Consider the following 109,370-nt stretch of genomic DNA (forward strand, 5'->3'; position numbering starts at 1 on the left):
CATGCGGGCGATGCCGGCGTTGTTGACCAGCGCGAACAGTTGACCGTGTTCGGCTGCGGTGTCGATCAGCCGGTCCCGGTCCTGTGCAGAGCGGATGTCACACTCCACCACCACCGCCCGATCACCATGAACACCCGCACTCTCCGCCGACTCTTTCGCCGCATCCGCTGAGAGGTCAGCAAGAACACAGCAGAATCCGTCAGCTAGTAGCCGATGAGCCATCGCCCGCCCCAAACCACCCCCAGCGCCAGTCACCACGGCGACGCGAGGTTTCGAACCACGTGGCTGTTCAAGCTGCGTGCTCAATGTGTCTCCTTCTGTGACCTACAGCGACAGGGCGGTTCGGGCCACTAGAAACGCAACCAGCCGTCACCTGTCGGACGAGGGCGTAGTTATGAACGGTGGGCGCACGCAGAGTAATGGAATAATCATTTCATTCTTCTCCATGGCGGTGTCGATCCGCAAGTCCGCGTGTAGATGGATCTCGGCTGCGAGGCGTAACTCGGCCCGATAGCCAACAGCCCGTTTGCCCTTGAGGATGGCCATGTCGAGCTGCGGCTGCTTTCTCCATGGCAGAGACTCGCGGCAACACGGAGGGGTGGGGACTGTGACCGGAGATCACCAAGGAGAGATGGTGGCTGTCATTACGGGCGGGGGTCGTGGCATCGGCCGAGCCATCACGTTGAGGCTGGTGCGACACGGCTGGCATTGCGTGATTGCCGGCCTGGAAGAAGCCGACTTGAAGGAGACGTCCACCCTGGGTGACCCGTTGGGGCGCTCGATCCGGACCGTGACATGCGATATCGCCACGGACGACGGTCGCCGGGCCATCAAGCAGGCGTGGGCGGCGTCGTTCGAGAGTTTGAACCTCCTGGTCAATTGCGCGGCTCGGACTACTGGGATACCGCTGTTCGAGCCCTCCCTTGAGGCGTGGCGAGACGAGCTCGAGACGAACGTCGTGGCGATGGCGGCGCTCTCGTCGTGGGCCGTCGAGGTCATGAAGGAGCAGCGCGACGGCGTGGTGATCAACATCGGGTCCGTCTACGGGTCGCTGGGGCTTAACCACAGGTTCTATGAAGGCGAGTACCCCGGCGATGGCGACAGCGGGCCGGTGCACATTCCGGCGTACCACGCGTCGAAGGGTGCAGTGGCGGCTTTGACTCGGGACTTGGCCGTGGTCGCAGGCCAGTGGAACGTCCGCGTGAACACGATCTCCCCAGGGATGATTCAGACCCCGGAGCGCACGTTCGGCGACGAACGCGTGCGGCGCTTCGTTGAGGCCACTCCGCTTCATCGGATGGGACGACCGGAGGATGTGGCGGCGGTGGTCGAGTTCCTGGCGTCGGCGGACGCCTCATTCGTCACCGGCGCGGAGTGGGTGGTGGACGGGGGATGGTCCATTTGGTGACTGAGCAGCGCATGGCAGAGGGGAACGATGGTGTCTGAGCTTGCTGGCAAGCGGGTCGTCGTGACCGGGGCCGATGGGTTCATCGGCAGCCACCTCGTGGAGCGCCTTCTCCGTGACGGCGCTCAGGTCACGGCCTTCTGCGTCTACAACTCGATGGGTTCCTACGGCTGGCTGGAGGAGCTCGCTCGTGCGCAGCCGGAGAACCTGACGCTTGCGCTCGGTGACATCCGTGACGCACGTGCCGTGCGTGCGGCGGTGCAGGGAGCCGATGTGGTCTTCCACCTAGCGGCCTTGATCGCTATCCCTTACAGTTACCAGGCACCAGAGTCGTTCGTCGACACGAACGTCAAGGGGACTCTGGCGGTGCTCGAAGCTGCGAGGGACATGGGTGGTGTCCGCGTCATTCACACATCAACGAGCGAGGTCTACGGCACACCGGAGACGATCCCCATCACGGAGGATCATCCGCTGTGTGGACAGTCGCCGTACGCCGCCTCGAAGATCGGCGCGGACCAGCTGTGCCAGGCCTACGCCCGTTCTTTCGGTGTCGACGTGCTGACGTTGCGCCCGTTTAACACCTACGGCCCCCGGCAGTCCGCGCGTGCCGTGCTGCCCACCATCCTTGAGCAGTTGCTGGCTGGCAGCCGTAACGTCCGGCTGGGCAGCCTGGCCCCACGGCGTGACCTGACGTTTGTCGACGACACGGTGGATGGCTTCGTCCGGATCGCGGAGTCGAATATGGGTCCGGGTTCGGTGGTGCAGCTGGGAACCGGCCAATCGGCTTCCATCGGGGAGTTGTTCGACCTGTGCTGTGAGGTGACCTGCGTCGACGCTGAGGTGGTCACCGACGAGGAGCGGGTCCGGCCGGCGGCCAGCGAGGTCCAGGTGCTGCTTTCGGACCCGAGCCGGGCGAAGGACGCACTGGGCTGGCAGGCCGCCTGGTCCCTGCGGGAAGGGCTGGCCGAGACCGCCAGGTGGCTCGCCCCACGCGTTGACCCCGCACACGTGGGCAGGTACCAGCGGTGATCCCACTCTCGGAACCCACATTCGACGGCAACGAGGCCCTGTATGTGCGCCAATGCATCGAATCCGGCTACGTCTCGTCCGCGGGCCCGTTCGTGGGTCGTTTTGAGGACGCGTTCGCGCAGGTGGTCGGAGCGCCGCATGCCGTGGCGTGCGCCAGCGGCACCGCCGCCCTCCATGTGGCGCTGCAGCTGTCCGGGGAACAACCGCCACGCATGGTCGCGGTCTCCACTTTCACGTTCATCGCCTCTGCCAACGCGGCCACCTACACCGGCGCCCAGCTCCTGCTTGTGGACAGCGAGCCGGACACATGGAACATGAACACGCAGATGCTTCGTGACCACACGGTGCGCAGCGCACGCATGGGCAAGCGCATCCCGGACGTCATCGAGGTGGTGCACGTGCTCGGGCATCCCGCGGACATGGAACCCCTGTGGGAGCTGCGGGACCGGTTCGGCATCACCATCGTCGAAGACGCCGCGGAGTCACTCGGCGCCGGCTGGAAATCCGGGACGCTGGCGGGCCAGCACACCGGCACGGCCGGGCAGATGGGCTGCTTCTCGTTCAACGGCAACAAGATCGTCACCAGCGGCGGAGGCGGCATGATCGTCACCGCCGACGCCGACCTTGCCGCCAAGGCTCGCCACTTGACCACGCAGGCGAAGAAACCGGGCGAGGTCTACGTCCACGACGCCGTGGGATACAACTACCGGCTGACCAACCTTGCGGCCGCGCTCGGACTCGCTCAGCTGGAGCGGCTGCCACAGCGGCTGCGGAGCAAGCGCGCCATCGCCGCCGCATACAACGCGCTGCTCGGGGACTTGCCGATTACGCTCCCGCCGCGCGCTCCCTGGGCGACGCCCTCGCATTGGCTGTACACGGTGCTGCTCCGCAAACGATTCGAGTCGGATGAGCTCGTGGCCGCGATGGCCGCGAACGGCATACAGATGCGTCGCGTCTGGGCACCGCTGCACCGGCAGCCTCCCTACCGCAAGACCGAGATCCTCGGCGGCGGCGAGGTGGCGGATGATCTGTACTGGCGCGGTGTCTCGCTGCCGAGCTCCGCGCATCTTGACGCTGCGCAGCAGAACGAGGTCTGTGAGGCGTTCCGTCAAACGGTCTTGGCCTCGACCCGGCGGCGATGAGGATCAGGGTGCGATCTCTCGCTCCCGCAATCGCCTGGCGGGCACACCGCCGTAGATGCCGTACGGCTCGGTGTCTCTAGTAACGACAGCACCCGCACCGATGATGCATCCCTCCGCCACAAAAGTTCCCGGGGTAACCGTGGCGGTGGCGCCGATCCAGACATCATCAGCGATGCTGACGGGGCGACCTGTACTCGGCGAGAGCACCATCGGGCGGGCGTGCCTGCGAGTGTCGTGTTCGACACTTGTTAGCACTACGTGGGCCGCAACCCCACAGTAGGCTCCTAGAGTGATTTTGCGTCCACCATACAGGGCGCAACCGGCCGCGAGGTGTGTTTTCCGGCCAATGTGTATGAGCCCGTCTGGCGAACCCGTCGACAGGTAGGTGTTCGGAAACAGTTCTACCTGCTCAGCGAGGGTCACCTGGCCGGCGCCCTGCACGAAGCACCACGGATAGATCGTCACGTCGGAGGCGAGCGTCACCTGCGAGATGCCCTGGCTGGTGAATCCCTGTCCGATCCGGACTCGGTCACCCACGCTGAAAAGCTCCGGGTGCTCGATATGCACGCCGGGTTCGACAACCACCTGCTCGCCGCACCGGGCGAAACGCGAGCGCAGATCTCCGGACATGCGATCAGCCGGCGCCGATCACGGCAGGCGCGCTGCTGAGGGTGTCGTCGAACGTCCATCGCGGCTCATAGCCGAGCAACCGCGCCGCCTTCTGGCTGGACAGCTCGAACGCCAGCGTCATCGGCATCCTCACCTCCAGGACCTCGGCGCCACGCCGCCGGGCCATGACCTCGGCGCCTTCGGCGAACGTCGTGGTCCGCGGCCCGAGCATGTTGAACGTCTGGTTCGCCGCCGCCGGATGCTCCAGGGCGAGAACGACCCCGTCCACCACGTCACGCACATCGGTGAAGTGGATGGACCACGGCGTGCCACTGGGGCCGGTGACGGCCAGGGCCGGGTTGCCATCGGGTGCGGGCACGGCGGCGTCCAGTTCGCCCACCGGGTCGTCGCACTGCCGGAACAGCTGCCACAGATTGCTGCGGTCACCCGCGTCGGCGTGCATGGCGAAGAACGCGCGCACCCACTCCCGGCGAAACAGCGGCTCCGCCTCGTCCGGCGCTATCACCGAGCCCAGCCGCAGGATGGAGTACTCCAGGCCGTGAATCCGGTGGTAGTTCTCCACGAGCCGTTCCGCCAGCAGCTTCGAGGTGCTGTAGTAGTCGCCCGCGGTCTGCGGGTGATCCTCGGTGATGACCGCAGCCTGCGGATGCACTGGGCCGTAGGTGTTGTCCGTGCTGGCGTGAACGAACCGTCGCACCGGCGGATCCTGCCGGACGGCCGCCTCGAGCAGGCGCAACGTGCCGCCGGTGTTGATGTCGACGTAGGTGTCCACCGGCGTATCGGCCATCACGATCTGCGCCGCCAGGTGCACCACGACGTCCGCGCCCGCCACCGCGCGTTCGATGGCTCTGGTGTCGGTGAGAGCTGCCTCCATCACCTGGATCCGGGATCTCAGCGGCTCCGGCACCGATCGCCCGCCTGGCCTGACCATGCCGCGCACGTCGTGCCCGGAGTTCGCCAGCTCCTCCGCCACCCAGGATCCGACCCGCCCGGCCGCTCCGGTCACCAGAACTCGCATCAGTGGATCACCTCTCCGCTCAGACTGTCGGCACTCGTCTCGTGGAACTGTTTGGGTATCAGTTCGTCCAGGCCGGCGGACTTCAGGACGTCGACCACGTGCGTGAGCCGCCCGTCGGCGCTGGCGATCTCGTCGTCGAGCCATGGGAACGGCTCCGGCATGTCCAGGGCCCGGCGGATGCCGTCGGCGACCTCGTCGGTCCCGGTGCCGCAGTCGATGACCGTCTCCGCGCGTGGCCGGCCCGCCTGCCGGTCGCCGACGTTGACCGTGGGCGTGCCGAGCACGGGCGCCTCGATCAGCCCGCTCGACGAGTTCCCGAGGACCAAGTCCGCGTGCCTGAGCAGGCCGAGGTAGTTCACCTGGCCGAGCGACGGGACCAGCACGGCCCGGTCCGGCCGGTCGGCGGCGTACTCACGCATGGCATCCAGAATCCGCTGGCTTCCGCGGTCCACATTCGGCGCCGTGAACACCAGCGTCGCCCGTGGAAAGCGGTCCAGAGCGGCCAGCAGATTCCGCGTCGACTCCCACGACCCGTCCGGGTCGGCTGTGGCGGGATGGTGGGTGATCAGGAAGGTCGGTGGGCGAAGCGGGAGCCCCACGGCCTCCTCGAGATCCTTCGGATCCGGCAGCGCCCGCAACGTGTCCGGATCGATCCCGATAGGCCCAACCGTGTGAATGTGCCGGGGCTGTTCGCCCATGTGGATCAGCCGCCGGCGGTCGGCGGGGCTGAAGACGAAATGCAGATGCGCCAGCTTGGAGATTGCGTGGCGCATCTGGTCGTCGATCGAGCCGCGCGTGAGCTGGCCGCCGGCCACGTGCGCCACGGGGGTGAGGCGGAACAGCGCGGACGTGGCGGCGGCCAGGGCTTCGTAGCGGTCTCCCGCGATCAGCAGCAGGTCGGGGGAGATCCGCTCCAGCGCGTCGGCGTATCCGGCGCAGGCGAGCCCGAACGACTTTGTGACGGCCGCGGGGGAATCGCCGGCGAGCACCATGTCGACGGTTTCGTCGATGGTGACGCCGTCGTCGAGGATCTCGCGGATGGTGCGGCCCTGCGCGCCCACCAGGTGCCCACCGGAGACCAGCAGCCTTAGGTCCACCTCATCGTCACTGTTCAGCCGCCTGATCAGCGACGCGAGCGGGGAGTAGTCCGCGCGTGATCCGGTGAAGACGCATATCCGGCGCCGAGCTCGCTGCACATCGCTCCGATCGGGGGCTGACCACGGGAAGGAAGCGGATCCGAAGACCCTCGTCATGATCACCCGGCACCGGAATGTGAAGAAAGGTGGCATGTTCCACTTGACCGAACGCCGAAATAACTGTTTCATGTTAAGCGGGTTGGGGAGACGGCCAGAGGGGCGGAACCGTGAGAGTTCGGGAGTTCGTGGCACCGGTGCTGCATCGCTCAGGCGAGCCGCAGGTGATGGACATCGTCCAGCTTCAGGAGCCGCAGGCGGGCGAGGTCCGGGTTCGCATGGTGGCAGCCGGCGTGTGCCACAGCTGTCTGAGCACGGCGGATGGGTCGTTCGGGGAGATGCCGCTGCCGATGATCCTGGGAGACGAGGGCGCGGGCGTGGTGGAGGCCGTCGGCGAAGGCTGCCGATCACTGGCCCCAGGCGACCACGTCGTCCTCTCCTGGGCGCCCAGCTGCGGACGGTGCCGGTTCTGCTCGTCTGGCCGGCCGGGCATTTGTGAAACGCCCGCTCCGCTCGGCCGGATGAGTGACGGGACCTCACGGTTCCGGGTGGACGGTGTCCAGGCGTTCCATATGGGCCCCTCCACCTACAGCCCGTACGTGGTGGTCGACGAAACCGCCGCGGTGCGGGTCTCCAGGGCCATTCCACTGGAATCGGCCGCTCTCATCGGATGTGCCGTCACCACAGGTGTGGGTGCCGTCCTGAACACGGCCAAGGTCCGGGTGGGTGAGAGCGTCGCCGTGTTCGGGTGCGGCGGAGTGGGGCTGAACGCCGTCCAGGGCGCCGCCCTGGCCGGCGCTCATCCGGTGATCGCCGTCGACGTCCTGGAATCCAAGCTGGACGTGGCTAAGCGGCTCGGCGCCACCGACACCGTGCACTCCGGCGAGGAGGACCCGGTGGAGCGGATCATCTCGCTCACCGGCGGCGGCGTGGACCACGCCATCGTGGCCGTCGGAGCCACCTCGGTCATGGACGTGGCGCTGCGATCACTGGGCCGCTCCGGGCAATGTGTGCTGGTGGGCGCACCACCGTTCGGCACCTCCCTGAGCGTGGACCCGTTCCTGCTGGTGGGCTCCGAGCGCAGGCTGGTGGGCTCACGCTACGGCTCGTCGAACCCGCAGGTCGCCTTCCCGTTCCTGGTGGACCTCTACCTGACCGGGAAGCTCAAGCTCGACGAGCTGATCACCACTCGATACCCGATGCACAAGGTCAACGAAGCCTCCGCCGCGCTCGCCAGTGGCGCCGACATCCGCGGCGTGCTGACCTTCGACTGACCACACCAGACCCCCGGGGTAGGTAGGGAAGAAGTGAACAGGAGAGAGGGGGGCGCACGTCGAGTCCGCCGTCGTGGCTTGGCCGCCTCAGCGACGGCGGACCCGACTCGTTCCCGGTGAAGAACGGCTCCTGGGTGCGGCCGGTGATCTTCGATAGGAAGAGTGCGTGGCGCCACGCTTCCGGTTCCGTACCACCTCGCCCGGCGTAGTGAGCAACGGCGTCGACGACCGTCCCGCTCCGCCGCCCGAGATCTTCCCTCGGCCCCGCCGCGCCCGATGGGGCGCTGAACGCGTGCGCGTCGCTCGGCTGCGACTGCATCTGCCTCCGTCTCTGGGCCAGTACCGCGAACACGTCAGCGAGCTGGCGTCGGCCGTCGGCTCTGGCTCCGGCCGTGCGTCGCTGCCGGTGCGCGTCGTCGGCTCCGGGACGCAGCCGGAAGCGTACGAGATCCGCATCACCCGCCGGGGGATCCGGATCGGCACCGCTACCTCCATGGGTGTGCTCCACGGGATGCGCACTCTGGTGGACCTCTGGGACGACGGCGATGGCGCGACCCTGCCGGTGGCGGAGATCGCCGACAGCCCGTCGTTCGATGTCCGCGGTGTCTTCGCGGAATCGTTCATCGGCACCGACCGGATGGACCTGGCCGACTGGCGGCGCTTCGTCGACGCGATGGGCCAGCTGAAGCTCAACACGATCGGTGTCTCCCTCTACGGCTGCTGGGACATGCACCACGGCGAGCGCAGCGAGTACTTGTTCGCGCCCCTGGACGACTACCCGGCGCTGATGACGCCGCGCCGGCTGTGGACCTGGGACCCGAAGGCCGAGCGCGAGGTGGAGCACTGCGACCTGCCGCTGATGTTCGAGCACGACTTTTTCGGCGACGTTGTCCGCCATGCGAACCGGCAGGGGATCGAGATCGTCCCGCACCTGGGCGGGCCCGGACACTCGACCCTGCTGCCGCGGCTGATCCCGGCGCTCTCCGCCCTTGACGACGACGGCCGCCCCACCGGCTACGGCTACTGCGTGACCGGCGATGCCGCCCGGGAGGCGCTCGCGCGGCTGGTGCGAAGCCTGGCAGGCCAGCATCTGCTGCCGAACCGGATCGCGCGGCTGCATGTGGCCGGCGACGAGTACTACCCCATCCGCAACGTGGACCCCGCCGATGCCCGCCGGGTGGTCAGCCCGTACTGCCGGTGTTCCGGCTGCCGGGACCTCACCGCCGGGCAGATGCTGATGGAGTACCTCATCCACGTTGGCCAGGTGCTCGACGAGTACGGCATCACCATGGTCCACTGGCAAGACACTCTGGTGCGCGAGGGCGTGCTCGACGAGTACCTGGACCGGGTCGAGGCTCGTAGCCTGGCGCGCCCGGTGATCGCCTGGTGGAAGTACAACGATCCGGTGCCTGCCCCGGACACCTCGCGGGCGGAGGCGTGGAGCTGCCCGATCACCGGCTTCGCCCCGTTCCTGTTCCACCAGGACTTCACCCCGAACATCGAGACCGTGCTGCGCCGCGGGCACGCCGCGGGCGCCACCGGGGTGTTCGGGTACGGCCAGCCGGACCCGTCGTTCCACCTGAACTACGCCTTCCTGGCCGACCAGGCGTGGAACGTCGACGGCGGGGGCGGCGCCGAGGAGTTCCTGCGCCGGTTGGCGGCGCGCCTGTGCCCGGAGCAGCCCGAGGCCGCGCGGTACGCGTTCTCGTCGGCGCGCACGATCACCGCGTCGTATCCGCTGATGATGTACGTCATGCAGCACGTGCTGCCGTTCTTCTCCACGGCTGCCGCAGGAGCGACGAGCTACCCGGACGACCTGCTGCGGGCGTTCGCCATCGCCCAGCCGCCGCTGGCCGACGTGCTGCGCCAGGTGGCCGACACTCTGCGCGATGCCGTCGCCGGCATGCCGTCCGGGCGGGAGATCCGGCACTGGCCGAACCCCGTCCGGACCTGGACGCAGGAGAATCTGCGCATCGCGGACACGGCCGATCTGCTCCTTCAGGCGCTCGTCGTCGCGCGGGCGCCCGAGCCGCCTGCCGCGCACGTCGTGGAGGAATTGGACCGCGCGGGAAAGGCGCTTTTGCGCTCCGTCGCCGCGGTGAAACCGGGCTATTCCGCACCGGCCGCATTGCGGGAACATTGGATCTTCGTACGGGAACTCCATACCGCGCTCAACCGCCTCCGCGAGAGCGGGGGAGTGGCCGGTGCGGAATCCTGGTATGCGTGGATTGTCTGATCCATTTCACCCCCGCTGAGTCACATTTTTCTGGTGTCGCTGCAGGTCAGCACATGCATGAAAAGTGGCTGTAGGGGAAACTACTGTCGAAATGCTAAAGTCAATCACTGAAACCGAAGTGAATGGCTCGTCGCCTCTGCCATCGCCACTCCAGGCGGGCAGCCGTCGTCGAAAGGAGGCGCGCACGCTCGGCCCAGTGCTTCCGGATTGCCGTCCAGGCGCCTATTCCACTCGCTATCCGCCGCCCCCATTCCGCCCGACCTCCTAGGAGGACGAGTGTCCATGGACATTTCCTCTGAGCCGCAGACCCCGGATCGAGCGGACACCAGGCTAGGCGCACCGCTGCTGTCGGTGCGCGACCTCACCACGCGACTCGCGGTGGAGAGCGGAGTCGTCCAGGCGGTACGCGGAGTGAGCTGGGACATCTATCCCGGTGAGATCCTCGGCATCGTCGGCGAATCCGGATCGGGCAAGAGCGTGAGCGTGAGCTCGCTGCTCCGGCTGCTGCCCTCGCCGCCGGCCATCGTGTCCGGCTCGGTGATGTACAACGGCCAGGACCTGCTGACACTGCCCGAGCGCAGGATGCGGCGGATCCGGGGCCAGGAGATCTCGATGATCTTCCAGGACCCGATGACGTCGTTCAACCCGGTCAAGACCATCGGCAGCCAGATCTCCGAAGCCATCCGCGTCCATCACCGCTCGGTCTCCCGCCGTGCGGCCCGGGCCAGGGCCATCGAGCTGCTCGGCATGGTGGGCGTGCCCAGCCCGGAGGGCCGCTACAAGCAGTTCCCGCACGAGTACTCCGGCGGCATGCGGCAGCGCGCTATGATCGCGATGGCGATGGCGAACCAGCCGAAGCTGATCATCGCCGACGAGCCGACCACCGCGCTGGACGTCACCATCCAGGCGCAGGTGCTGGAGATCCTCCAGCTCGCGCAGCGTGAGACCAACGCGGCTATCGTGCTCATCACCCATGACCTGGGGCTGATTGCCGAGCTGGCCGACCGGGTGCTGGTCATGTATGCCGGCAAGGTGGTGGAGTCGGCACCGGTGATGGAGCTCTTCCGCCAGCCACGGCACCCCTACACGCTCAGCCTGCTGGGCAGCCTGCCGCGCCTGGACGTCGAGCTGGACCACCTGGTGTCCATCCCCGGCCAGCCGCCGAGCCTGACCAACCCGCCACCCGGCTGCGCGTTCTACCTGCGCTGCAAGATGAGCGACGGCCGGGAGAGGTGCTGGCAGGAAGAACCGGCGCTGCTCAGCATCGGCGCCGGGCCACGCTCCGCGGCGTGCCACTTCTCCGACGAGATGGACGGGCTCGCGCAGTCCGTCACCGAGACGACAGGCGTCGACGTCCGTGCCGGAAAGGAATAAGCCCTCTATGACGAGCATCGCGACGGCGCGCCTGCAGAGCACAGGGCAGACGGCCGAGAAATCACCCGGAGGCACGGAGATCCTGCGGGTCGAGGGGCTCAAGGTCCATTTCCCGGTGACGTCCACCCTGCTGCGCCGCACGCTGGGCACCGTGAAGGCGGTGGACGGCGTCGACTTCACCATCGCGGCTGGGGAGACCCTCGGCCTGGTGGGGGAGTCCGGCTGCGGCAAGTCCACCACCGGGCTGTCCATCCTCCGGCTGATCGAGCCGACGTCGGGCCGCGTCGTCTTCCGCGGGGAGGATCTCACTGGACTGAGCAAGCGGAGCCTGCGCCCCTATCGGCGGGAGATGCAGATCGTCCTGCAGGATCCGTACTCGTCGCTGGACCCGCGGATGACGGTGCGTTCCATCGTCTCGGAGCCGCTGAAGGTGCACCGGCTGTACAAGGGCGCCGCCCGCGCGGAGCGGGTGGACGAGCTGCTCCAGCTGGTGGGGCTGCAGCCGGAACACGCCAGCCGGTATCCGCACGAGTTCTCCGGCGGGCAGCGCCAGCGCATCAGCATCGCCCGGGCGCTGGCGCTGGACCCGCAGCTGCTGGTGCTCGACGAGCCGGTCTCCGCGCTCGACGTCTCCATCCAGGCGCAGGTGGTGAACCTGCTCGAGCGACTGCAGGACGAGCTGTCTCTCGCGTACCTGTTCGTCGCGCACGACCTGTCGATCGTCAAGCACATCTGCGACCGGGTGGCGGTGATGTACCTGGGCCACATCGTCGAGACCGGGACCACCGACGACGTCTACAAGCGGCCGACGCACCCCTACACCCAGGCGCTGCTGTCCGCCGTGCCGATCCCCGACCCCGAACATCGCGGCCGGAAGAAGCGGATCGTGCTGCAAGGAGACGTGCCCAGCCCGCAGAACCCGCCCTCCGGCTGCCCGTTCCGGACCCGGTGCTGGAAGGCGCAGGACATCTGCGCCGAGGAGATGCCCGAGCTGATCGACCGCTTCGGCCACGGCCATCCCAGCGCATGCCACTTCGCGGCGCCGCCGGAGAACGGCCCGGCGGTGCCCGCGTCCGTCCGGTGACGCGGGCACCGCGCCGGGTAAGCCAGGTCAGGCCCGGGTCAGTCCGCGGTCAGGCCGGTGCGACGGCTGCCGTGTATCCGGCCTCGGCGATCGCCGTGTGGACCGCCTCTTCGGAGACGTGACCGTGCACGGTGACCGTCGAGCTGTCGAGGTCGACGACGGTGGCGGTGGCGCCTGGGAGCTTGCCGACGGCCGTCTCGACCTTGGTGGCGCATCCGCCACACGTCATCCCGGCTACCTGGTAGGTGGTCGCGATGTCACACATGGGTTCTCCTTCTCGTCCGGCGATGGCCGGCACCGCCCGTTTTGACCGATACGCTCAGTACATTACCCCCCTAGGGTATTGGTCAAGGGTGGTGGCTCTGACAGCACGCCCGATTCGAGCGCTCCCCCGAGGAGCCGGGTGATAGCCCGGGTGGGGGGTGATCAGGCCACGGACATCCGGGCGGACACGTGCCGGGCGGTGAGGACGAGCTGCGGGCCGATGCCCTCGACGTGCCGCGCCAGGCGTGACGTGGGGCCGGAGACGTTGATCGCGGCCAGGGTCTCCCCGGTGGCGCTGGTGATCGGCGCCCCCACCGACGTGAGCCCGTCCTCGAGCTCGTCGATGGCCACCGTGAACCCCCGCGCTCGTTCCTGCCTGATCAGGTCGATGACGCTGCGCATGCTTTCCGGCGCGCGTGGCCCCAGGCCCGCACCCTGGAGATCCCCGTGCACGAGGTTCGCGACATCCTCGTCGGACATGTGCAGCATGAGCGCCCGGCCCGACGCGCAGGAATGCAGCGGCGACGTCCGTCCCACCCAGCCTCCGGCCTGGACGGACTGCATGGAGCTCTCCCTGGCCACCGTGAAGGACCGGTTGCCCTGCAGGACCGAGATGAGGGCCGTCTCCCTGGTACGGGCCACGAGATCGCGCAACGCCGGCGTGGCCAGCGCGAGCAGCCGCTGATCCCCGGCGCGGCCGGCTAAGTGATACATCCTCCAGCCCAGTCGGTAGGCGCGGGTCTCCTGATCCTGCTCGAGCAGCCCGGATGCCGCCAGCACCTTGAGCATGCGCGACACCTGGCTGCGCTCACGGCCCAGATGGCGGGCGACCTCGCTGACGGTGAGGGCGCCGGACGTGCCCCGGTCACCGAAGGCGAGCAGGACCGTGGCCACCCGTCCGGCGGCGGAGGAGTTGAGGTCATCCCCATCGGCCGGCGCTTTGGCGGGGCCGGTGCGGTCAGTGGTCGCGGCTGTTCTCGGCATGTCTGCCGTCCCTTCGCCGGAAATCTGAGCGTGTTGTGACAGCAATCGTGCTTGCTATTGAAACACACCATCTTCAGGATCGGCACAAGCCGTACGACGAAGGGACCGGTACACCGTGGAGAGACTGGCCCGCACCGACACTGAGTCGCAGATCTTCTATGCCGATCAGACCCGGCTCGCGCTGGAGAACTTCCCGCACGGCGGCCGGCGGCTCAGCGACGTGCCCGAGTTCGTCCGGGCCTACGGGCTGGTCAAGCTGGCATGCGCACGGGCCAACATCGAGCTCGGTGTGATCGACGCCACCCGCGGGGAAGCCATCGTGGCGGCCGCCAGAAGCGTGGCCGCTTTGGAGCATCTCCCGCAGTTCCGCACCGCACTGGTGCAGGGCGGCGGCGGCACCTCCAGCAACATGAACGTCAACGAGGTGATCGCGACGCTGGCCAACCGGATGCTCGACGCCTCGGGCCTACTCGACGGCGACGGCACCCGGGTGCACCCCAACGATCACGTGAACGCGTCGCAGTCCACCAACGACACCTACCCGACGGCCATGTCACTGACGCTGACCGAGCGGGCCCAGCCGGCGCTGGCCGCGCTGGCCGGGCTTCGCGAAGCGTTGCTCCGGCAGGCGGAGAAGGGCGGCACGACCCGCCGTCTCGGCCGGACGTGCCTGCGCGACGCCACGTCGCTCAGTGTCGAGCAGACGCACCACGCCCAGGCGAACATCGTGGGTCACGGGCTTACCGCGCTGCGCGAGAGCATCGACGCGTTGCGCACCGTGCCGCTGGGCGGAACCGTCCTCGGCACCGGTGCCGGCGCTCCCGGCGGGTTCGCGCGGGTGGCAGTGGCTGGTCTCTCGGCCGAGACAGGCCTGGACCTGGCGTCGCCGGCCGACGTGTTCGCCGCGATGGCGCATCCGGACTCACTGGCCACTGTGGCGGCGGCGTGCCGGCAAGCCGCAATCGCGATGGCCCGGATCGCCGCGGATCTGCGGTTCCTGTCGGCCGGGCCGGTGGGCGGCCCAGCCGAGGTGGTGCTGCCGGCGCTGCAGAACGGATCGTCGATCATGCCCGGCAAGGTGAACCCGGTGATACCCGAGCTCGTCATCCAGCTCAGCTACCGGGTCCGCGGCAACGCCCACACCGCCGAGCTGGCCGTGGCGGCGGGTGAGCTCGAGCTCAACGTCATGGGGCCGGTAGCGCTGGATGCGCTCCTCACCTGCCTCACCGACATCCGCGATGCCGCGACCTACTTCGCCGAGAAGTGCATAGATGGACTTCAGTGGGACCGCCGGGCGACTGAACACGCCTTGAGCGGGTCGCTCGACGGGCTCGTCGATCTGGCGAGTGCGAACGGTTACACGGCCGCTTCGCGTCAGGCGGAGCCGAAGCAGGCCCCCGTCGTTCCTGGCGATATACGGCTAGGCACGACGCCTTCGAATAGTGAATAGTCCCGCAGAACCGGCGTGCCACGCTGCGGCGCCGTTTCGGTAACGCTGAGGAGGACAGATCATGAAGCCTCGATCGGCCGCAACACGAGCGACGTCTGCCGGTGCCGCGCTAATCCTGTCGGCCATGGTCACGGTCTCGTGCACCACCGGTCCGCCGCCGCAGGGCACGGACGGCGACGGCGAGGCGAACGTCGCCGACGTCGAATCCCTCACGCCTGTGCAACCCTTCGAGTTCATCACCACCACCACGGCCGACAACCCGCAGCGTTTCGAGGTCGGCAGGATCATCGTGGAGTCCTGGGAGCAGCTCGGCATCCCGGTGGAGCTCGCGACGTACTCGCCGGACGAGATGGCACGGCGGGCGTTCAGCACCAAGGAGTACGACACTTACCTGATCGAGTACAGCCCCACCGTCGAACGCCTCGACCCCAACGACCTGCTGAGCAGGTTCTACTCCGGCAACGCCGGAGACGACGGGAGCAACCTCTCCGGCTATCAGAACCCCGAGTTCGACGAGCTGTACGACAAGCAGCTCGTCGCCGTGGACCAGGAGAGCCGCGCGGACCTCGTCCGCCGAGCCCAGGAGCTGGTGGCCGAGGACGTGCCGGTCGGCCTTCTGCTGCACCCCACGTATGTGGGCCCGTACAACGCCGAGGATTGGAGCGGGGCCGTGGACGCCGCCGAGGCGCCGGCCTACAACTTCTGGAGCCTGCTGGAGATGACGCCGACGGGGGACAGGGCGACGCTGGTCACGGCCACCATCGCCGGCACCAACACGCTGAACCCGCTGGTGGCCACCGGGATAGAGGACCGGCTTCCGGTGTCCTACATCTACGACTCGCTGGTGCGCATCGGCCCGGGCGCCACCCCCGAACTGTGGGCGGCGGAGTCCGTGGACGTGGACGGCACGGTGGTCACCGTGACCCTGCGCGACGGGATGGCCTTCCACGACGGGACGCCGGTCACCGCGGAGGACGTCGCCTTCACCTTCCAGTACATGAAAGAGCACGAGGCGCTCGCCTTCGCCAGCCGTCTCGCGCAGGTGGACGACGTCTCGGTCGACGGCGACCAGGTGGTGTTCGAGCTGGCACAGCCGAGCGCCGCGTTCGAGACCGTGGTTCTCGGCTCGGTGCCCATCCTCCCGCGGCACATCTGGGAGGAGATCGACGATCCCCTCGGCTACGACAACGCCGAGCCGGTCGGATCCGGCCCGTTCGAGTTCGACTCACAGCGGCGAGACGCCGAGCTGCGGATGACGGCCAACGAGGAGCACTTCAGCCCACCCAACGCCGACGGGCTGGTGCTGACGGTCTACGGCAGCCGGGATGCCATGATCGGTGCCCTGGAGACGGGCGACGCCGACCTGCTCAGCGTCCCGCTCACCATCCCGCAGGCCGCCCGCTTCGACGGAAGCGCCGACGTGGGCGTCATCGAGACCGGCGGATACGGCTGGCTCGGCGTCCACTACAACATGCGCAAGCCTCCGTTCGACGACGTGCGGTTCCGGCGTGCGCTGTCGATGCTGATTCCCGCGGAGGACGTCATCGACATCGTCTACGACGGCTCGGGCGAACCGGCCGGATCGATCATCGCGCCGGTGCTGCCGTGGAACAACCCCGACGTGGCGCCGCTGCCCTACGATCCGGACGGCGCCCGGGCCGAGCTGGAGGCCGCCGGGTACGTCATCGACGCAGGCACGCTCTACTACCCGCCGGACCACCAGCCGGAAGGCGACGAGTAGCAGCCGCCCGGCACGACGGAGCACCCCTGGGGGCGACGTGAATCTTCTCAACTACGCGGTGAAGCGCCTGGGCTTCATGCTCGCGACTCTGCTGGGCGTCGTGACCTTCACCTTCGTTCTGGTGCGGGCCGCCGGTGACCCCGATCAGGTGATGATCGGACCGGATCTCGACCCCAGCGTCCGCGAGACATTGCGGGAGGCGTACGGCCTCGACGAGTCGCTGTTCACGCAGTACGTCAAGTTCATCGGCAACGCTGCCACCGGGGACCTCGGCACGTCGTTCCAATACCGGGCACCCGTGGCGGACGTGCTGGGCGAGAAGCTGGTCAACACGCTGTTGCTCCTGCTGCCCGCCTTGGCCCTGGGCATGGGGCTGGGCATGGTGCTCGGTGTGCTGGCGGGCGCGTTCTGGGGCCGGCCGCTGGACGCGGTGATCACTCGGTTCGCGCTGCTGGTGCGCGCCGCGCCGCTGTTCTGGGTGGCCACCCTGGTGCTGCTGCTCTTCAGCTACACGCTGGGCTGGTTCCCGTCCGGCGGGATGTTCGACCCCGGCTCCGGCGCGGGAGAGAGCTTCACCGCTCGGGTGCTGTCGCTGGAGTTCCTGCGGCGGCTGGTGCTTCCCCTGGGTGTGACCGTGCTGCTGATCATGGTGTGGCCGTTGCTGACCATGCGCACCGCCATGCTCGATGTGATGAAGCAGGACTTCATGCAGGTGCTGGAGGCTGCGGGCATGTCGCGGACGCGCATCCTGTTCCGCCACGGCGCCCGCAACGCGCTCCTGCCGGTGGTGAGCCTGATGCCGTCCATGATCGGATTCCTCGTCGGCGGCCAAGTGGTGGTCGAGACGGTGTTCTCGTGGCCCGGCATGGGCCGGGAGCTCGTGGCGTCGGTGGATGCCTTCGACTACCCGGTGCTCCAGGGTGGCTTCCTGCTGACCGCCACCGTGGTGATCGTCGTGGGGGTCCTGGCCGATATCGCCTACGCGTACCTCGACCCGCGAGTGAGGCTGACATGACAGCACCGACGCCGCTGGACCAGGCGCTGCCGGCAACGTCCGGTACCGACGAGCCGCCCGACCTCCGCCCGCCCAGCTCCTGGAAGCTGGTGTGGAGGGACCGCCGGGCGCGGGCCGGAGCCGTCGTTATCCTGCTCTTCGCGCTGGTGGCGCTGCTGGCCCCGCTGATCGCGCCGTACCATCCGCTGGAGCGGCTCGTCGGGCCGGACGGTGACCTGCTGCGGCTGCAGCCGCCGTCGCTGGAGCATCCGTTCGGGACCTCGAACTACGGCCGGGACCTGTTCAGCCAGGCCATCTGGGGTACTCGTCGTACTTTGCAGGTGGGCGTGATCGCCGCCGTGGTCGCGGTGGTGATCGGCACCAACATCGGCCTGATCGCCGGGTTCGCCGGCGGCTGGGTGGAGCAGGTGCTGATGCGGCTGAACGACGCCGCGCTGGCCCTGCCGTTCGTCCCCCTGGCGATCGTGCTGATCGGCACGCTGGGCCGCAGCGACGTCGTCCTCATCATCGCGATCGCCCTGGTGTTCTGGCGAATACCGGCCCGGGTGGTGCGCGCGGAGGTGCTCGTGCTGAAGGAGCTGGGCTTCGTGCGCGCGGCGACCTGCGGCGGCGCGACCCGCCGGCGCATCCTCTACCGGCAGATCGCCCCGAACATCCTCCCGTACGCCTTCCTCTACGGCATGCTGCTCACCGCCGAGGCGGTGATCGCCGAGGCGACGCTGAGCTTCCTCGGCTTCGCCCCGCGAGACGCACTGTCGCTGGGAACCATCATGTTCGACGCCTTCAGCTCGCAGCAGATCAGGCAGGCGTGGTGGTGGCCTTTGTTCCCGGGCCTGATGATCATGGCCTTCGTCGTCGCCGTCTCGTTGCTCAGCGAGGCCTACGAGCGGCTCCTGTCCCTGGAAGGGGTGGACCGATGACGTCCCTGCTGGAAGTAGCGAACCTGACCGTGCGCTTCGCCCGTGGCGACGGCGGCGCGGCGGTGAGCGACGTGTCGCTGAGCGTGCACGAAGGCGAGACCCTCGGTGTCGTCGGGGAGTCCGGGTGCGGCAAGACCACCACCGCCCGTGCGGTCCTGCGGCTGCTCCCCCGGGGGACAGCGGTGAGCGGGTCGGTCCGGTTCGGCGGCCGCGATCTGCTGGGCATGCCGAAGCGAGAGCTTCGCCGGCTGCGGTGGCACGAGCTGGCCCTGGTGCCGCAGTCGGCCATGAACTCCCTCGATCCAGTCCGCACAGTGGAGAGCCAGTTCATCGAGATCATCCGGGTGCACGTCCGCTGCTCCCGGCGCGAGGCCCGTCGCACGGTGCACGCCGCGCTCGCCGACGTCGGCATCGATCCGGACCGCGGATCGTCCTATCCGCACCAGTTCAGCGGCGGCATGCGCCAGCGAGCGCTCATCGCGATGGCGACGGTCCTGCGGCCGCGGCTGCTGATCGCCGACGAGCCCACCACCGGCCTCGACGTGATCGTTCAGGACCAGGTGCTGCGGACCCTGGAGCAGGTGCAGCAGCGGCACGGCCTCGCGGTGCTGCTGGTGACGCACGACCTGGGCGTCGTCGCCGAGATGTGCGACCGGATAGCCGTCATACGTCAGGGAGAGATCGTGGAGGTGGGAACGGTGTCCGAAGTGATCCTGAATCCCCAGCACGAGTACACCGCCCGGCTGATCGCCGCGGCCGGGCATCATGCGCAGACGACGGCCGAAGAACGCGCGGTGGCGCTCGCGTCGACACCGGGCACGGAGCGAGACCGATGAGCGCCGGCAACGGCACGGCCGGCATGCCCGCGGTGTCGGCCGACGACGTGAACGTGGAGTTCGGCACCGCGCGCGGCCTGGCGGCGCTGCTGGCCGAGCGTCGGATCCGGGTCCTCGAAGACGTCAGCTTCGCCATCCAGCCGGGGGAGATCCTCGGCCTGGGCGGGGAGAGCGGCTCCGGGAAGAGCACCGTCGCGGGTGTGCTGTGCGGCCTGGTCGGCGTGAGCGCGGGCCAGGTGCGGGTGGGCGGACAGGACGTCACGCACTTCTCGCACCGCGAATGGCGCGGGGTTCGCACCGAGATCCAGCTGATCTTCCAGGATCCGTTCGAATCCCTGAACCCGCAGTTCACCGTCTTCGCCTCGGTCGCCGAGCCCTTGGTGTCGCTCGGCCTGTGTGCCAAGGACGAGCTGGTGCCCCGGGTGATCGATGCCCTGGACAAGGCCGAGCTGAGGCCCCCGTCGGCCTACCTGAATCGTCGCCCCACGTCGTTGTCCGGCGGCGAGCGGCAGCGGGTCGCGATCGCCCGGGCGCTCGTCGTGAACCCGTCGGTGCTCGTCGCCGACGAGCCGGTCTCGATGCTGGACCCCACCACCGCCGTCGAGATCACCTCGCTTCTGCGCCGCCTCGCCGACGATCTGGGCGTGGCGATCCTGCTGATCTCGCACGACCTGAAGCTGCTGGGCGGTGTCTGCGACCGGGTCGGCATCATGTACCTGGGGCGGCTGGTGGAGACCGGCTCGGCGTCGGATGTGCTCCGGCACGCCAAGCACCCGTACACCAAGCTCCTCGTGTCCGCCGTTCCCAACGTCGATCCGCGGCTGCGCCGGCCCAGAGTGGTGCTCAAAGGCGCACTGCCGTCTCCCGCTCACCGTCCGTCGGGGTGTCCCTTCCATCCTCGCTGCCCCATCGCCGATGGTGGCGGCTGCGCCACGACGGTCCCGGAGTTGACCGGACAGGCGCATCGATGCGCCTGCCACCGCGCCGGTGAGATACCGGACGCAGAGAGGAGTTACCAGTGACGGACACCCTCGCCACGAGCACGGCCGCTGGACCACCTGACGGGCTGCCGGCCGACCTGCCTGGCGATCTGCTGGGCGACCTGCCTGGCGACCTGCTGATCGGCGGCGACTGGGTCTCGCGGGTCACCGACGGCCGGGTTTTCGAGGTCACCGACCCGGCCACCGGCGAGGTGGTGGCGACCCTGCCGGACGGCGGCGCCGCGGAGACTCAGGCCGCGATCGACGCCGCCGACGCCGTCCGGCAGAGCTGGGCGGGCACCACAGCCCTGGAACGCTCGGCCCTCCTGCGTGACGCGGCGCAGCGGATGCGTGCCGACACCGAGCGGCTGGCTCGCCTCATCACCCTCGAGCAGGGCAAGCCGCTGTCCGAGAGCCGTGGCGAGGTCGCCTATGCGGCGTCGTTCTTCGACTGGTTCGCCGAGGAGAGCCGCCGGGTGATGGGAAGCATGGTGCCCGCGCCCAGGCGAGACAAGCGCATCCTGGTCTCCAAGCGTCCGGTCGGGATCACGGCCGCCATCACGCCGTGGAACTTCCCGGCCGCGGCGATCGCGCGCAAGCTGGCGGCGGCGCTCGCGGCCGGATGCCCGATGATTGTCAAGCCTTCCGAGCTGACGCCGCTGACCGCGCTGGCGCTCGGGCGGGTCTTCGAGGACGCGGGCCTGCCCGCCGGCGTGCTGTCCGTGGTGGTCGGATCGGATCCTGCGGCGGTGGCGGGCCCCCTGATGTCCGACTTCCGGGTACGCGCCGTCTCGTTCACCGGTTCGCGGCCCGTCGGCGAGCTGCTGATGCGGCAGGCCGCGCCGAGCATGAAGCGGATCACGCTCGAGCTGGGGGGCCAGGCGCCGTTTATCGTCTTCCCCGACGCCGACATCACCGCAGCCGCCGACGGCGCGGTGGCCTCCAAGATGCGGAATATGGGCCAGACGTGCGTGTGCGCGAATCGCTTCTACGTCCACGAGCATGTGGCGGGGGAATTCCAGGAGGCACTGGCCGAGCGGTTGCGCTCGATGCCGGTGGGCAACGGGTTCGACGACGGGGTCCAGATCGGCCCGCTGATCAACCAGGACGCCGTGGAGAAGGTGGACGCGCACGTCGACGACGCCCTGCGCGGCGGAGCCACGCTGGTCCTGGAGGGCGGCAGGGACGCCGGCTCATCCGGGCACTTCTACCGGCCGGTGGTGCTCAGCGGGGTGACCGAGAGCATGCGGGTGGTTCAGGAGGAGACCTTCGGGCCGGTGTCGCCGATCATGACCTTCCAGACCGAGGACGAGGTGGTACGGCGGGCGAACGCGACCGAGTTCGGGCTGGCCGCCTACTGCTACACCCGGGATCTCAGCCGCGTGTTCCGCCTGGTCGACCGGCTGGAATTCGGGATTCTCGGCATCAACGACGGCGTCGTGTCCACAGCCGAAGGCCCCTTCGGCGGAGTGAAAGGAAGCGGATTCGGCCGCGAGGGCGGCACCGTGGGGATCGACGAGTTCGTCGACTCCGTGTACGTGTCCATCGGCAACGTCCATGACTAGGGCTGCCCGTGCGCCCTGGTGGCAGCTCACCCGCCCGCCCTTTGCAATGCGCACACCGGCGCAACGATGCGTCCGTGTGCGCATTGCAAAGGGGATCGAAGTGGGACCGAACGTGGGTGCGGGGTGGGTGCGGAGTGAGTGCGGAAGACATGAAGGTGGGACAGGGATGAGAGGTTTGAACACGTGAACTATGACGCAGACGTGGCCGTGATCGGTGTTGGGTCCATCGGCAGCATGGCGCTGTGGCGGTTGGCCAGCCGCGGCGTAGCCGTGCACGGATTCGAGCAGTACGGCGTGCCGCATGACCGCAGCGCGATGGGCGGGGAGTCGCGGATGTTCCGCAGCACGAGCCCGCGGGAGCCGGTGTACGTGTCCTTCGCGGCGGAGTCGCTGGCGTTGTGGCAGCAGCTGGAGGCCGAGACCGGGCAGCGGGTCCTGCGGCTCAACGGAGAGCTGGTGCTCGGCCCCGAGACCGCGCCGCACATCGTCAACGTGCTGGAGTCCGTGCGGGCCTACGGCCTGGAGCACGAGCTTCTCGACGAGCGTGACATCGCCCGCCGCTACCCGCAGCAGCGGATCCGCCCCGGCGACATCGGCATCCTCGATCCCCACGCCGGGTTCCTCCGGCCGGAACTGGCGGTCCTGGCCGCGGCCCGGCGCGCGGGTGCGCTCGGCGCGGTGCTGCACGCTCACACGCCCGTGCTTCAGGTGGAACCCGACGCCGACGGAGTCACGGTCACCACCACGGAGCGCGCGCACCGTTACCAGCAGGTGGTCCTCGCGGGCGGTCCCTGGGTAGACCGGCTGGCGCCGCAGTTGCGAGGCAAGATCCAGGTCAGGCGGCCGATCCAAGTGTGGTACGCGGTGGACGATCCGCCGGCGTACACACCTGAGCGCTTCCCCATCACGCTGCGTCCCGAGGACGACGGCTTCTACGCCTTCCCCAGCCTGGACGGCGTCACGGTCAAAGCTGGCCCCACCGGCCCGTTCAAACAGGTGGTGCCGGACCCGGATCAGCTGGACCGCACGGTGGGCATGGACGAGGTCCGCACCCTGAACGAGATCATCAAGCGTGACCTCCCCGGACTGCACCCCGACCCGATTCGCGTCTCCGCCTACATGGATGGTTACACCGCGGACAACCGGCCGATCGCCGGGCACGCGGACAGCAGTGATCGCGTGGTGATCCTCGGCGGCTTCTCCGGCCTCGGCTTCAAGTACGCCACGGCGTTCGGCGAGGCTGGCGCGGAACTCGTCGTCGACGGCGCGTCCAGGTTCGACCTCAAGCCGTTCTCCCCGGACCGGGAGCTGAGCACATGGCCGAGCTGACCGGACCGGAGGTGGACCACAGGGCGGGACGGCCGGGAACTGAGCCGGGGGCCGCCGAGCAGGGGGTGGGAGCTGAGCACGTGGCGGAGCCTGCCCGTGAAAGAGGCGTGCCGGCTGACGCCGCGTTCGTGTTGCGATGCCCCCGCTGCGGCCGCGACGGGACCGGCACGTCCGGATGCCCGCACTGCCGCGCCGAGGGTGTGGCAGTGAACCTCGAACCGCCCCTGGCGGACCTGACCGCGCATGATCTCGCGGCCTTCCCGGGCGGCCCGTGGGGCTGGCGGGAGACGGTGCCGATCCCCGGCGGCGCGGCCGTGGTCACCTTGGGCGAAGGAAACACGCCCAACGTCTGGCTTCCTCCGCGCCCGGACGGCCGAGGAGTGTGGCTGAAGAACGAGGCCGCCAACCCGACCCTGACGCACAAGGACCGGTATATGGCCGCCGCCATGGCCACGGCGCGAGCGCAGGGGTTCGAGACGGTGATCGCGGCGTCCAGCGGCAACGCCGGTGCGTCTGCCGCGGCCTACGCCGCGAGAGCTGGGCTGCGCTGCGTCGTCGTCACGAAGAGCTCGCTGCCGCCCGCGATTCACGCGCAGATCCTCGCCGCCGGCGCGGTGGTGGTGGGCTTCGACGACAGCGTGGCCCGCAACAACACCATGCGGCAGGCCGTGGAGCAGCTCGGCTGGTTCCCCCTGACCAACTTCGTCGAACCCGGCGCGGGCGGGCATCCGTACGCCATCGAGGGGCTGAAGAGCATCGCCTACGAGCTCGCCCGCGATTTCGGCGACGAGCTCGGCGCGGTCGTGGTGCCGACGTCGCGGGCGGACCTGCTCAGCGGGGTCAGCCGTGGTTTCAAGGAGATCGTGGCCGCAGGCCTGCTGCGAGCATGTCCGCGTCTGATCGCGGCCGAGCCGAGTGTCGCTCCGGCGTTCAGTACGGCCCTGGCGCGTCCGGGCTTGCGGGATCAGGAGACCACCCAGATTCCCTACGTGGGTAGCGCGGCGTTCTCCATCGGCAGCGATGTCGCCAATTGGCAGGGGTTGCAGGCGCTGCGGGACAGCGGAGGAGAAGCGGTCGCTGTCGACGAGGCCACCTTCCTCGACGAGTACCGCCGGTGCGCGGCCGAGGACGGGATCTTCATCGAGGCGTCGTCGGCGGTCGCCGTGTCGGTGGCCCGTGGCGTGGCCGGTCCAGGCACGGTCGTGGCGCTCGGTACGTCGTCGGGGTTGAAAGACTTGGACCTGGCCCTGCGTGGTGCACCGGATCTGCCGGTCATCGAGGAGAATCTCGACGAGCTCCAGCGGGTGGTGGCCGACGCGGCGAAGCGTGCGTGATCGGTGGGGATTCTGGCCGGTGACCGGGCGGTGTCACACTGGCCGTGAAGATCTCCGTGGGGAAAACAGCCGGGTGTGGTGCCAGAGGGCGCGGAGGAGGGTAGGCGGCGAGACCTCCAACTCGGCGGCGGCCTGGTCGAGCAGGTGGCGGGCCTCAGTGGACGTCACCGCCCGGCCGAGGGCCTCACGTACGTACCGGACCGTGCGTGCGTCGGGCCTGGTGCCGTTCACGCCGAGGAGCATGAGGAAGTGTGCCCACGTCGCCGGGCCCAGGCCGGGCACGGCGGTGAACGCACGCCGGTGAGCGGGGGAGGGCTGGGCGAGATCGGCGGCGCGGCGCACCCCGGCGTAGGCCAGGTTCCGGGCCGCGTGGGTGATCGCCCAGCTGGCCGGCAGACCGCCGGGGAGGATCTGCCGGCTGTCCAGGACCGCGGCGAGGTGGACCGGGCTGGCCATGGCCAGTCGCCGCAGATCGTCGGGCCGGGCGGTGTTCCGCTCGGTGCTCCACCGCGCGGCCGACGTACCCGCGGCGTGGTGTGTGCGACCGCCCCGGGCACGGACGGACAGGACGGCCTCGATCAGGGCAAGCTCGATTCGCCCGGTCCGGCCACCGGGTCGTGACCGCCACGCGCGCGGCAGGTCGTTGTCGATGGTCTTGGCGAGCAGGGTGATGTCGTGGGGATCCGCAGCCATGGTGGTCCTTCAGCGTTCGCGGCCGTGATGTGACGGGCGCAGCTTACAGGGGCCACGTTGCCGGCGACGCCATTGTGTGTTGCGCCGGCATGATGGAATCGTGGCATGACGGATATGCGCTATCGCCAGCTGGGCGAATCAGGTCTGACGGTGTCTGTTTTGGGTGTCGGGTGCAACGCGTTCGGTAATCGGATCGACGCCACGGCAGTGGGTGAGGTGGTCGCAGCCGCGATCGACCATGGCATCACCCTCTTCGACACCGCCGATGTCTACGGCACCGGCCAGAGCGAGACCCTGCTGGGTGAGGCTCTCGGCGGCCGGCGCGCCGACGTGGTGGTGGCCACCAAGTTCGGCATGGACATGCAGGGCGCCAACGGGCCGGACTGGGGCACTCGAGGCTCGCGCCGCTACATCCGCACCGCGGTGGAAGCGAGCCTGCGCCGGCTGGGGACCGACTGGATCGACCTCTATCAGATGCACGAACCGGATCCGCGTACACCGGTGGAGGAGACACTCGCGGCGCTGCACGAGCTGGTGCTTGAAGGCAAGATCCGCTACGTCGGCTCGTCGAACTTCTCCGCCTGGCAGGTGGTCGACGCCGACTGGGTGGCCCGCTCCAGCGGGTTCGAACGGTTCATCAGCGCACAGAACAAGTACTCCCTCTACGACCGGTCGGCCGAGGCGGAGCTGGTGCCCGCCGCCCAGCACTCCGGCGTGGGCATCCTGCCGTTCTTCCCACTGGAGTACGGCCTGCTCACCGGGAAGTACCGCCGCGGCGAACAGGCGCCAGAGGGCAGCCGGCTCGCCAGCCGGACGTCCGTGCTCGACCGGGCCGATTTCGACCGGATCGAGGCGCTCGAGGGCTACGCCGCCGAACGGGATCTTGGTATTCTTGACGTCGCGATCGGCGGCCTTGCCGCGCAGCCGGCCGTCGGGTCGGTCATCGCCGGCGCCACCAGCGCGGCGCAGATCGAGGCCAATGTCCGCGCGGCGCACTGGCAGCCCACACCGGCTGACCTGGCCGAGCTGGACGAGATCTCGTCCTGACGCTGGCCGGGCACTCCAGCGCGGGTCACGGTTTCACCGGCACGAGTAGGGGATCAGCGCCGAGCACCGCCGACGTCGGTCCCAGGGGCGAGGGACGTTGATAGACACCGATCTACTGGGCTACTGGTCCGACGACGGCCGGCGTTCTGGTGCCGCCGAGGCCAACGACATGGCCTTTCGCGACGACGGCTCCGGGTTCACGTACTGGGCGCGCATCGTCGGGGGAACATTCACCGTCGAACGCTTCACCTGGCTGGTCGATGCCGGCGGGCGGCTGCAGATCAGGTTCAACGAGCTGCTGTACGGCAACTGGGTGGTGGAGAACGGGCAGATCGTGCACCGGGTGGAGAACACGAGCCCGGCTACCGACATCCCGCGCGAATTCCAGATCACCACGTACTCGGTGACATCCGGAACCAGCATGTTCGGCAAGAGGATCACCAGCCTGAAGCTGGACGTGCTCATTCATCTCGGCGCACAGGTGTATTACTACAAGCACAACGACGTCGATACGACATACGGCGTATTCGACCCACGACGGGACATCCGCTAGTCTCCGAATGTGATTGATCGCCATTCGGATGAACTCGTCTGGAAACAACTCGCCAACAGTCTGCGTCAGCAGATCGAATCCGGTGAGATCACCAGAACTCTCCCGGCGGAGAGATATCTGCGCGAGACGTACAAGGTCTCCGCGTCGACGGTGAGCAAGGCTATGGGACTCCTCGCCGAGGAGGGGCTGATCGTGCGGCTCACCGGGCTGGGGACGTTCGTCAAAGACCCGGCCAGACACCGGAAGACGGAGTAGGTCGCAGGCCCCACCCGTCAGCCGTCGCCGCTGACCGCGGCCATCCGCGGCGGTTCGCGGCGCACTGCCCTGGTGAAAGCGCTGGGCAGCGCGCCGCGGTCCCGTCCCGGCCGGTGGAGGCGATCAGGCGCCCGCCTCATGCCGGCACTCGTAGTACGAGGTGCCGGGAGCGGCCTGCAGGTCGCTGCCGGTGGGCAGGCGGACGTCGGCGGTGGCGCCGGGCGGGACGCTCACCTCCATCTGGAACCGCTCCCCGTCGAGCCGCCAGGAGACCTTGATGCTTCCGTACGGGGATTGATGGGTGACGCATGCGGACGTGATTCCGCCGCCCGGCCGCGGCGCGATGCGGAAATGCCGATATCCCGGATGGTCGTCGAGCAGCTGAATTCCTCCGGTATATCTGTGCAGGAAAGAAACGACGGCGCCTTTGCTGTAGTGATTCAGCGACAGGTACGGTATGCCGTTCTCGCTTACTCCATTCCAGTCTTCCCATATCGTCGTCGCGCCACGATCCACCATGGTGAGCCAGGACGGGGGAGTGTCCTGGAAAAGAACCTCGTAGGCGATGTCGAGGTGCCCGGCATCGGCGAGCACCGGCAGCAGGTACGGAGTGGCGAGAAAGCCGGTGCCGAGGTGGGTCCCGGCCTTGCGGATGAGTTCGACCAGCCGCTGCGCCATCTGCGGGCGCGACTCGTCCGGAACCAGGCCGAACGCCAGCGCTCGCACGTAGGTGGCCTGGGTGTCCGGAGCCAGCGTGCCGTCGCCGCGGATGAACTCCGTCTGCCAGGCCGCCCGGGTGGCGGCCGCGAGGTTGCGGTAGCGGACGGCGTCGTCGTCCCGGCCCAAGATGCCTGCGATGCGGGCCAGCAGGCTGGCGGAGTAATGCAGATACGCCGTGGCGACGGCGCCGTGGTCCGCGACGGCGAGCGTGCTGATGATGTTCGGCTCCCAGACGTCGGGCTCCAGCCACTCGCCCCAGTGGTACCCGCTGTCCCAGAGGAACTCCTCATGCACGGCCGGTTCCGGGCGAGCGGCCACCCGATCCGGATGACGGTGTTCCCGGGCGGCGCGTGCCGCGTACTCGACCCACGCCGTCATCGACGGCCATTGCTCGGCCAGAACGTCGACGTCCGCGTAGGCGCGATACGTCTCCCACGGCACGATCACCGCGGCGTCGCCCCAGCCGGAGGAGCCGGGCGGGGCGCCGATCTTCTTCAGCGCCCGCATCGACATCGTCTCCGGGACGCAGTGCAGCACCAGGCCGTCGGATTGCTGCTCCGCGGCCAGGTCGCGCAGCCACTTGGTGGAGAACCCGGCGACGTCGTAGAGGAACGCCGCCGTGGGCGCGAAGATCTGCCAGTCGCCGGTCCACCCGGCCCGTTCCCGGGTGGGGCAGTCGGTGGGGATGTCACAGGCGTTGCCGCGGAAGCTCCACATCGCGGCGTCGTGCAGGGCGTTGATCCGCTCGTCGCTGCATGTGAACGAGCCGGTGGGCCGGAGCGCGGTGTGCACCACCACACCCGTGGCCTGATCCGGCTCGATGGTCCCGGGGTGGCCCTCCACCCGCACGTAGCGGAAGCCGTGAGTGGTGTGGCGGGGCTCGAAGAACTCACCCGGCCGCCCGGACGAGACGACGCTGTCGACCTGTAGCGGCAGGGCCAGGTTGGCGAACTCCGGATCCTGCAGGTCCTGGTTGGCTTCGGGGTCGGGGACCAGATTGGCCTGGGTGACGTCGCCGTCCGGATCGAGCGCCTCGCCGTGCGTGAGGGTCAGCTCGGTACCGGCCGGGCCGAGGCTCTCCAGCCTGATCCAGCCGTTGATGTTGCGGCCCAGGTCGATCACCTGCCGGTCCGGGCGCGGCTGGGTCACGGCTATCGGGCGTAGTTCCTCCACTCGTCGCACGGGCGGGGCCGGCGAGGACGTCAGGCGGGACAGATCGTGGTCGCGGACCCGCACGCCTGCCCAGCCGTGGTCACCACCGCCGGTGGCAGTCCCGTCGGTGTCAGTCCCGCCGGCGCCAGCTGCGTCGGTGTCAGTCGCGCCGGGGCCAATCGCGCCAGTGAAAGCCCCGCTAGGAGCACTCCAGCCGGGGCGGGCGTGCCGCAGATCGATCCGCTGGCCCTGATAGAGGTCGGCCTCGGTGATGGCCCCGGTGCCGACCTCCCAGTCCGGTCCGGTCCCGATGCTGGTGACCGAGCCGTTGTCCTGGGTGACGTCGAGCTGCGCGAGCAGAGCGACGCTGTCCCCGTACAGGTTGGTCAGCCGGAAGCCGCTGACCTGCCCGCGGAACCAGCCGTCGGAGACGATCGCGCCGACGACGTTCTCCCCGGGCTCAAGGAGACCGGTCACGTCGAAGGCCTGCACCTGCAGGATGGAACCGTAGCTGGTGAAGCCCGGGGTGAGCTCCATGTCGCCCACCCGGCGCCCGTTGATGTGGCACTCGTACACGCCGTGCGCCGTCGCGTACAGGCGGGCCTTCTTCACCTCGCCGGCCAGGGTGAACGAATGCCGGAACAGGTAGGCGGGCCGCGGCGTGCGGTCGCGGACGTCCTCGGCCTCGTCGGGCTCGATGAAGCGTGCCGTCCAGTCACCGGCTTCGAGCAGTCCGGCCTCCCACCACCCCGGCGCCGACCAGTCGCTGCGCCCGGCGTCGGTCCACACCTGGACCTGCCACTCCACTCGCCGGCCCGAGCGTGCGGGCGGGCCGCCATACCGGACGAGCACGGACTGGTCCGATTCCACCCGGCCGGAGTCCCAGCCGTCGGCGCGGATCCGGTACGCCACCTGCCGGCGGCTGCCCGCCGGTAGCTGCCAGGACAGCCGCGGCTGCCGGACGGTGATCCCCAGGGGATCGGGAAGATGCTCGACACGCAAGGAGTGTGGGGCCGTCACAAGATCTCTCCTTCACCGATCCGCCGGAACGGGCGGAGTCTCCGGGCTGGTCACGGGCCGTAACGCGGTCATCGGCGGCCTGCGTTCGCGTGCACGGTCCGCAGAGGGCTCACCGGTCGGCAGAGGATGTATAGATGAAAGGGCGATTTTACAGAATAAACTAGCTGTCCGTTCCGTGGTGGTCAAACGGTCCGGTTCGGGTCCTGCCGATCCGTCGGCGGTCCACGTGGTTCGCTTCCCGCTGTCGATGAGCGTGCTCTTGCGCTCGCGGCTCGGGTCATCGAGAGGACACGTCGTGAATCTGGCGGGACCCCAAACAGCCATCATCACCGGTGCAGGAACGGGGCTGGCGCGGGCCACCGCGGAGAAGCTAACCGCGATGGGATACATGTGTGCGATCGCGGGAACCAGCAGGGCAAGCTTGGAGAACATCGCAGCGATCGTCGCCACCTGGGGTGGGCAGGCGGTGCCGGTGGAGGTGAACGTGGTGCGCTCCGGCGCGATAGAGATGCGTCACTACTCGAAGACGTCGGTCACGTGCCCGGACATCGCCGACACCCCACCCCTTCGGCGCGTCGGCGGGCCTGAAGAGGTCGCCAATGTGGTCAGCTTCCTGCTGTCCACGGAGTACAGCTATGTGACCGGGGCGGACATCGCTGTGGACGGCGGGTGGACGTCGCTGGTCTCCTGAGCCCGAACGTGCGGACTTTCGCCTACTTCTGGATCTCGTAGCGCAGAAGGACCACGCCGTTGTCGAATAAGGTGGCCTCGACCGGCTGCAGGTCGTGCGAGCCCTCGAAGATGCGCGTTCCCGTGCCGCGTGCCGCTGGGCAGACCAGCATCCGGACTTCGTCGACGACGCCCGTGTCCAGCAGGGAGCGCATGAGCTTCAAGCTGCCCCACAGCCAGATGTCCTGGCCGCTCTGCTCCTTGAGTTCCCGGATGGTGGCGGCTGGGTCGCGCGTTACGGTGCCGGCGGGAAAGTCGCCCCAGGGCGCGTCCTCCAGCTGCGACGAAGCGACGAACCTGGTCAGATTGTTGAGCTTCTCGCCGTACTCGCCCTGCTCGACGGCGTATGGCCAGTAGTCCTTGGTCTGGGTGTACGTATTCGCGCCGAGAATCATTGTGTCGACCGAGTCGATGAATCCCATCATGCTTGCCTTGAAGGCTGGATCGGTGGTCTCGGAGAAGGGCTCCCCTGACACGAAACTGAGCCCGCCGTCCTCTTCCGCGGCGATGTTGTCGACGGTAACCCACTGCTGGACTATGAGCTTTCGCATGGCGCCCCGTCGGCCGGTGTCGTCCATGGTGATCTCCTCTCAGGTTCGGTTGTGCGTGTTCAGGCTTGCTGGCGTCCCTTCTGTTGCCGCATGAGCTCCTCAATGGCGGTGGGCAGGGTGTTCTCGAAGTCGATAAGCTTGGCCCAGGTCGGGGTCACCACGACCCGGACCATGCCGTCGTAGAGCGACCGCACGCCGGCCTCCCACTCGGCCCGTTGCTCGGGCGTCATCTCGTAGGTGCCGTTCCACTGGAAGTACTCCTCGGGGATGCCGTCGACGGCATCCAGCTCGGTCTGGCCACGGATGAGCAGGACCTTCGGCGGGTGCGTCTCGGTGTCGATGGTCAGGGCGACGGCGGGGTTGCGCCGCAGGGCCGGCAGCTTCCGCGCGTTCTTCGCGGTGCACATGACGATCTGCGAGCCGTTCCACGTGAACCCGATCGGGATCGACCGGGGGGTGCCGTCGAGCGCGACGAAGGCCAGGCGGGTCAGGTCGCGGGCCAGGAGCTCTTGGCTGAGCGGCTGGCTGAGGATCTCGTCGATAGCGTGCTGATTCATGATCGGTTTGCTCCTAAGGATCGGCGATGTGCCGGCGGTGGGCACCACGGGGACGGAGCCGTGCCCGGCACTTCGACACGGCCCGACTGTGACGTACAACACCGCCGTGCTTGGATCAGTTGTAGTAGCGGCGGGCGCTCGACCCGATCCGGGTGATGTCGGTGCCGTAGATGTGCAAACTGATGGCGGTTTCGGTGCCGTCGTTCCGAATGAGGTGGATGTCGCCCGGCGGCGCGAAGCCGCTGACCTCGCCCGAGTGGTTGTCGCGTACACCCACGGGGTTGAGCGATTCATCGAACAGTTCTTCGTGCTCGGTGCCCGCTAGCACGCCCACGACGCACCACGTGATGTGGTCGTGGATGCGGGTGCTCTGGCCGGGCCGCCAGACCAGACCGAGGATGGAGAACGTGCCGTCAGGCTCGGCGTGCAGGAGGTGGCCGGCAGGTCGGTCGGGGTGACCGCGACGCTGCTCGGGTGTCAGAAGGCCGGGGCCGGGTAGGTGTGTGCGGAGCTGGCCGGCGACGAGGTCCGCGGTGCGAGCCCAATCGTCTCGCATGCCGGTCACTTGGCGCACCGCCACGACGAGATCGGTGAGCGCGGGCGTGTCCGCCGAGGCGGCCGGGTAGTGAGTGGCCGATGTGATTGTCATGGCGTGTCCTCCACTTTTCACGAGCGAATCTGTCCCGCTCAGCGTCTCGCCAAAAGCTCTCATTCGTCTAATGACAATCTTCACGCCTACCCATGACTATCATTGATGGATGCTGGATATCCTGCGGTTACGCGTGCTCGCGGCGATCGCCGCGCACGGCTCGGTCACCAAGGCCGCCAAGCAGCTGAATTACTCACAGCCAGCGGTCAGCCACCATCTGGCTCGGCTGGAGGCCGAGACCGGCGCACGGCTCGTGCAGCGGGTCGGCCGGGGCATCCGGCTCACGCCGGAGGGCGAACACCTGGCCCGTCGCGCCGCTGAGATCGTCGGCCGGGTCGACACCGCTGCCGCGGAACTGTCCGCGATGGTGGGCCTGCGCACCGGCCGGGTCCGGGTCGCCGGCTTCCAATCGGCGCTGGCCACGCTGGTGCCTCACGCCGCGGCCACCCTGCGCCGCGAGCACCCCGGTATCGAGCTGCACCTGAGCGACGCCCATCCGCGGGTGGCACTTGACCTCCTGCGGTCCGGAGAGGTCGACGCCGCCGTCATCTTCCGCTACGACGACGCGACACCGGACGACATCCGCGCCACCCATCTGTTCGACGACCCGATGTGCCTGCTCAGCCTCGAACCCGGCCAGACGCTGGCCGACCACCGCGAGTCGGACTGGATCGCCGGTTGCGTGAACTGCCGACAGGAGTTCGTCGAGGCATGCCAGCAAGTCGGCTTCACCCCGAACATCGCCTACACCAGCGACGACGTGATCGTCGACCAGGCACTCGTCGCCGCCGGCATGGGCGTGACCACCATGCCCGCGCTGGCCCTGCGCACCCACTGGCTGCCCGGGATCCGGGCAACCCAACTGCGTGGCTTCCGGAGACGCGTCTACCTGGCCACCTACGGTGACCCACCGAATCCCCCCGCGACCACGGCCTTCATCGCCGCGCTGGACCACGCCGTCCGGCAGACCCGAACCGACGAGCCGACCCCACCCACAACGGCCCCGCATCCGGTGGACATCAGCGAAGCGACAGAAGATCCACCGGCGTGACCGCACACCCGGCTGCGCCTCATACCGGCCTCCGAAAAGGTCAGCGGGTGTCGCGCCGCAGCGGATGATCGCCGGGGATCTCCACCAGGACGATCGCGATACCGTCCGGGTCCTCGATCCACATCTCGATCAGGCCCCACGGCTCCTGGCGCGGTTCGCGCGTGATCGCGACACCGACGGCGGCGAGGCGGTGGTGCTCGGCGCGCACGTCGCGTACCTGGAGCCAGATCCGCACCGGGCCGGGAGGTTCCTCGGCACCGGAGCCCGATACTTCCAGAAGGCCCTGCCCGAGGAAGAAGGCGACACCGGGATGCTCAGGTGGGCCGAATTCCCGATAGACGGCCAGGCCGAGCACATCCCGGTAGAAGCGCTGGCTGCGCTGCGGATCCGACGGCCGAAGCAAGATGCGGCTGCTGAGGATCTCCATGCCCGATCATCCCTCGCTGGGGTGGCCGGTGGCTATCGCGTGCTGCCGACGCCCGAGATGACAGCGCGGCGTGCCGCTCGGCTCACCGTCGCCGCGCGCGGATGAGGAACCGGTGGCTGGTGACCGTGAAGCCGCCGGATGCGCGGATGGTGGCGTCGATCTCGCGCAGGCGCTCGTCGAACCGCTCGACGTCGAACCCGGGAACTTGCCACGGCACCGCTGTGAGCTGGTAGACCACCGCACCGATGTCGAGGTAGCGGGTGGCCGGGAACTCCTCGCGTGCCATCTCGACGACCAGCCCCGCGGCCTCCAGCGCACTGACAGCCGTAGTCAGAGTGTGCTCGTCGTGGCCGGCCGGCCGCGGCACACCGAGGGCGTCGTTGAACGCGGTGTCGTTGCGGCTGCCGACCTGCTGGGTGAGCAACGTCCCGCCCGCCCGCAGCACCCGCGCGATCTCTTCCGCGTGGAGCATGCCGTGCCGGTTGAGGGCCAGGTCGACGTCGCCGTCGGCTACGGGCAGCGCCGCGCCCGTGCCGGGCCGGACCTCCACACCCAAGGGAGCCAGCCGCGCCTTCGCGATCGGCACGTTGGGTGGGTGCGGTTCAGTGGCGATCGCGTCGGGCAGGTCACCCAGGTCCGCCAGAAGAGCCCCGTCGCCCGTGTCGATGTCCAGGACGCGGGTGGCACCAGCGATCGCGGCGCGCGCCAATCCCGAGTAGTCCCACGTCAGTTCTTCGCCGGCCGTCCGCCCGGTCAGCCAGGAGAAATCCCAGCCCTCGAAGGGCGCGGCGACCGCCTCGCGGACCAAGTGCTCGTACGCACGCTCACCTGGCGGGGCCGGCGTCGTCTCGCTCTCCAACGTCACTCCTCGATCTCGGACACATCTGGTTCAGCTCGCTCAGGTAGTCGTCGAGCGGCTCCAGGCCTGCGTCGGCGCGTCGCTGCTCGACGTTCTCGGGGTCGACGATCGGGGTGGCGGGTTCGGCGCCGTCGGGCCCGCAGCCGATCTGAGTGCCATATAGCTGTGGCAGTCCTTTGCCGACGGCTACCCGGTCCTCGAGATAGGCGAGGTTTCCCGCGGATGCCTGGCCCTCGGCGGCCGCCGCGCGGAGCAGTTCGAGCGCCCGCTCCTGGAAGCCGGGGTCGAGGTCGGAGTGCTGGGCGATGGCCCAGGCGGCCTCGGCTCCATCCTCACCCACCAGGTCGAAGGTCGGCCAGCCGTACTCGTCGATGATCTCGGCCAGCCGGTCGGTGCGCGTTTGGTCGCCGTCCATCGGCGCCTCACCCGTGCGCTCGGCCTGGTCGTCGTCGAGCATCCGCATCAGCTCGTCATGCAGCGCCTGGTTGAAGGCGTGCGACGACGATGCGCCGGACGGCTCGTCGTCGCTCTCGGAGCAGCCTGGGCCGGCGAGGAGCACGCATCCCAGCAGCGCCGATGCGCGCAGAAGGTGGACCGCGCGACGTGTTCTGGCATGACTGGCCCGCACAGCGGTCTCACCCCTCCCGGGTACAGGGTTCCGGTGATCACCAGGATCACCGAGGCTTCAGGCTAGCGGGCCGGCCCGCGCCGCGGCACCCGGTTAATGGCGGGGGGCCGCCGGGGCGGGAGATCGTCGTCCGCGGCCGGATGGACACCGGCCAGATGCCCTACCCTCGGATCATGACTGGTTCTCCTGCAGTCACGCTGCGCGCGGCCAGGCCCGACGACGCCCCGGCGGTGGCCGCCATCTGGCACGACGGCTGGCCGGACGGGCACCTCGGGCACGTCCCTGACGACCTGGTGGCAGCCCGCACCGCGGAGTCGTTCGCCACCCGCGCGGCCGAGCGCGTCGATGACACGGTGGTGGCGATCGTGGACGCCGCCGTGGCCGGGTTCGTCATGGTGAGTGACGACGAGGTGGAACAGGTCTACGTGGCGGCACGGCATCGAGGTACGGGCGTGGCGGGCGTCCTGCTCGCCGCGGCGGAGTGCGTCGTCGCCGATCATGGCCGGCAGCAGGCGTGGCTCGCGGTGGTCGCGGGAAACGCTCGTGCCCGCAGGTTCTACGAACGCCAGGGATGGGCCGACGATGGACCGTTCGAGTACTACGCGCCGGGCGGCGACGGCGAGATCCTCGTGCCGTGCCGCCGGTACACGAAGCGCGTGGGCCGGCCTGCCGACGACGCCGTCTGAGCCGGAGCTCAGGCGGATTTCTCCCGGCGGTGCGGCTTGTGTGCCAGGTGATCGCGTGGCACGAGCGTGGGGTTGACGTTCTCCAGGACGGTGTCGCGGGTGATGACCACGCGGCCGACGTCCTTGCGGCTGGGGATCTCGTACATGACGTTGAGCAGGACTTCTTCGAGGATGGCGCGGGTGGCCCGGGCACCGGTGCGGCGCAGGAGCGCCTGATCGGCGATGGCGGCCACCGCGTCGTCGTCGAACTCCAGCTCCACGCCGTCGAGCTCGAACAGCACCTGGTACTGCTTGATCAGCGCGTTGCGTGGCTCGGTGAGGATGCGGATGAGCGTGTCGCGGTCCAGCGGGCTCACCGTGGTGAGGATCGGCAGCCGGCCGACGAACTCCGGAATCAGCCCGTACTTGAGCAGGTCTTCCGGCATCACCTGGGCGAACACGTCCGCGGACTCGCGCTCCGCCTTGGTGCCGATCTCGGCGGCGAAACCGAGGCCACGCCTGCCGACGCGCTGCTGGATGATGTCGTCCAGGCCGGCGAAGGCGCCACCGACGATGAACAGCACCTTGGTGGTGTCGATCTGGATGAACTCCTGCTGTGGGTGCTTGCGGCCACCCTGGGGCGGGACGTTCACCGTAGCGCCCTCGAGGATCTTCAGCAGCGCCTGCTGGACGCCCTCGCCCGAGACGTCCCGGGAGATGGACGGGTTCTCGCTCTTGCGGGCGATCTTGTCGATCTCGTCGATGTAGATGATGCCTGTCTCGGCCTTCTTGACGTCGTAGTCCGCAGCCTGGATCAGTTTCAGCAGGATGTTCTCGACGTCTTCGCCGACGTAGCCGGCCTCGGTGAGCGCAGTGGCGTCGGCGATGGCGAACGGCACGTCCAGCAACCGAGCCATCGTCTGCGCCAGATGCGTCTTGCCGCAGCCGGTGGGGCCGACCAGCAGGACGTTGGACTTGTCGATCTCGACGGAATTGTCCTGAGGCGCCTCGCGGCCCGCCGACGGGCTGGACGGCAGGACTCGCTTGTAGTGGTTGTAGACGGCAACCGAGAGTGACTTCTTGGCCATGTCCTGGCCGATCACGTACTGCTCGAGAAACTCGTAGATCTGGCGCGGCTTCAGCAGCTCGCGGTTGGCGTCCGCGCCGTCCTCGGTGAGCTCCTCCTCGAGGATCTCGTTGCAGATGACGATGCACTCGTCACAGATGCATATGCGGCTGGGCCCCGCGATGAGCTTCTTGACCTGCTTCTGCGTCTTGCCGCAGAACGAGCACTTGAGCAGGTCGCTGCTCTCGCCGATGCGCGCCACTCGAATACGTCCCCTCAACAAGTCGGTGCCGGCGACACCCGGAGATGTTAAGGGCCGGGGAGCCTCCTGCGGTGAACGGGTACCACTGAGATGATCTCGCCATCCTGTGCGTTCACGGTATCCCGGATCCGAACCCACAGCAACGGATTGACGACGTTGGCACGGCGGAGCGGCGGAGCGGCGGGGCGGTGCGGCGCGGTGCGGTGCAAGAGGTGCGGTGCGGCGCGTGCGACCCGATATTGTCAGGCGCCCCTCCTATCTTCGTGTGCATGAAGCTCGAAGCAGAAGAACGCGAACGTTTCCTTGCCGAACCGCACGTTGCCGCGCTGTCCGTCGTGGACCGGCCGGATCGGGCACCGTTGACTGTGCCCATCTGGTACCAGTACAAGCCCGGCGGAGAAGCGTGGGTGCTGACTCAGGCCGGGTCCAAGAAGGCACGCCGCATCGAAGCCGCCGGCCGGTTCACCCTGATGGTAGACCGGCTGGCGCCCACTGTGCGCTATGTCACGGCAGAGGGGCCGGTCACTCGAACCCAGCCGATGACGGAAGAGAAGATCTGGGAGATCGCCCAGCGCTATCTTCCTGAGGACAGCGCCGCCGCCTATGTCAAGATGTCGCTCGCCGAACACGGCGAGCAGGTGGTCATCCATATGCGTCCCGAGCATTGGCTGTCTTCCGACTTGGGCGGCTTCTGACCAGCGCGCCGAGCGCCGGGGCGGGCCGCAGCCGGGGTACGTGCCGGACATTGGGGCCGGCCGCGCGCCGGATACGTGCGCTGGGCGTGCCGGAAGGATACGTGCCGCATGCAGGGTAAGGAGAGCAGCATGAGCCCTCAGTTAAGATTCACCACCGTCAACATCAGCGCTGCCGATCCGCGTCGGCTGGCTCAGTTCTATGCACGTCTTCTCGGCTGGAAGATCACCGTCAACGAGGCAGACTGGGTCGTGATGCGCAACCCGGACGGCGGCGTCGGCCTGGCGTTCCAGCCTGAGTCGCCCTATGTGCCTCCGGTCTGGCCCACCACGCCGGAGCATCAGCAGATGATGATGCATCTGGAGATCGGCGTCGATGAGCTCGTGCCGGCGGTGGAGCACGCCCTGGAGTGCGGCGCCACGGTGGCGGAGTTCCAGCCTCAGGACGACGTGCGGGTCTGCCTCGACCCGGACGGACACCCCTTCTGTCTCTTCCTCCACCACCCGGAGTAGCCCGAGCGGGCCGAGCCGCCCGGCGCCGTTGTCTGTAGGTCTCAGGTGCTAGGGGTCTCAGATGCTGTGGTTCTCGGGTGTTGTGGATCTCAGGTGTCGCGGCGCTCGCGGGCTCTTCGCTTGCCCTCGTGCATCGCCTGCACCCGGGCCACGGGGATCGTGTGCCCCTCCTCGATCAGGTCCGGCGGCAAGGTCTGCGGCTCCGGCATCAGCTTGGCCCACGGGTCGTCGTCGCCGATCAGCTGTGGCGCCGTGTGGATGGTGAAGTCGGCGGGCGACACCCGGTCCAGGTGGTCCCAGGCCACCGGGAAGGACACCGGAACCCCGGGGCGCACGCGGGGACTGTACGCGGCCGCGACCGTGGCGCCTCCGGCCCGTGTCGAGTCGAGGAACACCTTGCCGTGGCGTTCGTCGCGCACGTATTGCGTGGTGGTCAGGTCCGGGTCGAGGCGTTCGGCGCGGGCCGCCACCGCACGAGTGGCCGCGGCGACGTCCTCCGGGCCCGCCGACGCCTTCAGCGGCACGAACACGTGCATCCCCTTGGCTCCGCTGGTCTTCGCCGCCGCTTGCAGGCCGTCGTCGGCGAGAGCTTGACGCACGACGTGCGCGGCCCGGACCACCACCTCGAAGCCTGCGCCCTCGGGAGGGTCGATGTCGATGATCAGGTGTGTCGGCTCATGTTCGTGTCCGGCCCGGGTCAGCGTCGGGTGATATTCCACGGCGCGCTGGTTGGCGAACCACAACAGGGTGCGCCGGTCGTTGCACAGTGCGTAGGACACCTCCCGCTTCGAGGCCTCCGCCCAGACCTGCACGGTCTTGACCCACGACGGCGTGTACTTCGGGGTGTTCTTCTGCATAAAAGGCTTCTGGCCGCGAAGCGCCCGGATCACCGACAGCGGCCGGTCACGCAGGCCGGCGATGATGTTCGAGCTGACCGCATCCAGATAGTCCACGAGATCACGCTTCGTGGCACCCGCATCTTTGAACAGGGGCTGATCCAGGTTGGTCAGCGAGACACCGTCGCGCTCTTCGTCGCCGCTCATGTGGTTCACCCTTCCCCAGAGTGCCCGCCGGGTCAACGAGACATGACGTGCACGGCGAGCGGAGACGGCCCCGCGTGCCGCGGGTTCTTCACCGCGACATATCCGGACAGGTGGGTCACAATGAGCGGGTGATCGACACTTCGCTCGTCGGATACTGGTCGGACGACATCATGTACTCCGGCGCCACGGAGGCGAACGACCTCACGTTCCGCCCGGACGGCTCGGGGTTCACGTACTGGGCGCGGCTCGGAGACGTCTTCGAGGTGGACCGTTTCACCTGGCACGTCGACTCCGCGGGGAAGCTGCACGTCCGCCTCATCCGGATGCTGACCGGCACATGGACCGTCCGGGACAATCGCATTCACCATCGCGTGCAGCTGGAGGACGACATCGACGTCGCTCACGAGACGAGCTACGCGCTGGCAGCGGGCCGTGACGTGTTCGGCAACAACGTCTCCACGCTGACCCTGCACCGCCCGATCCTTCCGGCCGCGACCGTGTTCGCGTTGCGCAAGGACGGCCAGGACGACCCGACCGCGGCCGACACGGTGTCGTTCGGCGAGCCACCGGCGCGCTAGCCCCCGCGCCAGCCATCTCCGACCCCCGCCTCAACCCCTGGCATGGGTTGAGGTCGTCAATGTGCCCGAAATATCCGATTCCAACGACCACAACCCATGCCAGGGGTTGTGGCGGTGCGGTGGAGGGAGGGCTATTCGCCGGTGAGCAGCTGTTCGAACGGCACGGACGTCAGTCCGCTGTCGGACGTCGAAGGACGCGGGGGAGTGCGGCCCGCTACGAGCTCGGCGAACTCCCCGGCCGCGCGTTCTATACGGCGGCCCAGGTGGCCATCGCCTGAGCCCCAGTCGGACGACGCCGCGTACACGGCGGTCGGCGCCGGAAGTGCACGCAGGTAGGCGAAGACACCACGCATCTGGTAGTCCAGCACCAGGGAATGGCGTTCGGTGCCGCCGGTGGCGCCGAGGAGCACGGGCAGCCCGACCAGGTCCTCGTTGCCGATGACGTCGACGAACGACTTGAACAGCCCGCTGTACGACGCCGTGAACACCGGCGTGACGGCGATCAGCCCGTCAGCGGAGCGGACCGTGTCCAGGGCGGAGCGCAGCGCCGCGCCGGGGACTTGGGTCACGAGGTGGTGGGCGATGTCGGTCGCGAGTTCACGCAGTTCGACTACGTGAATGCTTGCTTCGTCGCCGCCCTGCAGGAGGGCGTCGCGGGTGGCCGTGGCCAGGCGATCGGCCAGCAGCCGGGTGGATGACGGCTGGCTCAGCCCAGCTGTCACCACGGCGATGGAGCGTTCTGTCATGCGTGTCGCCTCCCGGCGGCCTTGAGCGATGCGTGGGTGGGAGCGTCGGGTATGTGTGCGGGCCGGCCGGCGGCCATCTCCGCGCGCAATACTGGCACCACCTCACTGCCCAGCATCTCAATCTGCTCCAGCACCACGGGCAGGGGGAGTCCGGCGTGGTCCATGAGGAACAGCTGTCTCTGGTAGTCGCCGACGTGCTCGCGCATGCTCGCATAGCGGTCGATCACCTGTTGTGGACTGCCCACGGTCAGGGGCGTCTCGGCGCTGAAGTCCTCCAGGCTGGGGCCGTGTCCGTAGACCGGGGCATTGTCGAAGTACGGGCGGAACTCGCGGACTGCGTCCTGGGAGTTCTTGCGCATGAACACCTGCCCGCCAAGGCCGACGATGGCCTGGTCGGCCGGGCCGTGCCCGTAGTGCTCGAACCGGTTCCGGTACAGCTGCACCATCTGCTTGGTGTGGGACATCGGCCAGAAAATGTTGTTGTGGAAGAAGCCGTCGCCGTAGTACGCGGCCTGCTCGGCGATCTCCGGACTGCGGATCGAGCCGTGCCAGACGAACGGAGGCACGCCGTCGAGCGGGCGTGGGGTGGAGGTGAAACCCTGCAGCGGCGTACGGAACTTGCCTTCCCAGTCGACCACCTCTTCTCGCCACAGGCGGCGCAGCAGCGCGTAGTTCTCGACGGCCAGAGCGATGCCGTTGCGGATGTCCTGGCCGAACCACGGGTAGACCGGCCCGGTGTTGCCGCGGCCCATCATCAGGTCCACGCGCCCATCTGCCAGGTGCTGAAGCATCGCGTAGTCCTCGGCGATCTTCACCGGATCGTTCGTGGTGATCAGCGTAGTGGCCGTCGAGAGGATGAGGTTGCGCGTACGGGCCGCGATGTAGCCGAGCATGGTGGTGGGCGACGAGGGCACGAATGGCGGATTGTGATGCTCGCCGGTGGCGAAGACGTCCAGGCCGACTTCCTCGGCCTTCAAGGCGATCGCGACCATCGCCTTGATGCGCTCGTGCTCCGACACCGTGGTGCCGGTGGTCGGGTCAGTGGTGACGTCGCCGACGCTGAAGATTCCGAACTGCATGGCGGATGCTCCCAACGGTGCCAGATTCATGCGTGCGCATCTACGCCAACAGGCCCGGCTGGCTGTCTATTCCTCAGGCGAATCCTTCAGTCGTGGTGCCCCACGATGCATCGGTGCCGAACTATCGATGCGCGTGCATCGAGTTGGCGGATTATGCTGGTCCTGTGAGGAAGACGGCCAGCCGCGCTACGTCGCGCCGGTTCAAGGTGCACGTGTGGCGCTCGTTGATGGAGGTCTATACGGCCGTTCTGGCCGAGACCGAGCAGGCGCTGGCGGCCCAGCACGGGCTCGCGCTGTCCGAGTTCGACGTGCTGGTCAACATCCCGCGCGAAGGCGTACGGCAAGGCGAGCTCACCCATCGCGTTGTGCTGAGCCAGAGCGCTGTGAGCCGGCTCGTCGTCCGCCTGGAACGACGCGGACTGGTCACCCGGGAGAACGACGCCCGGGACTCCCGGGGCGTCGTCGTTCATCTGACCGCCCAGGGGAGGGCCGTCCTGCATCCGGCTATCCGGACCAACGCCGAGATCGTCGAGCGCTCCTTCGCGGACTGGTTCACGCCGGAAGAGCTGGCGGCGCTGGACGCAGGTTTCACCCGGTTGCTGACCGCTCGTGCGGTGGCGCCTTGAGCGCCTCGACGTCCGCCGGCCGGCGGCTCGCTCTGCCGTCGTGCGGGGCCGACTGGGCGTGCCGCACCGCTGGGGCTGCGACTCGATGTCACAACCGGCACCAGTCCGGCGTGATCTTCTGTGAACTTTGCGCTTTCTGGATATGTTCTCCGGCCGAAACACTGGTGGCCAGCCGGAAACATGTGTTTCAGTACATCTAGGCGGGTGGGCTCCTCGATGGGAGGACGTGAGCCGTGAATTCGGAAAAGCGAGGCCTGGTGCGCTTCGCCAGGGACTTGCCGCTGGTCGACGAGTACGTAACTCTCGGCGAAGGGGAGACGCCGCTGGTCCCGCTCGACAAGCTCGCGAAGCGGCTAAAGATGGGCCGCCTCTCCGCGAAGCTGGAGTCACACAACCCCACAGGCTCTTTCCATGACCGGGTGGCGGCGATGTCCATGTCACTCGCCCGGACTCGTGGCAAGAAGGGCTGGATAGCCACGTGTTCGGAGTCGGCGGGCATGGCGCTCGCCGCCTACGGCGCTCGGGCCGGCCTGCCCGGCCTGTTGTGCGTGGTGTCGTCGGCTCCTGGTCAGGACTACGCGTCCTTGCTGCCGTTCGGCGCGCACGTGGTCGGGGTCCAGAGCGCCGCGGATGGAATGACGAGCAAATCGATGGAGGAGATGTTCGCACGCATCGCCGTCTCCGCGGAGCAACACAATCTGTATCTGGCGAGCGCCGTGCACACGCACAACCACGACGGCATGCGCGGCTTGGACGCCATCGGCTACGAACTCGCCGAGCAGGCCCCCAAGGCCAGCCACGTGTACGTCCCGACCGGCGGCGGAGGCCTGGCGGCGGCCATCGGCCGAGGGCTGAAGTATCAGGGCATCAAGGCGAAAATGATCGCGTGCCAGCCGGCCGGATGCGCGCCTGTCGTGTATTTCCTCAGTGGTGTCAGTTCCAGTCCCACCGTCTATCGGTGTGAGAGCAAGATCGCCGGGCTGCAGGTGCCGCACCCTCCGGACGGCCGGCTGGCCGCCGACGCGGTGCGCAAGTCCGGGGGGTGGGGGACTGTCGCGAGCGACGACGAGATCATCGCCGCTCAGAGCATGCTGGCCGCCACGGAGGGCATCTTCGTGGAGGCTGCCGGAGGCGCCGCGTTGGCGGCCATGATCAAGGATCTGGAGTACGGCCGGATCGACGCCACTGGCCACCAGATCCTGGTGCTGAGCGGTGCGGGGTGGAAGGACATGGGCCGGTATGGCGCTGCGGCCGCAGCACCCCCGGTGGTGGACGTCGCTGACCTTCAGGGCCAGGTGGACCGCTGGGCGGAAGAGCTGAACGACAAACCGTGACCCGCCACAACCACTGGCATGGGTTGTGGTCGTTGAAGCGGACATATCGGACCGATTTGCGACCTCAACCCATGCCAGGGGTTGTGGCGGCGCCACGGGTTGTGTCGGCGTGGAGAAGGGCGGCGCACGCCTTGAGTGCGTCCGCGGCCGCGGGTAACTGCTGCATGCTGAAGCGGGGTGCGGGAGCGGAGATGCTGATGGCGGCGGGCAGCCCGGCCGCGGTCAGCGGCACCGCCACGCAGCGGCTGTCGATCTCGTTCTCGCGGTCATCCACGGCGTGGCCCTCGGCGGCGACCTTCTCCATTTCCCGCATGAACGCCTCGATGCTGGTAATGGTCCGGGCGGTTCGCCGCGGCATGCCGTCCGCCGCCAGGATGACCTCCACCCGCTTCGCGTCCATGATCGACGCGATGGCCTTCCCCAGGGCGGTGCTGTGCAGGTGCTCGACGTCGCCCGGGCGCGCGGTGAGGCGGACGCCGTTCGGGCTGTCGAGGACGTCGACGTAGCAGATCCGGAAGCCGTCTAGGGCCGCGAGGCACACCGTCTCATTGAACCGGTCACGCAGCTCGGCCAGATGCGGGCGCAGCCGGACCGCGAGCACGCTGAGCTGCTGTGCGTGCAGTGGTATGAAGGCCGGCCCGATGCGGTACACGTCCGTCGAGGGGTCGCGGGTGACGTAGCGCCGGTCCTCGAGAGTGGTTAGGTAGCGGTAGGCCGTGCTCTTCGGGACATTCGTAGCATCGATGACCTGGGTCAGCGAAAAGCCCTCAGGATTCCTCTGGATGAAGTCGAGCATGTCGCACACGCGTGCCGCGGCCCGGATCGTGTAGTCGTTCCTGGGCCCGTGTTTCATGAAACAAAATCCAAAGTTCTTTCCATGATCCTACGATACGTAGCTCACGGCCTCCGGGCAAGCAATCACCGACGCGAGGGCGTCGGGCTGTTCCGGTGAGACGGAGGCCAGGCTGTGCCGGCGTGCCCCAGATCTGGTCCGGCAAGCCTGAAGGAGTGCCGCGGTAAGCCGCGGCACTCCTTCAGCGGGTCGAAGAACGACCCTCACGCCTCGTCGACGTCGTCCTCGTCTTCGGGCTCGGTCACAATGCCGTCGGCCACCTCGATCAGGACCTTGGCCACCTTCTCCAGGTCCTTGGTGGTGAACCGGCTGGCTGGGCCGCTCACGCTGAGCGCCGCCGGAAGGCTGGTGCCCAGGATCGGCGCCGCCACGCACCGCCCGTCCACGTCGTTCTCACCGTCGTCGATCGCGTAGCCACGCCTGCGGACCTTGTTCAGCTCCTCAAGGTAGTCATCGACGGCGGTGATGGTGTTGTCTGTGCGACGTTCCATTCCCGCGCGGGTCAAGATGCCCCGCACCTGGGCCTCTGGCAGCTGTGCGGCGATGGCTTTGCCCAATGCCGTGCAGTGCAGCGGATCGCGGTGGCCGCTCCGGGTGGCCATGCGTACCCAGCGCTTGCTCTCGGCGACGTCGAGGTACCGGATCTGATCGCCGTCGAGCATGCCCAGGTTGGCGCTCTCACCGGTCTCGTCGCGCAGCCGTTCGAGCGAGTTCCGCGCACGTTCGCGGAGCACTTCGAGGTGGCGGGACTGCATGCCGACGAAGCCGAGGCCGAGCCGGTAGCTGCCGGAGTTGCCTTCGCGCTCGACGTACCGGTGCTTCTCGAGTGTCCAGAGATAGCGGAACGCCGACGCCTTGGCGAGCTTGACCGTGCTGCTGATCTGGGCAAGCGTCATTCCGTTGGATGACTCCTGGAGCACGTTCAGAATAGAGATCACACGTTCGACCGAGCGATTGTTGTACTTGCGAAACTCTTCTGGTGATGCGGTGGCCGGATCCGGCGCGTCCGAGATATTCAGATTCTCGTCGTTGTGAAGCTCATCTGCATGATCGTCACCGTGCAGATCGGTATCGCTACGTCGCTGGCTGCGCTGACGTGGCATGACGCTGCCTCCCTTGTTTCTTCTTTCGAATTTCGTGTTTCTCTCGGAGTTTACTGGATCAAGAGGCTCCAGGGAGGGGCCAATTTCGAAGCAAGTCGGGATCGCTCCGGATCTCTCCGGAGAGTCCACTTTCGGTGCAGTCTGGCCCCTTGACGCGCCTCGGTCACGGTCCTACGGTTAATTCGACTGTTGGCTACAATATTTCATTGAGCGAAATGATCGATGGGCGGGCGGACATCGCTCTGCCGGTGACCGAGACAGGGGGCCGGAAGGTGAACGACGGCACGCTGGCACACGAGAACTCGATCCAGCTGCAGACGAGAGCACGGCAACGGGTGCCAGGTGGCGTGCACTCGAACGTGCGCCTGTCGGGGCCGCAGCCCTACGTCGAGCGTGGCAAGGGGGCCTGGCTGTACGACGTGGACGGCCGCAACTATGTGGACTACCTCCTGGGGCAGGGGCCCAACTTCCTCGGTCATGCGCCGGACGCCGTCCTCGACGTGGTCAGCGCCGCGGATCGTCGCGGCCTTGTCTACGGTGGCCAGCACGCGCTTGAGATCGAAGCGGCGGAAGCCGTGTGTGCCGCGCTCGAGTGGCCGGACATGGTCCGGTTCGGCGTCACCGGAACCGAGATCGTCCAGGCCGCGCTGCGGCTCGCCCGCGCGGTGACCGGCCGGGAGAAGGTCATCCGCTTCGAGGGGCACTACCACGGCTGGCTGGACAACGTGCTCGTCGCCGAGCACGACGGCGCCTGGGGCGTCGCCAGTGAGGGCCAGCTGCCGCACCATCTCGACGACTTCGTGGTCCTGCCCTGGAACGACGCCGAGGCGCTCGCCGAGGCGTTGCGCCGGCACGGACCCGAGATCGCGGCCGTGATCATGGAGCCGGTGATGATCAACGCCGGTGTGATCCAGCCGCTGGACGGATATCTGGAGCGGGTCCGCGAGCTGTGCACGGCGCACGGCGCGATGCTGATCTTCGATGAGGTGATCTCCGGCTTCCGGATCGGTCTGCAGGGTGCTGTGGGCCGCTACGGCGTGGTCCCCGACCTGGCGACCTACGGGAAGGCGCTCGGTGCCGGCGGTACCGTCGCGGCGCTGGTCGGCCGCAGGGACGTCATGGAGCTGTTCGGCCACGGGATGGTGAACCACTCCGGCACCTTCAACGGTGCGGTTCCGGCGATGGCTGCCGTCACTGCCAGTCTTGCCGTCCTGCGGGAGGATCCGCCGTATCCGGGCGTCGAGCGGCACGGCACGGCCCTGATGGCAGGCATCCGCCGGCTGGCCGCTGCGCATCGGATCCCGTTGCGGGTGGAGGGCCTGCCCGCGGCCTTCCACGTCTCCTTCGGCGACGTCGAGGTGACCGACTATCGCAGCCTCCAACTCTTGGACCTCGATCGCTACGCCCGCTTCTCCGAGGTACTCGTCCGGCACGGCATCTGGGTCGCCCCTCGAGGTATCTGGTACGTCTCCGCGTGTCACGGCGACGACGAGCTGGACGCCGCGCTCGCGAGGTTCAGCAAGGCGCTTGTCGCTTGGTCCGGCGGCTGACGCGCCGAGTGTGGCTCGCTGGAATGCGCCGATTGCCGGAATTCCCGATAACAACTCGGACTCGTGTGCGTTCGCAACGACTTCTGCATTGCGAACATCGCGGGATTGTGCAGAATGAATAGCACGCTGGCGTGGATGGGAAATGCCTTGCCGCTCACTTTCATGTGGTGAGTGGTGCCGTTCAGATCGAACACGGTCGCCTGTGTGGCGAACCCCGGACCGTGTGAGCGCGGGTCTAGCCACTCGCTGAGCACTAGGGAAACGATCGAGACTAGGCGGCCGAGATGACTCTTCTTCCCACGAGCCCGATGTCTGTCGAATTGACCATCTCGCACAGTCGGCTGTGGTGGCAGCCCGAAGGCGAGGACGAGCAGCCGGCGCATTGGAACGTTTCCGCGGACGTGTGGCCGATGACCCGATGCGCCGATCGCTATCGGCACGTCGCCGACATCGCGGTTTCCGTCGCGGACATCAGCCCCGAGCTCAGCCTCCTCGACTCGATCGATCTGGGGGACTGGTCCACCGAGTTCATCGCGGAGACCGTCCTGGACCTGGCGAAGGGCTCGCTCGTGAGCGAACTCGACCGACGGGTCAGCCAGGGTCCGGAGCGGATGCTGATCCTCAACCGGGTGGAGGTCCAGCCGGCGTGGCGCGGACACGGCCTGGCCGGGCCGCTGACGGCTGCCGCGCTGCATCGTTTCTCTCAGATGGCGCGGCTGGCCGTGTGCCGGCTGTCTCCGGCCGACTTCATGGACGCGGCGCCGGATCGGATCACCGCCGAGCTGGCGAGCCTGCGGCTCGGTGGCATGCTCGAGCGGATCGGCTTCTTCCTGTGGAACGGCGTGTACGTCGTGGATCTGCGCAGTACGGAGCTGATCGACGCCAGTCTCGAGCCATTGGAGCGGTGGGGCCCGTACAGCGGGCGGCAGGATGAGATCGCCTCTTGAGATGTGCGTGCCGGATCCACCGTGAAGCATGGGCCGACACGCCGGTCGGGGCGTGTCGTGCACATTGAGTGGCAATCGTGTCGTGTGTCAGGCACAATGATCTCGTCGCAGGTCCTCGGAATACGGGGAGAGGCCGCAGGGGAAGGCGTCCCTCGACCCACAGGAGGATCCGGTGACCACACGTGGCGTCCTGTACGTCCACGCCGCAACGCCGGCGTTGTGCCCGCATGTCGAGTGGGCCGCCGCCGGCGCTCTTGGTGTGCGCGTAAGCCTTGATTGGACACCTCAGCCTGCCCAGCCTGGCGCGTTCCGTGCGGAGTTGTCGTGGCAGGGCGAAGCGGGGACCGGTGCGCGCATCGCCTCCGCGCTCCGAGGCTGGCTGCATCTGCGCTTCGAGGTCACCGAGGAGCCCAGCGGCGGCAACGAGGGCGCACGCTACGCATACACTCCCGCGCTGGGGATCTTCCATGCGGTCACGGGGGTGCACGGCGACATCATGATCCCCGAGGACCGGATCAAGGCAGCCATCGTCCAAGCTGCTTCCGGCGAGATCGATCTTGAGGAAGAGTTGTGCCGGCTGGTTGGCAAACCCTGGGATGACGAGCTCGAGTCGTTCCGCTATGCGGGTGATGGCGCACCTGTGCGGTGGTTGCACCAGGTTGTCTAAAAAGTTGTCGTCGAGGGGTTCCGCCTGGGTGTTGTCACGTGTATGGTCACACCCAGGTAACGACTCGCAGCGTGGCCGCTCCGGCACTGGTGATTCCCCGGCCCGGTGATCCGGAAACACAGCGGCCTCACCACCTGGATGTGGCCCGGCTCCCCGACAGGGTTGAGCTGGGCCACATCGCTGTGTGCTGCTAGAGGCCCGTCACGATTGCGAAGACTGCGAGGTAGCGTTCCGCGGACGGAGCGCCCGGCAACGCGCGCTGTTGAGTAGGCTCTACGGTGAGGTGCGAAGACCCTCCACTCGTGCCCCCGCCATCACCAGTCGGTGATCGCCGTGCTCGCAAGCAACACCACACGCTACGGCTATGCGTACCCACGTCCGGGGCAGCCTGGTCACCTTGAAGCCTCCGGGGAGGCGATCAGACGACACAGCGACGATCAGGTGACCAATGTGAGGTCACAGAGGGATGTTGCCGTGCTGGCCGCGGGTATGCGGAGCCTCGGCCAAGGCTCGGGCCAGGGCGGAACGGGTGCGGGCCGGGTCGACCACCTCGTCGACGACGCCGATCTCCATCGCCTTGTCCAGTCCTCCGGCCACGCGCTCGTGTTCTTCCGCGAGCTCCGTTTCAACCTGAGCCCGCAGCTCGGGATGGACCTCGGCGAGCTTGCGGCGGTGGAGAATCCGCACCGCGGCGACGGCGCCCATGACGGCTACCTCCGCCGTGGGCCACGCCAGCACCTTCGTGGCGCCGAGGGCGCGGGAGTTCATCGCGATATACGCCCCGCCGTACGCCTTGCGGGTCACCAGCGTGACCCGGGGGACGGTGGCTTCGGCGAACGCGTGCAGGAGCTTGGCGCCGCGGCGCACCACACCGTCCCATTCCTGGCCCACACCAGGTAGATAGCCCGGAACGTCCACGACGACGACGAGAGGCACCCCGAGGGCGTCGCACATCCGGACGAACCGGGCCGCTTTCTCCGCGGAAGTGGAGTCGAGGCATCCACCCAGGCGCAGTGGGTTGTTCGCGATGACACCTACGGTGCGCCCTCCCAGGCGGCCGAGGGTCGTGGTGATGTTCGGCGCCCATCGGGCATGCAGTTCCAGCGCCGTCTCGTCGTCGAGCAGGTCGTCGACGATGGGATGGACGTCGTAGGCGCGCCTCGCTGACTCCGGCAGGTGCCGGCTGAGGTCCACGTCGGCGACATCGTCCAGCTTTAGCGTGCCCGGCGAGCCCAGGAGCGCCCCGAGGTGCGCGGCCCGGTCCAGGGCTTCACGCTCGCTACTGGCGAGCACGTGCACCACGCCGGAGCGGCGGCCATGCGGCTCCGGCCCGCCGAGGCGCAACATGTCGACGTCCTCGCCGGTGACCGAGCGCACCACGTCCGGCCCGGTGACGAAGATGCGCCCCTCAGGGCCGAGGACGACGACGTCGGTGAGCGCCGGGCCGTAGGCGGCACCGCCCGCGGCCGGACCCAACACCACCGACAGCTGCGGGACCGTGCCCGATGCGCGGGTCATGGCGGCGAAGATCTGCCCGACCGCATGCAGCGAGAGCACGCCCTCGGGCAGCCGTGCACCGCCGGAATGCCACAGGCCGATGATCGGCACGCCGTCGGCGAGCGCACGCTCGTAGGCCTCGACCACCACGCGGCAGCCATCCGCTCCCATGGCGCCGCCCATCACCGTGGCGTCGGAACAGAACGCGACAACCGGGGTGCCGTGCACGGTCCCGGTCGCGGCGAGCATGCCGCTCCGGTCGTCCGGGCTGATCAACTGCAGCGAGCCGTCGTCGAGGAGAGCCGCGAGCCGGTGGTTCGGGTGACGCGGATCGTCCCCGCGCACCGGCTTGCTGGCCTGCCCGGGGACTGAACGGCTGGCCACAGCGGTCATCACGGCCGCCGGAAGGCCAGGACCACGTTGTGACCGCCGAATCCGAACGCGTTGTTCAGCGCGGCCAGCTGGCCGTCCTCGAGTTTCCTCGGCACGTCGCGGACGACGTCGAGGTGGATCTGCTCATCGACGTTGTCGACGTTGATGGTCGGCGGGATCAGCCCGTGGTACAGCGACAGCACCGTGGCCATCGCCTCGACCGCGCCGGCGCCACCCAGCAGGTGACCGATCATCGACTTCGGCGCCGTCACCGGGATGCCCGGCAACGCGTCGCCGAACACCTTGCTCAGCGCGAGCGCCTCGGCGACGTCTCCGGCCGGCGTGGACGTCGCATGGCAATTGACGTGCGCGACGTCACCGGGGGAGAGGTCGGCGTCGGCGAGAGCCTTGCGGGTGGCGGCGATGATCCCGACACCGTCCGGTTCCGGCTGGGCGATGTGGTGGGCGTCGGCGCTCATGCCCGCGCCGGCGAGCACACCGTAGACGCGGGCGCCGCGAGCCTTGGCATGTGAGGCCGTCTCCAGCACGAACAGCGCGCCGCCCTCGCCGAGCACGAAGCCGTCCCGGTCACGGTCGAACGGCCGGCTGGCCAGTTCCGGCTCGTCGTTGCGCTTCGACAGCGCCATCATGTTGGCGAACGCCGCGATGGGCAGCGGGTGGATGACCGCCTCGGTGCCACCGGCGACGACGATGTCGGCGCGACCCGAGCGGATCATGTCCAGTCCGTAGGCGATGGCCTCCGAGCCCGACGAGCAGGCGCTGACCGGAGTGTGAACGCCGGCGCGGGCCTGCAGCTCCAGGCCGACGTTGGCGGCCGGGCTGTTCGGCATCAGCATCGGGATCGCCAGCGGCGACACCTTGCGGGGTCCGTGCGCAAGCAGCTGGTCGTAGTTGCCGAGCAGCGTGTGAAGCCCGCCGATACCGGAGGCGCACACCACGCCGAGCCGGTCCGGGTCGATACCGGCATCGGTCGCCTTGCCCTCGAATCCGGCGTCGGCCCATGCCTCACGCGCCGCGATGACGGCGATCTGCGCCGAGCGGTCCAGGCGCCGGGCCTGGACCCGGGACAGCACCTCGGAGGGGTCGACGGCGACCGGCGCGCCGAAACGCACCGGCATGTCGTCGACCCACTCCCCGGTCAGAGGCCGCACGCCTGAGCGGCCCGCCAGCAGCGAGTCCCAGGTCGACGCGACATCGCCTCCGACGGGCGTACTCGCGCCGAGCCCGGTGACGACGACAGGTTCCTGGGAACGGGTCATGACGATCAGGCTCCTGCCTTTTCGATGAACGACACGGCGTCACCCACGGTGGCGAGGTTCTTGACCTCGTCCTCCGGGATCTTCACGCCGAACTTCTCCTCGGCGGCGACAACGACCTCGATCATGGACAGCGAGTCGATGTCGAGGTCGTCGGTGAACGACTTCTCCAACTGGACGTCGGCCGCCGGCACGCCGGTGATCTCGTTGACGATCTCGGCGAGACCGCTGCGGATCTCTTCAGTGCTAGCCATGTTTTCCGGTTTCTCCTTCGGTGTTCGGTTGAAGCTGGACGAGAGGCGGGACGCGCACGTCGTCGGGCGGGCCGCCGCTGGGTCAGGGTATGCGGACCACCTGGGCGGCGTAGACCAGACCCGCCCCAAATCCGATGATGAGAGCCAAATCACCACTCTTCGCCTGGCCGTTCTCCAGCATCCGCTCCAATGCGAGCGGGATGGAGGCCGCCGAGGTGTTGCCCTGCGTGGCGATGTCCCTGGCGATCTCCACCGTGTCCGGCAGCTTGAGCTGCTTGGCCATCACGTCGGTGATGCGCATGTTGGCCTGGTGGGGGACGAACAGGTCGAGCTGGTCGGCGGTGATGCCCGCGGCGTCGAGCGCCTGCTGGGCGGCCTTCGCCATCTCGTACGACGCCCACCGGAACACCGGGTTGCCGAGCATCGTCAGATGCGGCATGCGTGGGCCGTCGTCGTTGAACAGGGCCTCGCGCCACTCCTCCTTCTGCCGGATGTGGTCGAGGTGCTCGCCGTCGGACCCCCACACCACCGGGCCGATACCCTGCTCGGCGTCGTCGTCGCCGGCTCCCACGACAGCCGCGCCGGCGCCGTCGGCGAAGATGAACGCGGTGGACCGGTCGTGCTTGTCGGTGAGGTCGGACAGCCGCTCCACCCCGATCACCATCACGTGACGGGCCGTGCCGGCACGGACCATGTCCGAGGCGAGCGAGAGGCCGTAGCAGAAGCCCGCGCAGGCCGCGGAGACGTCGAACGCGGCCGCGTGCTTGGTGCCGAGCTTGTGCGCGATCTCCACCGCCGCCGACGGCGTCTGGTACAGATGCGTCACCGTCGAGACGATCACGCAGTCCACCTGCTCCGCCTGGATGCCCGCGTGCGCCAGTGCCTTGCCGGCCGCGGCCAGGCTCATCGCGACAACGGTCTCCTCCTCGGAGGCCCAGCGCCGGCTCTCGATCCCGGAGCGGGTGCGGATCCACTCGTCGGAGGAGTCGATGTTCTCGATGATCTCCGCGTTCGTGACCACCCGCGTGGGGCGGTAGCCGCCGATGCCCAGGATGCGCGCCGGGCGCATCTGCGTCGGGACGTTGAGCGAGCCGCTCATGATGCCACCGCCTCAGGGTGCAGCCGGACCAGCGGTTGGCCCGGGGCGACCGGGTCGCCGTCCTCTACCAGCCATTCCAGCACGGTTCCGCCGTGCGTCGCCGTGACTTCCACGGAATCTCGCAGCGTGGCGACGGTGCCAATGATGTCGCCGGCGTTGAGTTGGGTGCCCGCCGGGAGACTGGCGGCGCTGAACGTGCCTTTCATCGGCGCGACCGCGAGCCGCCAAGTGGGACTGGCCGTCATGGGGCTCGGGCTTCCGTGCCGCTCAACGAATGCGCGGGCGTCGTCGAGCTGATCCGGCGTCTTCAACGCGAAGGTCTCGACGCCGGGAAGCGCGCGGCGGGCCAGCCCCGTCAGGGTGCCCGCGGGCGGCATCTCCAGCACGCCGGTGACACCGAGGTCGGCCATGGTTGCCTGGCACAGGTCCCAGCGCACCGGGTTCGACACCTGCTCCACGATCCGATTGAGCACCTCGCGCCCGTCGTGCACGACGTGGCCGTCGCGGTTGGAGAGCAGCCGGGTGCGGGGGTCGTGCGTGCTGATGGCGGTGGAATAGGAGCGCAGGGTGCTGACCGCGGGTGCCATGTGACGGGTGTGGAACGCGCCGGCGACCGCGAGGGGACGTAGCCGGGCGCCCTCCGGCGGGTCGTTCTTCAGCGCGTCGAGCTGTTCCACAGTGCCGGCGGCCACTACCTGGCCGGCGCCGTTGACGTTGGCCGGGGTCAGCCCGTGCTTCTCCAGGACCTGCAGGACGTCGTCGGCGTCGCCGCCGAGAACGGCGGTCATGCCGGTGGGGGTGGCGCTGGCCGCTTCCGCCATAGCGCGACCACGTTCGCGAACGAAGACCATGGCCTGCTCGGCGGTGATCACCCGTGCGCCCGCCGCGGCGGTGATCTCACCGACGCTGTGCCCGGCGACCGCCGCGACCGTGCTGAACGCGTCGGCTGGCTGCGGGAAGAGCTCCAGAGCTGCGACCAGTCCGGCCGCCACGAGCAGGGGCTGTGCGATCGCGGTGTCGCGGATGGCGTCCGCGTCGGCGTCGGTGCCGTAGTGCTTCAGGTCCAGGCCGGCGACGGCGGACAGCCACTCGATCCGGTTGGCGAACGTCGGCACCTCGAGCCACGGCGTGAGGAAGCCTGGAGTTTGGGAGCCCTGTCCGGGCGCGACGATGACCAACACCCTTCAAGCCTGCTCGTTACTCGTTCGTAGGAGGCATCGGCCCGGTCACAAGGTCGTCACAGTAAGTTTGGGTGGTTCCTACAAACGCTCACTGCTGCCGTCCTCCCGCCCCTTCCAGAATGATCATGTAAACCATGTTTTCTCGTGCGATACGAGGGCTGCAGGCATGGTGAAGCACGAGAAAACATGGTTTACATGATCATTCTGAAGGGGCGGTCTGGGGAGGGTGGGGGTGGGCGTCAGTCGATGGCCGGTGGGCGCAGACGCCCCAGTGTGAGCGCGAGCCGGAGCGTGTACGAGTCCCGTGGATCCGTTGGCATGAGCCCGACGACGTCCGCGACCCGCCGCAACCGGTAACGCACCGTGTTGGGATGGACGAAGAGCAACCGCGCTGCGGCTTCCACCGAGGCGCCGGTCTCCAGATAGGCGGCGAGCGTCTCCAGCACCACCGGTCCCGCTTCGGCGATGGGCGCGTACACCTCGGCGACGAGCTCCCGGGCGGCGTCGTCGTCCCCGGACAGCGCACGCTCGGCAAGCAGCGCGGATGCCGTCACCGGCCGGGGTGCGTCCGGCCAGCCGGCGGCCGCGAGCAGCCCTGAAACCGCGGCGCGCGCCGACACGGCCGCGGAGACCAGGTCCGGGACGAGCGGGCCGGCGATCACCGGGCCGGGTCCGAAGTGCGGCACGAGACACGTTGCCGCCTTCACCGGATCGTCCACCCGGCCAAGCACCACCACCAGGCGATCGCCCTGCACGCCGGTGAGCACGTCGTAGCCGGCCTTACGTGCCGTGCGGCGGACGTCGTCCACCGTGTTGTCGCTCGCGGCGGGGGGCCGGCCGATGGCCACCGTCACCCCGCTCTGAGCCGTCCAGCCCAGCGCCGAGGCGTGCGAGCGGACGTCCTCGTCGACTTCGCCGCGCAGGAGAGAGTCGACCACGGTCGCCTCCAGCCGGGCATCCCACGATCCCCGCGCCTCCGCGTAGCGGGCATAGACGTGCGCCGCGGAGAAGGCGACCTCACGTGAGTAGCGCAGCACACCTTCCAGGACGGCGGGGGAGTCCTCGTCGCCCACCACGTCGACGACGTTGTCCTCGACCACCTCGATGGCCACCCGCACCACCTCCACCGCCTGCTGCAGGCTGATGGAGCGGATGAGCTCGCGCGGCGCGGTGCCGAACACATCCGCGGTCGGCGTGGGCCGGGCGTGGTCCGGGTTGCGATACCAGTCGACGAAGGCCGCGATGCCCGCCTGGATCACCAGGCCTACCCACGACCTTTGCTCGGGAGGCATCGACCGGTACCAGGACAGGCGCTCCTCCATCTTGCCGATGGCGGCGGTCGCCAACGTGCCGGTGGCCCGCTCGAGCAGGTGCACCGTGTTCTCGTGGCGATTGACGTCGCGGCGTGGAGACATATCCGGCAGCGTACGCGCCGGCACGCGGCCGCTGAGCAGCCACCGGCCGCCGTTCGTGGCGGCGCGCCCGGAGAATCGTTGTTTGCGGAGGCTAGGAACGCGGCACGATCACCACTAGGCTGACGGCCTATGTCCACATCGGTGCCTCCCGGACCTCAACCCCGGCGCACGTCGCTGGATAAGATCGGCACGGAACTCCGGCCCATCCTCTTGGCCATGGCCGGTGGCCCGGTGCTGCTGATCGTCGTCGTCCTCCTGTCGTTCACCGAGAGCGGCGGCGTCACGTCGTTCCTGATCGCGCTCGTGGCGGGCCTGGCACTGATGAGCGCCGCGTGGCTCGTGCCAGGCGCGAGGCTGTCGCCTTTGGACCCGGGGCAGCGGGCAGACCCGATCGCCGCGGAACAGACGCTGCGTACCACCGCAATGCTCACCATGGCGCTCGCCGAGGCGCCCGTGCTGATCGGGCTGGCGATCGCCTTCGTCACCAACGGCTGGCTGCCCGCCCTGGCGGGAGGCATCATCGCCACCGCCGGCCTCCTCGTCTTCGGACCCACTCGCGCCCGGCTGACTGCCTGGAAGGAACGGCTCGAGGAACACGGAGCCCGGACGGGGCTTTAGCTCGCGTGTCGTGCCGAGGCCAGGACGACGGACACGGCGCGAGGACTCCTCACTACCTGTCCAGGTCTCGGGGCAGACTTGTCGGTGTGGATGACTTTCGTGTGATGCGCGGTTCGGAACGCTTCGTCAGCACCGAGCCGGGCCTCACGTCGCGGCATTCGTTCTCCTTCGGTCGCCACTACGATCCGGGGAACGTCGGCTTCGGTCTTCTCGTCATGAACAACGACGACGTGCTGCGCCCCGGCGCCGGTTACGACACTCACCCGCACCGCGACGTGGAGATCGTGACCTGGGTGCTGGAGGGCGCGCTGGTGCATCGGGACTCCACCGGGGCCGGCGGAGTGGTGTATCCAGGATTGGTGCAGCGGCTCAGCGCCGGCCGCGGGGTCCAGCACTCCGAGTTCAACGACGGCCCGGGTCCACGGCCCGAAGGAAACGCCGAGCTATCCGCGGCGCGGGCAGGCGCGGGTGACCCCGCCGGTGTGGGCGACCCCACTGGCGCGGCTGCTCCGCTGCGATTCGTGCAGATGTGGGTCCCGCCGAGTGAGCATGGCGTGGATCCGTCGTACGAACAGCGTGATGTGTCTGCTGATCTCGGCGCCGGAGCGGGCCTGGTGACCGTGGCCAGCGGCATGTCGCGGCACGCGGGCGTCGCAGCGATCAGCCTGGGGCAGCGGGCGGCGGCGATGCACGTCGCACGATTGACCGCGGGTCAGCCCGTGCGGGCGGGGAGTGAGCCATTCGTGCCAAGGGCTGTCGTCCTGCCCGGCGCGCCGTTCGTCCACGTGTATGTGGCTCGCGGCTCGGTGGAGGTCGAGGGTATCGGCCGGCTGGACGAGGGGGACGCCGTGCGCATCACCGACGAGGGTGGACGTCGGGTGACAGCGTCTGCCGACCGCCGTGACACCGGGCCGGAGGACGTCGTCGCCGAGATCATTATCTGGGAAATGCACGCCGACGTTCGTGGCGCCGCCGGCTGAACGGCCGTCGTCGATGCGATCCCGCGTTGAACCGGTGCGTCCCATGCTGACGATCAGATGACGGAACCCGGTGTTCTTGCGCCGGATTGTCACCTGATCCTTTTCAACTGCGAGGGGACGAGGGGAGGCTCGCCGCCGGTGACGGCCGGGTGTGGCCGTCACCAGCGGGCGGGTCAGGACTCGCCGCCGGCTTCCTCAGCCGTGGTGGCGTTGACGTCGCCGAGTTTGTACTGCTCGTGCGCCTTCTTGACGACGTCCCACGGCACCTCGTTGCGCCGGGCGAGCAGCGTGAGCACGTTGATCACGATCGATTGTGCATCGACCTTGAAGTGCCGCCGCAGCGCCGCACGCGTGTCGGACAGGCCGAACCCGTCGGTACCTAGGGACACCCAGTCGCTCGGCACGTAAGGCGCGATCTGGTCCTGCACAGCACGCATGTAGTCGCTGACCGCGACGACGGGACCCTGTGTTTCGACGAGACGCTCGGTCACGTAGGGGACGCGCGGCTCCTCCGAGGGGTTCATCAGGTTCCACTCGTCGCAGCTCAGAGCTTCCCGGCGCAGCTCGTTCCACGACGTCACGGACCACACGTCGGCGGCGATCTGCCACTCGTCGGCGAGACGCTGCTGCGCCTCCACGGCCCAGTTCATCGCCACGCCGGAGGCCAGGATCTGCGCGTGCGGCACCTTGTCGCCCGGCGCCACCTCCATCGGCTTGTACAGGTACATGCCCTTGAGCAGGCCATCGACGTCGAGATTCTCGGGCTCGGCCGGCTGGACGTACGGCTCGTTGTAGACCGTGAGGTAGTAGTAGATGTTCTCGGCTTCCTCGCCGTACATGCGGCGCAGGCCGTCCCGGACGATGTGCCCCACCTCGAAGCCGTAGGCGGGGTCGTAGTGCACGACGGCCGGGTTGGTGGAGGCGAGGAGCACGGAATGGCCGTCCTCGTGCTGCAGGCCTTCACCGTTCAGGGTGGTGCGCCCGGCCGTGGCGCCGAGGACGAAGCCCTTGGCCATCTGGTCCGCAGCAGCCCAGAAGCCGTCGCCGGTGCGCTGGAACCCGAACATCGAGTAGAAGATGTAGATCGGGATCATCGTTTCGCCGTGGGTGGCGTAGGAGGTGCCCACCGCCGTCCACGACGCGACGGAGCCGGCCTCGTTGATGCCCTCGTGCAGGATCTGGCCCTCGGTGGACTCCTTGTAGGACAAGAACAGCTCGCGGTCCACCGAGGTGTAGTTCTGCCCGTGCGGCGAGTAGATCTTCAGCGTGGGGAACAGGGAGTCCATGCCAAAGGTGCGCGCCTCGTCGGGGATGATCGGCACGATCCGGTGCCCGATCTCGGAGTCCTTGAGCAGGTCCTTCAAGAGCCGCACGAACGCCATGGTGGTGGCGACGGCCTGCTTGCCGGAGCCGCGCTTGGCTACTTCGTACACCTTGTCGCCGGGCAGGACCAGAGGCTTGGCGCTGGTGCGGCGCTCGGGGAGGAAGCCGCCCAGTTTGGACCGGCGTTCCATCATGTAGGCGTGCTCGTCGGAGTCCTTGCCCGGGTGGAAGTACGGCGGGTTGTAGACGTCCTCCAGCGCGGAGTCGGGGATCTCCATGTACAGCCGGTCCCGGAAGAGCTTGAGGTCGTCGCCGGTGAGCTTTTTCATCTGGTGGGTGGCGTTGCGGGACTCGAAATGCGAGCCGAGCGTCCATCCCTTGATCGTCTTGGCCAGGATCACGGTGGGCTGGCCGGTGTGCTCGGTGGCGGCGCGATAGGCCGCGTAGAGCTTCTGGTAGTCGTGGCCGCCGCGCTTGAGGCCCCAGATCTGTTCGTCGGTGAGGTTTTCGACCATCTTGGCCGTGCGCGGGTCGCGGCCGAAGAAGTGCTCACGGACGTAGGCACCGGACTCGGCCTTGTACGTCTGGTAGTCGCCGTCCGGGGTGGCGTTCATGAGGTTGACCAGCGCACCCTCGGTGTCCTCGGCGAGCAGGGGGTCCCACTCGCGGCCCCAGATCACCTTGATGACGTTCCAGCCGGCGCCGCGGAACAGCGACTCCATCTCCTGGATGATCTTGCCGTTGCCGCGGACCGGGCCGTCGAGCCGCTGCAGGTTGCAGTTGACGACGAAGGTCAGGTTGTCCAGCTCTTCGCGGGCCGCGGCGCCGATGGCGCCGACGGTCTCCGGTTCGTCCATCTCGCCGTCGCCGAGGAACGCCCAGATGTGCTGCTGGTCGGTGTCCTTGATGCCGCGATTGTGCAGGTAGCGGTTGAACCGAGCCTGGTAGATCGCGTTGATCGGGCCGAGGCCCATGGAGACGGTGGGAAACTCCCAGAAGTCCGGCATCAGCCGTGGGTGCGGGTACGACGGGAGGCCGCCCCCGAAGCCGGCGTGGGAGAGCTCCTGGCGGAACCCGTCCATCTGGTGCTCGGTGAGGCGTCCCTCTAAATACGCGCGCGCGTACATGCCGGGGGACGCGTGGCCCTGGAAGAAGATCTGGTCGCCGCCGCCAGGGTGGTCCTTGCCGCGGAAGAAATGGTTGAAGCCGACCTCGTAGAGGCTCGCCGACGACGCGTAGGTGGAGATGTGCCCGCCGACGCCGACGCCGGGGCGCTGGGCCCGCTGCACCATCATGGCAGCGTTCCAGCGGGTGTAGGCGCGGATTCGCCGCTCGACGAACTCGTCGCCGGGGAACTCGGGCTCGGACTCCGGCGGGATGCTGTTGATGTAGTCGGTGTTGCGCAGGCTGGGGATGCCGACCTGGTTCTCACCGGCATGCTGGAGAAGGCGCAGCATCAGATACCGGGCGCGGTGTTTCCCGCCGTGCTTGATCGCAGCGTCCAGGGACTCCAGCCACTCTTGTGTTTCCTCCGTGTCAGCATCAGGAAGCTGGCTGGGAAGGCCGTTGATGATGATCGAGGAGCGGTCTGCAGCCACGATGATCCCTTCGCGGTTGTTAGGCGTCAGCACGTGTGGTGCCGGACTCATGGTTGTGCCAGGGTCACTGTTTCAGTTCCTATCCTCCTCGCTCGGCCGGGATTCGTCATCATCGGGGTCTGGATTCTTGCCTCCCGGCGCCCCACACGTAGCGCCAACGTGCCAGGCTGTACCAAACTTGTCCGGCGGGTTCACTTGCGCGAAGGCGCATGCTTAGGTGGACTACGGGCTATGGGTGGTTCGCACGGGGCGACCACGCGACGCGAGGAGGACGATCGGTGGGCCAGACCGCGGGTCAATCGGCTGCTGAAGTCGAAGGGCCGGCCAGGAAGCTTGGATTCCGACCAGGCCAGGTGGTGCAAGAGCTTGGCTGGGACGAGGACTGCGATGACGATCTGCGCATCGACATTGAGGACACGACCGGAACCGAGCTCGTTGACCAGGGCAGCGGCGACGTCGCCGACGTCGTTCTGCAGTGGTGGAGAGATGACGATGGCGACCTCACCGACGGGCTGGTGGACGCCATCACCGAGCTGGCACCGGGTGGGGTGGTGTGGTTGCTCACGCCCAAGGTGGGCCGGGATGGGCATGTAGAGGCGAGTGACATCGCTGACGCCGCTCTCACGGCCGGCCTGTCGACCACGACGACGGTCTCAGTGACCGAGGATTGGTCAGGTACAAAACTGGTCGCACCCAGAGGTTAGTCTTACCCGCGATGAACCTGAGCGGCAGACCTGCTCCGGATTTCGACCTGCCGGATCACCACGGGGCCGCGTGGCGTCTGTCGTCGCTGCGCGGACAACCCGTGCTGATCGTCTTCTATCCCTACGCCTTCACCGGCGTGTGCACGGGCGAGCTCAGAGCCCTGCGAGACGACTTCATCCCCTCCATGGCGGCGGAAACACAGGTGCTCGCGGTCTCCTGTGACTCGATGTTCTCGTTGCGGATCTTCGCCGAGCAGGAGAAGCTCGAGTTTCCGCTTCTGTCCGACTACTGGCCACATGGAGCGGTGGCTTCATCATACGGTGTACTTGATCAAGAACGCGGCTGTGCGCGTCGGGCAAGCTTTCTTGTCGATGCCAAGGGGAAGGTGCAGTGGAGTGTGGTCAACGCCATACCGCAAGCGCGCGATATCGGGGATTATCGTCGTGCCCTTGCCGGGCTGACGTCCGCGCCGAACTGACGGGAAGAGAGAGCTATGCCTTGCTACCGCTGTGGAGCGCGGGAGGCGGACCCGGGCCGGGGTTCGCGGCTGTGGGTCCGTGCCGTTCGTGCCGATCTTCAGGTGCTGGTTTGCCCCGAGTGCCAGCAGGGCCACGGGTGGTCCTCCGACGTCGATCACTGTCCCACCTGTGACGGCACCAATTTGGTGCGCCGGCTCGGCGAGACGGTCTGCCGGACCTGTGAGTCGTCGGCCACGGCGGAGTTTCTCGCTGTGGAGAGCACCATGGATCGGGGGCTGACGGCGATCGGCGCGGGCGGCCGGCATCGCAGGCCCGACGACGGACGTGACCTCGAGTCGGAAGTCGCCACTGCCATCGATCGGGTGCTGGGCAAACATGCCAAACGCCCGGCCAACGATCCACCGCGCTATCCGCCTGAGGACGACGAGCCGGCTGAGTCCGGTGATCGCGTCACCGACCCGGCCACGACGCGCGGCGTGCGGGCCGGCGGGGAGACGAAAGGCGAGACGGACCGCTCCAAACGGAGCTGGTTCCGCTGACCCGTGGTCGTGGTGCCCGATTCGGCATTCTTCCACCCCACTGGGTAGGCTGTTCCGGCTGAGGCCGGTCCTCAAGGCCGGCCCACGGGGCGCATAGCTCAGCGGTAGAGCACTGGTCTTACAAACCAGGGGTCGTTGGTTCGAACCCAACTGCGCCCACCCCAGCTAACCTGCAATAACACCCGGATCAAAGGTCACTCAGGCGAACGTGCTGTACCTGAGGCTGTACCTTACCCGGGAGGACCGCATGACCCGCACAGCACGACTCCAGCCCCGACGCGTTATTCGTCGTGGCATTGCCATCATCCTTGCCGCCGTCGCCTTGACGGCCGGCGCAGCCGTCGCCGCATCGGCCGCCACGGCCCCGCCGAACTTCACCCCCGCACCGCCGTCGTTCCAGATCGGTGGCGGCGACGGCTGCGAGGTTCCGCCACACGTTGGCCAGCCGCGCACCGCGCCCCCCAACTTCTACTACACGCCGCCGGTCTTCCGGATCGGCTAGTCCCACCGACCGGCAGCGCCGGCCAACGCCCCGGGGTCTCCCTCCCGGGTGCCCCGGATGGGATGGCCGGCGCTGCCCTTCATCGGCGGCGTCGGGGTGCAGGGAGACGCCTTCCCGGGTGTACTCACCCCGACGTCGCCCCATCGTTTCGATCACAACCTGGGAGACCCACATGAGCACACCCGAACCACAAGCCCCGACTCGCAAGCCGCGCCGGTGGCCCTGGGTCCTCGCCGTCATCGTCGCGTTGTTCGTTGGCATCGGCATCGGGCAGGCCACCGGAGACAACGACAACGCCACAGCGGCCGAGACGGCTTCGCCATCGACCGGGTCGGAGCCGAACCTCGAGCCCGTCGTCGAGGACGAGCCCGCACCTGAGCCGGAACCGGAGCCCGAGCCGGAACCAGATGCCTATGAGCCCACCGTCGACGACTTCGAACTCGACGTCAAGACGCTGGAGAAGCAGTGCTTCGGTAGCGCCGGATGCAACGTGACGTTCCGGATCGAGGTCGCCTACGGCGGTGAACCGCTAGACCCTGACACCACCTATGAGGTCATCTACGAGATCGAGGGCGGCGACGATCCGAAGATCAACACGCTGACCATCACCGGAGACAGCTACCGTGTCGACGAGACCGAACGGATCGGGACACCGTCGAGCGATTCTGAGCTAGTAGCGATCGTGACGAGCGTTTCGGAGTACTGAGTCAACACGCCATCGCTGATGTGACAACTGCGGCCCCGGCCGGTGCTACCAACACCGAGCCGGGGCCTAGACCGCCTAGTAGGAGGCGACCATGGCAAGCATTCTGCCACCGAAAGCGCACGCGGCCGCAGGGCAGTTGGAGGACGCGCTCACCACGTGGCGCAACGGCACCCGCCCCCACGCCCGCACCAGAGCCGCCGGCGAACGCGCCGTTGCGCTGTGCGGGGACATCATCGTCGAGTTTCAGAAGCTGCGGGACCAGCTCACGACCGAGCTCGGCCAGTACGATGACGCGCAGAGGAAGGGGACGTGATGGAGCCGCAGGAGCTAGGCCCGGAAGCCGTGCAGAGTATTTACGCCAGGGAGTCGCAGGAACTAAACGCTGTCGGGTTCGCCCTTAGTCAGGTCGGTGAACTTCCCATGCATATCCTTCGCGCGGACGGTGGCGCGGTCAGGTCAGCTTGTATCGAGTCGTTCTTCTTGAATGTACGACTCCTTGCCGACTTCCTCGTGAAGAACCCCAGCGCCAAGGATTTCTCGTGCCGAGACTTCGGATGGACGCCGGAGGCGACGGAGGCTGAGGAAAGGCTGTATACGAAGGACGACCATACGACAATGTGGTACCTGGCGTCGCAGCACCTCGCGCATTTCAGCAAAGAGCGAATCGTGGATCCGGCATCGTATGTGCCACCAACCGAGCTACCAATCTTGCTGAAAGCTGCTGGGTCCGCAGTCTTCGAGGTCATGGGACGGTTTGTGTCATTTCTTCGTGCGCGGAATCATCAGTACGTTGACCTGATCGACTACGAACGCAGCCGCGACCTCTTCGAGCGGGAGTGGGTCGCCACCGCGCGTTCGCCAGCATTGTCCGCCGAAGAGATCGCCCGCGTCTGCCACGAGGCCAACCGTGCCCTCCAGCTCGTCGACGGCGACCCGGCACCATCCCGGCCGTGGGATGACGCCCCGACATGGCAACGCGAGTCGGCCGTCGCGGGCGTTCGCAACGCGCTTGCAGAAACGCACGATCCCGCCGCACACCACCAGGCGTGGGTTGACGCGAAGGCTGCCGACGGATGGACATACGGGACCACGAAGGACCCCGAGGCGCGCACCCACCCGTGCATGCTGCCCTACGATGATTTGCCCGCGAATCAGCGTCGCAAGGATGTGCTGTTCCTCAGCATCGTCAATTCGCTCACGCAATGAATAACGTGTGCGCGTGATCACTGTCGAGGTCGGCTACACCACGGTCCGCCCCGTCATCCCTGATCAGCACACGTCGTGGGTGCTCGTCGGCGAGGATCGGCCGGTGGAGGCACAGTTGATCGCGGCCCAGATAGTGGCGTCACACTGCGAGATGGTCACGTCGACGCGCCTGGTGCGAACGTAACGATCCCGACATCAGGTATGGATCATGCGCTTTCCGGCTGGCAGGATGAGGAGCTCTTGGTGTACGAGCAGATCCGCACGCAGAGGGGTGGGCCTTGACCTGTCGAGGCAAAGGTAATGCACGCGGTGGTGGTGCGGCCGCCGCTGGCCACGGAAGCCGCTGGGTCGCGACACGAGCGACATGGCGTGCGACACTAGATATGTCGCCAGGCGCCACCGAAGGAGGTGACACTTATGGCGTTCCCACAGAGGCTGGCCTCAGTTCTCACGGGCGCAACCTATGCGCAGTTGAACCGATGGCGAGATAAGGGCTTGGTGATTCCCGAGGTCAGGCCGTACCGGCCGCCACTGTACTCGTTCCGCGACCTGATCTTACTTCGGTCACTGGTACGCCTCAGGGCGTCGACCTCGATGCAGAAAGTCAGCAAGGCGTTTCGGAACCTCGATCTGGTTGATCTTACCGAACATCCTTCCGAGTACAAGTTCGGAACTGATGGAAAGACCGTCTATGCAGGTCTGAACACGGGGGAGGCTATTGACCTTACAAATAAGGTCGGGCAGATCGATTTTTTCACGTTTGAGCAGTTGATTGAGCGGTTCAAGAATTTTCGGGACGAGGAAGTGGTGAACTTCCGCCATCCATCGAAACACGTGGAGGTCAAACTTCAGCGCATGGGCGGTTGGCCTACGATATCCGGGACACGAGTTCCCTATGACACGATCGCGGACCTGGTTGATTACCGCACCGTCTTTCCCAAGGACGTCCCTCATTTTTATCCAACCGTGTCGGCTGAGGCAGCGGAAGACGCCGTAAGATTCCAGCAACGAGTTGAGGCGGTGGCGGGTTGAGGCGCCGCTTTTTCATTGACGAGAATCTTTCACCCGAACTTGAAAATCCGCTAGATCGAGTGTTCAGGCAACACAAGTTCACAAGTGCACGTAGAGCCGCTTTGCTCGGAACCGACGACCAAGACCTTTTCAGGGAGCTTTCCGCTCGACGTTACGGTGCGATAATTACTGAAGATCGCGAACAACTCGAAGCGCAATACGAGCGGGCTGCATTGCGGGACGCAGGTCTCCATTGGCTAGGAGTCCCGAAGGTGCCAGCCAGAGGCATCGCTCAGATCGTTTACGCCACATCTGTGATTGTTCCTGCGGTGCTCTATGTCCTCGAAAATTGGCACGATATCCCGACGGCCTACTTCGCTCGTGAGCCCCGCATGGGCGACCACTCGGTTATCACTTGTGAAGCGCTCTGATCTCGCAGGCCGAAGTTGAGTGCTTAACATCGGGTGACGATCGATACACGTCGCACGGCTTCAACCAGCACCCATTCGTGTTGAGCCGCCCTCCGGAGCGGAGGATCTCGACGTAGACGTGCTTGGCGTCCCAGCGGCGCGCGACGCCCTCGACGTACTCGACGCCGTCACGTTCCCAGATGACGCGGGCACGGACGGGGACGCCGGGGTGGTGGGTCCGGTAGCTGCGCGGGTTCGCCGGCCAGTGGGTGTTCAGGATGGCCTGCTCCCGCAGTAGGTGCGGCGGTCGCATCCTGTCCTTGCCGAGCCCCATGGGACCAGTATAGAACGTGTGTTCGGATCAATGGCCTTCGAACGACAAGTGGGCCCCACTCGGCCAGAAAGGGCCGAGCAGGGCTCGCGTTCGTGGGGATCTCGCCGGACCATGCCTCCCCCGTGGTGGCATCTACGTGGCCGGTGACCGGCGCCCGACGAGACGCCCCGATTGGCCCGAGCGTACTTGGGACTTGGTGGCGTGACACGGGGGCGAATTCTGCCGGGCGTTTTCAGGTGTCTAATATTGACAGGACGGCCTCATTCCTGTACTTTTTGGGTATCGGCAAACGCCGGTATACAACTAAAGAGAGGAGGTGAGCCGATGGCGAAACTCATTGAGGAGCTAGACCTCGACGAGGCCCGCGACGCTTACAGGCGGCACATGTGGGCCGGGCTGGAGCATGGCAACCGGGGCGATGTTGACCGGGCTACGCGGGCATGCGAGACGGCGATGTTGATCCTGATCCACATCACCGACCTCGTCAACGACGAGGGCTAGCGAACGGACCCGGCCAAGAGCTAGTTGGCCGGGTCCACCCCTCAATGTAGCGCCGCCATCGGAAGAACCACAAGCACCACAACGGGGGTGGCCTGGCACCTCGCCAGGCCACCCCGGGCACCAGAATCGCACTACACGAGGACGACAACATGACTGAACACATCGCATACGCCGCGACCGGCGAACACCTACTGTTCCGCTCCCTGGACAAGCTGGCTCGCCGCCTCGGCGGCACCAGTTGGGAGCCCGGCGACCCCGCCGCGAAGGGACTGCAAACCATCGTGATCTACCGCGGCCGCCGGCCGAACCGCACAGAGGTCACCACCGTGAAGGTGCCGGCCGAGGCGCTCGACGTCGCCGACCAGCCGCAGCGGCACGGCCGCCCGAACACCGGAACCCTCATCAACGGCGTGCGGCTGCCCGACGAGCTGCTTGCTGAGGTGGACGCCTACGCCACTGCCGAGGGTCTCAGCCGCGCCGCGGCCGTGCGGGCGCTACTCACGCACGCGGTGAACGACCTCAAGCGTTGAGCAACGGCACACGTGACAAAGCCGCCCCGCCGGCCGTGAAGGCCAGCGGGGCGGTGGGAGGGTTCCTCCGGGCGGAACCGGAGAAGCTGTCAGTGAAGGCGGGCGGCTGCCGATCGGCTACCGGTCGCGGATCATGAACTTCACGGTCGCGTCCTTCGTCCTGCCTTGGGCGGTGGTGATGCGGCATGTCACGTTGACGTCGGTGCCGCGGTTGCCGCCAGATATCCACGCGATCACCACCCCGTCGACGACGCTGCTGTCGTCGACCGTGAGGGTGTCGCTTTCGGGCACGATGAACTCGTGGCTGGTGATCGTGTCGCCGTCGGTGAGCCAATCGGCGGCAGTCCAGGCGTAGTCGAGCCGGTCGTCGGGGTCCTTCACGGTGACGTTCGGAGAGACAGCAGCGGCGAGGTTCATGGGTGGCTCCCGGTGATGGCGAAAACACGCTCGTCGTGCCGGATGGCGAACGTGCGCCACGGCGGCGGCAGGCTGGCTTGGTGGCTGGTGGCGTCTGCGTTCGTGGCCGCGGAGCGGGCTGTGGTGGTGGCGTGTCGGATGCCGGCGCCGCTGCGTCCGGTGGTAGTGGCCGCGGTGGCCGCCGTTGTGGTGGCCGCTCGCTCGGCTCTGCCTGCGCCGCCGCCGGCTCGCGCGTGGGCGGGGCGCGCGGTGAAGGTGGCGTGTCGGCTGCCGGTCCCGTCCCGCTCGGGCCTGGTCGCGGTAGGGCCGGTGTGCGTGTGTGTGGTGCGCTCACCGGTGCCTGCGCGGTCGGCTGTGACGGTGGTGGCGCGGGCCCAGCTGGTGGTGTCGCGCTCGCTCGGTTCCTCGTCGGGGGCCAGCTCGTAGAGCTCGAGCTCGGCCACGTCCAAGTGACGCAGCCCGGATTGGGTGGCGCCGTCGTTGTGGGCATAGCCCAGCGCGACACCGTAGGGGCCGTCCTGGACCTGGTCCTGGGCGTCGATGCGCCACGTGTCCGGCTCCGGGTCACCGTGGAGCCAGTCCCGCATCCGGATCCGGCGGCCGTGCCGCTCGACCCGGACCCACCACCAGTCGCCGACCATGCTGGTGTCGGTCAGTGTGGCCAGCCACCCGTAGGGAGCCTCGAAACCGAGCTTTCCCACACTGGAGAGGTCGAGCTCGTCGACGCGGATGATCCGCCGTGAGGTGCCGCCGTGAGATTCGTGGATATAGCCCGGACCGCGGGAGTACTGATCGCCGGGGTTGCCGGTGTCGATGCCGAGCCCGACCACCCCGAACGCCTGGGTGCCCGCGGCGGCGTGACGGATCCGGGCGAGCACGCCGCCCTCGGTGACGAGTGGCCCGGCCCATTCGATGCGGGCGCGGGACCCGTCGACGTCCATGTCCTGGGCGAACCGGGCCGTGCCGTCGACGCCGGCCTGTAGGACGATCGCGCCACCGTCGCCTGCGGAGTCGTCGATCATCTCCGCGGGCAGCTGCGCGCCGGTGCCGTCCCACGAGAACAGCGTCACCGGGTTGCGGGCGGGTAGCGGGTCGCGGGCATCAGTCGACCCGCGAGCGAGTAGGTCCACGACCTTCTGGATACGCAGCGTTCCACCGGGGTTCGGGTTCGTCGACGTGAGGCCAATCTTGATGCGCGTCGGCGTGAACGCCTTCACGTGCTCGAACTGCTGTGCCCAGTTCACGCCGTCGGGTGAGGAGTGCCCGGTCCAGGTGCCGGTGCTGGGGTCGAAGGCGATCCGCATCCAGGGGTGGGCGTAGGTGTTGGCTCCGGGAAACCCTGCCGTGGACGCGGCGTCGCCGCTGCCGCCAGCGCGGAGGAACGCATACACCAGCGCCGCGAGATTGGTCGCGGAGTTCGATGCGTAGAACGAGCATCGGACGGCGTCGGCCTCGGTGTCGCTCTTGACCACGGCGGTGAAACCGAGCCCTCGCGTGTTGGAGATGTCGGTGTCGCACTGGATCGCGAGGTCGAGGCCTCCGCCGGGCAGCAGAGCGTGTTCGATGCCGGCGGAGTTGTCGTTGGGGCCGTTGGGGTGGATGCTGTCGTAGCTGGTGCCGGCCGGGAGCGTGATGTGGACGCGTGAGTCCGACACGGTGACGGTCTCCCCGCCGAGCGGGGATGACACCGTCCACTCGGCGGGGAGTTCGTCGCCGTCGAAGTCCTCGGTCAGCGCCACAGGTTCAGCCGTTCTGTTCCGGTACCTGCACGTGCAGCCGGAACGTGGCCTCATCATCCGGCGACCCGAACACGAACGGGGTGAACGCCTCGACCACGGTCAGGGGTTGCCCTCCGGAGTCGGCGGCATACGCCACCACACCCTCCACCGTGACCGGCAACGACGCCAGATCGGACCCGGCGACCTCGACCGTCAGCGTCATCGTCTGCGAGCCTGTGTCGTCGTTCGCTACCGGTTCCAGCCGGGTCGCGGCATTGACGGCGACCGGGTCACCGGCTCCGTCGCGCAGCTCGACGAACCAGCCGGCCGGCGGCGGTCCGTTGCGTAGCGCCGTGTACCCGGCGGCGGTGATCTCAGCCATGTGTCAGGTCTCCTCATCGTGATCGCAGCACTCAGCGGCTGCTAGGCGGGACGGCCACTCCTGGCCGCAGTAGTCGCAGGCGTGCATCAGAGCTCGCGGTTGGCCGGAGCGATGTACGCCCCGAGCGCGGTGACGGCCACGGCGATCGCCCCGGCGTAGGGCTCCTGGATATCCCAGTCGAACCACTCGGCGGCCACCTGTGTGACCGTCACGCCGGTCACTCCGCCCAGTGCGGCGCCGATGGCCTTGGAGATGCGGCGGGGGTGGAGCTTTGTGCGCAGTCGAGCCGCGGCCCGGCTGAGGGCGTCCTTCATGTGGGGTCTCCTCGTTGCAGATGGTCGGTGATGCGCTGATGTAGGTCGCGGTCGGCCTGGCGGAGCTCGGCATGCACACGGTCGCTGTTCTCCCGGTCTGCCCGGTTCTCCGCGCGGAGGCCGCCGATATCTCGTCGCAGCTCGGCGTTGCCGTTCTCGATCCGGTCCAGCGCCTGGCGCATGTGCTCGGCGAAGCCATTTCCGGTCGGCTCCGCGAACGCTCGCGCCTCGGCTGCCACCTTGCGGGTTGCTCGCACCTCACTGCGGGTGCGGCCGTTCATCCAGCCGAGCACTGCGGTGATGAGGACACCGATGAGGCCGATGATCGCGACGGTGACCTCGTTGCTCACTGCTCGGCGTCCACCAGCTCGGCGTCGTCCTCGTCGCTTTCGTCGCCGATCGTGGCGCCGAGGATCCCGTGCAGAGCACGCAGCGCGTCCATCGCGTCACGCTCCCCAGAGATCGCGTCATCCACGATGCCCAGCAGCCGCTCCTGACCGGCGATGAGCTCGTCGTTGCGAGCCACGATCACATCGAGAGCGGCCTCAGCGTCAGCGGCGGCCGCCATGGTCTCGGCGTGGTGAGCATCGATCCGGGCCAGGATCTGCCCCGAGTCCGCTCCGCCGACGGCGGCTAGAATCGCGGCCTGCTGCTCCAGGATCTTGTCGAGGTCCTTGAGGAACCCGACCCGGGCGCCCGGGGTCTGGCTGTGGTCCGGCCGCACGGCGTTGATGAGGTACCGCAGCATCGTCCCGTACACCAGGTCGAGGGTGGGGTTGGTCCGGTTCCAGACCTTTGAGTCGAGGTTGCGGGTCTGCAGGTCGGCCTGTCGAGCCCGAGCCCAGCCGCTCTCGACCCCATAGCGGACGCTGCCCTGGCCGTCGTTGTGCGGGTACTGCACCATCGCGGCGTTGCTGTTGCACAGCACTCGGTACAGGTCGCGGAGCATCTTGTCCTGCTCTGGTGTCATGTCGTCCTCCTGGCTCGGGGGGTCGGTGTCGCCGGCGCCGCCGGGGTGTGGTGCGCCGTCCTGGATCCAGGCGTAGATCGGGTCGCCTGGGCACGAGGTCGAGGACAGGTCGCGGTGCCCGGAGATCCCGGACCCGGCGCCGGCCTCGCTGCGGAGGAACGCCCGCGCCGCGAGGTAGGCGCGCAGCAGCGAGTCGGGTGGGTCGCCGTCGCCGGATCCCCAGATCGCGCAGATCGAGTACCTGTTGCCGTTGACGGTGGCGTTGCCGTTCGCGCCGCCCCGGACTCGTGGCCGGTCCCGGGTGGAGCGGCCCTCCAGGATGATGTCGTGGTGGCAGACGCCGAGGTTGTAGGCGATGTCGTTGTAGTTGTTCGCGTTGCCGGGGGCGAGGTGCCAATCCTGGTAGGCGCGCCACAGCGCGCGGCAGTCGGCGTGGTTGGTGCGGCGGTGGGTGCCGCCGCCGGCGTAGTGGAACGCCGTCCCGCTGGTGGCGCTGATGTTGGTGTTGATGCCCCGCGGTGCGCGCAGCCCGATCGTGGCGCGGCTGTCCCAGCCGGTCACTGATCCGCCTCGTCTGTGGGTGTCGGGAGCAGCTCGGGCGGGAGATGCTCACCCTCCTCGCGGTCGACGTGGTCGGGGTCGATGTCGACCTCCGGCACGTCGCCGTGGTGTGCGTAGCGCATGGGTGTCCTCCTGGGCGTGCGGAAGCGCCCCACCGGCTCGGGCGGGGTGCCGGGCGAGGGCTGGTTAGGTCAGGTTGGAGCCGGTGACGGCCGAGCAGAGGGTGGGGAATGCCTCAGCGACGGCGGCGAGCACGAGGGCGTCGTCGGGCTGGATCAGCTGCCCGTCGTCGTCGAGGTCGAGTGCGCCGGACAGAGCCGAGGAGGACACGACGGCCCGCACGAGGCCGGGGAGGCTCCACGTCGGGTCGGACATGAGGCGACGCGCGACCCGCTGCTGCGCGGCGTCGGGCTGGTCGCTGGTGAGGACCTCGCGGACGTGGACGGACAGGGCAGCCTCGACCCGTTCGGCCACCGTTTGGTCGGTGCGCGCTTTCGCCATGGCGGACAGATGCACAGCAGTCATCACGGTTCCTCGATCAGTAGGGGCCGCACGGTCAGGTCCTGGGTCATGTGACCGTCGTCGCTCACCGACAGCCGGATCCCGACCACGAGGCACCGCGCCGACAGGCCGGTGACGTCGGGGTCGTTGACCTGGAGGTGGTCGCCGAGCTGGATGCGCGGGTCAGGCACGATGCTCAGGGTCTTGATGATCCGCCGCGCCGTGGCGGTCTGTGCGCCGAGCCACTCGGCGAGCTGCTCCGCGTCGGCCTGTTGCTGCCGCCAGACCGTGTCCGGCAGCGACAGGACGGTCCCATAGGACGAAGGCGTCCCGGGATGGTTGTTAACTACATGGCGTTCGGTCTCGCCATACACAAGGACCTGGCGAGCTTTCAGCACCGGGCCGGGTGGCCCTGTCCCACCTTTCCCGGCAAGGCTGATTGATTCGATCGACGTGGATGACCCGCTGCGCGTCAGCGTGAGTCTCACTCTTGCGGGTTCCACCTGCGAACACGTCGGCCCGTTAACGGTGGCAGCCGCACCACCGGGGTTGCGTTCGGGTCGCCCATCCACTCCCGGGTTTGCACACGTAGGCCAGGTCGATGGATCGTTGAGCGATGCGTCGCCGATGTACACGTATGAGCCGTACAGGTCTGGGGAACCGCACCCAAGGGCGGTGATCGTGGTGCTGAGGTCGATGGCGTCCCCGTCGAGTTGTACGAACCACGTGTCGCCTTCTGGGAGTTCCGCCAGCTCGGATAGCTTGTATCGGCGCCCGCTGTCCGGTGAGTGTGCCTCGACCCATTCGCCTGCGCCCGAGCCGGGGATGCGGCGGGCGTAGCGGTTCTCCACCGGCTGCCACGGTACGGACACGTACCGGTAGGTCCAATCCCGGGAGATCTCCCAGGTGAGATCTTCGATGGAGTCCCGCGACGTGACTGTGCCATCCACGGGGCGGGTCGTGTCGTTGAGCCACTCGCGGTTCTTGAAGACGAGTCGGCCGCGTTCGTCGCACCAGATGCCGCCTGCTTCGGCTTGCGCGAGTTCGGCGAGGGTGTCCCACCGGTCGACCTCGACCAGCCACGGGATCGCGGTCAGCCAGTTCAGCGACGGGTCCGGAAGGAACGTCGGCTCCCAATCGCTCACGTGATCGGTGGGCGGGTTGATGCTGTTGACGAACTGAATCGAGACACCGGCAAGGCGCCCCGTGGTCTGCACATAGTCGATGGTCCCCGTGCCTCGCAAGACGGACTGGGCGCCTTGTGCGGATCGCCCGTCCGGTGCCTGCAGGTAGGTCTCCAGCTGCGCGCCGCCGATACCGGAGTGTGCGAACACCACACGGCACGGGCCTGAAAACGGGCCGGGGATCGATGCCGCCACGGCGCCGTTCGCGACGGCTTCCAGATTGCCGGACTGCACGCGCAGCACGAGGGACCGCCCGTCCGGCCACTGCACCTGCACCGAACCGGGCGTGGCGCTGTCGAGGTGGGCCTGCACACACCATGAATTGCCGCCCGGTGACCACCCGACCGGGGACCGCGTGTGATACGTGCGGGTGTGTGTTCGGTCCGGCCACACCCCGTAACCCCACGGTGCCCGCTCGTACCGTACCGGCGGCGGCGGCGGTATCCCGATCTCGGACGGGCTCGTGCGCACCGTCCCCGACCCCGGCAGCGGCGCCAGACCACCCTGCAACGGGACATGCAACGCGGCCCGCTGCGGGTGATAGGTGAGACCTAGGAACTGCTCCTGCGGGGGCGGGATGGTTGCCGAGAACTGCGACATGCGGGCGATCGCGTCCATGACCCAGAGCCCGGTGAGGCGGTTGACCCGGATCTGTGTCGCGCCGGTGATCACCGGTGGCTGCGTCGACCCCTGCGGTTCCAGAGTCGCCGGGTTACGTAGCCGAATGGCGGCGTCACTGCATTGCACCGTCGCCGTCGAGCTGCGGGCGCTGCCGCGGGCATCCCACGTCACCCCCGTGAACACCCTGACCATCGCGCCGCCGAACCCGACATCCGCCGTGACCGGCGTGTCCGGCCGCGGCAGCTCCGGCTCACCGCCGGCACCCCACGGCGACAACGGGCGACGCGACACAGGCTCATCCCGGGCCACCGTGACATCGGCGGTCGCGATACCCGGGCCCGTGACACCGGCGATCTGATCCGGCCACTCCGTTGCGATCGCCCGGTCAACGGCCATCGCAGATGTCACCGGCGGGTCGTCGAGGCCCCACACCACCTCGGCACGCGGCTCAGTCACCGTCATGTCGGCCGGCCACCCTGTCGGCGTCGGCTGCATCCCTCACCCCACCTCGATCAGCTGAGCGGACCAGTCCGAACGCGTCGGCAACCCCGCAACGGCCATCTGATAGATCTCCGACACCCCGGACACCACGACACGGGGGATCCCCATGCCTGGCAGCCAATCCACCGCACTGTCCGTCTCGGTCAGCTGAGGCCGCGATACCAGGCACGGTGCCGTCGGCGACAGCAACATCAGCTGCTGCGAGGCGCCATTCGTGCTCTCGGGAACGGTTACCGTCAACACGGCACGCTGCCCCGCAGATGCCGACGCCGGCCCATCGACCTGGATCACATCACCGGCCGCGTCAAGCCGCGCCAGCATCAGGTCAACGCTTGCTGATGCGTCCACGTTCTCGACCGCAGCCGTGTATGTCCGCCCAGGCAGGAGCGGCACCAGAGACGACCATGCCGTCCCGTCAACCTCCAGCACCCCCGGCGCAGCGACCACGGCGGACGACGCCCCATCGATCGGGGACCACCCCAGCTGTGGCTCCGTCCCGGGCATCGACGCCGCCGCCGAGAGCATGTTCGACTCCAGCGCCATCGGGTCGTACCAGTAGTACTCGCCACCGTGCAGACCCGCCTCGAGCTCGGTCAGGTAGGCCAGCTCTTCCCGGGTGGCCCAGGACATCTCCCACGACCAGCGGCGAGGCGCGCCAGGCGGGATCTGAATGGTGTGTGTGCCGCTGAGGAGGCGAGAGACGTGGTGGTGTCGGCCATACGACACCTGCATCGGAGCGGGGGAACGCACCTCGCGCATCGCGCCGGCGGGACCGATCCATACCGTTGTCATCCGCGCGCTCCAGCCCGGTTTCGTTCACGTTGGCCTTCGGCGATCCATTCAGCCAAGACTCTGCCGTCTGGGGTGACGAGTGTGGCGTACACCTTGACCGGCATGCCGGCCACCATCTGGGCGATGTCCCCGGCGCCAAGCTGCGGCCCGGTTCGGATTCCCAGTGTGCGCAGGGACTCGAACGCGGCGGCCTGTTCACGGTTCAGGACTCGTTCGCGGGTTTGCAGGATGGCCGGCACCTCGTCGTGTGCGAGACGACCGACTGACATGGGCACCACGGAGCCGCCGTCGTGGTAGCGCTTGATGTGCCCTCGCGAAAGGATCTCCCCGCCGGTGTGCACCGCGTAGGGGACACCAACGCCGCCGCCTCCACCGCTGAGCCGGGGCGTGATGGTCATGGTCCGGTTGCGGGCGGTGTGGTTCAGGTCCCGTTCCGCCTGAGACGTGCTCGCGCGTGCTGTCACCGTTGAGACGGCGTTGCGGTTTTCGAACTTCGTGAGTTCGTTCTGTGCGTCCTCGACGACCCGTGTGGCCTCATCGGTGGCCCCGAGGACGGTGTGGACGTCGTCGGGGATGAGACCGTACTGGTCGGCCAGGTCGGAGGCCTGCTGTTCGGTGAGCCCGGCTTGGGTCGCGACGCGGATGAACTCAGCCCGAACACGCTCCGCGGAGGTGACCGTAGCATCGTGGGCGCCTTTGAGGTCACCGTTCGCGATCGCCAGGTCGTAGGCAGCGGCTGCCTCGTCGATCATCGCCTCGGTAGCGCCAGTCACAGATTGGAACAGCCGCCATCCCGCCTCCGTCGTGGTGTCGATCTGGCCTTCGGCGTTGAACAGCTCCGAGGTGTTGCCCTTGGCGGCCTTTGTGGCGTCGTCGAGGGCGTCCTCAACGGCCCTGACGGCGGCGTTGGCGCGGCCCTGAGCTTCCTCCAGGGTGAGGGTGCCGTCGGAGAGCAGCCGCAGCGCGTCTTTCAGGGCGCGGGCTTTCTCGTCCGCGGTGGAGGTCTCATCGCCGAGGACCCGCATAGCCTCGGCGAGGTCGCGGACGTTGCGGTCCCCGCTTGTGGATTGCTCGGCGAGGCGTACCAGTTCGTGGCCGTAGGCGGCTGTCTCCCGGGTCGCGCTCCCAGCTTGGGTGGTGTACTCGGCGATGGCCGCGGCAGCGTCCTCAGCGGCGGCAGAGACGATGTTGCCGAACTCGTCGACCTCGCCGGCCGCGTCGGAGCTTTCCTTGCCGAGTCGGTGAACCTGGCGGCCAGCTCCACCGGTCATCTCCGCCAAATGTGCGGCCTTTTCGGCGCTCTCTTCGACCGCGCCCTGTAGCCGGATCAGTGTCTTCAGGAGGTGGCCGTTGCCCCGGTCCACCAAGAGCCCGGCTTCGCGAAGCTTGTTCCAAGCGTTCTCGTTACCCAGGGCGGCCTCGACTAGTACATCGAGTTCCACCCCTAACCGCCGAGCGGCATCGACGGCACCAGCATCAATCAGTTCCTCGGCGATGCGTTGCCGGCCAAGGTCAGACATCTCACCGGACAGGCCGTTGATCTCGTTCGCTAGTTCCGCGGTGAGCTGCTTCGATTTCTGTTGCTGCTGGAAGAAGATCCCAAGCCCAGTGATGGCCGCACCGATGGCCACCCCCCAGGAACCCAGCAGGAACCGACCCATGCCGGACATGAGCGTGCGCGTTGTGACGGCCTCGGCGCCGAGCTGGCGGATAGCCATTCGGGTGGCGTTGATCCGCGGCACGGCGAGCAGTGCCGCCCCGCCGAGGATCCCGACGGCGGCGCCGACCGCCACGATGACGGTGGCAGTTGTGCGTACCGGGCCGGGTAGGTCGGTGAACATCTGCAGAAGCTTGGTTCCGGTGTCGAGGACGAACGACAACGGCTTGCCGAGGTCCTCCATCGCGGCGATTCGCGCGGATTGGGCGGCCGAGGTGAACCGGGCGATGGCGGCTTCGCTGGTCTGCGACCAGGTCTCGAAGGCGGTGTCGAGTAGGCCCGTCGTGTCGGCCATGTTCCGGAAGATGTCGGCGTTGGCTTCTGCGGACGCGCCGGTGAGGTCGAGTACACCAGCGAACGCGCGAACGTTCGGGAAGATCGCCGCTAGTGCTTCTTCGTTGTCGCCGACGGCGTTGCGGACCATCATCAGGCCCTCGAACAGGCCCTGGTCGCGGATCACGCCGCGCAGATGATCCGCCGACAGCCCAAACTGTGCCATGGCGTCACGTGCGCCCTCGCTCGGCTTGAGCAGGGACGTCATGATACTGCGAAGCTGGGTCGCGGCTTCCGACGCGCCGGTGCCGGTCCGCGTCATCGCGGCCATCGCCCCGCCGACTTGGTCGAACGTGATGCCCATCTCGGAGGCGATCGGGAGGACCTGGCCCATGGACCCGGCAAGCTCGGACGCTTCTGCCTTGCCCTCCCTCACGGACCCGATGAGGATATCGGTGGCCTGCGCGGCGGTGAGGTTCTCCGACCCGTAGGCGTTGATCGCGCTCGTGGTCAGGTCGGCGATGGTGGCAGCGTCACCCAGTCCGATGGATGCGGCCTTGGCTGACGCTTCTACGACGTCCATGGCCTGCTGGCCACGCAGACCGGCCGACTGGACGAAGAACAAAGCGTCGGCCAGGTCGATCGGGCCTTGACCGGTGTGCGAGAGCCGCAACGCCGCGTTGCCCATCTCGGTCATCTCGTCCTTAGAGACACCGATCAGGGTGGTCGACTTGGTCAGCGCCGACTCGAACGCGATCGCCTCACCTGCGGCGCCTTTCAGGCCTCTCGCTACGAGCGCGCCGGCCGCACCCATCGCTAGTCCGAGCGTGGTGAACGCGGCAGAGTTCTTCTCTGCAACGTTGAAGATTTCCGCGCCGGCTAGTTTGGTGGTGTTTGCAGCCTGGCGGATGTTGTTCTGGAATCCAGAGACGACAGCTTCGAGGGTGACGGTTACGGTGCGGCCAGCCACGCACACCACCCCCTATTGAGTTATTCGATGTATTCGACAATCGGGTAGATACCGTATTTGTCGTACCGCTCGTTAGCGGTGTATTTGTCGACGGTCATTTCCCGAGCAGCACATGCGACACATTTACGCAAAGCCCCGTGGTAATGCGACTCTTGTTGTCGCTGTTGCTCAGGGTCGAACACCCATACTTCGTCGATGGGGTTTCGGCAGCCGGGGCATTTCCCGTCCTGTTCCAGCTTCCACGCCAGCGCGTGGTCGTGATCCAGCTCAGTCCACAGCGGTTCGCCGTCGGCGACTATGCGCCCTCGGAAGACGGAGAGAGGGATTCCCCGTTCTCCGCAGTAATCGAGTTCAGCCCTAAAGCCATCTTCTCGACGATACCGCTTGCGTATTTTGGGATTCTGGAACCCTCAGTATTCACCGAGTGGCAGGCGTCCCAGATTTCGGTCCATTTCTCCGGGGGGACGTGGTTACGCAGCCACTGAACCTGATCAAGGTCCATTTCCGGCCAGATAGCGCACTTCGACACGGCAGCGATAGAGAACCGTTCCCAATCGGTGGTCGTGTCGAGGTACGCCTGCGGGTTGATCTCGCGTGCCTCTGCCAGCTGTTGGCGCAGCTTGGTCTGCATTTCCTCATCAGCGGGGTACGACTCTTGGAGCGCTTTCCACTCGTTGAGGGGCAGCTTCTTGAACTGGTAGACCTTGGTCTTTTCCCGCACCGCCTGGTCAAGCTCGACGACACGTTCAGCCAACGCCCGCACGGCCGCCGGCTCCCGCAGCATCCCGACCGTGGTTTTGCGCTGCGAGGCGAGCTCGTTGAAGGCTGCCTCGAACTCGCCGAGCAACGCGAGGTCGAGGCAGACCTCGACCTCGCGGTAGCCCGTGGTGGCGTCCGCTTTCAGGGCCTCGAAATCGTTGCTCATTCGGTGACCAGCGTCGCCTTGTCGTTCCAGTCGTCGAGCGGGAACGGCACCTCGAACTGCTGGTAGGTGTCCTGCGCCGACGCGATCGGGGTGGGGTCGTGCGACGTGCCCCGGTACACCTCCAGCGGTGCACCCGTGGACGGCTCCAGCCCGAACCGGTGAACGATGATGTCACCCTCGAGCCCGTACTCGAACAGGTCCCACGCCTCGTCGCCGTCCCCGTCGGGGGTGTTGCGCGCGAACCGCAGGTTGATGTCCTTCTGCCGGGTGCCCGGCTTCTGGCCGATCTTCCCCGAACGCAGCATCGCGATCGACGCGTTGTTGTTCGTTGGGTTGATGCCGAGTCCGTCACTGGTGAGTTCGGTGAACTCCACAGCCGCGGACAGCTCGGCCTCGGTGACCTCCGATAGATCGGAGCTGGCGACGCCTCCGGCCAGGAACCAGACGGCGACGTTGTTCTCGTGTACGGCGCGCTCACCCATGGGTCAGCTCTCCTTCCCGGCGGTTGGCTGGGCATCGACCCAGCCGTTCCTGCGCAGCACCCGGGCCGCGCTCTCGGACGGGACCTTCACGGTGCGAGGTGCACCCTTGGGGCCCTTCAGTTTGGGGTGACGCAGGGTCACGGGCTTACCCATGGCGTTGTTCCTTCTCTCTCGGTGAAATGGGCGGGCGTCGGTCATGGCGGGGCGGGCAGTGACCAGATCCGGTACCGGTCGGCGGAGTAGTACAGCGGCGGCGTGGAGTCGGGGTCGCGCACGTCCGACGCGCCGGGCTCGTGGATGACGCGCTGAATCTTGCGGCCGGGCACGGCAAGCGAGCCGTTGAGCATCAGTGTTTTGACCTCGTCGAGTAGGTCGTTTGCCTGGTCGGGGTTGGCGCCCCAGCAGCTCGTTTGGATCGCGGGGCGGGCCTCGGTGTGGCGGACACGCAGACCGAACGGTGGCGCTTCGAGCGCGGAGATCCGCCACAGCACCACGTAGGCGACGAACGGCGACTGTCCCGGCGCGGCGGTCCAACCCGTGTCGGGCGGTTTGCGGCCGAGCGCGGCGGGAATGCCGTTCGCGGTCAGGTGGTCGCGGGTTGCGCGCAGATGCTCGGCGATGTCCAGGTCGACCTGGATGGCGGTCATCGCAGCAGATCCCCGCCAGCGTCGAGGATCTGTTCGGCCCACGAGCCTGCGCCGGCGTCAACGGCTGGCCCGATGACCGGCTGCGGCGGGTGATGCGAGGTGCCGTACTCCTGCAGCAGCGCGGCGTCGTCGCCCATAACGTAGCCGGCGACTCGGGAGCGGTCCCGAGACATGCGGCCCCGAATGGTTCCGGCGGCGCCGCGCATGCCTCGCCCGTACCTCGTCCAGCTTCCGAGCGCCGCCTGCTGGGCGTTGCTGGCGATCTGGTCGATCGCTTTCGCGCCAGCGCCACGCGCCCGCAGCGGCAGGGTCGCCGCGGCGCGGGACAGGTCGTTGGAGAGTTGGTCGAACTCGCTCACCGTGGCCTCCCCTCGACGCATGTCACGTAGCGCACGGCGCCCCACTCGTCGGTGGTGTCCTCGACGATGGTGAGCCACCGGCCGATCATCTTCGGATCATCGGATCGGATGAGGTGGAAGACGTCGCCCTCACGGACGTCGCTGTCCCACGGCACCCGCACGTCGTAGAGGTATTGCCGCGACGTCTGCACCCCGGTCTGAATGTCACGGTTGGCCCGCCCTGAGGTCGGCCTTGGCGTGCATGGCAGACACTCGTGGATGGTTTCCACGTTCGGGTACTCGCCGCGGGTGTGTTTTGCCCGGGCGGTCATCCTCGGCCGGGCTTCACGGCGCAGCATCCGGCGCATGTAATCGCGGCTCATGTCGTGGTGGTCGCCGCTCGTGTGCCGAACGCGCCAGCCACGATCGCTTGCGCTTCGCGGCGGCCGGTCGCCGCGTCGGAGGAGTCCGCGAACGACACCGAGTTGTCGGCGCCCTCACGGCGCTGCATCACTCGTTCAGGGTTGCCGAAACGGGCCTTGGCGTACTCCAGGACAGCCTCGTCGATGGCGGCCAGCTTCGCCTTTCCGCGGGCGGCGATCTCGGGAATGCTCGAAGACGCGTCGGCCTCGGCGCGGGCGAGACGGCCCGCGCCGACCATCCCGACCACCGTCACACGGCTCCGCCGCAGGATGGACCCGGCGCGGGACTCATCCGCCGCGGTCCACTCGTCCGCGGAGAACCCGAGCTCCACGCGGAGATCGTCAGCTGTCAGCGCCACTGGGGGTCGTGCCCTCGTCGGCGCTGCGTGCCTCGCTGGCCTTCTCGATCACGGCGATCATCTCGGCCTTGGTTTTGGCGTCGCCGAGGTCGATGCCATGTTCCTTCGCGTACTCGTCAAGCTGGGCCACGGTCCTCTTGTCGAGCGGCTTGTCGGCGGCGTCGGCCAGACCGCCGCCCTCGACGGTGATGCCGAAACGCGGCGACAACCTGCGCAGCGCGGCGGCCTGTTTCGCGGTTACCTCGGCTTTGCCGCCCTTGAACGACACACCGAGGCGGACAAGCTTCAGGGTGGGGTATTTGGTGCTGCGTGCCTGTGGCATGGGCTGGGTCTCCTCACAAGTGGTGGTGGAAAGCGGCTGGGCGAGAACGTCCCGCCCAGCCGATTCCCGGTGTCAGTCGCCGCCGTTGTCCGGCGCCTGCTCGACCCGGACGTGGAACGCGCCCACGCCGCGGGTCTTCTTCGCCGCGATGGCGACGGGCCCAAGTTCAGCCTCGCCGTGCTTCACCGCACCCTCCGTGGTGAAGTCCGGCAGCCATGTCCGCACGAGCTGGCCACCGACCACGGACACGCCGTGCACGGAGTCCAGACCGAACCGGACGGCGTACAGGTCGGTCTCGCCGTCCACGGTTGGGATGATCGGGTCGGTTGATCCGTCTTTCTCCCGCAGGTTCGCGAACGGCACACCCCGGTATGTCTCGACCTCGCGGCCGAACTCGTCCCGGATGCGCTCGTAGTAGTTCGCCCGCCGAGCTAGCGAGCGCAGCCGTGCGATGCCCTTGTCGCCGGAGATGATTACGTCGGGCAGGCCGTCGAGAGTGTCCATCCACTCGTCCAGCTCATCGAGAGCGTCGTGCACGGCAGCCGACCCATCGACACCGAGGGAGGGCGAGTCCCACGACTGGGTGGCGGTGTAGTCGGTGACGGTGCCCTGTACAACTTCGGCGAGACCATCGAAACCGGGGTCCTCCTGCGAGAAGTCCGCAGCGGTGCCGTTGATGAACTCGTCGTGGAACTTCGCCACCGCCGCCTTGATGAGCTGCCTCATCTGGTAGGTGACCTCGTTCGACGCCGCCGGGCCGAGGTTGGCCACGACACGGTCGACGGGGAACTTGCCACCCATCGGGACGAGATCGACGGTGTACCGCTGCCGGTGGGCCTCAGCCGGCGTGTACTCGGTGTTGATCTGCCGGGTGGCGGCCGCGCGCTCGGTGATGTGCCTGGTGTAGCCGTAGGTCAGCGTCGCGCCGTTCGTGCCCGGCGACACACAGTCGTCGAACGTGAGCGCGTTGAGCAGGAAGCTCGACTTCCGGAACTCGTCGATGACGGTGAAGTCAACGTCGTCCTGCGTGTTGACCTGGGCCATAGCGAGAGTGATCGCCATGATGTGGTCCTCCTGTTACTTGTAGCGGGCCGCGATCGCTTCGTTCATCGACTTCGGCCGCGATTCGGGGGTTTGGCGTGGGCCCTGGCCGGGTCCACGGCGCCCCCCGCCAGGGGGAGCCACGAGCAGCGGGTTGTTGTCCGCTGCGGTTTTGATCGCTGACTCCAGGTCAGCCTCGAACGTGTCGCTGGACGGGTCGAGCTTGCTCAGCGACTTGAGGAATGTGGCGCTGTCGAGCAGCGCGTCGGCATCGACGGCCGGACGGTCGCCCTTCGGTTTGGCCGCGGCCTTGTAGGCTGCCAGCTCGATTCGGGACTGCTTGGCCTCGCTCTTGGTATCGGTGAGGGCGGCCTGCAGCTGATCCGCATCGGGTGGGTCGTCACCGTCAACACCGAGCGCTTTGAGCACGGCCGACAGTTGCGCCTCTGCGGCGTCGGCGCGTTGCTTTTCGGCGGTCTTGGCGGTGCGGTGGTTGCCGGCTTCCTTGCGGGCGTCACGGAACTCCTTCACTACCGCGTTCAGCGCGTCCGGGATCTGCGCCCCGGCCGCCTTCAGCGACGCGATGGCGTCGAGTGCTTGCTGTTCCAGCGGCGTCGGGTCTCCACCGTCGTCTCCTGCGCCGGATCCGCCGTCGTCGCCTGCGCCACCGTCACCGCCATCTCCTCCGGCTCCGGCATCTCCGGTTCCGCTGCCGCCAGCGATGGGCCAGATGGGCTGGGGTTCGGTCTCGCCGCGGGCGCGGCGAGGCTTGCGCCATCCGATGGCGAGCAGGCCACTGCGGGGGTGTGTGGGTAGAGCTGTTGTGCTGGTCACGGTCCCTCCTGGGGATCGGGTAGGGTGCGCCCGCCTGGGGCGTTGGATACGAAGGTGTGGGCTGCCGGACGTCCTCCTCCGGCTGAGATATGACGGTGGCCCACGCACCCGTCTGAGGGTCAGGCGGCGATATCGTCCAGGCTGGTGAAGTGTTCGCCGTGCCGCCACAGCACGGGTCCGAGTTCGCCGTGGTGCACGATGTCGACGATCGGCAGGTCTGTGATCTCGATACCGAGGCGTTCCACCGCGCGCCGTGTGACGTCGTCGCTGAACTCGTCATCGAAGTGGAACTCGCGTTGCGAGTCGATGACCTGGCCCGGGTCTCGGGTTCCGGTGATGGTCTCGACGGTGCATCCACAGCCGGGATGGATCGGCATCAGCTCGCCGCGGTGGTACCGCTGGGTGGAGGCCACGATGCACAGGTCGCAGTTCTTGCCTGGCCCGAGGACCCTGCGATACCCCACCACGCCCGTGCGCCGGCTCATCGACTCGCGGCCCCCGAGTTGCAGCGCAAGCTGCACGTTGGTCGCGATGGTTTGCCGTGCCCGGTCTCGGCCTTGCCGTAGCGCCCCGGCCCACTCAGCTCCTCTGGACCGAGCGGTGCGGGCTTGCACGAACGACCGCATCCACACGTCGGTGTCGGGGACACCGCCACGGATCACACCCGGGGTCAGTCCGAGGATCTCGACAGCTTCACGGGTTTGCAGGGTAACGAGCTGCGCCAGGTACGCGTCGAGCATCGACACGGCCTGCGCCCGGGCTGCAAGGTCAACGCCTACAGCGGCGCCGATGAACGACTGGGCGTCTTGGTCGGTTGGTCCGGCCAGTTCGTCCCACAGGATCCGAATCTGCCGGTCGGCTTCACGTCGTAGCTGACGCTGGCGAGTCTCGTGGCGGCGGGTGAGAGCATTGACCATCAGGCGGCCCGATCGAGCTGGGGCTCACCTTCGGGGTCCTCGTCCTCCACCGTCCGCAGCAGCGATTCGAGGTTGCGTTGCCCCTTCGCGCGGGCGGTCTGCTGCGGCGTGTATCCGAGCTTCTCCCGCGCTTCCTCCCACGTGATCAGCCCACCGTCGAACTCCTTGATGACGCCGTCGACGAGCTGCCCGTAGGTTTGGAACTCTGGATCTGCCCACACCATCTCGCTGTCGGCTGCGGCTTCGCCGTCTCCGGCCATGATCCGCGCGATCCGGTTGGTTTCCTCCAGCGGATCACCCAACGTGAGGTGTTTGCGTCGGACCACGGCGACCAGACCTGTCTCAGCGGACTTGATCGCATCACCTGATGGCGACTGGCCCTCCTGGAACAGGTAGTGCCGCGGAATCCGCTTAATCGTGGACAGGTCCTGCAGGTCACGCTCGCGGCTTTTCAGGTAACCGGTGAGGTCGGTTTCGCCGAACTCGCCGAACTTGACCTTGTCACTATCGACGGTCCACAGCCGGTCCAGCCACGCGTCGAACGGCTCCACCGGCCGCATCAGCGGCTTACCGTCCGATCCCATCATGATCTCGCCGTTGGCGTCTCTGACCGGTTCTTCCTCGACCACGAGGCCGGTGGCGTAGCGCTGCTTGAACGCTGCGAACCACTGCGCAATGACCTGATTGAGGATGGTCTCGTTGATCCGGTCCTGGATGCTGGTGACGTCGGCGAGGTCGGAGTCACCACCCCAAAGCAGGTATTTCCTGGTTTTCAGCTTCGCCCGCGTCAGCCGGGGACGGTTCTCCAACGGCACGATCGGGATGCCCTTGTACCCGCCGGGGTTGCGGATCGGATCACCGTCTCGCTGCCACTGAGAACTACCGGACGGGCGCTTGAACGGCAGCAGCCAGCCCGGCAGGAACAGGTCCCCACAGTCGTTGCCGGTCCACTCGTCGACGTACATCTTCAACGCCGCGGCGCGGCGGTGCCGCGATCCCGGCTCGTTCTCGACGATGCATTGGCCGGGATCCTCGGCGGCGATGGTTGGATACTTGTCACCTTCGTGCCGCCAGATCGACATGAACGCTCGGCCCTTCGCGAACGCTGTCTCGATCGCCAGCGGCGCGTCGGCGTCCATGTTGGACGATTGCCAGATCTTCCACGAGTCCAGGTCGGCTTTGAAGTCACTGTCCGCGCCAAGCCGGAACCCGATTGGGCGGCACCGCTCGGCGACGGCGTCGATGACGGAACCCATAAAGTTCGCGTTGGACCGCTCGAGGACGGCCTTGTACGAGTTCCACACCCGTTGGCGGATCTTCTCCGGCATCCCCGGGAATGGGTGGTCACCGACAAAGTACCGCCACCACAGGTCCATGGTGGGGATGTCGTCCTCGATCTGGCTTTCAAGGCGGGAGATCCACCACTCCGGGGTCAGGACCTCCGCATCGTTGGGGAGATCAGCCGCCCCACTGGGGCCACGGTTGAGGTCGTCCACGGTTGACCTCCCTCAGAAGCCGTAGGCCTTCGTCACGCGCCGCACCTTGTGTGCGCCGGCCGCTATACCGTCCAGGCGTGCCCACCAGGCCAACGCGTCTCCCACAACACCGTCGATCTTCTTAGCTGACCGGGGAGCTTCCTTACGGACGAGGACGAGCTCTTTCTGTCCTTCGGGGTCGTCGTCGAGCACTCGCGCCTTCTTCACCCGTTTGCGGGCGTTGCGGTAGTGCGCCTCGATGCGCTCGTCGCCGTCGTGGCTGTAGTCACCGGCGGGAGTGTGGATGGCCTGATGAAGCGACTGCAGCGCCGCGGCCATCTGCCGGTCGCGGTTGGTCTCCCACTCGTGGACCCGGTCGTCGCCGTGGCGCGCCATCCATCCTCGGAGCCAGTCACGCCAGTACGCCGGGTCGTTGTAGCTGCGCCACACGTCAAACTCGGCGAACGCGGCGTCGACGGCGGCGTCGACCTCTTCCCACGGTGGTTCCCAATCGGGGTCGCCGTCGGCCTCCCAGATGCCAAGCGTGAAACAGAACCCGGACCAGGGACCCTCTTCAAGGACGCAGCCACGCAGCACGGTCGAGTCCGGGATCCGGTGGTCCGAGGTGCCGTGGGAGCCGTCGAACCCGATCGTGATCCGTGTGCCCGCCGGCGGGCGTGGCAGGTGCCCATCCTCGGCGCGCCGTGAGCGTTCCCGCCATGTCTCGATCTCGGCCCAGTCGTCCGCGTGCTGCGACGGGCGGTTCCCGGCGTAGCGGTCTGGTTCCTCGTAGCGGCCGGCGATGATCGCCTCGGCCTCGTTCTCGAGGTCGAGGAACTGCGCCGCACCACCGGACGCCTCGGCGAGCAGCTGGATGACCTCGTCGACGTCCTTGGACGATTCCAGCGACTTCGACGACTGCCGATGGTTCACCCGCAGGCCTGGGGCGCCCTTTTCGGCCGACTCGAACGTGGTCTCAGCGACCGAGTTCTGCCCGAGCCGGTACATCGTGGTGGTTTGGTGAATCCACGGCTCGGCGTCCTGACGTTTGAACGCGTTGCGGTGGACCGTCTTGTACATGCCGATCAGCTCGGGGAGCACGTACAGGTGCGTCTCGTCGGCGATGACGTGAGTTTCTTTGCCGCCGTCCTTCGAAGCGCTCGACGCGGTCGAGTAGCGGATCTCGCCGCCATCAGGCAGGTACACCCTCGTCGCGGTCTGCCAGTCTCGCCCGGCGTCGATATTCGGGAATGCGCGCCGGAGCACCGCGGTGCTGGTTTCCGGGTGCAGGGCGTAGGCCATGCCCCGGAATGTCTGCCCAGCCTGGTTCTCCTCGGTGGCAAGACACCGGATGAACGGGTACCGGATCGGCCGAGCAGCGGGGCTGCCGTCGGCGCGCCACCCGTCGAAGCGAACCTCGCCGAGGGCTTCGGCTGTCCCTACCTGACCGGCGAGGCCGGATTTCGACCAGCCTTTGCGCCGTGACAGCAGATACTCGTTGTAGGCGCGTCGGACCCGCAGGAACGCCCGGCATTTCCAGCACCGCCACGGTGCCGCTTCATCATCGAGCTGTTCGGCCGGCTGGACCGTGTGGCAGTCCACGCACCGGGGACGCGGTCGCAGCCGGTACATGTCCAGGACGACCGCGGCGCGCTCGGTGTCGACCCAGATGTCGATCGGCTGGCCTTGGACATCGCCCGGCCCATGCACAAGGTAGTGCTCGATCCAGTCGATAACACCGACGCCGAGGGAGACGATCGGCGCCATCAGTCACCAGATGCGGCAGCGAAAGCCGCTCGCCGACGTGCGGCGACCTCGTCCGGCACCTCCTCCGGTTGCGCCTGGGTGGACGACTCGGCCTCGTTCGGTTCGTCCCCGGGCACACCGATCACCCACTTCAGCTCGGCCATGCCTTTGGCTGTCAGACCGAACTGGCCGGCGAGCTGGCGCATCTCGACCTGATCACGAACTGACAGACGGCCGCGGAAGTAGTCGTCGTACATCGCCGCGAGCCGCGACAGCTCCCACACGGCAGTGTCTTCGTGCCACTGTGTGGCCTGGGGGGATCGCCACCAGGATTTCCACAGGTCGCGGGTAATGCCGAGCGGTCGCCGTTTCGGGCCCATGCGCAGCGGCGGAACGGGTCCGTCTCGGCCGTCCTCGGGCAGGTGGGTCCGCTCGGCAATCTTGACCGGCACGTTCCTTCGGCGCCGGTTCGCGGAATACTCGGGTCCAGGCATCGCTACCCTCCAGGGGCAGTCAGCGGGGAGGGCCAGCCGCCAGGGCCAGCCATGATCATTTGGGGAAATCGGAACCCGTACACCGGCAGAAGCCCTGCCCGCTACGGTCTCTGGGCGTTCGCTTCAGGGGTGGTACCCCACCCCTCTGACCTGCGGAAACGTGTCGGCTTCGGTGAGCTTCAAGCGTCTCGAGGTTCACGTTTGCTCTGGTCAGAGCGTTGGACCACTGCGCCATTTCGGCAGTATGCGTCCGTTGCTGTCGCGTTGAACGTCGTTCTTGAGCGTCTTTCGCGAATGATGTTTCTGACAAAGGAACTGAATGTTCGACGGGTGGTTGTTGGTGGCATCACCGTCGATGTGCTCACGGTGCAGACCTGTGGTCACAACGCATCCCGGCTCAGCACATGTGCGACCGTCAGCGAGATCACGGTCCCGGGCCTCCCGGTGGGCGGTGCCATACCCCCGCCTGGCGGGGCTAGGTCGCGCGCCGTCGACCCGTTTACGTTGGGCTGCCAGGTGACGGCTGCACAGCCCGGAACGGTCCGAGGTGAGTTCCGGGCACCGGTCAGGGTCCCCATGGTCCCCGGGTAGGTGGGCGCATGGGCGGGGGCGTCGGGCGGGCATGGGTGGGCCGGTATGTGCCTACGGGTGGGCGGTCACTAGCCACGCCCCATCAGCGCGGCGGGTGAGGTAGGCCAGCCACCCGTCAGGCATCCCCGCCTGGAGTGCGGCGGTGATCTGCCGGCCACGCCTGCGGGTGAACACCACCACCTGGGCGACATCACCGTGGTTGACCATGCAGATCTCGTCGCTTTCCAGAGGGATCCCGAGCGCCTTGCGTAACGCGAGGTTTCGTTCCCCGCCCCACGGCATCGTCAGGGCGTCCGCGATGCGGATGTCTGCGGGGACGGCGTTGTACGCGTCGATGACGGCCTGCTGGGTGGCGTCAGTCAGATCCACGGGATCACCACCTCGGACATGCGTAAGCCCCGCTGCGTTGGCGGGGCTTCATGCCACCTCTTGCGAGGATGACAGTTCACAGTGTGACAGCCCAGCCCATGGGGGTGCAACTCGACACGCGACCAGGTCATGACGCCTTCGCCTTGTTGCGTCGCTGCTCCTCAGCCGCGGCCAGGTCGAGGACGTCACCCAACCTGTAGGTGGGTCGGCCTTGCTCGTCGGAGCCGCGGCGGATGAGCCGGCCACGAGACGCCCACTGTCGTACCCGGTCGGCTCGGACCTGGGTATCCAGCCACGTCACGGCGCGGGCGATCTCGGCGGCTGTCATGAGGGTGTTCTCGGCGTGCTGGCGCAGTATCTCGCGTCGCCACGCTACGTCGTAGTGGGCGCCGCACACACGGCACGTGACGATGGACTTGCCGGGCAGTGCGTAGAGCCACTCTGGGCACTCTCCTTTCGGGGTTCGTGCCGAGCAGATCCCTGCAAACAAGCCCTCTGCTGGTCGGTCGATGACTTTCAGCGCACGGCGCGTGTGGCGATGCAGTGTGTTCGCGAACTCGCCAACGTCGGGGTGGTCCAGGAGCCGGTTGATGCGGGCATGCATCCACCGTCCGATGCCGGGAAGACCGCCCGTGGGGAGCGGCTCGACGTGGTCCCAGATCGCCATCGTCCAGGTCCACATCGCCCCAACGAACGCGGCCTGTACTCGGGCTACACGGTCGTCCCACGGCACGGGTGTCTCGCTGCTTCGACCGCCGGATCCCAAGACGGCCTGCCGAGTCCTGGCCAGGTCGAGGTCGTCCCCGATCGAGGGAAGCTCAGCGACCTCACGGACCATGCGCTCCTCACAGCTGCGCTCCTTCGTGTGGCACAGCGCCGAACCGCTCGTTGGCCGGCCACACCCCGCCGCGCACATCTGCTGATTCACTCGTCCTCCTGGTTGTCGCATCGGTTGAACCACCGCTGTGCCATGGCGAGTAGCCCCATGGATGCGTGCACAGGCTGCATCTCGGGCGTGATGTAGCTGTAGCTGGTGGCGTCGCCGTCCTCCGGCATCGCGGCGGCAGCAATGATGATCCATCCCGTAACGAAGCTCCCGTCATCCTCGTCAGCGACGTGAGCGCGCAGAGCTTCCTCAAGCGCTCGGGCGGTCTCTGCACTCATCGGTGGGTGTCCTCTGCTCGGCGGTTGGTGATGGTGTCACGGGTGGCGCTGCCTCTGCGTACAGCTCGTGGGAGATGGCCGAGGTGCCAGAACTGCCCGCACCGGTACGCGTTGAGCCGGCCAGCCCACGGTTGTTGCTTCGCGGCCTGTCGGGCGTCGCGCCGAGATCCATAGCGGACCTTGCCGCAGTCGGGGCAGGTGGACAGGCGAAGATCCGACGCGCTCATCCGAACCACCGTGCGATGGCCTCGTTCAGGAGCGTCTCGTTGATCCGGTCCTGGATGCTGGTCAGGTCTGCGAGGTCCTCGGTCGGTGAGGCGTCGAGGTATGCCAGTGCCTGCTCGATTCGGCCGTCGTCGCAGAGGACGACCCAGCCGTAAAACGTCGCGATGGGCACGCTGGCGGGGTTGACGTTGCGGCCTCGGATCTTCCACCCCGCCCGGTACGCCCATTCTGGGTGTTCCTCGACGTGACGGTGGCAGGCTTCGCAGAGCGTGACGAGATTCGCTGGGCGGTTCAAGCTGGCGTCGGAGGAGCCGCCCATGCCGCGTGCGATGCGGTGATGGACCTGCAGCGCGTCGATGCTGTGGCAGCGTAGGCAGCCGCCGTCACGCTCGAGGACCTGGTCCCGGGTGCTCTGGGTTGGGCCCGTGTAGCGGGGCCGGGGCTTCCGGATCGGTACCTGGCGGATCGGCAGCCCGCTGGTGAGTTCCCCGGAACGCGACATCGGTGTCGACCGCTTCAGCGGGGTTTGGCGTTGCAGCGGCTTGCGGCGTTTCACGCGGTCCTCCGGGCGGCTCGGATCTTCTGGCGGGCAGCGGCGAGAGCGGCCTCGACGTCGGGAGGTCGGTCCTCCGTGGCGACCGCGCGGTCACGGCCGCGGCGGAACTCGTCGAGGGCAGCGCGGTCACGTGCACGGCGGGCCGCAGCTCGGCGGAGTCGCTCACGTTCTGCGGCTTGGCGGGTCGTTGTGCCGCAGCCGCGGCAGTTCGGCGCTGAGGTGAAGCCGTGGCGGGGGCAGTCGCCCACCGCGTCAGCGGGGGGTTGGGGGGGGAAAGCTTTTGGAGTTAGGGAAGGGGTCCGCTGGGCCGGACCCTTACCGGACCCTTTCTCGGGTATTGGGTCCGGTGTGCCGGACGCTTTCTCGCCACCGATTGGGTCCAGTGGGGCGGACCCTTCCTCGTGGCTGTCGAGCGGGCCGTGCTCGGCGCAGCACCCGCCCGGCATCACAACGTACTCAGCGCGCCGGCCGCGATAGCCCGCAGACACCTTCACCAACAAGCCCGCGTCGACCAGCCCGGCGACGATCTCCAACGTTCTGGACTTCCCGACACCGGCCCACCGTTGAACGTTCTCCAGGCCCGGCATCGCCACACGCGTGTGCTTGTCCGCTGAGTCAGCGAACGCCATCAGGACCAACTTGGTCGACGGCGGCAAGTCGATCAGCGCGGCACGCTCAATCAAATGAATGCTCATGCGCACCCTGCCTGTACAGTTCCCGTCATGCGGATGCAACAGGTTGAGATTCTCGTCGAGAATGACTGGACGGCGATCCTTCTAAGCGGGGGGCTGGGCGCACTAATCGGCGGACTCGCGACGCTCGTTGGCGTCTGGTTTGCTGCGAGGAAAGAACGTGAAACTCGCAACAGCGAGCTGCTCGACGACGCAATGGGCAAGCTTATTGAGGTGTCTATTACCCTCACCCCTCGGTTGTGGTCGAAGAATGAGGGCGGCGCAGAGATCCCCGAAGAGGAAATCTCGGCTCTAGTCTGGGATATGACACACGCCATAATTACTTGCCGAGCGCGTTGCAAACGTGTCGCGCCAAAGCTCGACGTGCTCTTGATGGAGCTGTTCGACATGTGGTCGAATGACACGTCCGATGCTTCTGCGGTGGCCGCATACGGAGAGCTCGGCTTTCTCTGGTTCGCCGATTCTAAGGCGTTAAGAAACGGTCGAATGACGACGCAAGAGATAATCGCCATCGCGCAAGATGGAAGCAATGAGGCACCTTCTTTCCACAACCGCTCGTGATTCAGGCACGCATGTCCGGCCCTGTTGCCACACGTCATCGGGGCCTCCGTTTGGGAAGGCGGGGGATGCGGTTCATGGCTGCCCAACCGGCGCACAACATGGCCGGGGTGCCATCGACCTGGAACGGGCGAGAACCGCGAAGCACGGGGCTGTACGCGCCCGGAGGTGCGTCACGGGATGCGCCAGACGGGTGCGCCCAACGCACCACCGCCGGCATGCCGTCGTGGCAGTAGAACGGCTCATCGGCAGAGAATTCCGGCGGCTCACACGCGGCACGCTCCGGAGAGTCGGCCCGGTACGCGCAGTCATGACACGACTCAGCACGCACCGCCGACGGGCCCTCCCTGGCTGGCTCCGGCTCACTGTTGAGGACCTCAACCCAGCACGTACACGCACCCGTGACCGCCGCGCCAATGCAACAACCCGAATCCTCGTCCGGAGGAGGCATCACGTCGCTGTTCAGGCTCACGCGGCGTCTCCGTCCTGGTCGGTGATGAGGCCGAGTAGGCCCATGTCTTCGCCGGCGAGTTCGAGCGCGCGGCGGGGGTCGCGGCGTCGGGCGATGCGGGCTTCGATGAGCGGCAGGTACTTGGTTTCGCGTTCGATGGCGATGCAGTGGAAGCCTTCGAGGAGGGCGGCTTCGACGGTGGTTCCGGAGCCGGCGAACGGCTCGAGGACCGTGCCGCCGGGTGGTGTGACGAGGCGGACGAGCCACCGCATCAGGTCGAGCGGTTTGACCGTCGGGTGCGCTACGCCGTTGACGCGGGGCCGTTCGCCGGCGTCGGCCTTGGCCTCGTACCGGAACACGGGGAAGAAACGGGATGCCCCGCCGCTGCCGGCGCCACGGGCGGGCGTGCATTCCTCCTGGCCCTTGAAGTCCCCGTAGGCGTCGCGGAACTTGTCGGACCCGCGACGGGTGGGGTTGGCGCCGCTCGTGAGTTCGCCGGTTTGCTCGTCGAGTTCAGCCGCCAGGCCCTCCTCGAGGACTACGTTCGTCGGCCAGCGGCCGGAATCCGACCCCGTGACGTAGTCATCAGAAATGTTCCCGCCGTGATAGCCCAACTCGGCGGTGTTCCTGCGCCTCGTGGATGCATCACCAATCCGGCAGGCGTCGATGTTCAGCGCGCCGGTGCCGTGCTCGAGGACGTTCGCTGCGACGGTGCCGGCGAGAGGCTTGCGTCCGACGACGATCGGCTCGAATCCAGGCTTGAGCGCGGTGCCCCATCCCTGCCACTTGCGGGCGGCGTCGGTGGAGTGCTTCGTAATCTCCAGGTCAACGGCCCTCCGGTCTGCACCCTGGCCCGGTGCGACAGCCAGACGACCCGCAGTCCGGGTGCCGACCTTCTCGCGCTCGGCCTCAGCGATGACCGATCCCCACTTCTCGTCGTCCATGTCGAGCAGGTCGCGCAATGCCGGCCACCACTTCGCCTCGGGGAACTGGTGATGCTCCCAGTTCCAGCAGGCGCCTGTCCGGGCACCGACGACCCGCTCTGACACGTCGGCTCGCGATAGGCCCGCGGCCGCCCTCCGCTCTGCAAGGTGCGCAGCGAACTCCGCATGCCGTATGACACCTGGCCGCTTGTCGATCGCCTTGCTGACGTTCAGCGACTTGGGGAACCCGCTGCCGTACAGCCACGCGACAGAGTCGCGGATCTCGAAGCCGGCGTCCTCAACCGCGGCGGCGAGCCGGTGCCAGGTGCGGGAGCCGCCGAACGAGACCAGGTGACCGCCGGGCTTGAGTATGCGGAGGCACTCGAGCGCCCACGCGTGGCACCACTGCTGGAAGCGTTGATTCGCCAACGATGACCGGTCGTAGCGGCCGGCTTCCATCGCTGGGTGTGGCGCACCGCCGTATGACACGTTGCTGCCCCCGTGTGCAGCGCTGAGCGGTCCGAAGTCGCCGGGTTGGTCCCACTGGTGGCCCATGAATCCGATGCCATAGGGCGGGTCGGTGACGACGGCGTCAGCGCTGGCGTCGGGCAGCTCGGCAAGCACCTCGAGGACGTCCCCGTGGTGCAGGGTCACGCGGTCGTCGGTGTAGTAGGGGTCGGTCATGGCAGGCACTCCTGACAGACGTAGTCCCCCTTGTCGTCACGCCCGGCACGCTCGTCCGCGTGGATAGCGCCCTCGCACCAGCCACACCGGCCTTCGAACCGCGCCACGAACACCGCAACCACGCGGGCATCGTCGTTCGTAGACGCCTCCCCGGTTCGGCCGGTGCAGTGGGCGCATGAGGCGGTGGGGAGGTCGGAGAAGTCGCACCGGGGGTCAGGCATCGTCGACTCTTCCCTGCGCACGATGGCGGCGGTAGCGTCCAGTCATGGATCCCGAGACCCCAGCACACGAGCCGAGCGAGCGGCAGAGGCAACTGCTCCGCGTCATCAAGGCACTGTTTGACGAGCAGGACGAGGCAAGGTCGTCGCGCCAGGGCGTCAACCAGGACCAGATCTTGGAACGCCTTGCCGACTGGACCCGAAGCGAAGTGGTCGTGACCGGCACGCAACTAGCCGACCTATACCTGGACACCAAGTCACCACCCGATGGCCTATACGTCTTGGACTTCACGCCGGATGGCCTGTACTGGGCGAAGCGGCCGCCGTGGACATAGCCGTTGTATCCGGTGGTTGAGCCATCACTCACCACCCCCGTCGAGGGCGTGGATGGTGAAGCACCGACGGCCTCGCACGATGAAGTCGGCGAGGCCGTCCTCGTCGGCGCACCAGTGATCAACAGTGTGCCCCGCCGGCATCACACGCCACCTCCATCGCCGTAGACACCCCGGATGCGGTGGCGGTAGCCTCCGGGAATGTTCTTGGGGGTTGAGGTGGGAGAAATCACATGGGCCGTTCTCTTAAACGGAGCCGTGGGCGTGGTGGGAGCGGCCGGTGCTGTTTGTCTCGGGTTTTGGCTGAGTCGTGCCGCCAAGCGGCGTGACGACCTCGCGCTCGCTGTCGAGGAGCTTCGATCAATGACGACGCTTCTGATCGTGATCTGGCGGACGAAGAACGACAAGGGTGAAAGTAAGGGGTATAGCTCCGAGGAGCTCCTGAGATTCCACGAACTCGCCCGACTGAGCGGCCGGGTGATGGCGTGTACAAGCTGGTGGGACCATCGCCTGCGAGCTGAGATCCGAATGCGGATGTTGCCGATAGCGGAGGCGGTTTGGGACCGAAACGTTGAGCCGCCAAGTAACCTCGCGGTGCTCCTAACGACGTGGCTTAACAAGCGGTGGCGTTTCAGGCTCCGGCTGGCGACCGTTCCACAGCCGCCGAGCGGCTTGACGCCCAAGGCGAAGGACACTAGGGCCCAAGTGGGGTAATTCAGGTTCGCCCGGTCGAGGGGCTGTCGCTCGGTCATGCTGTCGGCTCCTGTGTGTGGTGGATGACGTAGGCCGCGGCCACGCGTGCGCGGGCCAGGTCGAGTGCTTCGGACACGGTTGTGCCGGGGTGGAGCGCGACTGTGACAGTCATGCCGCCCGCGGGGTGCTCGACGGTGACGGTGACGTGGGCCGCGGTCACGGTGTCCTCCGGTTGTTGCGTGTGGTCAGGTAGGTGGGTCCGCCCGGTGCGGTGCGGCGGTGCAGATGTGGGCGGCACCGCGGGCACGGGGCCGGTCGGCCGTCGTGGTCCTCACCGAGCCAGCCGTCCTTGCACACGTGGTCGTCGGTGTCCGGGTAAAGGTCGCCGTCACGGTCGCGGGTCATGTTGTCGTCGGCCATCACGCCGCCCGGGCAGGTGTGAGTGGCAGCATCCGCGGGTCGACAAGGGTCCACGTCAGCAGCTCGTCAGCGCTGCGGTCTGGGTTGACCATCGCGGCGAGGACCACCATGGCGGCGATCGCTGTCTGAACCTCGTCACCCATGGCGGGTGACAGGCCGAGATGGCGGTAGATGACCGCCTCGATCTCGGCGCGGCCGTAGTCGTGGACGCAGCCCACCAGCTCGGCCGCGAACGGGACCAGCGCCTCGGCCATGTCGCGTAGCTGTTCTTCTTGTTCCGGTGTTAGGGCGGTCACGGGGTGCCGTCCTGGCCGGTGAGGAGGCGGCGTTCGACTTCGACGGGTTCGTAACCGAGTTCGGTGAGGCCGTCGATCACGGTGTGGGCGTTGCGCCACTGCCACGGCTCGGTCAGGGTGCGCGGATCGTCGCGGCGGTGGTCGAGCAGCAGAACCGTGTAAATGGCTTACGCGAGGCGGGGAGTTCTCCACTCCAGCACTTCCGAGGCGATCCACAGCGCCACGTCAGGGGATTCAAGGTCAACGTCGAGGCCCAGAAGGTCACACCAGTCGGTGACGTCGAAGAGGTCCGCCTCGAGGAGGTGTAGAACGAACTGGCGCAGCATCGCCTCGGTTCCGGCGGGCTTCGGTGCGTGGCGAGCTGACAGGGTGCCGCGGATCCACTTGATGCGGTGCTCGCGGGCACCGGCCAGGTCGTCGGCGAGGCGCTGTTCCTCCGCGGCGCGGGCCGCGACTTTCTCGTCGGTGACCGTGGGGGCGGGTTGTGGAGCGGGTTCGGTGGTTACGCCGTGCACTGTGGGGTCGAGGCAGTATTCCTGCACGTAGTGAGGCCAAACGACAATTGCGTGCCCCGTCGGGTGGTGTTTGCGGTGCTGGGCCGGGGTCATGCTGAGGGTCCACTCGTCGACACGGCGGGCACCGGCTGGGATATCCGTGGCGCCGTCGTGGTGGTAGACCTTCCCGCCGGCTGACTCCACCTCGGTCACGAGTTCGGTGTTTCGGCGTTGCCGGTCACGTTGATGCCGCAGCGCGTAAATGGTGGCGTCCATGTCGGCGGCTGAGGTCGCAGCGAGACGGTCCAGCATGTCGGGGTCGTCGGTGAACTCGGCGATCGCGTCAGCTTGACCGAGGGTGAGCTGACCGTCGTGGACCAGCTCGCGGGTGGTTTCAGGTAGGCGCATCAGGTCAAGGCGGCGCCGGACGGTGGACTCGGCGCGGCCGGTTCGGCGGGCGATCTCGGCTGGGGACACGTCGAACAGTGCGAGCCGCTGATACGCGGTGGCCTCCTCCACGGGGGTTAGGTCCGAGCGTTGGAGGTTTTCCACCAGCATCGCCTCGATGATGTCGGCCTCGCTGGTGAGGTCGTGGCGGATCACACAGTCGACGCGGTTGAGGCCGACCAGGGTGGCGGCGGCGTGGCGGCGGTGCCCGGCGATGATGACCCACATGCCGGGGATTTCCGGGTCGGGTGCGACGAGGATGGGCTGCAGGAGACCTTTGGCGTCGATGGAGTCGGCGAGTTCGGTGAGGTCGCCGACGTCGAGACGCACGTTCGCCGGGTGCGGGCGGACCTTCTCCAGTGCGAGCCGTTCAATGGTGGTGGCATTCATCGGGTGTCCTCACATGGTCAGGCGAGACAGGTGTGGTGCGTGAGGGATGCCGGGCGTCCCCGGTGCGCCCGGCACCCCTCACGGGCTGGTGGTTACGCGAGCGCTGCGGGCGCGACTCCGGCGTACACGTTGTGGCCTTCGCAGGTGATCTGGTCGGTGATCATGGCGAACGCGGTTTCGATGACGCGGTCGAGCTCGAGCAGCTTGTAGCCGATCAGCAGGCCGCCGTCGATGCGGTAGCGCAGTTCAGCGAACACGGGGGAGGGGTCGAGCCCGTGCCACGGCACGAGGGAGAGTGTGAAGTTGCGTGGCACCTCTAGCTCTCCGGCGTGGCCGGCGCGGGCCTGGTGGGTTTCGGCGTAAGTGAATGTGATCTCACCGGAGTGCAGCCGCTGCGCGGACTTGAACTCGCCGGACTTGGAGACCTCCAGCGATTCGGCTACGTCGTACATGGCGGCGCCGGACGGTTCGATGAGGTCGGCGAGGGAGTCCTTGATGTGTTCAGCGAAAGCGACCTGCGGCATCAGCTTGCCGGAGTTGCTGGTCCACCGTTTCCACGGTTCGGTTTCGCGGAGCCGTAGCTCGGCGCGGTAATCCCGCCACGATGGGGTCCCGGCGGTGTCGTCACCGATGACCGCGACGATTTTTTGAGTCTGCGAGTCGGCGTAGACCCGGATCACGTCGTCGATGTCGCTTCCGGCCATCTCGTCGAGGTAGCGGGTGAAGCTGGCCACGTCGTGGAGTACGACGGTGCCGCGGGAACGGCGGGGCACGGTGCCGTGTTTCTCGGCGTCGACGAGGTGGAACTGGTTGTCGCTGCCGAATGCGACCCGGACCTCGCCGGGGTCGATCTCGTCGCCGTGGGCGACCTGGCGGGCCAGGCCTGCGACGGCGTCGGCCTCGGTGCGGGCGTCGAGAGTGTGTGGGTATGTCACTGTGCGATGCCTTCCTGGTTGGTGACGGTGTCGGTGGTGGGGACGGCGCGCATGGCGATGCGTTGCTGTCCTGGGTGCTCGCGGGTGAGGACGTCGTCTTCGCCGAGGAAGAACGTGGCCGCCTTGAGGGGAATCTGTGGGATCTTCCGGGACACCTCAGCGCCGAGCTTGATCCCGGACTCGCGGGCCTCTTCACCGATTGGCTCGACGGTGAGCTTCAACGTGACGGTGCCTTTCCGTCCGGTGTCAGCTACCGCGGTGACGAGTTCAGCGATCGCGTCGGACAGCTCCGTGTGGGTGCGGCCAAGCTCGACGAGGATGTCCGCAGCGGGACGGACCCGCCGGTCGGGGTTGGTTGGTGGCACGGCTTGTCTCCTCAGGCGTTCTCGGCGATGGCCTGCTGCATCCGCAGCAGACCGTTGATAGGTGCGTCGGTGGCGGCCGGGCGCGTCGACAACGTCTCCACGACGCGGTCCATCACTTCCGGGGCCCACGGGATGCGGCCGGCATTGGTCACCTGGACACGCCCCGGTAGACGTTGATCGGTTTGCGGTGTGTGGCTGCATGGGCCGATGGCCGGTAGCCGATGTGTTCGATCCAGCCGCGTTTGATGGCTCGTTGGATCAGGCCACCGCGTGCCCGGTTCGGGATCTGCGCGAGGTCGAGCTGCTCGCGCAGGTCGTCGAGGCTGAACGGTTCACCGGTTTTGATGGCGTCGGCCACGATCTCGTCGAAGCGGGCTTTCGAGTTGTCGCTGAGCACCGCGACCGAGTTGGCCTGGCCTTCGGCTTTGCGGCGGCGGGCCTCGGCGATCGCGTCGGCCATGGACATGCGGGCCGTCATAGGTGGTCCTCCGTCCACTGCTCAAGCTCGTCGGTGATCTCTCCGGCGAGTCGTTTCGAGTCGGTGATGTCGGTCAGGTTGATGCGGCGCAGGGTCGCGGACTCGCGCATCAGCTCGGCGAAGCGGTCACGTAGGGCGTCGATGTCGATCAGGTCGCCGATGTGGGGGACGAGCAGATCGGCGGCGTCGTCCGCGGTGCGGCGGGCGAATGCCTGCGTGACCTCGCTGCCGGTGAGCCCGGCCGACACTCGGCGGTGTGCGCGGTCGGCGAGTCGCACCGCCGCGGCCTTCACGTTCTTCGGATCTGGTAGCTCGCCGCTGCGGGTCAGGGGGATCTCGAGGAAGTACCGCAAGATCAGGATGATGTCGTTGGCGTCGCCGATCGTCATGCTCATCGCGAACCACCCCCGCGCCTGCGGAACTGGCCGCGGGCACCACGCCGGCGGGCGTCGCGCTGCTCGACAGCGATCAGCACGACGCTCAGCATGAGGACGAACAGACCGACGATGATCCAGCCCGGATCGAACAGGACGTCGGCGTCGACAGTGAGACGGCGTGCGCGGATCACGACTGGCCACCGCCGTTCAGGTGTGCCCGGACCTCGGCTTCGCGGTATCGCCGGTGACCACCGAGAGTCTTGATCGCGGTGAGCCGGCCAGCCTTGGCCCACCGGGTGACGGTCTTCGGGTCGACACGGAACATGGCGGCGACCTCGGAGGGGGTGAGCAGCTTCTCCGGCTGCGGTGCGCCGCTCACTCTTCGAGCCCGATCGTGAGCTGGTCGACTCGAACGCCGAGGAACTGTGCAACCGCGGCGACCTCACCAGCGGTGAACGGCACCGACCCGTTGAGGCAGCGACGTACAGCATCGACACTCATGCCGAGGTGGTCGCCGAGTTCCTGATGGCTGCGGGCCTGTACGGCGAGCTGATGCCGTACCCGGTCGCCGAGACGTTCCGACGGTGTGGAGATCCGTGCCGTCATCGGGTCACCGCCACACGTGCCGCAGGGGTCCAGCCACCGATGGCCGGCATTTCTGTGGTGTCTGCGAGGTAGACGGGGATGGTATCGGCGAGCGCGTCCAGGCGCCGCTGCAGGTCGTCGAGTTCGGTGACGATGCGGCGGCACTCCTGCACCGCGCCGACCCAGCCGCGTGCCGACAGCTCGGCGCGAACCATCGCCGTGTCCGACTCGCGTAGCTGCGTGATCCGGCGGGTGAGGATCTGACGCTCTAAGCGGCGACGCTCCGCGAACATGTGTTCCGTGGCTGGAGAGTGCGCTGTTCTCTGAACTGTTGGTGCGGACATGTAGACTCCTTCACTGGTTGGGAGGGCTCCGGTCGCGCTGTCAGGCGGGACGGCCGGGGTCCTTCTTCTTTGTCAGCCGCGGCGGCGGTTGATCTTCCGTGACCGGCGTGCGGCCTTGTTCCTTGTGCGGCGGCGTTGGACCTCGGCGTGGGGGACGGTGCCCGCGTAGACGTGCTTGCCGCTGCCGTCCTGCATGCCGCCGAGGATCGCGAGGCTGTACGGGGTGGGGCCTTTCATGACGTGCCCTTCTGGTCGGCGGTGGTGAGGGCGTTCTCGAGCGCCCAGCACAGCTGCGGGAACGTGCGCGGCGCTAGGCCGGTGTGATGCAGCGGCGGGGTCACCGGGAACAAGTCGCTGATGTCGTCGACAGCCCAGCCCGCGCCCTGGGTGGCCATCCACACCAGCGATGTCCGCGACAGCTCGTGAGTCGTGGCCGCGGCGAACGCGGACGCGACGATCTCTTGCCGGGTGAATCCCTGGGCGGTCGCCCAAGCGCGGAACTCCGGACCGTTGAGACCGGACGACGTGCGGGGACGGTCGAGGGGGGAACCTCCGCCGCACGTCATCCGGTGGCTCGTAGTGGAGTCGGCCGTGTCAATCACGTGATGACCTCCACGAGCGCCCACAACAGTGCGGCAGCGCCAGCGATGAGGGTCATGCCCCCAACGGCTAAGCCAAGCCAGACGAGCAGGCCAACGGCGGGGTTCCCGGGTGCGCGGCTCATCGTGGCTTCCTTGGCGCCGGCCGGTCGATGGGCAAGTTGTCGGCGTATGCCAGGAGCGACGCAACGACGACCTTGCGGTCCCGGTGGCTGGAGTACTGCGAGCGGATCGCCTGGGAATTGAGAAGCTGGTCGAAGGTCGACCGGCTCTTGATGTCGAGGTACTGCATGGCCTCAGCTACGGAGCAGTACCGTCGTCCCTCGAACTCCCGTAGTGCCCGGACGTGCATCTCCGACATGCTCAGTGTGGCCATCACGCACCGAGACCGATCACAGTGCCAACGTCGGCTACGACGAACCAGTCGGCGTAGGTGAAGAGCTGGAGGTCGGTCATCGCCCACCACCGGTGCTCGGGCTCTGTTGCGGTCGAGCCGGCGGACGGTTGTCTGGTGGCGCGGTGGGGCGCGGCGAAGTGCTCATCGCGCGTCCTCCTTTATGCGCTCAAACAGCGCCGTGAGTCGTACATCGAGCACGCCTGCTAGCCGCATCGCTGAGGTGATGCTCACTGCCTCACCACGCCGGATTCGGTAGAGGGTTCGCTCAGGTATGCCGGTCAATTTGGCCTGCTCAGCGACGGTTGTGGCCCCCCGTTCCGCGACGAGCGCGTCGTACACGTCGCGGCGGAGGCGGATGGGACTGTCAACCATGGCGGCGGGGATGGTGGTTGTAGTGCCATGCATGGCGGTGACGCTAGCACCGCCATGCATGGCAAGTCAACGACCCGTATGGGGCTTGTTACACCCACTTTTGCAGCGTAGACTGCCACGTATGGCAGACAAGAGTCGTCCTCGCGATACTCGGCCCGCTGGTCGCGCACGCATCCGTGCGTGGAAATCACTGCCGAGAGTGGCAGAGGACGTGGCGCCGCAGATGGCATATCGTGCTGGCATGGCGCGCGAAGAAGTGTCGCGATCCGCGTTTTCGAGGGCGGTCCAGCGAGCCCGCGGCCTACATGGTTGGTCGCAGCAGCAACTCGCCGAGCGTAGTGGCATCGGTGAGCGCACCATTGCGCGCTGGGAGAAGGAGGGCGGCGACCCGTATATCGGCCAGGTTCGTAAACTCGTCGCTGCCACCGGCATCCCGGCCGAGGACGTACTGCGCGCGGTTGGACTCCTGCCGGAGCACGCTGAGGTGCGCGACGACCTGACGGCCGACGAGCAAGAGCTTTGGGCTCTCGGTCACCGGCGCGGATGGTCGGAGGAGTTGCGCTGGGATCTGATTGACTTCCTTCGTGTGCGCAAAGCGCGAGCCAGACGCACCGCCGAGGATGACCCCAACGCGATCGCGGCAGAGATGAACGCAGTGTTGAAGCGGGACTTTTCAGACACCGAGGTCGCTGACGAGGGCGACGCGCTCGGCGAGGCGACGCGCCGTTACGGAACGTAGATCATTCTCACTCGCTGTCACTGTGTGTAACGATCACTAACCATCCGTTACCACCCTCTGGAAATCGCCCATTGTGACAGTCAGAATTCCGGATCATGACATCCCCGGACGAAGAGCTCGATCCCGACGTTCTACGGGTCGAACTCGAATATCATCACGCAGCAGCCCGTCGACACGCCGCATACGCCAGAAGGTCCCGCGATCGACTACTCCAGGCACTCGCCGAACGGATGACGCCGGAGCAGCGGCGAGCGTGGATACGACAGTCCACGAGGGCCATCAAGGCCGTCCTCATCGGCGCCTGCGGCTGGTTCATCGAGCAGGCCCGCGATCACACCGCACGCTCCGCTGTCGTGAGCGCGACCGCGCTCGTCGCCACCGGCTCCACGCAGGTAATCCCCACCGTGATCGAACGGCCGCCGCTCGTCATCGCAATGGAGCAGCCAGCGCCGGAGGTGGTGACGCCGGAGCCACCGCCGTCTACGCCGGAACCGCCAGCGCCGACAGTGACCACCACGACCACAGCCACGGCGACGGCTACCGCAACCGAGACCGTAACGGCCACGCCTCACCCACTGGACATCTCAACCCCCGAGCCGACACCCACGGCAACCGTTCCCCAACCCACACGCACGCCCAAAGCTGTGGCCGCGACGACGCCCCCCGACACCGAGCCCATGAACGAGCCGACGTTCTTCGTGCCCGAGAACCGCGTAACCATGCCGCCAACTGTGCCAACGTCCACGCCAACGGCCACGCCGACACCTACGCGCTCTCCGGACGCCCCGCCGGCCGCGACGGAGTGTGTCGAGCTGCCGGAGAGGACGGGCGTCTCGGGAACCGTGTGCGAGCCGCCGCCGGAGCGTGACCCGGACGGGGAGTGGCTGGACTGCCTACAGCTGGAGAGGCTCACAGAGATCATGCGGTGCGTGCGGAACCCTGACAAGTGGTTCACCTAGCCGAGTTCCTGGAGGTACAGGGTGCCGGCCACTTCGCCGAGCGCTTCCGCGATGTGGCGAACATCTGCGTGCTTGTAGGCGTCCTGGACGGCGAGTGAGGCGTGCCCGGCGATCGCTTGAATGATCTTCGGGTCGACTCGGGCCTCCATCAGCAGCGTGACGGTGGTGTGTCGGGATTCGTGCGGCACGATGTCCGGCAGCCCCGCGGCCCGCAGGTGAGCGTCGAGGATCTTCGCGTCCTCCTGCCGGGAGATGGGGGAGCCGTCCTCACGATGCCACACGAGGTTGTGGGGATTCGGTGTGGCGTCGGCCTTTCGGTGAGCCTTGATCGCTGCGTACAGGGGAGTGGGGATCGGGAGTATGCGGGTGGACCTCTCGCTCTTTGGGCGGATCAGACACATGCCGCCGGCGAGCTGGCGATACTCGAACTTGTCCGGCAGCCGGAGGACCTTGTCGGGGCAGTTTCCGCCCCGCTTGCGCCCGCACGGCCAGGTGCCGTCCTGGTCCTCCTCGGCACAACCATGGATGAAGGTCAACCGTTGCAGCTGCCAGGAGATGTCCATGATGCGAGCGTCGAGGTCCACACGGTCCCACGTGAGACCGAGGCATTCGCCTTGCCGGACTCCTGTCAGTAGCGCCATGGCCCACCGCGACGAGTTCCGATCGATCGGAGTGCCCTGATCGGTGGTGCTGCTGACGTAACGCAGGAGCGCCCGGCCCTGATCGGGTGTCAGCGCCGAACGGTCGGAGTCCCCACCGGCCGGTGCGTCCATCAGCTTGGCGACGTTCTGCATCACGAGGCCCTCGCGGATGGCATCGTTGAGGGCCTTGCGGATGGCGATGTGTGCGTGTGGCCGAGATCCCGCCTTGCCCCGCTTCTTCATGTCGGCATACAGGGCGCGCAGGTGTTCCGGGCGTAGTCGGTCGATGCGGTGCCGGCCGACGCCGGGGATGAGGTCGTTGGTGACCGAGTAGCGGTACCGGTCGTATGTGCTGGGTGCCTTGTGGGGGAGGACGAACTCGTCGAGCCATCGGGTCAGCCACGCGGCGACGGTGGGCCGCTGGAGGGGCACGTCGCCGTGCCGGGCGTGCTCCTTCTTCATGTCGTCCAGGGCGGCGTATGCGCCGTTCTCGGTTGCCGAGGTGCGTTGGGGCCGGCGCGGCTTCCCATCCGGGCCTGGGCCGAGGTCGAGGCGCGCGACCCACATGCCTCGGCACTTATGCTTCGGCCGGACGAGTTTGACCGATCCATCGTCCTGCGTGACCTCTTTGCGTGGCGGGCATCCTCGGTCGAGATCGCATCGTTGGAATACGGCCCCCTCGCCGCGGCGGCGCTTCTTCTTCGCCGGTTGAGATGGACTCATCTGACCCCCTTGACATCACTGTACCTTTCACTGTACCTTATTATTCGATACCAAACGGTATCACTCAGTGCAGCGAATCGCCTCTGACCTGGCAGTATGTCGGTTCAGGTGATGTTTGCAGACGCTGGGATGATGGCGTAACCCTGGTCTTACAAACCAGGGGTCGTTGGTTCGAACCCAACTGCGCCCACCCCCACTTGCGGTGACATCTGCAGTGCGCAGCAAGATCGTTACATGGGTGCTCTGAACAACTCCATCTCACACCGCGTTCGGTCCAAGGGTGAGCTGACCGCGCGACGATCCGTTCGCCCGACTCCGAGGGTGGCCCATACTGAGCGGGGCCACCCTCCGTGTCTGACCGACTAGGGATCGTCTCAGCGAGTCAGCCAGTCGAGGTCGAAGCGAACGACGTGCAGCGGGGCGGCGTTGGCCACGACTCGGTGGTTGCTCATGTAGGCGACGACGATGGTTCCGTCGTCGGTCACCGCGATGTCGGAGTATCTGGCGCTTGGAGCGCTCGAGGTGATGAGCTTCTCGTTGGCCCAAGTTCGGCCCTCGTCGACGCTGCGCCGGATGTAGAGCTGGCTATCGCGGGAGACGGTCATGAGCAGCGTCCGATCGTCGTACCGGACGAACCCGATGTTGTTCTCGCCGCCGAAGTCGTGGGTCACGGTTCCGCGGTACTTGTACTGGTTTGTGACGCGCACCCGCCCCATGCGTCCGACGCGGTCCCGGGTACGCCAGGGCACGAGAGTTGTCATTCCCTCTCTACGGGCGGGCTGTGCTTTCGTTTCGACAGTCTCGGCGAACTCTGGAGTGGCCGTCCACGTTCGCCCGTCGTCGTCGCTGTAGAGGAGGCACGCCCGTCCGGGCACCACGACCCGGCCGGTGGGGAGGGTGAAGCCTTTCCCGCCGTTGGTCGGGAGGCCGTTGACGTGGTCGCTTGTGACGGCGGGGAAAGACACGTCTCCCCAGGTTTGACCGCCGTCATCACTTGCCCGCTGGTGCAGGACCAGGTCCGAAGGTTCCCAGTTCTGGGGTCCGGCGGTGTAGAGCGCGACGAGGGTGCCGCCGATCATTGTCACGACGGTCGCATAGCCGCACTCTCCGGCTTGACCGCCGGCGTCGTGGACGTTTCCACCTGACGACCACGTCCGACCGCCGTCGACACTCCTGAACGTCACGATGTCCGCGGCGCCCTTGTCCACGTTGACGTCCGGCGACGTGACGGGGTATCGGCTCTGCGCCACGATCGTGAGCGCCTCGCCTCCGGTTGCGATGACCGTGGGGAGCTGATGGTTGCCCGCCGAAATCTGCCCGATGTCCTCGAACATCCCGTTGGCCGGCGCAGAGGTCGCCCGTACGGGACCCGAAACGTCGGGAAGGAGAGCCGCGCCCAGACCGGCTGCCGCTCCGGTGAGGAAGCTTCGTCTTTTCATGGGAATCCCTTCTGGGCCCCGCTGCACGTCGGCGATGGTTCACCGCGTCACAGAGCCGGCGTTCGTTGGATCGAGCGGTCACATCGAAGTCATCATATGAAAGATGGGATCGTCTGATCAATAGCCAAATAGAGGTTGATTCATCAGAGGTCTTCGTCTAGTCTTCAGTTGTTGTCCAGTCACGAGATCGAAGGCACGACATGTCCACACTGCCCAAGTACCGCGAAACGCAGCTCAAGCTGCGTTCCTACATCGCCGAGCACGGGCTGCGTGCAGGTGATCAGCTGCCGCCGGAGGCGGAGCTGGCCGAAGCGTTCGGTATTGGTCGCCTGTCATTGCGGGAGGCCGTCAAGGGTCTCGAGACCGTCGGTGTCTTGCGAACGCGCCATGGCGGTGGGACCTATGTCGAGCCGTTCTCGTTCGCGCCGATCCTGGAGAACCTGCCGTACGCCTTTCAGTTGGAGGGGCGTGATCTTCTGAATCTTCTCGAACTCCGCGCCGCTCTCGAGGAAGGGCTGATCGGGCGGGCGTCGGAGTGGATTCGCCGTCGCGATCTCGAAGAGCTGCGGGGCATCGCGACGGCCATGGCCGTCGAGGGCTGTACCCCGGACGAGCATGCGGCCCTGGACCGGCAGTTCCATCGCCGCCTGTACGAGCCCTTGGACAATCCGCTGGTCAGCCAAATGATCGATCTGTTCTGGGAGATGTTCCACCGCTTACATCGCGCGACGGTCGCCCAGCCATCCTCACCTGCGGAACTCGCTCAGATGCATTTGGACATTGTTGATGCTGTGACCTCGCAAAACGGTGAGGTCGAGGCGATGCACCGCCATTTCGAGAACATCCGCACGCGGCTTTAGCTCATCGATCGTATCCGTCCTTATCCCCCAGCTTTAGGAGGAGCAATGAACCGCGCCTGGAAACGTAAGGGCGTCGTATCTGGCGTCGCGGCGGTCGCCGCTGCGCTGACCGCGTGCGGCTCCGGAAACCCCGGTCAGGCAGCGGAGGAGGGGGCGGTCGTCGATGACCTCGAGATCTGGGTCTTTTCCAGTTCGGCTCCGCCGGTGATCAAAGAGGGGTTCGCCACAGCGTTTCCCGATTACGACGTTGACGTCGTCGAGATCCCGATTGCGGATCTCAGCCAACGTCTCGTGGTCGCGATGCAGGGCGGGGACAACCTCCCGGATGTGGTCCAGCTCCCGCTCCGGGAGTCCGGCGGCCTTTTCGCGACCGGGCAGTTCCTCGATCTGACCGAGGAGCTCGGCCCGATGGAAGACGACTTCGCCGACGGCATCCTGGTCGGTGGGAACGGGGAGATCAACGCCTTCACCATGGGCCCGGGCAACATGGGCCTCTGGGTAAACCACGCCGCGCTGGCAGAGCACGACATCGAGATACCAGCCGACCCGACCTGGAACGACATCGTCGCCGTCGCCGAGGATCTCAAGGCAGCGTCGGGCGGCACCCAGTACATGTTCGTCCAACCCCCGGGGGCGAACGGCGCCAACATGTACAACGCGTTCTTCAGCTCGCGTGGGGGAAGCTGGTGGAACCAGGACGGTGAGCTTGCCGTCGACGAGGACCTCGCCGCCGACACGCTGCAGTTCATGATCGACCTGGACCGAGAGGGCCTCGTCTACCACGGGGTCTGGACCGACGCGACGTACTGGGACGCGATTCGCAACCAGGAGATCGTCGGCTGGACGATGAACTTCGGCGTCGGCAGTACCAGCTTGCAGCACAACGTGCCGGAGCAGTCCGGCCAGTGGCGGTTGGTGACCTGGCCGAAATGGTCCGAAGGCGACGACCAACGTACGGGTGTCTTCGGTGGCAGTCTCTATGCCGGGCTCGACGGCGCCGACAACCCGGCCGGCGCGCGTGACTTCATCATGTGGTGGCTCAGCCCCGAGGGCCTGCAAGCTCAGGCTGACACACTCGGCCTCGTCTCCTACAGTCCGGCGGCAGAGATCATCGAACTCGACACTGAGGATCCGTACTTCGGTGGACAGCAGGTCGTGCAGGAGCTTTCGAGCGTG

129 protein-coding genes and 2 tRNA genes (1 of these 131 running past the window's edge) are annotated in these 109,370 nt (G+C 67.5%); 53 read left to right on the forward strand and 78 right to left on the reverse strand.

Features of this window, described 5'->3' with window-relative positions; translation table 11 throughout:
* A partial coding sequence (locus tag G1H11_RS27435) for an SDR family NAD(P)-dependent oxidoreductase (RefSeq protein ID WP_425501235.1) occupies positions 1–258 on the reverse strand: 258 nt, incomplete at its 3' end.
* 376 nt (positions 259–634) lie between these two features.
* Between G1H11_RS27435 and G1H11_RS13725 the strand changes: the two genes are divergently transcribed.
* The 3 genes from G1H11_RS13725 to G1H11_RS13735 are packed head-to-tail and all read left to right on the forward strand — an operon-like array spanning position 635 to position 3,576.
* Positions 635–1,408 carry an SDR family oxidoreductase gene (locus tag G1H11_RS13725; protein WP_163819161.1) on the forward strand — a complete coding sequence of 258 codons (774 nt, stop codon included), beginning with the start codon at positions 635–637 and terminating at the stop codon, positions 1,406–1,408.
* A gap of 30 nt (positions 1,409–1,438) precedes the next feature.
* Positions 1,439–2,434 (forward strand): SDR family NAD(P)-dependent oxidoreductase, encoded by a 996-nt coding sequence (locus G1H11_RS13730; protein ID WP_216843749.1) that lies wholly within the window; start codon positions 1,439–1,441, stop codon positions 2,432–2,434.
* A complete protein-coding gene (locus G1H11_RS13735; RefSeq protein ID WP_163819163.1) occupies positions 2,431–3,576 on the forward strand; it encodes a DegT/DnrJ/EryC1/StrS family aminotransferase in 1,146 nt (381 codons plus the stop codon). Before G1H11_RS13730 ends, G1H11_RS13735 begins: the two co-directional genes overlap by 4 nt.
* A 3-nt stretch (positions 3,577–3,579) precedes the next feature.
* Here G1H11_RS13735 and G1H11_RS25255 read toward each other — a convergent pair whose 3' ends face one another.
* The 3 genes from G1H11_RS25255 to neuC are packed head-to-tail and all read right to left on the reverse strand — an operon-like array spanning position 3,580 to position 6,420.
* Positions 3,580–4,206 carry an acyltransferase gene (locus tag G1H11_RS25255; protein ID WP_216843750.1) on the reverse strand — a complete coding sequence of 209 codons (627 nt, stop codon included), beginning with the start codon at positions 4,204–4,206 and terminating at the stop codon, positions 3,580–3,582.
* Positions 4,207–4,210: 4 nt separating this feature from the next.
* Positions 4,211–5,224 (reverse strand): NAD-dependent epimerase/dehydratase family protein, encoded by a 1,014-nt coding sequence (locus G1H11_RS13745; protein ID WP_163819164.1) that lies wholly within the window; start codon positions 5,222–5,224, stop codon positions 4,211–4,213.
* Positions 5,224–6,420 carry a UDP-N-acetylglucosamine 2-epimerase gene (gene neuC, locus G1H11_RS13750; RefSeq protein WP_163819165.1) on the reverse strand — a complete coding sequence of 399 codons (1,197 nt, stop codon included), beginning with the start codon at positions 6,418–6,420 and terminating at the stop codon, positions 5,224–5,226. The genes G1H11_RS13745 and neuC overlap by 1 nt, the downstream gene beginning before the upstream one ends.
* Before the next feature lie 167 nt (positions 6,421–6,587).
* On the opposite strand from neuC, the gene G1H11_RS13755 reads away from it, so the two are divergent.
* The 4 genes from G1H11_RS13755 to G1H11_RS13770 all read left to right on the forward strand — a co-directional run bounded on the left by G1H11_RS13755 (position 6,588) and on the right by G1H11_RS13770 (position 12,385).
* Positions 6,588–7,691 carry a zinc-binding dehydrogenase gene (locus G1H11_RS13755; RefSeq protein WP_163819166.1) on the forward strand — a complete coding sequence of 368 codons (1,104 nt, stop codon included), beginning with the start codon at positions 6,588–6,590 and terminating at the stop codon, positions 7,689–7,691.
* 166 nt (positions 7,692–7,857) lie between these two features.
* Positions 7,858–9,927, forward strand: coding sequence for a glycoside hydrolase family 20 zincin-like fold domain-containing protein (locus G1H11_RS13760; RefSeq protein ID WP_163819167.1), 2,070 nt, complete (start codon positions 7,858–7,860; stop codon positions 9,925–9,927).
* A 282-nt stretch (positions 9,928–10,209) separates the two neighbouring features.
* Positions 10,210–11,301, forward strand: a complete 1,092-nt coding sequence (locus G1H11_RS13765) for an ABC transporter ATP-binding protein (protein WP_163819168.1) — start codon at positions 10,210–10,212, stop codon at positions 11,299–11,301.
* Between the two features lie 7 nt (positions 11,302–11,308).
* The gene (locus tag G1H11_RS13770) at positions 11,309–12,385 is read left to right on the forward strand and encodes an ABC transporter ATP-binding protein (protein WP_163819169.1); all 1,077 of its coding nucleotides are present in this window, start codon (positions 11,309–11,311) and stop codon (positions 12,383–12,385) included.
* Between the two features lie 49 nt (positions 12,386–12,434).
* Here G1H11_RS13770 and G1H11_RS13775 read toward each other — a convergent pair whose 3' ends face one another.
* Complete coding sequence (locus G1H11_RS13775; protein ID WP_163819170.1) at positions 12,435–12,650, reverse strand: heavy-metal-associated domain-containing protein; 216 nt, start codon at positions 12,648–12,650, stop codon at positions 12,435–12,437.
* Between the two features lie 161 nt (positions 12,651–12,811).
* Complete coding sequence (locus tag G1H11_RS13780) at positions 12,812–13,633, reverse strand: IclR family transcriptional regulator (protein ID WP_163819171.1); 822 nt, start codon at positions 13,631–13,633, stop codon at positions 12,812–12,814.
* Between the two features lie 115 nt (positions 13,634–13,748).
* Between G1H11_RS13780 and G1H11_RS13785 the strand changes: the two genes are divergently transcribed.
* From G1H11_RS13785 to G1H11_RS13825, 9 genes are all read left to right on the forward strand, one after another.
* A complete protein-coding gene (locus G1H11_RS13785) occupies positions 13,749–15,083 on the forward strand; it encodes a lyase family protein (protein WP_163819172.1) in 1,335 nt (444 codons plus the stop codon).
* 61 nt (positions 15,084–15,144) lie between these two features.
* Positions 15,145–16,824 (forward strand): ABC transporter substrate-binding protein, encoded by a 1,680-nt coding sequence (locus tag G1H11_RS13790; protein ID WP_163819173.1) that lies wholly within the window; start codon positions 15,145–15,147, stop codon positions 16,822–16,824.
* Positions 16,825–16,861: 37 nt separating this feature from the next.
* A complete protein-coding gene (locus tag G1H11_RS13795) occupies positions 16,862–17,839 on the forward strand; it encodes an ABC transporter permease subunit (protein WP_163819174.1) in 978 nt (325 codons plus the stop codon).
* Positions 17,836–18,759 carry an ABC transporter permease gene (locus tag G1H11_RS13800; protein ID WP_163819175.1) on the forward strand — a complete coding sequence of 308 codons (924 nt, stop codon included), beginning with the start codon at positions 17,836–17,838 and terminating at the stop codon, positions 18,757–18,759. Before G1H11_RS13795 ends, G1H11_RS13800 begins: the two co-directional genes overlap by 4 nt.
* Entirely contained in the window at positions 18,756–19,595 is an 840-nt protein-coding gene (locus tag G1H11_RS13805; RefSeq protein ID WP_163819176.1) for an ABC transporter ATP-binding protein, read from the forward strand. The genes G1H11_RS13800 and G1H11_RS13805 overlap by 4 nt, the downstream gene beginning before the upstream one ends.
* Positions 19,592–20,617: an ABC transporter ATP-binding protein gene (locus tag G1H11_RS13810; RefSeq protein ID WP_163819177.1), complete on the forward strand. Its 1,026-nt coding sequence runs from the start codon at positions 19,592–19,594 to the stop codon at positions 20,615–20,617. Before G1H11_RS13805 ends, G1H11_RS13810 begins: the two co-directional genes overlap by 4 nt.
* Positions 20,614–22,140, forward strand: coding sequence for an NAD-dependent succinate-semialdehyde dehydrogenase (locus tag G1H11_RS13815; protein WP_343074861.1), 1,527 nt, complete (start codon positions 20,614–20,616; stop codon positions 22,138–22,140). The genes G1H11_RS13810 and G1H11_RS13815 overlap by 4 nt, the downstream gene beginning before the upstream one ends.
* A 183-nt stretch (positions 22,141–22,323) precedes the next feature.
* Complete coding sequence (gene solA, locus G1H11_RS13820; protein ID WP_163819178.1) at positions 22,324–23,469, forward strand: N-methyl-L-tryptophan oxidase; 1,146 nt, start codon at positions 22,324–22,326, stop codon at positions 23,467–23,469.
* Positions 23,457–24,803 carry a threonine synthase gene (locus G1H11_RS13825; protein WP_163819179.1) on the forward strand — a complete coding sequence of 449 codons (1,347 nt, stop codon included), beginning with the start codon at positions 23,457–23,459 and terminating at the stop codon, positions 24,801–24,803. Before solA ends, G1H11_RS13825 begins: the two co-directional genes overlap by 13 nt.
* Before the next feature lie 33 nt (positions 24,804–24,836).
* Here the strand turns inward: G1H11_RS13825 and G1H11_RS13830 are convergent, their stop codons facing one another.
* Positions 24,837–25,496 (reverse strand): hypothetical protein, encoded by a 660-nt coding sequence (locus G1H11_RS13830; RefSeq protein WP_163819180.1) that lies wholly within the window; start codon positions 25,494–25,496, stop codon positions 24,837–24,839.
* A 105-nt stretch (positions 25,497–25,601) separates the two neighbouring features.
* Between G1H11_RS13830 and G1H11_RS13835 the strand changes: the two genes are divergently transcribed.
* From G1H11_RS13835 to G1H11_RS13845, 3 genes are all read left to right on the forward strand, one after another.
* Positions 25,602–26,543, forward strand: coding sequence for an aldo/keto reductase (locus G1H11_RS13835; protein ID WP_163819181.1), 942 nt, complete (start codon positions 25,602–25,604; stop codon positions 26,541–26,543).
* 97 nt (positions 26,544–26,640) lie between these two features.
* Positions 26,641–27,096 (forward strand): hypothetical protein, encoded by a 456-nt coding sequence (locus G1H11_RS13840; RefSeq protein ID WP_163819182.1) that lies wholly within the window; start codon positions 26,641–26,643, stop codon positions 27,094–27,096.
* Positions 27,097–27,105: 9 nt separating this feature from the next.
* Positions 27,106–27,351, forward strand: coding sequence for a GntR family transcriptional regulator (locus tag G1H11_RS13845; RefSeq protein WP_163819183.1), 246 nt, complete (start codon positions 27,106–27,108; stop codon positions 27,349–27,351).
* Positions 27,352–27,474: 123 nt separating this feature from the next.
* Here the strand turns inward: G1H11_RS13845 and G1H11_RS13850 are convergent, their stop codons facing one another.
* On the reverse strand, positions 27,475–30,243 hold the full coding sequence (locus G1H11_RS13850; protein WP_163819184.1) for a family 78 glycoside hydrolase catalytic domain: 2,769 nt from the start codon (positions 30,241–30,243) through the stop codon (positions 27,475–27,477).
* A 295-nt stretch (positions 30,244–30,538) separates the two neighbouring features.
* On the opposite strand from G1H11_RS13850, the gene G1H11_RS13855 reads away from it, so the two are divergent.
* On the forward strand, positions 30,539–30,934 hold the full coding sequence (locus G1H11_RS13855; protein WP_216843751.1) for an SDR family oxidoreductase: 396 nt from the start codon (positions 30,539–30,541) through the stop codon (positions 30,932–30,934).
* Positions 30,935–30,956: 22 nt separating this feature from the next.
* Here the strand turns inward: G1H11_RS13855 and G1H11_RS13860 are convergent, their stop codons facing one another.
* The 3 genes from G1H11_RS13860 to G1H11_RS13870 form a co-directional block, all read right to left on the reverse strand.
* Entirely contained in the window at positions 30,957–31,523 is a 567-nt protein-coding gene (locus G1H11_RS13860) for a dihydrofolate reductase family protein (protein WP_163819434.1), read from the reverse strand.
* Positions 31,524–31,582: 59 nt separating this feature from the next.
* Positions 31,583–32,080 (reverse strand): pyridoxamine 5'-phosphate oxidase family protein, encoded by a 498-nt coding sequence (locus G1H11_RS13865; protein WP_163819185.1) that lies wholly within the window; start codon positions 32,078–32,080, stop codon positions 31,583–31,585.
* A 115-nt stretch (positions 32,081–32,195) separates the two neighbouring features.
* Entirely contained in the window at positions 32,196–32,729 is a 534-nt protein-coding gene (locus G1H11_RS13870) for a cysteine dioxygenase family protein (RefSeq protein ID WP_163819186.1), read from the reverse strand.
* 109 nt (positions 32,730–32,838) lie between these two features.
* Between G1H11_RS13870 and G1H11_RS13875 the strand changes: the two genes are divergently transcribed.
* Positions 32,839–33,780 carry a LysR family transcriptional regulator gene (locus G1H11_RS13875; RefSeq protein ID WP_163819187.1) on the forward strand — a complete coding sequence of 314 codons (942 nt, stop codon included), beginning with the start codon at positions 32,839–32,841 and terminating at the stop codon, positions 33,778–33,780.
* A gap of 40 nt (positions 33,781–33,820) precedes the next feature.
* Here G1H11_RS13875 and G1H11_RS13880 read toward each other — a convergent pair whose 3' ends face one another.
* The 3 genes from G1H11_RS13880 to G1H11_RS13890 form a co-directional block, all read right to left on the reverse strand.
* On the reverse strand, positions 33,821–34,207 hold the full coding sequence (locus tag G1H11_RS13880; RefSeq protein WP_163819188.1) for a VOC family protein: 387 nt from the start codon (positions 34,205–34,207) through the stop codon (positions 33,821–33,823).
* A gap of 82 nt (positions 34,208–34,289) precedes the next feature.
* A complete protein-coding gene (locus G1H11_RS13885) occupies positions 34,290–35,066 on the reverse strand; it encodes a class I SAM-dependent methyltransferase (protein ID WP_163819189.1) in 777 nt (258 codons plus the stop codon).
* The gene (locus G1H11_RS13890; protein WP_163819190.1) at positions 35,032–35,694 is read right to left on the reverse strand and encodes a DUF6624 domain-containing protein; all 663 of its coding nucleotides are present in this window, start codon (positions 35,692–35,694) and stop codon (positions 35,032–35,034) included. Before G1H11_RS13890 ends, G1H11_RS13885 begins: the two co-directional genes overlap by 35 nt.
* Before the next feature lie 173 nt (positions 35,695–35,867).
* On the opposite strand from G1H11_RS13890, the gene G1H11_RS13895 reads away from it, so the two are divergent.
* Positions 35,868–36,380, forward strand: a complete 513-nt coding sequence (locus G1H11_RS13895; protein ID WP_163819191.1) for a GNAT family N-acetyltransferase — start codon at positions 35,868–35,870, stop codon at positions 36,378–36,380.
* 8 nt (positions 36,381–36,388) lie between these two features.
* Here G1H11_RS13895 and clpX read toward each other — a convergent pair whose 3' ends face one another.
* The gene (gene clpX / locus G1H11_RS13900) at positions 36,389–37,687 is read right to left on the reverse strand and encodes an ATP-dependent Clp protease ATP-binding subunit ClpX (protein WP_163819192.1); all 1,299 of its coding nucleotides are present in this window, start codon (positions 37,685–37,687) and stop codon (positions 36,389–36,391) included.
* Between the two features lie 269 nt (positions 37,688–37,956).
* Between clpX and G1H11_RS13905 the strand changes: the two genes are divergently transcribed.
* Positions 37,957–38,382: a pyridoxamine 5'-phosphate oxidase family protein gene (locus G1H11_RS13905; RefSeq protein WP_163819193.1), complete on the forward strand. Its 426-nt coding sequence runs from the start codon at positions 37,957–37,959 to the stop codon at positions 38,380–38,382.
* Between the two features lie 129 nt (positions 38,383–38,511).
* Positions 38,512–38,892, forward strand: a complete 381-nt coding sequence (locus G1H11_RS13910; protein WP_163819194.1) for a VOC family protein — start codon at positions 38,512–38,514, stop codon at positions 38,890–38,892.
* Between the two features lie 89 nt (positions 38,893–38,981).
* Here G1H11_RS13910 and ligD read toward each other — a convergent pair whose 3' ends face one another.
* Complete coding sequence (gene ligD / locus G1H11_RS13915) at positions 38,982–39,935, reverse strand: non-homologous end-joining DNA ligase (RefSeq protein WP_163819195.1); 954 nt, start codon at positions 39,933–39,935, stop codon at positions 38,982–38,984.
* A gap of 128 nt (positions 39,936–40,063) precedes the next feature.
* Here ligD and G1H11_RS13920 point away from each other — a divergent pair, with 128 nt between their 5' ends.
* Positions 40,064–40,513, forward strand: coding sequence for a hypothetical protein (locus G1H11_RS13920; protein ID WP_163819196.1), 450 nt, complete (start codon positions 40,064–40,066; stop codon positions 40,511–40,513).
* A gap of 131 nt (positions 40,514–40,644) precedes the next feature.
* Here the strand turns inward: G1H11_RS13920 and G1H11_RS13925 are convergent, their stop codons facing one another.
* Together G1H11_RS13925 and G1H11_RS13930 are read right to left on the reverse strand one after the other, a co-directional pair.
* Entirely contained in the window at positions 40,645–41,259 is a 615-nt protein-coding gene (locus tag G1H11_RS13925) for an FMN reductase (protein WP_163819197.1), read from the reverse strand.
* Complete coding sequence (locus G1H11_RS13930) at positions 41,256–42,338, reverse strand: LLM class flavin-dependent oxidoreductase (RefSeq protein WP_163819198.1); 1,083 nt, start codon at positions 42,336–42,338, stop codon at positions 41,256–41,258. The genes G1H11_RS13925 and G1H11_RS13930 overlap by 4 nt, the downstream gene beginning before the upstream one ends.
* Positions 42,339–42,502: 164 nt before the next feature.
* Here G1H11_RS13930 and G1H11_RS13935 point away from each other — a divergent pair, with 164 nt between their 5' ends.
* Positions 42,503–42,964, forward strand: coding sequence for a MarR family winged helix-turn-helix transcriptional regulator (locus G1H11_RS13935; protein WP_216843753.1), 462 nt, complete (start codon positions 42,503–42,505; stop codon positions 42,962–42,964).
* A 233-nt stretch (positions 42,965–43,197) separates the two neighbouring features.
* Complete coding sequence (locus G1H11_RS13940) at positions 43,198–44,298, forward strand: pyridoxal-phosphate dependent enzyme (protein ID WP_163819199.1); 1,101 nt, start codon at positions 43,198–43,200, stop codon at positions 44,296–44,298.
* 64 nt (positions 44,299–44,362) lie between these two features.
* Here the strand turns inward: G1H11_RS13940 and G1H11_RS13945 are convergent, their stop codons facing one another.
* Positions 44,363–45,151, reverse strand: a complete 789-nt coding sequence (locus tag G1H11_RS13945; protein WP_163819200.1) for an IclR family transcriptional regulator — start codon at positions 45,149–45,151, stop codon at positions 44,363–44,365.
* 203 nt (positions 45,152–45,354) lie between these two features.
* Positions 45,355–46,254: an IclR family transcriptional regulator gene (locus tag G1H11_RS13950; protein WP_163819201.1), complete on the reverse strand. Its 900-nt coding sequence runs from the start codon at positions 46,252–46,254 to the stop codon at positions 45,355–45,357.
* Positions 46,255–46,469: 215 nt separating this feature from the next.
* Here G1H11_RS13950 and G1H11_RS13955 point away from each other — a divergent pair, with 215 nt between their 5' ends.
* The 3 genes from G1H11_RS13955 to G1H11_RS13965 all read left to right on the forward strand — a co-directional run bounded on the left by G1H11_RS13955 (position 46,470) and on the right by G1H11_RS13965 (position 49,418).
* Positions 46,470–47,804, forward strand: coding sequence for an aspartate aminotransferase family protein (locus tag G1H11_RS13955; protein ID WP_163819436.1), 1,335 nt, complete (start codon positions 46,470–46,472; stop codon positions 47,802–47,804).
* A 308-nt stretch (positions 47,805–48,112) separates the two neighbouring features.
* Positions 48,113–48,751, forward strand: a complete 639-nt coding sequence (locus G1H11_RS13960; RefSeq protein WP_163819202.1) for a GNAT family protein — start codon at positions 48,113–48,115, stop codon at positions 48,749–48,751.
* 172 nt (positions 48,752–48,923) lie between these two features.
* Complete coding sequence (locus tag G1H11_RS13965) at positions 48,924–49,418, forward strand: DUF3145 family protein (protein WP_163819203.1); 495 nt, start codon at positions 48,924–48,926, stop codon at positions 49,416–49,418.
* A 456-nt stretch (positions 49,419–49,874) separates the two neighbouring features.
* Here the strand turns inward: G1H11_RS13965 and G1H11_RS13970 are convergent, their stop codons facing one another.
* From G1H11_RS13970 to G1H11_RS13995, 6 genes are all read right to left on the reverse strand, one after another.
* Positions 49,875–51,308: an acyl-CoA carboxylase subunit beta gene (locus G1H11_RS13970; RefSeq protein ID WP_163819204.1), complete on the reverse strand. Its 1,434-nt coding sequence runs from the start codon at positions 51,306–51,308 to the stop codon at positions 49,875–49,877.
* Entirely contained in the window at positions 51,308–52,567 is a 1,260-nt protein-coding gene (locus G1H11_RS13975; protein ID WP_163819205.1) for a beta-ketoacyl-[acyl-carrier-protein] synthase family protein, read from the reverse strand. The genes G1H11_RS13970 and G1H11_RS13975 overlap by 1 nt, the downstream gene beginning before the upstream one ends.
* Positions 52,568–52,572: 5 nt before the next feature.
* Positions 52,573–52,818, reverse strand: a complete 246-nt coding sequence (locus G1H11_RS13980; RefSeq protein WP_163819206.1) for an acyl carrier protein — start codon at positions 52,816–52,818, stop codon at positions 52,573–52,575.
* A gap of 82 nt (positions 52,819–52,900) precedes the next feature.
* Positions 52,901–53,917: a beta-ketoacyl-ACP synthase III gene (locus G1H11_RS13985; RefSeq protein ID WP_163819207.1), complete on the reverse strand. Its 1,017-nt coding sequence runs from the start codon at positions 53,915–53,917 to the stop codon at positions 52,901–52,903.
* Positions 53,914–55,098 (reverse strand): acyltransferase domain-containing protein, encoded by a 1,185-nt coding sequence (locus tag G1H11_RS13990; protein ID WP_163819208.1) that lies wholly within the window; start codon positions 55,096–55,098, stop codon positions 53,914–53,916. The genes G1H11_RS13985 and G1H11_RS13990 overlap by 4 nt, the downstream gene beginning before the upstream one ends.
* Before the next feature lie 239 nt (positions 55,099–55,337).
* The gene (locus G1H11_RS13995; RefSeq protein ID WP_163819209.1) at positions 55,338–56,513 is read right to left on the reverse strand and encodes a PucR family transcriptional regulator; all 1,176 of its coding nucleotides are present in this window, start codon (positions 56,511–56,513) and stop codon (positions 55,338–55,340) included.
* 129 nt (positions 56,514–56,642) lie between these two features.
* On the opposite strand from G1H11_RS13995, the gene G1H11_RS14000 reads away from it, so the two are divergent.
* Both G1H11_RS14000 and G1H11_RS14005 read left to right on the forward strand, forming a co-directional pair.
* Entirely contained in the window at positions 56,643–57,131 is a 489-nt protein-coding gene (locus G1H11_RS14000) for a hypothetical protein (RefSeq protein WP_163819210.1), read from the forward strand.
* A gap of 104 nt (positions 57,132–57,235) precedes the next feature.
* On the forward strand, positions 57,236–58,111 hold the full coding sequence (locus G1H11_RS14005; RefSeq protein WP_163819437.1) for a pirin family protein: 876 nt from the start codon (positions 57,236–57,238) through the stop codon (positions 58,109–58,111).
* 173 nt (positions 58,112–58,284) lie between these two features.
* Here the strand turns inward: G1H11_RS14005 and aceE are convergent, their stop codons facing one another.
* Positions 58,285–61,032: a pyruvate dehydrogenase (acetyl-transferring), homodimeric type gene (gene aceE, locus G1H11_RS14010; RefSeq protein WP_163819211.1), complete on the reverse strand. Its 2,748-nt coding sequence runs from the start codon at positions 61,030–61,032 to the stop codon at positions 58,285–58,287.
* Between the two features lie 278 nt (positions 61,033–61,310).
* On the opposite strand from aceE, the gene G1H11_RS14015 reads away from it, so the two are divergent.
* From G1H11_RS14015 to G1H11_RS27440, 11 genes are all read left to right on the forward strand, one after another.
* Positions 61,311–61,736 carry a DUF3052 domain-containing protein gene (locus G1H11_RS14015; RefSeq protein ID WP_343074862.1) on the forward strand — a complete coding sequence of 142 codons (426 nt, stop codon included), beginning with the start codon at positions 61,311–61,313 and terminating at the stop codon, positions 61,734–61,736.
* 11 nt (positions 61,737–61,747) lie between these two features.
* Positions 61,748–62,215 carry a peroxiredoxin gene (locus G1H11_RS14020; protein ID WP_163819213.1) on the forward strand — a complete coding sequence of 156 codons (468 nt, stop codon included), beginning with the start codon at positions 61,748–61,750 and terminating at the stop codon, positions 62,213–62,215.
* Between the two features lie 15 nt (positions 62,216–62,230).
* Entirely contained in the window at positions 62,231–62,755 is a 525-nt protein-coding gene (locus G1H11_RS25260; protein WP_216843756.1) for a hypothetical protein, read from the forward strand.
* Positions 62,756–62,842: 87 nt separating this feature from the next.
* A tRNA-Val gene (locus G1H11_RS14030) sits at positions 62,843–62,914 on the forward strand.
* Positions 62,915–63,002: 88 nt separating this feature from the next.
* Entirely contained in the window at positions 63,003–63,257 is a 255-nt protein-coding gene (locus G1H11_RS14035; RefSeq protein WP_163819214.1) for a hypothetical protein, read from the forward strand.
* Positions 63,258–63,429: 172 nt separating this feature from the next.
* Entirely contained in the window at positions 63,430–63,963 is a 534-nt protein-coding gene (locus tag G1H11_RS14040; RefSeq protein ID WP_163819215.1) for a hypothetical protein, read from the forward strand.
* Between the two features lie 91 nt (positions 63,964–64,054).
* Positions 64,055–64,276 (forward strand): hypothetical protein, encoded by a 222-nt coding sequence (locus G1H11_RS14045; RefSeq protein WP_163819216.1) that lies wholly within the window; start codon positions 64,055–64,057, stop codon positions 64,274–64,276.
* On the forward strand, positions 64,276–65,169 hold the full coding sequence (locus G1H11_RS25265; protein WP_246211418.1) for a RyR domain-containing protein: 894 nt from the start codon (positions 64,276–64,278) through the stop codon (positions 65,167–65,169). The genes G1H11_RS14045 and G1H11_RS25265 overlap by 1 nt, the downstream gene beginning before the upstream one ends.
* Positions 65,170–65,182: 13 nt before the next feature.
* Positions 65,183–65,353, forward strand: coding sequence for a hypothetical protein (locus tag G1H11_RS14055; protein WP_163819217.1), 171 nt, complete (start codon positions 65,183–65,185; stop codon positions 65,351–65,353).
* A 233-nt stretch (positions 65,354–65,586) separates the two neighbouring features.
* Positions 65,587–66,201: a DUF433 domain-containing protein gene (locus G1H11_RS14060; protein WP_163819218.1), complete on the forward strand. Its 615-nt coding sequence runs from the start codon at positions 65,587–65,589 to the stop codon at positions 66,199–66,201.
* The gene (locus tag G1H11_RS27440) at positions 66,198–66,611 is read left to right on the forward strand and encodes a PIN-like domain-containing protein (protein WP_163819219.1); all 414 of its coding nucleotides are present in this window, start codon (positions 66,198–66,200) and stop codon (positions 66,609–66,611) included. The genes G1H11_RS14060 and G1H11_RS27440 overlap by 4 nt, the downstream gene beginning before the upstream one ends.
* Here G1H11_RS27440 and G1H11_RS14070 read toward each other — a convergent pair.
* Complete coding sequence (locus G1H11_RS14070; protein ID WP_163819220.1) at positions 66,592–66,924, reverse strand: hypothetical protein; 333 nt, start codon at positions 66,922–66,924, stop codon at positions 66,592–66,594. The genes G1H11_RS27440 and G1H11_RS14070 overlap by 20 nt on opposite strands.
* 324 nt (positions 66,925–67,248) lie before the next feature.
* Between G1H11_RS14070 and G1H11_RS14075 the strand changes: the two genes are divergently transcribed.
* The gene (locus tag G1H11_RS14075; protein WP_163819221.1) at positions 67,249–67,425 is read left to right on the forward strand and encodes a hypothetical protein; all 177 of its coding nucleotides are present in this window, start codon (positions 67,249–67,251) and stop codon (positions 67,423–67,425) included.
* Positions 67,426–67,574: 149 nt separating this feature from the next.
* The gene (locus tag G1H11_RS14080; protein ID WP_163819222.1) at positions 67,575–67,955 is read left to right on the forward strand and encodes a ribbon-helix-helix domain-containing protein; all 381 of its coding nucleotides are present in this window, start codon (positions 67,575–67,577) and stop codon (positions 67,953–67,955) included.
* 117 nt (positions 67,956–68,072) lie between these two features.
* Here the strand turns inward: G1H11_RS14080 and G1H11_RS14085 are convergent, their stop codons facing one another.
* From G1H11_RS14085 to G1H11_RS26540, 29 genes are all read right to left on the reverse strand, one after another.
* Positions 68,073–68,372 carry a phage fiber-tail adaptor protein gene (locus tag G1H11_RS14085; RefSeq protein ID WP_163819223.1) on the reverse strand — a complete coding sequence of 100 codons (300 nt, stop codon included), beginning with the start codon at positions 68,370–68,372 and terminating at the stop codon, positions 68,073–68,075.
* Positions 68,369–70,111 (reverse strand): hypothetical protein, encoded by a 1,743-nt coding sequence (locus tag G1H11_RS14090; protein ID WP_163819224.1) that lies wholly within the window; start codon positions 70,109–70,111, stop codon positions 68,369–68,371. Before G1H11_RS14090 ends, G1H11_RS14085 begins: the two co-directional genes overlap by 4 nt.
* Positions 70,112–70,115: 4 nt before the next feature.
* Positions 70,116–70,472 (reverse strand): hypothetical protein, encoded by a 357-nt coding sequence (locus G1H11_RS14095; RefSeq protein ID WP_163819225.1) that lies wholly within the window; start codon positions 70,470–70,472, stop codon positions 70,116–70,118.
* Positions 70,473–70,558: 86 nt separating this feature from the next.
* Positions 70,559–70,786, reverse strand: coding sequence for a hypothetical protein (locus G1H11_RS14100; RefSeq protein ID WP_163819226.1), 228 nt, complete (start codon positions 70,784–70,786; stop codon positions 70,559–70,561).
* The gene (locus G1H11_RS14105) at positions 70,783–71,136 is read right to left on the reverse strand and encodes a hypothetical protein (RefSeq protein WP_163819227.1); all 354 of its coding nucleotides are present in this window, start codon (positions 71,134–71,136) and stop codon (positions 70,783–70,785) included. Before G1H11_RS14105 ends, G1H11_RS14100 begins: the two co-directional genes overlap by 4 nt.
* Entirely contained in the window at positions 71,133–72,317 is a 1,185-nt protein-coding gene (locus tag G1H11_RS14110; RefSeq protein WP_163819228.1) for a peptidoglycan recognition protein family protein, read from the reverse strand. The genes G1H11_RS14105 and G1H11_RS14110 overlap by 4 nt, the downstream gene beginning before the upstream one ends.
* Entirely contained in the window at positions 72,314–72,439 is a 126-nt protein-coding gene (locus tag G1H11_RS26535) for a hypothetical protein (protein WP_281352391.1), read from the reverse strand. The genes G1H11_RS14110 and G1H11_RS26535 overlap by 4 nt, the downstream gene beginning before the upstream one ends.
* Before the next feature lie 64 nt (positions 72,440–72,503).
* Complete coding sequence (locus G1H11_RS14115) at positions 72,504–72,842, reverse strand: hypothetical protein (protein WP_163819229.1); 339 nt, start codon at positions 72,840–72,842, stop codon at positions 72,504–72,506.
* Entirely contained in the window at positions 72,842–75,085 is a 2,244-nt protein-coding gene (locus tag G1H11_RS14120) for a hypothetical protein (protein WP_163819230.1), read from the reverse strand. Before G1H11_RS14120 ends, G1H11_RS14115 begins: the two co-directional genes overlap by 1 nt.
* Positions 75,086–75,121: 36 nt before the next feature.
* Positions 75,122–75,916 (reverse strand): hypothetical protein, encoded by a 795-nt coding sequence (locus G1H11_RS14125; RefSeq protein WP_163819231.1) that lies wholly within the window; start codon positions 75,914–75,916, stop codon positions 75,122–75,124.
* A complete protein-coding gene (locus tag G1H11_RS14130; RefSeq protein WP_163819232.1) occupies positions 75,913–78,876 on the reverse strand; it encodes a phage tail tape measure protein in 2,964 nt (987 codons plus the stop codon). The genes G1H11_RS14125 and G1H11_RS14130 overlap by 4 nt, the downstream gene beginning before the upstream one ends.
* Positions 78,877–79,171: 295 nt before the next feature.
* Complete coding sequence (locus G1H11_RS14135) at positions 79,172–79,801, reverse strand: hypothetical protein (RefSeq protein WP_163819233.1); 630 nt, start codon at positions 79,799–79,801, stop codon at positions 79,172–79,174.
* Positions 79,798–80,283 carry a phage tail tube protein gene (locus G1H11_RS14140; RefSeq protein WP_163819234.1) on the reverse strand — a complete coding sequence of 162 codons (486 nt, stop codon included), beginning with the start codon at positions 80,281–80,283 and terminating at the stop codon, positions 79,798–79,800. Before G1H11_RS14140 ends, G1H11_RS14135 begins: the two co-directional genes overlap by 4 nt.
* Positions 80,284–80,286: 3 nt before the next feature.
* Positions 80,287–80,436, reverse strand: coding sequence for a hypothetical protein (locus G1H11_RS14145; RefSeq protein WP_163819235.1), 150 nt, complete (start codon positions 80,434–80,436; stop codon positions 80,287–80,289).
* Positions 80,437–80,477: 41 nt separating this feature from the next.
* A complete protein-coding gene (locus tag G1H11_RS14150; RefSeq protein WP_163819236.1) occupies positions 80,478–80,930 on the reverse strand; it encodes a hypothetical protein in 453 nt (150 codons plus the stop codon).
* Positions 80,927–81,289, reverse strand: coding sequence for a hypothetical protein (locus G1H11_RS14155; protein WP_163819237.1), 363 nt, complete (start codon positions 81,287–81,289; stop codon positions 80,927–80,929). The genes G1H11_RS14150 and G1H11_RS14155 overlap by 4 nt, the downstream gene beginning before the upstream one ends.
* A complete protein-coding gene (locus G1H11_RS14160) occupies positions 81,286–81,651 on the reverse strand; it encodes a DUF6093 family protein (RefSeq protein WP_163819238.1) in 366 nt (121 codons plus the stop codon). The genes G1H11_RS14155 and G1H11_RS14160 overlap by 4 nt, the downstream gene beginning before the upstream one ends.
* A complete protein-coding gene (locus G1H11_RS14165; RefSeq protein WP_163819239.1) occupies positions 81,648–82,049 on the reverse strand; it encodes a hypothetical protein in 402 nt (133 codons plus the stop codon). Before G1H11_RS14165 ends, G1H11_RS14160 begins: the two co-directional genes overlap by 4 nt.
* Positions 82,033–82,371 carry a hypothetical protein gene (locus G1H11_RS14170; protein WP_163819240.1) on the reverse strand — a complete coding sequence of 113 codons (339 nt, stop codon included), beginning with the start codon at positions 82,369–82,371 and terminating at the stop codon, positions 82,033–82,035. Before G1H11_RS14170 ends, G1H11_RS14165 begins: the two co-directional genes overlap by 17 nt.
* A 72-nt stretch (positions 82,372–82,443) precedes the next feature.
* A complete protein-coding gene (locus G1H11_RS14175) occupies positions 82,444–83,433 on the reverse strand; it encodes a major capsid protein (protein ID WP_163819241.1) in 990 nt (329 codons plus the stop codon).
* Positions 83,434–83,448: 15 nt separating this feature from the next.
* Positions 83,449–84,246 carry a hypothetical protein gene (locus tag G1H11_RS14180; protein WP_163819158.1) on the reverse strand — a complete coding sequence of 266 codons (798 nt, stop codon included), beginning with the start codon at positions 84,244–84,246 and terminating at the stop codon, positions 83,449–83,451.
* Between the two features lie 119 nt (positions 84,247–84,365).
* Positions 84,366–85,163: a hypothetical protein gene (locus G1H11_RS14185; RefSeq protein ID WP_163819242.1), complete on the reverse strand. Its 798-nt coding sequence runs from the start codon at positions 85,161–85,163 to the stop codon at positions 84,366–84,368.
* Complete coding sequence (locus tag G1H11_RS14190) at positions 85,163–86,659, reverse strand: phage portal protein (RefSeq protein WP_163819243.1); 1,497 nt, start codon at positions 86,657–86,659, stop codon at positions 85,163–85,165. Before G1H11_RS14190 ends, G1H11_RS14185 begins: the two co-directional genes overlap by 1 nt.
* Positions 86,660–86,671: 12 nt before the next feature.
* Entirely contained in the window at positions 86,672–88,405 is a 1,734-nt protein-coding gene (locus G1H11_RS14195; protein WP_163819244.1) for a hypothetical protein, read from the reverse strand.
* Entirely contained in the window at positions 88,405–88,878 is a 474-nt protein-coding gene (locus tag G1H11_RS14200) for a phage terminase small subunit (protein ID WP_163819245.1), read from the reverse strand. The genes G1H11_RS14195 and G1H11_RS14200 overlap by 1 nt, the downstream gene beginning before the upstream one ends.
* Positions 88,879–89,520: 642 nt before the next feature.
* Positions 89,521–89,838: a hypothetical protein gene (locus tag G1H11_RS14205; protein WP_163819246.1), complete on the reverse strand. Its 318-nt coding sequence runs from the start codon at positions 89,836–89,838 to the stop codon at positions 89,521–89,523.
* Positions 89,839–89,965: 127 nt separating this feature from the next.
* Positions 89,966–90,766: a hypothetical protein gene (locus tag G1H11_RS14210; RefSeq protein WP_163819247.1), complete on the reverse strand. Its 801-nt coding sequence runs from the start codon at positions 90,764–90,766 to the stop codon at positions 89,966–89,968.
* Positions 90,763–91,002, reverse strand: a complete 240-nt coding sequence (locus tag G1H11_RS14215; protein WP_163819248.1) for a hypothetical protein — start codon at positions 91,000–91,002, stop codon at positions 90,763–90,765. Before G1H11_RS14215 ends, G1H11_RS14210 begins: the two co-directional genes overlap by 4 nt.
* 223 nt (positions 91,003–91,225) lie before the next feature.
* Positions 91,226–91,783 carry an HNH endonuclease gene (locus G1H11_RS26540; RefSeq protein WP_216843758.1) on the reverse strand — a complete coding sequence of 186 codons (558 nt, stop codon included), beginning with the start codon at positions 91,781–91,783 and terminating at the stop codon, positions 91,226–91,228.
* 722 nt (positions 91,784–92,505) lie between these two features.
* Here G1H11_RS26540 and G1H11_RS14225 point away from each other — a divergent pair.
* On the forward strand, positions 92,506–93,036 hold the full coding sequence (locus G1H11_RS14225) for a hypothetical protein (RefSeq protein ID WP_163819249.1): 531 nt from the start codon (positions 92,506–92,508) through the stop codon (positions 93,034–93,036).
* 465 nt (positions 93,037–93,501) lie between these two features.
* Here G1H11_RS14225 and G1H11_RS14230 read toward each other — a convergent pair whose 3' ends face one another.
* Positions 93,502–95,091 carry a DNA-methyltransferase gene (locus G1H11_RS14230; protein WP_163819250.1) on the reverse strand — a complete coding sequence of 530 codons (1,590 nt, stop codon included), beginning with the start codon at positions 95,089–95,091 and terminating at the stop codon, positions 93,502–93,504.
* Between the two features lie 265 nt (positions 95,092–95,356).
* Between G1H11_RS14230 and G1H11_RS14235 the strand changes: the two genes are divergently transcribed.
* Positions 95,357–95,644: a hypothetical protein gene (locus G1H11_RS14235; protein ID WP_163819251.1), complete on the forward strand. Its 288-nt coding sequence runs from the start codon at positions 95,357–95,359 to the stop codon at positions 95,642–95,644.
* Positions 95,645–95,842: 198 nt separating this feature from the next.
* Positions 95,843–96,355: a hypothetical protein gene (locus G1H11_RS14240; RefSeq protein WP_163819252.1), complete on the forward strand. Its 513-nt coding sequence runs from the start codon at positions 95,843–95,845 to the stop codon at positions 96,353–96,355.
* 34 nt (positions 96,356–96,389) lie between these two features.
* Here the strand turns inward: G1H11_RS14240 and G1H11_RS14245 are convergent, their stop codons facing one another.
* From G1H11_RS14245 to G1H11_RS14325, 18 genes are all read right to left on the reverse strand, one after another.
* A complete protein-coding gene (locus tag G1H11_RS14245) occupies positions 96,390–96,554 on the reverse strand; it encodes a hypothetical protein (protein ID WP_163819253.1) in 165 nt (54 codons plus the stop codon).
* Positions 96,551–96,754, reverse strand: coding sequence for a hypothetical protein (locus G1H11_RS14250; protein ID WP_163819254.1), 204 nt, complete (start codon positions 96,752–96,754; stop codon positions 96,551–96,553). The genes G1H11_RS14245 and G1H11_RS14250 overlap by 4 nt, the downstream gene beginning before the upstream one ends.
* Positions 96,754–97,050 (reverse strand): hypothetical protein, encoded by a 297-nt coding sequence (locus tag G1H11_RS14255; protein WP_163819255.1) that lies wholly within the window; start codon positions 97,048–97,050, stop codon positions 96,754–96,756. The genes G1H11_RS14250 and G1H11_RS14255 overlap by 1 nt, the downstream gene beginning before the upstream one ends.
* A gap of 167 nt (positions 97,051–97,217) precedes the next feature.
* The gene (locus tag G1H11_RS14260) at positions 97,218–98,381 is read right to left on the reverse strand and encodes a ParB/RepB/Spo0J family partition protein (RefSeq protein ID WP_163819256.1); all 1,164 of its coding nucleotides are present in this window, start codon (positions 98,379–98,381) and stop codon (positions 97,218–97,220) included.
* Positions 98,382–98,473: 92 nt separating this feature from the next.
* Positions 98,474–99,316: a DUF2303 family protein gene (locus G1H11_RS14265; protein ID WP_163819257.1), complete on the reverse strand. Its 843-nt coding sequence runs from the start codon at positions 99,314–99,316 to the stop codon at positions 98,474–98,476.
* Positions 99,313–99,681 carry a hypothetical protein gene (locus G1H11_RS14270; protein ID WP_163819258.1) on the reverse strand — a complete coding sequence of 123 codons (369 nt, stop codon included), beginning with the start codon at positions 99,679–99,681 and terminating at the stop codon, positions 99,313–99,315. The genes G1H11_RS14265 and G1H11_RS14270 overlap by 4 nt, the downstream gene beginning before the upstream one ends.
* An 11-nt stretch (positions 99,682–99,692) precedes the next feature.
* Positions 99,693–99,833 (reverse strand): hypothetical protein, encoded by a 141-nt coding sequence (locus G1H11_RS14275; RefSeq protein WP_163819259.1) that lies wholly within the window; start codon positions 99,831–99,833, stop codon positions 99,693–99,695.
* Positions 99,830–100,141, reverse strand: coding sequence for a hypothetical protein (locus G1H11_RS14280; protein WP_163819260.1), 312 nt, complete (start codon positions 100,139–100,141; stop codon positions 99,830–99,832). Before G1H11_RS14280 ends, G1H11_RS14275 begins: the two co-directional genes overlap by 4 nt.
* Before the next feature lie 14 nt (positions 100,142–100,155).
* Positions 100,156–100,554, reverse strand: coding sequence for a hypothetical protein (locus tag G1H11_RS14285; RefSeq protein WP_163819261.1), 399 nt, complete (start codon positions 100,552–100,554; stop codon positions 100,156–100,158).
* The gene (locus G1H11_RS14290; RefSeq protein ID WP_163819262.1) at positions 100,551–100,727 is read right to left on the reverse strand and encodes a hypothetical protein; all 177 of its coding nucleotides are present in this window, start codon (positions 100,725–100,727) and stop codon (positions 100,551–100,553) included. Before G1H11_RS14290 ends, G1H11_RS14285 begins: the two co-directional genes overlap by 4 nt.
* Positions 100,724–100,915: a BldC family transcriptional regulator gene (locus G1H11_RS14295; RefSeq protein ID WP_343074863.1), complete on the reverse strand. Its 192-nt coding sequence runs from the start codon at positions 100,913–100,915 to the stop codon at positions 100,724–100,726. Before G1H11_RS14295 ends, G1H11_RS14290 begins: the two co-directional genes overlap by 4 nt.
* Positions 100,912–101,142, reverse strand: coding sequence for a helix-turn-helix domain-containing protein (locus G1H11_RS14300; protein WP_163819263.1), 231 nt, complete (start codon positions 101,140–101,142; stop codon positions 100,912–100,914). The genes G1H11_RS14295 and G1H11_RS14300 overlap by 4 nt, the downstream gene beginning before the upstream one ends.
* Complete coding sequence (locus G1H11_RS14305) at positions 101,139–101,465, reverse strand: hypothetical protein (RefSeq protein ID WP_163819264.1); 327 nt, start codon at positions 101,463–101,465, stop codon at positions 101,139–101,141. Before G1H11_RS14305 ends, G1H11_RS14300 begins: the two co-directional genes overlap by 4 nt.
* 72 nt (positions 101,466–101,537) lie before the next feature.
* A complete protein-coding gene (locus tag G1H11_RS14310) occupies positions 101,538–101,702 on the reverse strand; it encodes a hypothetical protein (protein WP_163819159.1) in 165 nt (54 codons plus the stop codon).
* Positions 101,699–102,067 (reverse strand): hypothetical protein, encoded by a 369-nt coding sequence (locus tag G1H11_RS14315; protein ID WP_163819265.1) that lies wholly within the window; start codon positions 102,065–102,067, stop codon positions 101,699–101,701. The genes G1H11_RS14310 and G1H11_RS14315 overlap by 4 nt, the downstream gene beginning before the upstream one ends.
* Positions 102,064–102,189 carry a hypothetical protein gene (locus tag G1H11_RS26545; RefSeq protein ID WP_281352392.1) on the reverse strand — a complete coding sequence of 42 codons (126 nt, stop codon included), beginning with the start codon at positions 102,187–102,189 and terminating at the stop codon, positions 102,064–102,066. Before G1H11_RS26545 ends, G1H11_RS14315 begins: the two co-directional genes overlap by 4 nt.
* Positions 102,186–102,425, reverse strand: coding sequence for a hypothetical protein (locus G1H11_RS14320; protein ID WP_163819266.1), 240 nt, complete (start codon positions 102,423–102,425; stop codon positions 102,186–102,188). Before G1H11_RS14320 ends, G1H11_RS26545 begins: the two co-directional genes overlap by 4 nt.
* 177 nt (positions 102,426–102,602) lie before the next feature.
* The gene (locus G1H11_RS14325) at positions 102,603–102,866 is read right to left on the reverse strand and encodes a helix-turn-helix domain-containing protein (RefSeq protein WP_163819267.1); all 264 of its coding nucleotides are present in this window, start codon (positions 102,864–102,866) and stop codon (positions 102,603–102,605) included.
* A 178-nt stretch (positions 102,867–103,044) separates the two neighbouring features.
* Between G1H11_RS14325 and G1H11_RS14330 the strand changes: the two genes are divergently transcribed.
* Together G1H11_RS14330 and G1H11_RS14335 are read left to right on the forward strand one after the other, a co-directional pair.
* A complete protein-coding gene (locus tag G1H11_RS14330) occupies positions 103,045–103,572 on the forward strand; it encodes a helix-turn-helix domain-containing protein (protein ID WP_163819268.1) in 528 nt (175 codons plus the stop codon).
* A 95-nt stretch (positions 103,573–103,667) separates the two neighbouring features.
* A complete protein-coding gene (locus G1H11_RS14335; protein ID WP_163819269.1) occupies positions 103,668–104,531 on the forward strand; it encodes a hypothetical protein in 864 nt (287 codons plus the stop codon).
* On the opposite strand, the gene G1H11_RS14340 is transcribed toward G1H11_RS14335, so the two are convergent.
* Positions 104,528–105,739, reverse strand: coding sequence for a tyrosine-type recombinase/integrase (locus tag G1H11_RS14340; protein ID WP_163819270.1), 1,212 nt, complete (start codon positions 105,737–105,739; stop codon positions 104,528–104,530). The two genes, G1H11_RS14335 and G1H11_RS14340, sit on opposite strands and share 4 nt — an antisense overlap.
* Positions 105,740–106,021: 282 nt before the next feature.
* Between G1H11_RS14340 and G1H11_RS14345 the strand changes: the two genes are divergently transcribed.
* A tRNA-Ser gene (locus G1H11_RS14345) sits at positions 106,022–106,085 on the forward strand.
* Between the two features lie 184 nt (positions 106,086–106,269).
* On the opposite strand, the gene G1H11_RS14350 is transcribed toward G1H11_RS14345, so the two are convergent.
* Complete coding sequence (locus tag G1H11_RS14350) at positions 106,270–107,334, reverse strand: sialidase family protein (protein ID WP_163819271.1); 1,065 nt, start codon at positions 107,332–107,334, stop codon at positions 106,270–106,272.
* Between the two features lie 200 nt (positions 107,335–107,534).
* Here G1H11_RS14350 and G1H11_RS14355 point away from each other — a divergent pair, with 200 nt between their 5' ends.
* On the forward strand, positions 107,535–108,194 hold the full coding sequence (locus G1H11_RS14355; protein ID WP_163819272.1) for a FadR/GntR family transcriptional regulator: 660 nt from the start codon (positions 107,535–107,537) through the stop codon (positions 108,192–108,194).
* A 45-nt stretch (positions 108,195–108,239) separates the two neighbouring features.
* Positions 108,240–109,370, forward strand: partial view of an ABC transporter substrate-binding protein gene (locus G1H11_RS14360; protein ID WP_163819273.1) — the 5' portion only. It continues 138 nt past the right edge of the window; only the first 1,131 of its 1,269 coding nucleotides appear in the window; it begins with the start codon at positions 108,240–108,242; the stop codon falls past the right edge of the window.

Source organism: Phytoactinopolyspora alkaliphila (assembly GCF_010550695.1).
Taxonomy (GTDB): Bacteria; Actinomycetota; Actinomycetes; order Jiangellales; family Jiangellaceae; genus Phytoactinopolyspora; species Phytoactinopolyspora alkaliphila.

What these genes read in the sequence shown, in the direction of transcription:
- G1H11_RS25255 (WP_216843750.1), bottom strand. Translation starts at nt 4,206, where the DNA reads ATGTCCGGAGATCTGCGCTCGCGTTTCGCCCGGTGCGGCGAGCAGGTG.
- G1H11_RS13745 (WP_163819164.1), bottom strand. Translation starts at nt 5,224, where the DNA reads ATGCGAGTTCTGGTGACCGGAGCGGCCGGGCGGGTCGGATCCTGGGTG.
- G1H11_RS13765 (WP_163819168.1), top strand. Translation starts at nt 10,210, where the DNA reads ATGGACATTTCCTCTGAGCCGCAGACCCCGGATCGAGCGGACACCAGG.
- G1H11_RS13770 (WP_163819169.1), top strand. Translation starts at nt 11,309, where the DNA reads ATGACGAGCATCGCGACGGCGCGCCTGCAGAGCACAGGGCAGACGGCC.
- G1H11_RS13775 (WP_163819170.1), bottom strand. Translation starts at nt 12,650, where the DNA reads ATGTGTGACATCGCGACCACCTACCAGGTAGCCGGGATGACGTGTGGC.
- G1H11_RS13780 (WP_163819171.1), bottom strand. Translation starts at nt 13,633, where the DNA reads ATGCCGAGAACAGCCGCGACCACTGACCGCACCGGCCCCGCCAAAGCG.
- G1H11_RS13790 (WP_163819173.1), top strand. Translation starts at nt 15,145, where the DNA reads ATGAAGCCTCGATCGGCCGCAACACGAGCGACGTCTGCCGGTGCCGCG.
- G1H11_RS13800 (WP_163819175.1), top strand. Translation starts at nt 17,836, where the DNA reads ATGACAGCACCGACGCCGCTGGACCAGGCGCTGCCGGCAACGTCCGGT.
- G1H11_RS13805 (WP_163819176.1), top strand. Translation starts at nt 18,756, where the DNA reads ATGACGTCCCTGCTGGAAGTAGCGAACCTGACCGTGCGCTTCGCCCGT.
- G1H11_RS13810 (WP_163819177.1), top strand. Translation starts at nt 19,592, where the DNA reads ATGAGCGCCGGCAACGGCACGGCCGGCATGCCCGCGGTGTCGGCCGAC.
- G1H11_RS13825 (WP_163819179.1), top strand. Translation starts at nt 23,457, where the DNA reads ATGGCCGAGCTGACCGGACCGGAGGTGGACCACAGGGCGGGACGGCCG.
- G1H11_RS13830 (WP_163819180.1), bottom strand. Translation starts at nt 25,496, where the DNA reads ATGGCTGCGGATCCCCACGACATCACCCTGCTCGCCAAGACCATCGAC.
- G1H11_RS13835 (WP_163819181.1), top strand. Translation starts at nt 25,602, where the DNA reads ATGACGGATATGCGCTATCGCCAGCTGGGCGAATCAGGTCTGACGGTG.
- G1H11_RS13860 (WP_163819434.1), bottom strand. Translation starts at nt 31,523, where the DNA reads ATGCGAAAGCTCATAGTCCAGCAGTGGGTTACCGTCGACAACATCGCC.
- G1H11_RS13865 (WP_163819185.1), bottom strand. Translation starts at nt 32,080, where the DNA reads ATGAATCAGCACGCTATCGACGAGATCCTCAGCCAGCCGCTCAGCCAA.
- G1H11_RS13870 (WP_163819186.1), bottom strand. Translation starts at nt 32,729, where the DNA reads ATGACAATCACATCGGCCACTCACTACCCGGCCGCCTCGGCGGACACG.
- G1H11_RS13875 (WP_163819187.1), top strand. Translation starts at nt 32,839, where the DNA reads ATGCTGGATATCCTGCGGTTACGCGTGCTCGCGGCGATCGCCGCGCAC.
- G1H11_RS13880 (WP_163819188.1), bottom strand. Translation starts at nt 34,207, where the DNA reads ATGGAGATCCTCAGCAGCCGCATCTTGCTTCGGCCGTCGGATCCGCAG.
- G1H11_RS13895 (WP_163819191.1), top strand. Translation starts at nt 35,868, where the DNA reads ATGACTGGTTCTCCTGCAGTCACGCTGCGCGCGGCCAGGCCCGACGAC.
- G1H11_RS13905 (WP_163819193.1), top strand. Translation starts at nt 37,957, where the DNA reads ATGAAGCTCGAAGCAGAAGAACGCGAACGTTTCCTTGCCGAACCGCAC.
- G1H11_RS13910 (WP_163819194.1), top strand. Translation starts at nt 38,512, where the DNA reads ATGAGCCCTCAGTTAAGATTCACCACCGTCAACATCAGCGCTGCCGAT.
- ligD (WP_163819195.1), bottom strand. Translation starts at nt 39,935, where the DNA reads ATGAGCGGCGACGAAGAGCGCGACGGTGTCTCGCTGACCAACCTGGAT.
- G1H11_RS13925 (WP_163819197.1), bottom strand. Translation starts at nt 41,259, where the DNA reads ATGACAGAACGCTCCATCGCCGTGGTGACAGCTGGGCTGAGCCAGCCG.
- G1H11_RS13930 (WP_163819198.1), bottom strand. Translation starts at nt 42,338, where the DNA reads ATGCAGTTCGGAATCTTCAGCGTCGGCGACGTCACCACTGACCCGACC.
- G1H11_RS13945 (WP_163819200.1), bottom strand. Translation starts at nt 45,151, where the DNA reads ATGAAACACGGGCCCAGGAACGACTACACGATCCGGGCCGCGGCACGC.
- G1H11_RS13950 (WP_163819201.1), bottom strand. Translation starts at nt 46,254, where the DNA reads ATGCCACGTCAGCGCAGCCAGCGACGTAGCGATACCGATCTGCACGGT.
- G1H11_RS13955 (WP_163819436.1), top strand. Translation starts at nt 46,470, where the DNA reads ATGATCGATGGGCGGGCGGACATCGCTCTGCCGGTGACCGAGACAGGG.
- G1H11_RS13960 (WP_163819202.1), top strand. Translation starts at nt 48,113, where the DNA reads ATGTCTGTCGAATTGACCATCTCGCACAGTCGGCTGTGGTGGCAGCCC.
- G1H11_RS13970 (WP_163819204.1), bottom strand. Translation starts at nt 51,308, where the DNA reads ATGACCGCTGTGGCCAGCCGTTCAGTCCCCGGGCAGGCCAGCAAGCCG.
- G1H11_RS13975 (WP_163819205.1), bottom strand. Translation starts at nt 52,567, where the DNA reads ATGACCCGTTCCCAGGAACCTGTCGTCGTCACCGGGCTCGGCGCGAGT.
- G1H11_RS13980 (WP_163819206.1), bottom strand. Translation starts at nt 52,818, where the DNA reads ATGGCTAGCACTGAAGAGATCCGCAGCGGTCTCGCCGAGATCGTCAAC.
- G1H11_RS13985 (WP_163819207.1), bottom strand. Translation starts at nt 53,917, where the DNA reads ATGAGCGGCTCGCTCAACGTCCCGACGCAGATGCGCCCGGCGCGCATC.
- G1H11_RS13995 (WP_163819209.1), bottom strand. Translation starts at nt 56,513, where the DNA reads ATGTCTCCACGCCGCGACGTCAATCGCCACGAGAACACGGTGCACCTG.
- G1H11_RS14000 (WP_163819210.1), top strand. Translation starts at nt 56,643, where the DNA reads ATGTCCACATCGGTGCCTCCCGGACCTCAACCCCGGCGCACGTCGCTG.
- G1H11_RS14005 (WP_163819437.1), top strand. Translation starts at nt 57,236, where the DNA reads ATGCGCGGTTCGGAACGCTTCGTCAGCACCGAGCCGGGCCTCACGTCG.
- G1H11_RS14020 (WP_163819213.1), top strand. Translation starts at nt 61,748, where the DNA reads ATGAACCTGAGCGGCAGACCTGCTCCGGATTTCGACCTGCCGGATCAC.
- G1H11_RS25260 (WP_216843756.1), top strand. Translation starts at nt 62,231, where the DNA reads ATGCCTTGCTACCGCTGTGGAGCGCGGGAGGCGGACCCGGGCCGGGGT.
- G1H11_RS14035 (WP_163819214.1), top strand. Translation starts at nt 63,003, where the DNA reads ATGACCCGCACAGCACGACTCCAGCCCCGACGCGTTATTCGTCGTGGC.
- G1H11_RS14040 (WP_163819215.1), top strand. Translation starts at nt 63,430, where the DNA reads ATGAGCACACCCGAACCACAAGCCCCGACTCGCAAGCCGCGCCGGTGG.
- G1H11_RS14045 (WP_163819216.1), top strand. Translation starts at nt 64,055, where the DNA reads ATGGCAAGCATTCTGCCACCGAAAGCGCACGCGGCCGCAGGGCAGTTG.
- G1H11_RS25265 (WP_246211418.1), top strand. Translation starts at nt 64,276, where the DNA reads ATGGAGCCGCAGGAGCTAGGCCCGGAAGCCGTGCAGAGTATTTACGCC.
- G1H11_RS14060 (WP_163819218.1), top strand. Translation starts at nt 65,587, where the DNA reads ATGGCGTTCCCACAGAGGCTGGCCTCAGTTCTCACGGGCGCAACCTAT.
- G1H11_RS14070 (WP_163819220.1), bottom strand. Translation starts at nt 66,924, where the DNA reads ATGGGGCTCGGCAAGGACAGGATGCGACCGCCGCACCTACTGCGGGAG.
- G1H11_RS14075 (WP_163819221.1), top strand. Translation starts at nt 67,249, where the DNA reads ATGGCGAAACTCATTGAGGAGCTAGACCTCGACGAGGCCCGCGACGCT.
- G1H11_RS14080 (WP_163819222.1), top strand. Translation starts at nt 67,575, where the DNA reads ATGACTGAACACATCGCATACGCCGCGACCGGCGAACACCTACTGTTC.
- G1H11_RS14085 (WP_163819223.1), bottom strand. Translation starts at nt 68,372, where the DNA reads ATGAACCTCGCCGCTGCTGTCTCTCCGAACGTCACCGTGAAGGACCCC.
- G1H11_RS14095 (WP_163819225.1), bottom strand. Translation starts at nt 70,472, where the DNA reads ATGGCTGAGATCACCGCCGCCGGGTACACGGCGCTACGCAACGGACCG.
- G1H11_RS14100 (WP_163819226.1), bottom strand. Translation starts at nt 70,786, where the DNA reads ATGAAGGACGCCCTCAGCCGGGCCGCGGCTCGACTGCGCACAAAGCTC.
- G1H11_RS26535 (WP_281352391.1), bottom strand. Translation starts at nt 72,439, where the DNA reads ATGCGCTACGCACACCACGGCGACGTGCCGGAGGTCGACATCGACCCC.
- G1H11_RS14115 (WP_163819229.1), bottom strand. Translation starts at nt 72,842, where the DNA reads ATGACTGCTGTGCATCTGTCCGCCATGGCGAAAGCGCGCACCGACCAA.
- G1H11_RS14120 (WP_163819230.1), bottom strand. Translation starts at nt 75,085, where the DNA reads ATGACGGTGACTGAGCCGCGTGCCGAGGTGGTGTGGGGCCTCGACGAC.
- G1H11_RS14125 (WP_163819231.1), bottom strand. Translation starts at nt 75,916, where the DNA reads ATGACAACGGTATGGATCGGTCCCGCCGGCGCGATGCGCGAGGTGCGT.
- G1H11_RS14135 (WP_163819233.1), bottom strand. Translation starts at nt 79,801, where the DNA reads ATGAGCAACGATTTCGAGGCCCTGAAAGCGGACGCCACCACGGGCTAC.
- G1H11_RS14140 (WP_163819234.1), bottom strand. Translation starts at nt 80,283, where the DNA reads ATGGGTGAGCGCGCCGTACACGAGAACAACGTCGCCGTCTGGTTCCTG.
- G1H11_RS14145 (WP_163819235.1), bottom strand. Translation starts at nt 80,436, where the DNA reads ATGGGTAAGCCCGTGACCCTGCGTCACCCCAAACTGAAGGGCCCCAAG.
- G1H11_RS14150 (WP_163819236.1), bottom strand. Translation starts at nt 80,930, where the DNA reads ATGACCGCCATCCAGGTCGACCTGGACATCGCCGAGCATCTGCGCGCA.
- G1H11_RS14160 (WP_163819238.1), bottom strand. Translation starts at nt 81,651, where the DNA reads ATGAGCCGCGATTACATGCGCCGGATGCTGCGCCGTGAAGCCCGGCCG.
- G1H11_RS14170 (WP_163819240.1), bottom strand. Translation starts at nt 82,371, where the DNA reads ATGCCACAGGCACGCAGCACCAAATACCCCACCCTGAAGCTTGTCCGC.
- G1H11_RS14175 (WP_163819241.1), bottom strand. Translation starts at nt 83,433, where the DNA reads ATGGCGATCACTCTCGCTATGGCCCAGGTCAACACGCAGGACGACGTT.
- G1H11_RS14185 (WP_163819242.1), bottom strand. Translation starts at nt 85,163, where the DNA reads ATGGTCAATGCTCTCACCCGCCGCCACGAGACTCGCCAGCGTCAGCTA.
- G1H11_RS14195 (WP_163819244.1), bottom strand. Translation starts at nt 88,405, where the DNA reads ATGGCGCCGATCGTCTCCCTCGGCGTCGGTGTTATCGACTGGATCGAG.
- G1H11_RS14200 (WP_163819245.1), bottom strand. Translation starts at nt 88,878, where the DNA reads ATGCCTGGACCCGAGTATTCCGCGAACCGGCGCCGAAGGAACGTGCCG.
- G1H11_RS14215 (WP_163819248.1), bottom strand. Translation starts at nt 91,002, where the DNA reads ATGAGTGCAGAGACCGCCCGAGCGCTTGAGGAAGCTCTGCGCGCTCAC.
- G1H11_RS14225 (WP_163819249.1), top strand. Translation starts at nt 92,506, where the DNA reads ATGCGGATGCAACAGGTTGAGATTCTCGTCGAGAATGACTGGACGGCG.
- G1H11_RS14230 (WP_163819250.1), bottom strand. Translation starts at nt 95,091, where the DNA reads ATGACCGACCCCTACTACACCGACGACCGCGTGACCCTGCACCACGGG.
- G1H11_RS14235 (WP_163819251.1), top strand. Translation starts at nt 95,357, where the DNA reads ATGGATCCCGAGACCCCAGCACACGAGCCGAGCGAGCGGCAGAGGCAA.
- G1H11_RS14240 (WP_163819252.1), top strand. Translation starts at nt 95,843, where the DNA reads ATGTTCTTGGGGGTTGAGGTGGGAGAAATCACATGGGCCGTTCTCTTA.
- G1H11_RS14250 (WP_163819254.1), bottom strand. Translation starts at nt 96,754, where the DNA reads ATGGCCGACGACAACATGACCCGCGACCGTGACGGCGACCTTTACCCG.
- G1H11_RS14260 (WP_163819256.1), bottom strand. Translation starts at nt 98,381, where the DNA reads ATGAATGCCACCACCATTGAACGGCTCGCACTGGAGAAGGTCCGCCCG.
- G1H11_RS14280 (WP_163819260.1), bottom strand. Translation starts at nt 100,141, where the DNA reads ATGGCCGACGCGATCGCCGAGGCCCGCCGCCGCAAAGCCGAAGGCCAG.
- G1H11_RS14285 (WP_163819261.1), bottom strand. Translation starts at nt 100,554, where the DNA reads ATGAGCATGACGATCGGCGACGCCAACGACATCATCCTGATCTTGCGG.
- G1H11_RS14300 (WP_163819263.1), bottom strand. Translation starts at nt 101,142, where the DNA reads ATGACGGCACGGATCTCCACACCGTCGGAACGTCTCGGCGACCGGGTA.
- G1H11_RS14305 (WP_163819264.1), bottom strand. Translation starts at nt 101,465, where the DNA reads ATGTCCGCACCAACAGTTCAGAGAACAGCGCACTCTCCAGCCACGGAA.
- G1H11_RS14310 (WP_163819159.1), bottom strand. Translation starts at nt 101,702, where the DNA reads ATGAAAGGCCCCACCCCGTACAGCCTCGCGATCCTCGGCGGCATGCAG.
- G1H11_RS26545 (WP_281352392.1), bottom strand. Translation starts at nt 102,189, where the DNA reads ATGAGCCGCGCACCCGGGAACCCCGCCGTTGGCCTGCTCGTCTGGCTT.
- G1H11_RS14320 (WP_163819266.1), bottom strand. Translation starts at nt 102,425, where the DNA reads ATGTCGGAGATGCACGTCCGGGCACTACGGGAGTTCGAGGGACGACGG.
- G1H11_RS14325 (WP_163819267.1), bottom strand. Translation starts at nt 102,866, where the DNA reads ATGCATGGCACTACAACCACCATCCCCGCCGCCATGGTTGACAGTCCC.
- G1H11_RS14335 (WP_163819269.1), top strand. Translation starts at nt 103,668, where the DNA reads ATGACATCCCCGGACGAAGAGCTCGATCCCGACGTTCTACGGGTCGAA.
- G1H11_RS14340 (WP_163819270.1), bottom strand. Translation starts at nt 105,739, where the DNA reads ATGTGGGTCGCGCGCCTCGACCTCGGCCCAGGCCCGGATGGGAAGCCG.
- G1H11_RS14350 (WP_163819271.1), bottom strand. Translation starts at nt 107,334, where the DNA reads ATGAAAAGACGAAGCTTCCTCACCGGAGCGGCAGCCGGTCTGGGCGCG.
- G1H11_RS14355 (WP_163819272.1), top strand. Translation starts at nt 107,535, where the DNA reads ATGTCCACACTGCCCAAGTACCGCGAAACGCAGCTCAAGCTGCGTTCC.